This is a genomic window from Candidatus Pelagibacter sp. PS_17 (assembly GCF_059417945.1).
The window spans coordinates 803903-919245 of sequence record NZ_CM182073.1 but is presented as its reverse complement, the minus strand read 5'-3'; the positions used below and the strand labels follow the sequence as shown (position 1 = coordinate 919245).

Annotated in this window: 121 protein-coding genes (2 of these 121 running past the window's edge); 71 read left to right on the top strand and 50 right to left on the bottom strand. The window is 31.2% G+C overall.

From position 1 onward, the window contains the following. The 3 genes from AC5SML_RS04940 to AC5SML_RS04930 form a co-directional block, all read left to right on the top strand. Window positions 1–1147, top strand: partial view of a branched-chain amino acid ABC transporter permease gene (locus AC5SML_RS04940; protein WP_494574388.1) — the 3' portion only. The gene continues 185 nt to the left of window position 1, outside the view; 1147 of the gene's 1332 nt are visible here — the last part of the coding sequence; the start codon falls outside the window, past its left edge; its stop codon occupies window positions 1145–1147. 76 nt (window positions 1148–1223) lie between these two features. Beyond that, on the top strand, window positions 1224–2387 hold the full coding sequence (locus AC5SML_RS04935) for an MFS transporter (protein WP_494616948.1): 1164 nt from the start codon (window positions 1224–1226) through the stop codon (window positions 2385–2387). A 1-nt stretch (window position 2388) separates the two neighbouring features. After that, the gene (locus AC5SML_RS04930) at window positions 2389–3150 is read left to right on the top strand and encodes a sulfite exporter TauE/SafE family protein (protein WP_494573896.1); all 762 of its coding nucleotides are present in this window, start codon (window positions 2389–2391) and stop codon (window positions 3148–3150) included. Window positions 3151–3206: 56 nt separating this feature from the next. On the opposite strand, the gene AC5SML_RS04925 is transcribed toward AC5SML_RS04930, so the two are convergent. From AC5SML_RS04925 to AC5SML_RS04900, 6 genes are all read right to left on the bottom strand, one after another. Further along, window positions 3207–4391 (bottom strand): ABC transporter substrate-binding protein, encoded by a 1185-nt coding sequence (locus tag AC5SML_RS04925; protein WP_006997938.1) that lies wholly within the window; start codon window positions 4389–4391, stop codon window positions 3207–3209. Window positions 4392–4466: 75 nt separating this feature from the next. Beyond that, window positions 4467–5324: a DMT family transporter gene (locus AC5SML_RS04920; RefSeq protein ID WP_011282324.1), complete on the bottom strand. Its 858-nt coding sequence runs from the start codon at window positions 5322–5324 to the stop codon at window positions 4467–4469. A gap of 4 nt (window positions 5325–5328) precedes the next feature. Next, entirely contained in the window at window positions 5329–6810 is a 1482-nt protein-coding gene (locus AC5SML_RS04915; protein WP_494616947.1) for an aldehyde dehydrogenase, read from the bottom strand. Beyond that, window positions 6811–7593, bottom strand: coding sequence for an alpha/beta fold hydrolase (locus AC5SML_RS04910; RefSeq protein WP_494573895.1), 783 nt, complete (start codon window positions 7591–7593; stop codon window positions 6811–6813). It abuts the gene before it with no gap. A gap of 4 nt (window positions 7594–7597) precedes the next feature. After that, complete coding sequence (locus tag AC5SML_RS04905; RefSeq protein ID WP_006997942.1) at window positions 7598–8185, bottom strand: amino acid synthesis family protein; 588 nt, start codon at window positions 8183–8185, stop codon at window positions 7598–7600. After that, the gene (locus AC5SML_RS04900; RefSeq protein ID WP_006997943.1) at window positions 8185–9351 is read right to left on the bottom strand and encodes an LLM class flavin-dependent oxidoreductase; all 1167 of its coding nucleotides are present in this window, start codon (window positions 9349–9351) and stop codon (window positions 8185–8187) included. The genes AC5SML_RS04905 and AC5SML_RS04900 overlap by 1 nt, the downstream gene beginning before the upstream one ends. A gap of 167 nt (window positions 9352–9518) precedes the next feature. On the opposite strand from AC5SML_RS04900, the gene AC5SML_RS04895 reads away from it, so the two are divergent. The 7 genes from AC5SML_RS04895 to AC5SML_RS04865 all read left to right on the top strand — a co-directional run bounded on the left by AC5SML_RS04895 (window position 9519) and on the right by AC5SML_RS04865 (window position 18303). After that, the gene (locus tag AC5SML_RS04895) at window positions 9519–10265 is read left to right on the top strand and encodes a maleate cis-trans isomerase family protein (RefSeq protein WP_006997944.1); all 747 of its coding nucleotides are present in this window, start codon (window positions 9519–9521) and stop codon (window positions 10263–10265) included. Then, the gene (locus tag AC5SML_RS04890) at window positions 10266–11432 is read left to right on the top strand and encodes a M24 family metallopeptidase (RefSeq protein ID WP_011282320.1); all 1167 of its coding nucleotides are present in this window, start codon (window positions 10266–10268) and stop codon (window positions 11430–11432) included. A gap of 58 nt (window positions 11433–11490) precedes the next feature. Further along, window positions 11491–12579: an ABC transporter ATP-binding protein gene (locus tag AC5SML_RS04885; RefSeq protein ID WP_006997946.1), complete on the top strand. Its 1089-nt coding sequence runs from the start codon at window positions 11491–11493 to the stop codon at window positions 12577–12579. 134 nt (window positions 12580–12713) lie between these two features. Next, window positions 12714–13835, top strand: coding sequence for an extracellular solute-binding protein (locus AC5SML_RS04880; RefSeq protein WP_494616946.1), 1122 nt, complete (start codon window positions 12714–12716; stop codon window positions 13833–13835). Window positions 13836–13918: 83 nt separating this feature from the next. Then, the gene (locus tag AC5SML_RS04875; RefSeq protein WP_006997948.1) at window positions 13919–15166 is read left to right on the top strand and encodes an ABC transporter permease; all 1248 of its coding nucleotides are present in this window, start codon (window positions 13919–13921) and stop codon (window positions 15164–15166) included. 3 nt (window positions 15167–15169) lie between these two features. Further along, entirely contained in the window at window positions 15170–16024 is an 855-nt protein-coding gene (locus AC5SML_RS04870) for an ABC transporter permease (protein ID WP_006997949.1), read from the top strand. Window positions 16025–16080: 56 nt separating this feature from the next. After that, complete coding sequence (locus tag AC5SML_RS04865) at window positions 16081–18303, top strand: 3-hydroxyacyl-CoA dehydrogenase/enoyl-CoA hydratase family protein (RefSeq protein WP_494616944.1); 2223 nt, start codon at window positions 16081–16083, stop codon at window positions 18301–18303. Here AC5SML_RS04865 and AC5SML_RS04860 read toward each other — a convergent pair. From AC5SML_RS04860 to AC5SML_RS04850, 3 genes are all read right to left on the bottom strand, one after another. Next, complete coding sequence (locus AC5SML_RS04860) at window positions 18300–19508, bottom strand: primosomal protein (protein WP_494616942.1); 1209 nt, start codon at window positions 19506–19508, stop codon at window positions 18300–18302. The two genes, AC5SML_RS04865 and AC5SML_RS04860, sit on opposite strands and share 4 nt — an antisense overlap. Window positions 19509–19589: 81 nt before the next feature. Further along, a complete protein-coding gene (locus AC5SML_RS04855) occupies window positions 19590–20234 on the bottom strand; it encodes a peptidylprolyl isomerase (RefSeq protein ID WP_494616941.1) in 645 nt (214 codons plus the stop codon). Further along, window positions 20234–20971, bottom strand: a complete 738-nt coding sequence (locus tag AC5SML_RS04850) for a putative zinc-binding metallopeptidase (RefSeq protein ID WP_494616939.1) — start codon at window positions 20969–20971, stop codon at window positions 20234–20236. The genes AC5SML_RS04855 and AC5SML_RS04850 overlap by 1 nt, the downstream gene beginning before the upstream one ends. A gap of 57 nt (window positions 20972–21028) precedes the next feature. Between AC5SML_RS04850 and speB the strand changes: the two genes are divergently transcribed. Both speB and AC5SML_RS04840 read left to right on the top strand, forming a co-directional pair. Continuing rightward, window positions 21029–21994 carry an agmatinase gene (speB, locus tag AC5SML_RS04845; RefSeq protein WP_271499193.1) on the top strand — a complete coding sequence of 322 codons (966 nt, stop codon included), beginning with the start codon at window positions 21029–21031 and terminating at the stop codon, window positions 21992–21994. 14 nt (window positions 21995–22008) lie between these two features. After that, window positions 22009–23445 carry an aldehyde dehydrogenase family protein gene (locus tag AC5SML_RS04840; RefSeq protein ID WP_494587174.1) on the top strand — a complete coding sequence of 479 codons (1437 nt, stop codon included), beginning with the start codon at window positions 22009–22011 and terminating at the stop codon, window positions 23443–23445. 21 nt (window positions 23446–23466) lie between these two features. Here AC5SML_RS04840 and argE read toward each other — a convergent pair whose 3' ends face one another. Next, entirely contained in the window at window positions 23467–24657 is a 1191-nt protein-coding gene (argE, locus tag AC5SML_RS04835; RefSeq protein WP_011282310.1) for an acetylornithine deacetylase, read from the bottom strand. A gap of 27 nt (window positions 24658–24684) precedes the next feature. Here argE and AC5SML_RS04830 point away from each other — a divergent pair, with 27 nt between their 5' ends. The 8 genes from AC5SML_RS04830 to AC5SML_RS04795 are packed head-to-tail and all read left to right on the top strand — an operon-like array spanning window position 24685 to window position 32133. Next, window positions 24685–25026, top strand: a complete 342-nt coding sequence (locus AC5SML_RS04830; protein ID WP_027307097.1) for a tRNA-binding protein — start codon at window positions 24685–24687, stop codon at window positions 25024–25026. A 5-nt stretch (window positions 25027–25031) separates the two neighbouring features. Continuing rightward, window positions 25032–25619: a LysE family translocator gene (locus AC5SML_RS04825; RefSeq protein WP_027307096.1), complete on the top strand. Its 588-nt coding sequence runs from the start codon at window positions 25032–25034 to the stop codon at window positions 25617–25619. A 5-nt stretch (window positions 25620–25624) separates the two neighbouring features. Then, window positions 25625–28294, top strand: a complete 2670-nt coding sequence (gene acnA, locus AC5SML_RS04820; protein WP_494616937.1) for an aconitate hydratase AcnA — start codon at window positions 25625–25627, stop codon at window positions 28292–28294. A gap of 2 nt (window positions 28295–28296) precedes the next feature. Beyond that, window positions 28297–28941, top strand: a complete 645-nt coding sequence (locus tag AC5SML_RS04815) for a hypothetical protein (RefSeq protein WP_027307094.1) — start codon at window positions 28297–28299, stop codon at window positions 28939–28941. Continuing rightward, window positions 28934–30232, top strand: coding sequence for a PQQ-binding-like beta-propeller repeat protein (locus AC5SML_RS04810; protein WP_494616935.1), 1299 nt, complete (start codon window positions 28934–28936; stop codon window positions 30230–30232). Before AC5SML_RS04815 ends, AC5SML_RS04810 begins: the two co-directional genes overlap by 8 nt. A gap of 2 nt (window positions 30233–30234) precedes the next feature. Next, on the top strand, window positions 30235–30672 hold the full coding sequence (locus tag AC5SML_RS04805; RefSeq protein ID WP_494616934.1) for a hypothetical protein: 438 nt from the start codon (window positions 30235–30237) through the stop codon (window positions 30670–30672). Further along, the gene (gene zapE, locus AC5SML_RS04800; RefSeq protein ID WP_494587170.1) at window positions 30659–31717 is read left to right on the top strand and encodes a cell division protein ZapE; all 1059 of its coding nucleotides are present in this window, start codon (window positions 30659–30661) and stop codon (window positions 31715–31717) included. Before AC5SML_RS04805 ends, zapE begins: the two co-directional genes overlap by 14 nt. Further along, entirely contained in the window at window positions 31714–32133 is a 420-nt protein-coding gene (locus tag AC5SML_RS04795) for a secondary thiamine-phosphate synthase enzyme YjbQ (RefSeq protein ID WP_494616932.1), read from the top strand. Before zapE ends, AC5SML_RS04795 begins: the two co-directional genes overlap by 4 nt. Here AC5SML_RS04795 and AC5SML_RS04790 read toward each other — a convergent pair. The 17 genes from AC5SML_RS04790 to AC5SML_RS04710 all read right to left on the bottom strand — a co-directional run bounded on the left by AC5SML_RS04790 (window position 32130) and on the right by AC5SML_RS04710 (window position 50239). Continuing rightward, window positions 32130–33551 (bottom strand): cryptochrome/photolyase family protein, encoded by a 1422-nt coding sequence (locus tag AC5SML_RS04790; protein WP_027307089.1) that lies wholly within the window; start codon window positions 33549–33551, stop codon window positions 32130–32132. The two genes, AC5SML_RS04795 and AC5SML_RS04790, sit on opposite strands and share 4 nt — an antisense overlap. 6 nt (window positions 33552–33557) lie before the next feature. Next, entirely contained in the window at window positions 33558–34700 is a 1143-nt protein-coding gene (locus AC5SML_RS04785) for a diaminopropionate ammonia-lyase (protein ID WP_027307088.1), read from the bottom strand. Between the two features lie 3 nt (window positions 34701–34703). Next, entirely contained in the window at window positions 34704–36029 is a 1326-nt protein-coding gene (gene glnT, locus AC5SML_RS04780; RefSeq protein WP_006997971.1) for a type III glutamate--ammonia ligase, read from the bottom strand. A 43-nt stretch (window positions 36030–36072) separates the two neighbouring features. Beyond that, a complete protein-coding gene (locus AC5SML_RS04775; protein ID WP_006997972.1) occupies window positions 36073–37389 on the bottom strand; it encodes an FMN-binding glutamate synthase family protein in 1317 nt (438 codons plus the stop codon). A gap of 2 nt (window positions 37390–37391) precedes the next feature. Continuing rightward, window positions 37392–38072, bottom strand: a complete 681-nt coding sequence (locus AC5SML_RS04770; RefSeq protein WP_011282299.1) for a GltB/FmdC/FwdC-like GXGXG domain-containing protein — start codon at window positions 38070–38072, stop codon at window positions 37392–37394. A gap of 3 nt (window positions 38073–38075) precedes the next feature. After that, a complete protein-coding gene (locus AC5SML_RS04765) occupies window positions 38076–38954 on the bottom strand; it encodes a class II glutamine amidotransferase (protein WP_011282298.1) in 879 nt (292 codons plus the stop codon). Between the two features lie 12 nt (window positions 38955–38966). Beyond that, the gene (locus AC5SML_RS04760; protein ID WP_006997975.1) at window positions 38967–39119 is read right to left on the bottom strand and encodes a hypothetical protein; all 153 of its coding nucleotides are present in this window, start codon (window positions 39117–39119) and stop codon (window positions 38967–38969) included. A gap of 60 nt (window positions 39120–39179) precedes the next feature. After that, a complete protein-coding gene (locus AC5SML_RS04755) occupies window positions 39180–39404 on the bottom strand; it encodes a hypothetical protein (RefSeq protein WP_006997976.1) in 225 nt (74 codons plus the stop codon). A gap of 11 nt (window positions 39405–39415) precedes the next feature. After that, a complete protein-coding gene (locus tag AC5SML_RS04750) occupies window positions 39416–40816 on the bottom strand; it encodes an ammonium transporter (protein WP_011282297.1) in 1401 nt (466 codons plus the stop codon). A 125-nt stretch (window positions 40817–40941) separates the two neighbouring features. Beyond that, window positions 40942–41343 (bottom strand): hypothetical protein, encoded by a 402-nt coding sequence (locus AC5SML_RS04745; RefSeq protein ID WP_006997978.1) that lies wholly within the window; start codon window positions 41341–41343, stop codon window positions 40942–40944. A 9-nt stretch (window positions 41344–41352) separates the two neighbouring features. Further along, the gene (locus AC5SML_RS04740; protein ID WP_006997979.1) at window positions 41353–42777 is read right to left on the bottom strand and encodes an FMN-binding glutamate synthase family protein; all 1425 of its coding nucleotides are present in this window, start codon (window positions 42775–42777) and stop codon (window positions 41353–41355) included. Continuing rightward, the gene (locus AC5SML_RS04735) at window positions 42777–43631 is read right to left on the bottom strand and encodes a GltB/FmdC/FwdC-like GXGXG domain-containing protein (protein ID WP_011282296.1); all 855 of its coding nucleotides are present in this window, start codon (window positions 43629–43631) and stop codon (window positions 42777–42779) included. The genes AC5SML_RS04740 and AC5SML_RS04735 overlap by 1 nt, the downstream gene beginning before the upstream one ends. Next, window positions 43619–44563 (bottom strand): class II glutamine amidotransferase, encoded by a 945-nt coding sequence (locus AC5SML_RS04730; protein WP_011282295.1) that lies wholly within the window; start codon window positions 44561–44563, stop codon window positions 43619–43621. Before AC5SML_RS04730 ends, AC5SML_RS04735 begins: the two co-directional genes overlap by 13 nt. A 24-nt stretch (window positions 44564–44587) precedes the next feature. After that, entirely contained in the window at window positions 44588–46057 is a 1470-nt protein-coding gene (locus AC5SML_RS04725) for a glutamine synthetase family protein (protein WP_027307086.1), read from the bottom strand. Window positions 46058–46129: 72 nt separating this feature from the next. Next, window positions 46130–47458, bottom strand: a complete 1329-nt coding sequence (locus AC5SML_RS04720) for an NAD(P)/FAD-dependent oxidoreductase (protein WP_011282293.1) — start codon at window positions 47456–47458, stop codon at window positions 46130–46132. A gap of 99 nt (window positions 47459–47557) precedes the next feature. Then, window positions 47558–47908: a hypothetical protein gene (locus AC5SML_RS04715; RefSeq protein ID WP_011282292.1), complete on the bottom strand. Its 351-nt coding sequence runs from the start codon at window positions 47906–47908 to the stop codon at window positions 47558–47560. 3 nt (window positions 47909–47911) lie between these two features. Further along, the gene (locus AC5SML_RS04710; RefSeq protein WP_011282291.1) at window positions 47912–50239 is read right to left on the bottom strand and encodes a trimethylamine N-oxide demethylase; all 2328 of its coding nucleotides are present in this window, start codon (window positions 50237–50239) and stop codon (window positions 47912–47914) included. A gap of 115 nt (window positions 50240–50354) precedes the next feature. Between AC5SML_RS04710 and tmoX the strand changes: the two genes are divergently transcribed. From tmoX to tmoV, 6 genes are all read left to right on the top strand, one after another. Next, window positions 50355–51299, top strand: coding sequence for a trimethylamine N-oxide ABC transporter substrate-binding protein TmoX (tmoX, locus tag AC5SML_RS04705; protein WP_006997986.1), 945 nt, complete (start codon window positions 50355–50357; stop codon window positions 51297–51299). Between the two features lie 90 nt (window positions 51300–51389). Then, entirely contained in the window at window positions 51390–51869 is a 480-nt protein-coding gene (locus AC5SML_RS04700) for a hypothetical protein (RefSeq protein WP_006997987.1), read from the top strand. Window positions 51870–51903: 34 nt separating this feature from the next. Continuing rightward, complete coding sequence (locus AC5SML_RS04695) at window positions 51904–52281, top strand: MORN repeat-containing protein (protein WP_006997988.1); 378 nt, start codon at window positions 51904–51906, stop codon at window positions 52279–52281. 11 nt (window positions 52282–52292) lie between these two features. Then, window positions 52293–52841 carry a hypothetical protein gene (locus AC5SML_RS04690; RefSeq protein WP_011282290.1) on the top strand — a complete coding sequence of 183 codons (549 nt, stop codon included), beginning with the start codon at window positions 52293–52295 and terminating at the stop codon, window positions 52839–52841. A 72-nt stretch (window positions 52842–52913) separates the two neighbouring features. After that, window positions 52914–53939 carry a trimethylamine N-oxide ABC transporter ATP-binding protein TmoW gene (tmoW, locus tag AC5SML_RS04685; protein ID WP_006997990.1) on the top strand — a complete coding sequence of 342 codons (1026 nt, stop codon included), beginning with the start codon at window positions 52914–52916 and terminating at the stop codon, window positions 53937–53939. A gap of 9 nt (window positions 53940–53948) precedes the next feature. Continuing rightward, window positions 53949–56102 carry a trimethylamine N-oxide ABC transporter permease protein TmoV gene (tmoV, locus tag AC5SML_RS04680; RefSeq protein ID WP_027307083.1) on the top strand — a complete coding sequence of 718 codons (2154 nt, stop codon included), beginning with the start codon at window positions 53949–53951 and terminating at the stop codon, window positions 56100–56102. A gap of 32 nt (window positions 56103–56134) precedes the next feature. On the opposite strand, the gene AC5SML_RS04675 is transcribed toward tmoV, so the two are convergent. Then, window positions 56135–57466, bottom strand: coding sequence for a trimethylamine monooxygenase (locus AC5SML_RS04675; protein ID WP_027307082.1), 1332 nt, complete (start codon window positions 57464–57466; stop codon window positions 56135–56137). Between the two features lie 79 nt (window positions 57467–57545). Between AC5SML_RS04675 and AC5SML_RS04670 the strand changes: the two genes are divergently transcribed. From AC5SML_RS04670 to AC5SML_RS04650, 5 genes are all read left to right on the top strand, one after another. Then, entirely contained in the window at window positions 57546–58574 is a 1029-nt protein-coding gene (locus AC5SML_RS04670; protein WP_027307081.1) for a glycerol-3-phosphate dehydrogenase, read from the top strand. Beyond that, on the top strand, window positions 58568–58762 hold the full coding sequence (locus AC5SML_RS04665) for a hypothetical protein (protein WP_027307080.1): 195 nt from the start codon (window positions 58568–58570) through the stop codon (window positions 58760–58762). Before AC5SML_RS04670 ends, AC5SML_RS04665 begins: the two co-directional genes overlap by 7 nt. A 6-nt stretch (window positions 58763–58768) precedes the next feature. Further along, entirely contained in the window at window positions 58769–59278 is a 510-nt protein-coding gene (locus AC5SML_RS04660; protein ID WP_027307079.1) for a TRAP transporter small permease subunit, read from the top strand. After that, a complete protein-coding gene (locus AC5SML_RS04655) occupies window positions 59278–60609 on the top strand; it encodes a TRAP transporter large permease (protein ID WP_011282285.1) in 1332 nt (443 codons plus the stop codon). The genes AC5SML_RS04660 and AC5SML_RS04655 overlap by 1 nt, the downstream gene beginning before the upstream one ends. 137 nt (window positions 60610–60746) lie before the next feature. After that, window positions 60747–61823, top strand: a complete 1077-nt coding sequence (locus AC5SML_RS04650; protein WP_011282284.1) for a type 2 periplasmic-binding domain-containing protein — start codon at window positions 60747–60749, stop codon at window positions 61821–61823. A 47-nt stretch (window positions 61824–61870) separates the two neighbouring features. On the opposite strand, the gene AC5SML_RS04645 is transcribed toward AC5SML_RS04650, so the two are convergent. Both AC5SML_RS04645 and AC5SML_RS04640 read right to left on the bottom strand, forming a co-directional pair. Beyond that, window positions 61871–62626 (bottom strand): SDR family NAD(P)-dependent oxidoreductase, encoded by a 756-nt coding sequence (locus tag AC5SML_RS04645; RefSeq protein WP_494616930.1) that lies wholly within the window; start codon window positions 62624–62626, stop codon window positions 61871–61873. Window position 62627: 1 nt separating this feature from the next. Further along, the gene (locus AC5SML_RS04640) at window positions 62628–64004 is read right to left on the bottom strand and encodes an aldehyde dehydrogenase family protein (RefSeq protein WP_027307076.1); all 1377 of its coding nucleotides are present in this window, start codon (window positions 64002–64004) and stop codon (window positions 62628–62630) included. Window positions 64005–64075: 71 nt separating this feature from the next. Between AC5SML_RS04640 and AC5SML_RS04635 the strand changes: the two genes are divergently transcribed. Beyond that, window positions 64076–65242: an iron-containing alcohol dehydrogenase gene (locus AC5SML_RS04635; RefSeq protein WP_494616928.1), complete on the top strand. Its 1167-nt coding sequence runs from the start codon at window positions 64076–64078 to the stop codon at window positions 65240–65242. Beyond that, entirely contained in the window at window positions 65239–66030 is a 792-nt protein-coding gene (locus tag AC5SML_RS04630; RefSeq protein ID WP_011282280.1) for a type 1 glutamine amidotransferase, read from the top strand. The genes AC5SML_RS04635 and AC5SML_RS04630 overlap by 4 nt, the downstream gene beginning before the upstream one ends. Window positions 66031–66033: 3 nt before the next feature. On the opposite strand, the gene AC5SML_RS04625 is transcribed toward AC5SML_RS04630, so the two are convergent. Beyond that, window positions 66034–67719, bottom strand: a complete 1686-nt coding sequence (locus AC5SML_RS04625; RefSeq protein WP_027307074.1) for a formate--tetrahydrofolate ligase — start codon at window positions 67717–67719, stop codon at window positions 66034–66036. Window positions 67720–67845: 126 nt separating this feature from the next. On the opposite strand from AC5SML_RS04625, the gene AC5SML_RS04620 reads away from it, so the two are divergent. Genes AC5SML_RS04620 through AC5SML_RS04605 form a run of 4 tightly spaced genes read left to right on the top strand, consistent with a single transcriptional unit; the run spans window position 67846 to window position 72951 of the window. Continuing rightward, the gene (locus tag AC5SML_RS04620; RefSeq protein WP_027307073.1) at window positions 67846–69102 is read left to right on the top strand and encodes a sarcosine oxidase subunit beta family protein; all 1257 of its coding nucleotides are present in this window, start codon (window positions 67846–67848) and stop codon (window positions 69100–69102) included. Continuing rightward, the gene (locus AC5SML_RS04615) at window positions 69103–69369 is read left to right on the top strand and encodes a sarcosine oxidase subunit delta (protein ID WP_006997999.1); all 267 of its coding nucleotides are present in this window, start codon (window positions 69103–69105) and stop codon (window positions 69367–69369) included. A gap of 1 nt (window position 69370) precedes the next feature. Next, complete coding sequence (locus AC5SML_RS04610) at window positions 69371–72367, top strand: sarcosine oxidase subunit alpha family protein (RefSeq protein ID WP_006998000.1); 2997 nt, start codon at window positions 69371–69373, stop codon at window positions 72365–72367. Then, window positions 72364–72951: a sarcosine oxidase subunit gamma family protein gene (locus tag AC5SML_RS04605; protein ID WP_018414298.1), complete on the top strand. Its 588-nt coding sequence runs from the start codon at window positions 72364–72366 to the stop codon at window positions 72949–72951. Before AC5SML_RS04610 ends, AC5SML_RS04605 begins: the two co-directional genes overlap by 4 nt. Before the next feature lie 4 nt (window positions 72952–72955). Here the strand turns inward: AC5SML_RS04605 and AC5SML_RS04600 are convergent, their stop codons facing one another. Continuing rightward, window positions 72956–73807 (bottom strand): DMT family transporter, encoded by an 852-nt coding sequence (locus tag AC5SML_RS04600; protein ID WP_006998002.1) that lies wholly within the window; start codon window positions 73805–73807, stop codon window positions 72956–72958. Window positions 73808–73916: 109 nt separating this feature from the next. Between AC5SML_RS04600 and AC5SML_RS04595 the strand changes: the two genes are divergently transcribed. Next, window positions 73917–74228 carry a hypothetical protein gene (locus tag AC5SML_RS04595; protein WP_006998003.1) on the top strand — a complete coding sequence of 104 codons (312 nt, stop codon included), beginning with the start codon at window positions 73917–73919 and terminating at the stop codon, window positions 74226–74228. On the opposite strand, the gene AC5SML_RS04590 is transcribed toward AC5SML_RS04595, so the two are convergent. The 3 genes from AC5SML_RS04590 to AC5SML_RS04580 are packed head-to-tail and all read right to left on the bottom strand — an operon-like array spanning window position 74218 to window position 75793. Next, window positions 74218–74658: a hypothetical protein gene (locus tag AC5SML_RS04590; protein ID WP_020169576.1), complete on the bottom strand. Its 441-nt coding sequence runs from the start codon at window positions 74656–74658 to the stop codon at window positions 74218–74220. The two genes, AC5SML_RS04595 and AC5SML_RS04590, sit on opposite strands and share 11 nt — an antisense overlap. Window positions 74659–74661: 3 nt before the next feature. Next, window positions 74662–75408 (bottom strand): aspartate/glutamate racemase family protein, encoded by a 747-nt coding sequence (locus AC5SML_RS04585; RefSeq protein ID WP_006998005.1) that lies wholly within the window; start codon window positions 75406–75408, stop codon window positions 74662–74664. Window positions 75409–75445: 37 nt separating this feature from the next. Further along, a complete protein-coding gene (locus AC5SML_RS04580; protein WP_006998006.1) occupies window positions 75446–75793 on the bottom strand; it encodes a cupin domain-containing protein in 348 nt (115 codons plus the stop codon). Window positions 75794–75852: 59 nt separating this feature from the next. On the opposite strand from AC5SML_RS04580, the gene AC5SML_RS04575 reads away from it, so the two are divergent. Next, window positions 75853–76611, top strand: coding sequence for an alpha/beta fold hydrolase (locus tag AC5SML_RS04575; protein ID WP_041185800.1), 759 nt, complete (start codon window positions 75853–75855; stop codon window positions 76609–76611). A gap of 81 nt (window positions 76612–76692) precedes the next feature. Here AC5SML_RS04575 and AC5SML_RS04570 read toward each other — a convergent pair whose 3' ends face one another. The 4 genes from AC5SML_RS04570 to purE all read right to left on the bottom strand — a co-directional run bounded on the left by AC5SML_RS04570 (window position 76693) and on the right by purE (window position 79044). Then, window positions 76693–76899, bottom strand: coding sequence for a cold-shock protein (locus tag AC5SML_RS04570; protein WP_006998008.1), 207 nt, complete (start codon window positions 76897–76899; stop codon window positions 76693–76695). Window positions 76900–77017: 118 nt separating this feature from the next. Next, window positions 77018–77485, bottom strand: a complete 468-nt coding sequence (locus AC5SML_RS04565; RefSeq protein WP_271479738.1) for a GNAT family N-acetyltransferase — start codon at window positions 77483–77485, stop codon at window positions 77018–77020. A gap of 11 nt (window positions 77486–77496) precedes the next feature. After that, window positions 77497–78543, bottom strand: a complete 1047-nt coding sequence (locus AC5SML_RS04560) for a 5-(carboxyamino)imidazole ribonucleotide synthase (protein ID WP_006998010.1) — start codon at window positions 78541–78543, stop codon at window positions 77497–77499. Window positions 78544–78552: 9 nt separating this feature from the next. Beyond that, window positions 78553–79044, bottom strand: a complete 492-nt coding sequence (gene purE / locus AC5SML_RS04555) for a 5-(carboxyamino)imidazole ribonucleotide mutase (protein ID WP_494616925.1) — start codon at window positions 79042–79044, stop codon at window positions 78553–78555. A 114-nt stretch (window positions 79045–79158) separates the two neighbouring features. Between purE and AC5SML_RS04550 the strand changes: the two genes are divergently transcribed. From AC5SML_RS04550 to AC5SML_RS04535, 4 genes are read left to right on the top strand one after another with little or no spacing between them, the layout of a single operon-like run. Beyond that, entirely contained in the window at window positions 79159–80130 is a 972-nt protein-coding gene (locus AC5SML_RS04550; protein ID WP_011282268.1) for a membrane dipeptidase, read from the top strand. Next, complete coding sequence (locus AC5SML_RS04545; RefSeq protein ID WP_494616923.1) at window positions 80127–81779, top strand: hypothetical protein; 1653 nt, start codon at window positions 80127–80129, stop codon at window positions 81777–81779. The genes AC5SML_RS04550 and AC5SML_RS04545 overlap by 4 nt, the downstream gene beginning before the upstream one ends. A 5-nt stretch (window positions 81780–81784) precedes the next feature. Then, window positions 81785–82396 (top strand): DUF3726 domain-containing protein, encoded by a 612-nt coding sequence (locus AC5SML_RS04540; RefSeq protein ID WP_006998014.1) that lies wholly within the window; start codon window positions 81785–81787, stop codon window positions 82394–82396. After that, a complete protein-coding gene (locus tag AC5SML_RS04535; RefSeq protein WP_011282266.1) occupies window positions 82389–82559 on the top strand; it encodes a hypothetical protein in 171 nt (56 codons plus the stop codon). Before AC5SML_RS04540 ends, AC5SML_RS04535 begins: the two co-directional genes overlap by 8 nt. Here AC5SML_RS04535 and AC5SML_RS04530 read toward each other — a convergent pair. The 3 genes from AC5SML_RS04530 to AC5SML_RS04520 all read right to left on the bottom strand — a co-directional run bounded on the left by AC5SML_RS04530 (window position 82556) and on the right by AC5SML_RS04520 (window position 85330). Then, window positions 82556–83101, bottom strand: a complete 546-nt coding sequence (locus AC5SML_RS04530) for a hypothetical protein (protein ID WP_006998016.1) — start codon at window positions 83099–83101, stop codon at window positions 82556–82558. The two genes, AC5SML_RS04535 and AC5SML_RS04530, sit on opposite strands and share 4 nt — an antisense overlap. Before the next feature lie 149 nt (window positions 83102–83250). Next, window positions 83251–84609: a glycine cleavage T C-terminal barrel domain-containing protein gene (locus tag AC5SML_RS04525; RefSeq protein ID WP_494587155.1), complete on the bottom strand. Its 1359-nt coding sequence runs from the start codon at window positions 84607–84609 to the stop codon at window positions 83251–83253. Continuing rightward, window positions 84602–85330, bottom strand: a complete 729-nt coding sequence (locus AC5SML_RS04520) for a methylenetetrahydrofolate reductase (RefSeq protein WP_006998018.1) — start codon at window positions 85328–85330, stop codon at window positions 84602–84604. The genes AC5SML_RS04525 and AC5SML_RS04520 overlap by 8 nt, the downstream gene beginning before the upstream one ends. Window positions 85331–85430: 100 nt before the next feature. Here AC5SML_RS04520 and AC5SML_RS04515 point away from each other — a divergent pair, with 100 nt between their 5' ends. From AC5SML_RS04515 to AC5SML_RS04485, 7 genes are read left to right on the top strand one after another with little or no spacing between them, the layout of a single operon-like run. Further along, window positions 85431–86624, top strand: coding sequence for an aromatic ring-hydroxylating oxygenase subunit alpha (locus AC5SML_RS04515; RefSeq protein ID WP_494616921.1), 1194 nt, complete (start codon window positions 85431–85433; stop codon window positions 86622–86624). A 1-nt stretch (window position 86625) separates the two neighbouring features. Beyond that, on the top strand, window positions 86626–87033 hold the full coding sequence (locus tag AC5SML_RS04510; RefSeq protein ID WP_020169568.1) for a P-loop nucleotide/nucleoside kinase family protein: 408 nt from the start codon (window positions 86626–86628) through the stop codon (window positions 87031–87033). Next, window positions 87033–87407, top strand: coding sequence for a hypothetical protein (locus AC5SML_RS04505; protein WP_006998022.1), 375 nt, complete (start codon window positions 87033–87035; stop codon window positions 87405–87407). The genes AC5SML_RS04510 and AC5SML_RS04505 overlap by 1 nt, the downstream gene beginning before the upstream one ends. Then, window positions 87391–88176: an enoyl-CoA hydratase gene (locus AC5SML_RS04500; RefSeq protein ID WP_020169567.1), complete on the top strand. Its 786-nt coding sequence runs from the start codon at window positions 87391–87393 to the stop codon at window positions 88174–88176. The genes AC5SML_RS04505 and AC5SML_RS04500 overlap by 17 nt, the downstream gene beginning before the upstream one ends. Further along, window positions 88176–88613 (top strand): CoA-binding protein, encoded by a 438-nt coding sequence (locus AC5SML_RS04495; protein WP_011282262.1) that lies wholly within the window; start codon window positions 88176–88178, stop codon window positions 88611–88613. Before AC5SML_RS04500 ends, AC5SML_RS04495 begins: the two co-directional genes overlap by 1 nt. Beyond that, a complete protein-coding gene (locus AC5SML_RS04490; RefSeq protein ID WP_011282261.1) occupies window positions 88614–89033 on the top strand; it encodes a YeeE/YedE family protein in 420 nt (139 codons plus the stop codon). It begins immediately after the preceding gene. Beyond that, on the top strand, window positions 89030–89452 hold the full coding sequence (locus tag AC5SML_RS04485; protein WP_494616919.1) for a DUF6691 family protein: 423 nt from the start codon (window positions 89030–89032) through the stop codon (window positions 89450–89452). Before AC5SML_RS04490 ends, AC5SML_RS04485 begins: the two co-directional genes overlap by 4 nt. Here AC5SML_RS04485 and AC5SML_RS04480 read toward each other — a convergent pair. Next, window positions 89410–89607, bottom strand: coding sequence for a DUF4170 domain-containing protein (locus AC5SML_RS04480; protein WP_011282259.1), 198 nt, complete (start codon window positions 89605–89607; stop codon window positions 89410–89412). The two genes, AC5SML_RS04485 and AC5SML_RS04480, sit on opposite strands and share 43 nt — an antisense overlap. A 38-nt stretch (window positions 89608–89645) precedes the next feature. Between AC5SML_RS04480 and AC5SML_RS04475 the strand changes: the two genes are divergently transcribed. Genes AC5SML_RS04475 through AC5SML_RS04450 form a run of 6 tightly spaced genes read left to right on the top strand, consistent with a single transcriptional unit; the run spans window position 89646 to window position 96497 of the window. After that, a complete protein-coding gene (locus AC5SML_RS04475; protein WP_011282258.1) occupies window positions 89646–90215 on the top strand; it encodes an NAD(P)H-dependent oxidoreductase in 570 nt (189 codons plus the stop codon). Then, entirely contained in the window at window positions 90160–90660 is a 501-nt protein-coding gene (locus tag AC5SML_RS04470; RefSeq protein WP_027307056.1) for a hypothetical protein, read from the top strand. The genes AC5SML_RS04475 and AC5SML_RS04470 overlap by 56 nt, the downstream gene beginning before the upstream one ends. A gap of 59 nt (window positions 90661–90719) precedes the next feature. Next, the gene (locus AC5SML_RS04465; RefSeq protein WP_011282256.1) at window positions 90720–93152 is read left to right on the top strand and encodes a GcvT family protein; all 2433 of its coding nucleotides are present in this window, start codon (window positions 90720–90722) and stop codon (window positions 93150–93152) included. Further along, window positions 93152–93901: an electron transfer flavoprotein subunit beta/FixA family protein gene (locus AC5SML_RS04460; protein ID WP_494616918.1), complete on the top strand. Its 750-nt coding sequence runs from the start codon at window positions 93152–93154 to the stop codon at window positions 93899–93901. Before AC5SML_RS04465 ends, AC5SML_RS04460 begins: the two co-directional genes overlap by 1 nt. Beyond that, window positions 93901–94854: an electron transfer flavoprotein subunit alpha/FixB family protein gene (locus tag AC5SML_RS04455; RefSeq protein ID WP_011282254.1), complete on the top strand. Its 954-nt coding sequence runs from the start codon at window positions 93901–93903 to the stop codon at window positions 94852–94854. The genes AC5SML_RS04460 and AC5SML_RS04455 overlap by 1 nt, the downstream gene beginning before the upstream one ends. A gap of 23 nt (window positions 94855–94877) precedes the next feature. Further along, complete coding sequence (locus AC5SML_RS04450; protein WP_018414289.1) at window positions 94878–96497, top strand: electron transfer flavoprotein-ubiquinone oxidoreductase; 1620 nt, start codon at window positions 94878–94880, stop codon at window positions 96495–96497. Here AC5SML_RS04450 and AC5SML_RS04445 read toward each other — a convergent pair whose 3' ends face one another. Then, on the bottom strand, window positions 96498–96716 hold the full coding sequence (locus AC5SML_RS04445) for a hypothetical protein (protein ID WP_494587151.1): 219 nt from the start codon (window positions 96714–96716) through the stop codon (window positions 96498–96500). 104 nt (window positions 96717–96820) lie between these two features. Between AC5SML_RS04445 and AC5SML_RS04440 the strand changes: the two genes are divergently transcribed. Further along, the gene (locus AC5SML_RS04440) at window positions 96821–97792 is read left to right on the top strand and encodes a hypothetical protein (RefSeq protein WP_494616917.1); all 972 of its coding nucleotides are present in this window, start codon (window positions 96821–96823) and stop codon (window positions 97790–97792) included. Between the two features lie 5 nt (window positions 97793–97797). Here AC5SML_RS04440 and AC5SML_RS04435 read toward each other — a convergent pair whose 3' ends face one another. Both AC5SML_RS04435 and hisI read right to left on the bottom strand, forming a co-directional pair. Next, a complete protein-coding gene (locus tag AC5SML_RS04435) occupies window positions 97798–98172 on the bottom strand; it encodes a DUF2237 family protein (protein ID WP_494616915.1) in 375 nt (124 codons plus the stop codon). Beyond that, window positions 98172–98639, bottom strand: a complete 468-nt coding sequence (gene hisI / locus AC5SML_RS04430) for a phosphoribosyl-AMP cyclohydrolase (RefSeq protein ID WP_027307052.1) — start codon at window positions 98637–98639, stop codon at window positions 98172–98174. The genes AC5SML_RS04435 and hisI overlap by 1 nt, the downstream gene beginning before the upstream one ends. Before the next feature lie 77 nt (window positions 98640–98716). Here hisI and folE point away from each other — a divergent pair, with 77 nt between their 5' ends. From folE to AC5SML_RS04415, 3 genes are read left to right on the top strand one after another with little or no spacing between them, the layout of a single operon-like run. Beyond that, window positions 98717–99325, top strand: coding sequence for a GTP cyclohydrolase I FolE (gene folE / locus AC5SML_RS04425; RefSeq protein ID WP_006996650.1), 609 nt, complete (start codon window positions 98717–98719; stop codon window positions 99323–99325). Between the two features lie 20 nt (window positions 99326–99345). Continuing rightward, complete coding sequence (locus tag AC5SML_RS04420; protein ID WP_494573870.1) at window positions 99346–100347, top strand: oxidoreductase; 1002 nt, start codon at window positions 99346–99348, stop codon at window positions 100345–100347. Then, on the top strand, window positions 100347–101237 hold the full coding sequence (locus AC5SML_RS04415) for a LysR family transcriptional regulator (protein WP_011282246.1): 891 nt from the start codon (window positions 100347–100349) through the stop codon (window positions 101235–101237). The genes AC5SML_RS04420 and AC5SML_RS04415 overlap by 1 nt, the downstream gene beginning before the upstream one ends. On the opposite strand, the gene AC5SML_RS04410 is transcribed toward AC5SML_RS04415, so the two are convergent. Continuing rightward, window positions 101238–102671, bottom strand: a complete 1434-nt coding sequence (locus tag AC5SML_RS04410) for a helix-turn-helix domain-containing protein (RefSeq protein WP_006996653.1) — start codon at window positions 102669–102671, stop codon at window positions 101238–101240. It abuts the gene before it with no gap. A gap of 111 nt (window positions 102672–102782) precedes the next feature. On the opposite strand from AC5SML_RS04410, the gene AC5SML_RS04405 reads away from it, so the two are divergent. From AC5SML_RS04405 to AC5SML_RS04360, 10 genes are all read left to right on the top strand, one after another. After that, complete coding sequence (locus AC5SML_RS04405) at window positions 102783–102944, top strand: hypothetical protein (protein ID WP_006996654.1); 162 nt, start codon at window positions 102783–102785, stop codon at window positions 102942–102944. A 45-nt stretch (window positions 102945–102989) separates the two neighbouring features. After that, a complete protein-coding gene (gene aceA, locus AC5SML_RS04400; protein ID WP_494616914.1) occupies window positions 102990–104264 on the top strand; it encodes an isocitrate lyase in 1275 nt (424 codons plus the stop codon). Between the two features lie 435 nt (window positions 104265–104699). Beyond that, window positions 104700–105719 (top strand): Fe(3+) ABC transporter substrate-binding protein, encoded by a 1020-nt coding sequence (locus AC5SML_RS04395; RefSeq protein ID WP_011282242.1) that lies wholly within the window; start codon window positions 104700–104702, stop codon window positions 105717–105719. A 74-nt stretch (window positions 105720–105793) separates the two neighbouring features. Then, entirely contained in the window at window positions 105794–107410 is a 1617-nt protein-coding gene (locus AC5SML_RS04390; protein WP_494616912.1) for an ABC transporter permease, read from the top strand. Window positions 107411–107414: 4 nt separating this feature from the next. Beyond that, window positions 107415–108473, top strand: coding sequence for an ABC transporter ATP-binding protein (locus tag AC5SML_RS04385; RefSeq protein WP_018414277.1), 1059 nt, complete (start codon window positions 107415–107417; stop codon window positions 108471–108473). A 19-nt stretch (window positions 108474–108492) separates the two neighbouring features. Continuing rightward, window positions 108493–109191, top strand: a complete 699-nt coding sequence (locus AC5SML_RS04380; protein WP_494616910.1) for an AzlC family ABC transporter permease — start codon at window positions 108493–108495, stop codon at window positions 109189–109191. Continuing rightward, the gene (locus AC5SML_RS04375) at window positions 109191–109508 is read left to right on the top strand and encodes an AzlD domain-containing protein (protein ID WP_494573867.1); all 318 of its coding nucleotides are present in this window, start codon (window positions 109191–109193) and stop codon (window positions 109506–109508) included. Before AC5SML_RS04380 ends, AC5SML_RS04375 begins: the two co-directional genes overlap by 1 nt. After that, complete coding sequence (locus tag AC5SML_RS04370; protein ID WP_494617647.1) at window positions 109478–110425, top strand: DMT family transporter; 948 nt, start codon at window positions 109478–109480, stop codon at window positions 110423–110425. Before AC5SML_RS04375 ends, AC5SML_RS04370 begins: the two co-directional genes overlap by 31 nt. 44 nt (window positions 110426–110469) lie before the next feature. After that, window positions 110470–110838: a TlpA family protein disulfide reductase gene (locus AC5SML_RS04365; protein WP_494616909.1), complete on the top strand. Its 369-nt coding sequence runs from the start codon at window positions 110470–110472 to the stop codon at window positions 110836–110838. Between the two features lie 137 nt (window positions 110839–110975). Further along, window positions 110976–111401 carry a SprT-like family protein gene (locus AC5SML_RS04360; RefSeq protein ID WP_494573865.1) on the top strand — a complete coding sequence of 142 codons (426 nt, stop codon included), beginning with the start codon at window positions 110976–110978 and terminating at the stop codon, window positions 111399–111401. A gap of 9 nt (window positions 111402–111410) precedes the next feature. Here the strand turns inward: AC5SML_RS04360 and AC5SML_RS04355 are convergent, their stop codons facing one another. Genes AC5SML_RS04355 through AC5SML_RS04345 form a run of 3 tightly spaced genes read right to left on the bottom strand, consistent with a single transcriptional unit; the run spans window position 111411 to window position 114734 of the window. After that, entirely contained in the window at window positions 111411–112424 is a 1014-nt protein-coding gene (locus AC5SML_RS04355; RefSeq protein WP_494616907.1) for an MBL fold metallo-hydrolase, read from the bottom strand. Between the two features lie 36 nt (window positions 112425–112460). Then, window positions 112461–113780, bottom strand: a complete 1320-nt coding sequence (locus AC5SML_RS04350; protein WP_494616906.1) for an MATE family efflux transporter — start codon at window positions 113778–113780, stop codon at window positions 112461–112463. Next, window positions 113781–114734: an ADP-ribosylglycohydrolase family protein gene (locus tag AC5SML_RS04345; protein WP_494616905.1), complete on the bottom strand. Its 954-nt coding sequence runs from the start codon at window positions 114732–114734 to the stop codon at window positions 113781–113783. It lies immediately after the preceding gene. 51 nt (window positions 114735–114785) lie between these two features. Between AC5SML_RS04345 and AC5SML_RS04340 the strand changes: the two genes are divergently transcribed. After that, on the top strand, window positions 114786–115343 hold the 5' portion of the coding sequence (locus AC5SML_RS04340; RefSeq protein ID WP_027307046.1) for a class I SAM-dependent methyltransferase. 156 nt of this gene lie beyond the right edge of the window; the window shows 558 of its 714 coding nt (coding positions 1–558); it begins with the start codon at window positions 114786–114788; its stop codon lies off the right edge, out of view.

Below are 115343 nucleotides of genomic sequence, written 5' to 3'. Positions count from 1 at the left end.
TTCTGTTGAACCTGTACAAGAAGCATGGGTTGCGGGAGGTTTTAGTATTCTAATGTCTTTATGGTTAATTGTTGCAATGGTCCTTGCAATACGTTTTGTATTAAAAAACTTTGAAAAATCTAAAATTAGAACTTATGGTATTGCTACAATTATTATTGCTGGAATTATAATTATAAGAATTACATCAGAGACAAGTATTGAAGCTATTGAAAATGTTAACCCAGCAACAACAGGATTTCTTGGTGGATTAGGATTACCAATTATGTTTTCTTGGATCGTAGGTGCATTTTTTGCAGCAGGTCTAGCATTTATAGTTGGTAAAGTTGCTTTAGGTTTACGTGCAGACTATTTAGCTATTGCCACACTATTAATATCAGAAATAGTTATAGCCATAATCAAGCATGAAGATTGGTTAACAAGAGGTGTTAAAAATGTAATTGGACTGGATCGACCAGTGCCTTATGAAATTGAACTCCAAACTAAAGAATGGTTTATAAATTTAGTTGCAAAATTTAATTCTGGGAAATTAGATTTAATCTCCAGTATTACTGATAAACAATCAGCTCTTAACCAATTAGTAATTGAGGGATCATCAGTTTTTGTAAAACTTTGTTATTCAGGTTTATTTTTAATTGTTGTTATAGCCTTGTTAATAGTAACTCAAAAAGCTCTTTACTCTCCATGGGGAAGAATGATGCGTGCGATAAGAGACAATGAAGAAGCTGCTAATGCAATGGGAAAAAATGTCGTCAAGCAACATTTATTAATCTTTATTTTAGGCTCAGCTATAGTTGGAATTGCTGGCGCTATGTTAGTTACTCAAGATGGTTTATTTACTCCAGGTAGTTACCAACCTATGAGATATACTTTTTTAATCTGGGTTATGGTTATTGTTGGAGGAAGTGGAAATAATTTTGGAGCAATTTTAGGAGGTTTTGCAGTCTGGTTTCTATGGATTGAGGCAGCGCCAATTGCATTATTCTTGATTAATTTGTTTACAGCAGGTTTAGCAGATACACATTCATTAAAAATTCATTTAATTGAAAGCGTTCCTTACTTTAGATATTTAATGATGGGGATGGGTCTTCTGTTGATCATGAGGTATAGACCTAAAGGTATACTTCCTGAAAAAATCGAAATAAAATAAACCTTATTATGAAATATATTTTATTAGGGATGGCTCTAGGTTTTGCTCTTTATCTTAGTGATAAATACATTTTTTAATGAATAAAAATTTATGGTTGCTAATTTTAAGTCAAATTTTTGCTTTTACAGCAGCACCCGTAACAGTTTTCTTAAGTGGAATAATTGGCTCTCAGTTTAGTCCAGTAAAATCTTTAGCAACTTTACCGATGGCTTTATCAATTGTTGGTATTGCAATTTTTGCAATCTTTGCAGCAAAGGTTATGAGTATAATTGGTCGAAGAGCAGGCTTTATGTTTGCTTCTGTAGTGAGTTCCTTATCATCTGTTCTAGCGGCGTACTCAATAATTATTGAAAGTTTTATTCTTTTTAATTTTTCATGTTTTTTGCTTGGTGCAGGAGTAGCCTTCAGTCATCAATATCGTTTTGCTGCAGTTGAGACTGTTAAAAAAGATATGGCACCAAAAGCTATTTCAATAATATTATTAGCAGGAATAGGTTCGGCCTTTATAGGACCAAATGTTGCTAATATAACAAAAGGTTTTATAGCCGAACATTTATATGCCGGATCTTATATTGCACTTGCTGCTTTAACTCTTACTTCAACAATTTTTCTATTATTTTATGAGGATGGACATAAACCCAATCATGTTAACAAGAAAATCAAACGTAGTTATTTGGAGTTAATTTCTCAACCAAGATTTCTACAAGCATTAGTGGCTTCGGCATTTGCTTATGCAGTGATGTCATTTTTAATGACTGCAACTCCAATAAGTATGCATGTAATGGAAAAAATAAGTTTAACTAAAACAGGTTTTGTAATTCAATTTCATATCGCAGCTATGTTTTTACCTTCATTGATAACAGGTTTTTTGATAAAAAAATTTGGACATAGTAAAATTATGTACGCTGGTGTTGTTTTATTTTTTATAACAATTTTGACTAGTTTATTTGAGCAAAATTTTATTAATTATTTAATTGCATTAATATTTTTAGGATTTGGTTGGAACTTTTTATTTATATCTGGAACAAGTTTACTAGTTTTATCTTATAGAGAGGATGAAAAATTTAAAGCACAAGGCTTTAATGATTTAATTGTTTATTCTATTCAGGCAGTAGCAAGCTTATCGGCTGGAGTTTTTTTAACCTTAACAAGTTGGAAAACAATGAATTTAGTTTGTATAATATTTTTAGTAATAATTATTTTATCAACATTAAGAGCAGACTTTAAAGAGAGAAAATAGAGTGGATTTTTTATCTAATCTTCAACTTAGTTTAATTGAAATCTATTTTGTAATATTTACCGTATTTATTGCATCTATTATAAGAGGTTTTAATGGCTTTGGCTTTTCTGCAATATGTATTTCTGGCTTTTCTTTTATTCTTCCAGCAATAGAGATAGTCCCAATTATTCTAATACTTGAGGTTATTATTAGTATTTTTATGGTTCCATATATATGGAACAAAATAGACTGGAATTTTGTTTTAAAATTATTGATAGGAATAATCATTGGGTCACCTATTGGGCTTTATTTATTGAAGTATTTATCTCCAGATACAACACACCTGTCAGTTTGCGCATTAGTTATATTTTTTTCATTTTTATTAATGAAAGGATATGAGAATAAAAAAATTAATAATAATTATGGAAAACTTATTACTGGAATAGTCTCTGGAACATTAAATGGATTAACCACATTAGGTGGAATGCCTGTGGCACTTTTTTTATTAGTTACAAGTATTCAACCAGCAGTAATTAGAGGTTCATTAGCAGCCTTATTCTTTTTAACAGATATTTATGCATTTACTCTAAGTTTTTTTGCAGGAATTGTAGATCTCACAACTATTTATAGAACTATTCCACTGATTATTATTTTACCAATAGGTGTTTATATTGGTGATAAATTTTTTGTTAAAAGCAAAGAGAAAACTTATAGAAAAGTTGTTTTTTATTTTCTTATATTAATTTCGATATTTGGTTTTTTTAGGATTATTAGTAATTTTTAAATAAAAAAAACCCCCAGCAATTTTCACTGCTGAGGGTTTTAAAATTAAGATTTTAATTATCTTTGTTTTTTATTTTTGAATTTTCCACCTTTGATTTCTTTTTCTAGGAAAGAACCTTCAGCTTCACCTACGTTAGTAAAAGTAACACCAGTTGCACCTTCGTAGTCAACTTTTTTACCTTTAGCTAGTAAGTCTAAACCTTTTTTAAGTTCACCTGGGTAAATCTTAGTACCAGGGGCATTAGCAACATCCATTACATTTTTTGCAATAGAAGCTCTATCTGCTGATCCACCTGCTTGCATCGCAAGAACGATTAAAGCTGCTGCATCATAAGATTCACCAGTGTAAGGTCCAGATGAGTCGATACCCGCTGCTTTAGCAACAGAGGCAAAAGTACCTGCTGTTTTTTTATTCATTGAACCAGGAATTGAACCAAAAGATTTATTTAAATCTTTTCCAAAAGCTTCAGTTAATGAGTCACCGATCATACCATCAGATAAAATAAATTTATCAAATGCACCAGAGTCTAAAGAACCTTGAATAATTCCTTTTCCACCTTGGTCTAGGTAACCAATTACTGCTACGGCATCACCACCTGCTGAAGCTAAAGTTGCTACTTCAGATGAGTAATCTGCTTTACCATCTTCGTGTGCAGATACAGTTGTTACTTTAATACCATGAGCTTTTACAGCTGCTTCATAAACATCAGCCAAACCTTTTCCATAGTCATTGTTAGTGTAAGTAATTGCTACACTTTTGATTTTTCTGTCTTTAGTAATATCAGCTAAAATCTGACCACCTCTAGCATCAGATGGGGCTGTTCTAAAAAAGAAGCCTTTATCATCTAAAGCTGTAAGTCCTGGAGAAGTTGCTGAAGGTGAAATCATTACTACACCATTTGGTACAGCAACATTAGATGCAATAGCACCAGTTACACCTGAACAGTCAGCACCCATAATTGCTGCAACACCTTGTGCAATAACACCTTCTGCTGCTGCTGTTGCTGCTGCTGAATCAACACAAGTTGAATCTGCTCTTACTACTGAAATAGTTTCTCCACCTAATAGTGAACCTGAGTCAGAAGCTTCTTTAAATGCAAGCTCTGCAGATGCAGCCATAGCTGGTGTTAGAGATTCAATAGGACCAGTAAATCCTAAAATGATTCCCATTTTAACTTCTGCGAATGTATTCGTTGTAAAAGTAGAAACGAATATAAAAGCAGCAATAAATAGTTTTTTCATTATTTTCCTTTTTGATTGTTAACAATTTATAAAAATCAAATTAAAGACTATTTAAACGAATTTTCAATAGGAGAATTATCTAATTTTTTGAAGCCTATATACAGAAAATATTATAATTAAACCACCAATCGCACTAAGTAGAGTTGGGATTTCTCCGAATATAAAGAACGTTAGGATTAGGCCAAATACTGGAAATAAAGAATAAAAGGGCATAATTTTATTTACTGAATAAAATTTATATAAATAAAATAATGAAGTGTGTGCAATTACAGAAACCATCACCCCATTATGGAGTAATAAAAGCCAAGTATAAAAATCAATATTTAGTAATTGATAAACTGTGTTTCCTTCAAAAAAAATGGAAAAAAGAAAAAGCAGTATAAAACCAGTAAAGCCCATAACTGTGTTGGTTAATTTAACATCTATATCTTTAATATATCTAGAAAACACATTCGCAACACCATAGAAAAAAGCAGAAATTGCACAAAGAAAAATTGCAAAAATTTCACTTTTTAAATTTGGATCATAACCAATTAAAAAAATTCCAAAAAAAGAAATAAATATTAATACCCACATTTTAGGAGTTACCTTTTCACCTAAAAATAAAGAGCTTGCCAGAATTGCAAAGGGTATTGCTAGTTGAGCTCCAATAATTATAGGAGCAACCATAGTTGCTTTTTGCAGAGATAAATTTAAAAAAATAAAAACACCAAAGCCCATTGAAAAAGAAAAACCTGCTAAAGGCAGATAGTATTTTTTGTTTGGGATTTTAAATTTACAAAAAGGAACAAGACAAACAAAAAGTATAAACATTCTCAATGAGGCTGCCAATACAGGGGTGAGGGATGTGTTTAATGCAAGTTTATTAATTGGATAAGAACTACCAAAAAGAAACATGATAAATAAAACTAAAAAATAATGTCTGACAGTCAAAAAATTAACCCATTGTAAATGGATCAGTCATTGGTTTATCCGATGAATTTAACCATGTGGTTTTTATTCTTGTGTATTCTTTAATTGACTCAATTCCTGCTTCTTTTCCATATCCACTATCTTTAATTCCTCCAAACGGGGCCATGGGTGAAATTAACCTATAAGTATTTACAAAAGTAATTCCAGCTCTAATTGCTTTTGATACTCTCAAACCTCTTCCGAAGTTTGAGGTATAAACTCCAGAAGATAAGCCATATTTATTATCATTCATTAATTTAATCACATCCTCTTCTGTTTCAAATTTCATAACAGATAAAACTGGACCAAATAATTCATTCTCTGCTGTAGGCAAATTATGATTTTCACACTCAATAATTGTAGCTGGAAAATAATAAGCTTTACTAGATATATTGGACCTTTTTCCACCGCATCTAATTTTTCCACCTTGCTCAATTGTAGCTTTGATATTTTTTTCTATATTTTCTAGTTGTTTATAACTATTTAAAGGTCCCATTTGAGTTTCATTATCCATAGGAGCTCCTAATTTTATTTTTTCAGCCTTAGCTATTAGCTTATTTAAAAAGTCATCATAAATTTTAGATTGAATGTAAAGTCGTGATCCTGCAATACAGCTTTGACCACTTGCACCAAAGATACCAGCAGTAATTCCATTTAGTGCGTTCTCTTGTTCGGCATCATCGAATACGACAACAGGACTTTTTCCACCAAGTTCTAAGCTTACTTGCGATAAATTTTCTGCAGAATTTTTAACAATATGTTTTGCAGTTTCAGGACCACCTGTAAAAGCAATTCTTTCTACAAGGTCATGTGTAGTTAGAGCTTTACCACAAGGCTCACCTAGACCAGTAATTATATTTACAACACCTTTGGGTATACCTGATTTTTCAACTAGTTTTGCAAACTCTAATAATGTTACAGGCGCTAGTTCAGAAGCTTTTATTACAACAGTATTACCCATTGCTAATGCGGGTGCTAGTTTTACCGCAGTTAATAACATTTGGGAGTTCCAAGGAATTATCGCAGCAACAACACCAATAGGTATTCTAGTAGTTGTTAATTGCATGTCTGGTTTATCAATTGGTACAACTGTTCCTTCAACTTTATCGGCTAGTCCTGCAAAATAATCATAATACTCAGCAATATAGTTAGCTTGTGTTTTTGTTTCTCTAAAAATTTTTCCTGTATCAATTGTTTCTATAGTTCCAAGATGTTCAGCATTTTGTCTTAATTGATCTGCAAGAGACCTTAAGTATTTAGCTCTTTCTCTTGGGTGTAAATTTGACCAAGATTTTTCAAAAGCATTTTGTGCGGCCTTAACTGCTTTATCTACATCCTTCTCGTTAGCTTCAGGAACAGTTGCCCAAACTTCGTTGTTTTCTGGGTTTACAGTTTCTATTGTTTTTCCAGACTCTGAATTAACCCACAGTCCATTTATATACATTTTAAAGTTTTGAATTTTTGTCATTTATCTATTAATAAAATTTTTAAGATTGATATTAACATCATCTGCACACTCTATACTACAAAGATGTTTTCCATTATTTATCTCAATAAAACTTGAGTTTATTAAATCTTCACATAAAGATTTTGACATCTCGACAGTAGATCCTGAATCATTTGAACCTGTCATCACAAGGGTCCTAGTTTTAATATTTTTAATTATATCTGTATTGTCCTCATGATAAGCAAATAATTTGTAAGCTTTTAAAAAATTTAAATGATCTTTTTTATTTTTTGTCAAAATTTTTATAAATTGATTATAAGTTTCTGGATGGTCATTTAAGTATTGATCGGTAAACCATCTTTTTAGGGCTTGTTTTGAAATAGGTTTGTTTAATTTAGCCTGTTCAAATCTTTCTATAACCAAAGACCTTTGTTCTGAAGTTCTTTTATATGTTGTACCCATTACAATAAGGCTGTTTAGTTTGTCTTGAAATTTAGAGGCAAAATTTAGTGCAATTAAAGAACCTAAAGAAAAACCAACAAGATTAATCTTATCCACTTTTAAATATTCTAATATCGATTTTAGTTGGTTTGAAAAATCATTTAATGTTACATCTTCTTTATTGAGAATAGTTTTTCCATGCCCTAATAAATCATATGTAATTATTGAATATTCTTTAAAAGCTTCAATTTGAGGTTCCCACATCCGCTGATCAAGTCCGACACCATGAATAAAAACTACAGGAACTGTATTTTTATCATTAAATGAATAATAATTTTGATTTGGATCAAAATTTTGAAACATTAATTTATTTGGGATCTATTCCCATTTCTTTCATGTCTTGATAACGATCACCCGTTCTAGCATGAGCTCTACCTGTGGAGGCTCCACCAATTGCTATAACAATTTCATCATCAAAAGGAGCATCATGAATCGTAAATTCATGAGTTAAATAATAAGGCCTTAGACCTGAATCTGTTTTATGCATCATTGGAATAGACATTTTGGATCCAGCTGGACCTCTGGTATTGGTAAAGCTTAAATAAGATGTTCCCCCAACCGCATCTCTAAATTTATTTCCAAATCTTAAAGTGTGAATAAATGCTGAGGCATGCTCAATTTCACCATCAAGTCCGACCGTACCAGCTTTTCCATACGCCAAAATTTTTTCAGGTGATCCAATCTCCTTTATTAACTCTGGAACTAAAATATCACCTAATTTAGGTGCTAAATCTAAAATAATTGGTTTTAAATCTTCAACAAAGCCTTTTCCATGCCATGGATTTTTAAATACAGCTGCAACAGAAACCATCAAAACAGGCTCTTTAGCTTCCTTACCACCTTCGATAAAAGTTTTATCTACAAATTTTGTAAACTTTCTAAGCTCTAATTTCATTAACTTGCCTTTTCGATACTTGAATTGTCTAAATTAATCTTTGGTATAACCTCATCATTAAACAGTTTTATACTTCTCATGCAAGCCTCATGATCTATTCCAGGAAAATTAGACCAAACTTGAAGATTTTGTAAATTTAATTCTGATTTTAATTCATTTATTTTATTAACAACATATTCTGGTGTTCCAAATAATAAATTTCTTTTATGTAAAAAATCATAATTAAGTAAGTCTAATTTATGTTTTGTTTCTGGTAGTTCTTCTCCTGGATCCATATGATTACCCAAACCTCTCCAATGACAAACCCATTTCATATAATTGATAATATGCTCACCAGCCATTTTTTCAGCTTCTTCCATAGTTTCAGCAACAAACATATCTCTAACTAAAGATATACCTTCTCCAAGCGGCACTTCTCTATTTTCAGTTTTTGATTTTGCATCTCTATAAATTTCAAACCTTTTCTTTAATGCTTTAACTGTAGGTATCCACATTATTGTATTTAAGCCATTCTGTGCCGCCCATTCAATTGAACGTGCACCATCCACAACTTGCCATATTGGCGGATGTGGCTCTTGTTTTGGTTTTGGTACAACGCTAATTTTTTTAATTTCATTTGTTTTTGTATCTAAAAATTTTTCACTAGGTGGACTCATGTCATGTTGCCAAGTAAAATTTGGTGATGGATAAGTGTAAAACTCACCCTGGTGACTAAAAAATTCTTCTGTCCAAGCTTTTTTCATTATGGTTAATGACTCATCAAACAACCTAAAATTTTTTGCCTGATCTTTTAAGTCAGCTTCTTTATTCATATTGATAGCTTCTCTTCCGTAAATTCCTCTTCCAATACCAACATCAACTCTTCCTCCAGACAATTGATCTAGCAAAGCAATGTCTTCAGCTAGACGGATAGGATTATGAAATGTAATTACATTACAAGCTTGACCTATTCTTATTTGTTTTGTTCTGGCGGCCGCATCCACACCCATCATTAAAGGATTTGTACAAGATTCCATTCCTTCATGATTAAAGTGATGTTCGGTATACCAAATAGAGTCCCAATTATTTTCATCACAGTAAATAGTGATCTCTTGGGTTTCTTTTAATAGTTGATTGTATGGTTTATGATTCCAATTAGTAGTGTTACAAAAATATCCAAATTTCATTCAAACCCCCTTAAATAGTTAAATTTAAAGACGACTGATCCCACTTTCGTATTCTTTAGTACCGTTTAAACCTTAGTTAACGACGAGTTATGTACGCTTTTGTTAAACTTTATTTTAACTAGACTCCTTATTCAATATATATTTAATCCAAATATTACAGGTAATTTATGAAATTAAACAAGGTTGAGCCAAAATATATTTCAAAATCGAACCCAAGAATTGGTCTTATAACGCTTGGTAGCGATTTTAGAATTGAAAAGGATTTTAATAATGTGATCTATGGAAGAGATGTAGATCTGTATGTTAATCGAATACATTGTTACAATCCCTTGACCAACGAAACGTTAGCTAAAATGGCAGATGATATTACCGATGTCACTAAAGATATTTTACCAGATCAAAAAATAGATTGTGTTGCTTATGGATGTACATCAGGAACAATTGCAGCAGGTTATGATGTGATTGAAAAAAATGTGAAGTTAGCCAAGCCTGAAGCAAAAGTTACCACCCCAATTACATCTGCTATTAAGGCTTTAAAAGCTTTTAACATTAACAAAGTATCGGTTTTTACCCCTTATACAAAAAGTATAAACGACTCAGTTATAAATTATTTTAATAAAGAAAATATTGCAGTTAATGGATTAACATATTTTGATATTGAGTCTGATTTAGATATTGGAAAAGTAGATGAAGAATATTTATTTGAAGTTTTGTCAAAAATTAATTTAGAAGAAAGTGAGGCATTATTTGTGTCTTGTACGGCATTACCAGTATTATCGATAATCGATAAGCTTGAAAAAAAAATGAATAAAGTCATTTTATCTAGCAATCAAACATTAATTTGGGAAAGTCTAAATGCTATTGGCTATAAAAATAGTATTGAAGGTTTTGGAAAACTATTTAAATTTAACTAAATGAATTTTACAAAAGAAGAATACAAAAATAGATTAAAGAAGGTTCAAAAATCAATGCAAGATAAAGGCATTGATGTATTAATCTCTCAGGATCCATCGAACATGAATTATTTAACAGGTTATGATGCTTGGTCATTCTATTATGCCCAATGTGTCATAGTTCATATTAATGCAGATGAGCCCTTATGTTTTGTTAGAGACCAAGATGCTGGTGGAGCATATATTAAAACTTATTTGAAAGATGAAAATATTATAAAGTATGGTGAAAAATATATTCATAATTGGCCGCTTCACCCTTATGAAGCTTTAACAGATATTATTAAAGAAAGAAAATGGGATAAACTTTCTATTGGAGTTGAAATGGACAGTCATTATTTTACTGCCTACTGTTATGAAAAAATAAAATCAGGTTTACCCAATGCAAAAATTTCAGATTGTGAAAGATTAGTCAACTGGGTTAGAGTTGTAAAATCAGATACTGAAATTAATTTAATGAAAGCTGCATCATTAATAGTTCAAACAGGAATGAAGAAAGCTTTTGAAGTAATCAATCCTGGGGTAAGACAATGTGATGCTGTATCAGAAATACAAGCGGCTCTAATAAAGGGAACTCCTGAGTTTGGTGGAGATTATGCGTCTATTGTTCCAATGCTTCCAACTGGCAAAGGTACATCAGCATCTCATTTAACATGGACAGAAGATAAATTTGTAGAGGGCGAAGCAACAATTATTGAACTTTCAGGTTCTCATAAAAAATACCATTGTCCTATGGCAAGAACAGTGCTTCTTGGAAAAGCTGACCAACTTAAAATTGATACAATGAAAAAAACAAACGAAGCCTTGCAGGCAGGCATTGATGCTATCAAACCAGGAAAAACTGCAGATGATGTGGCTCAGGCATTTTGGAAGGTTCTAGATAAGTACGGTATAGAGAAAACCTCTCGTACTGGATATTCTATCGGAATTGGTTACCCACCTGATTGGGGGGAACACACTTTAAATATATCAAAAGGAGATATGACAATTTTAGAGCCAAATATTACTTTTCATATGATTGCTGTTATGCAATTTGGAAATTGGGGAGTTGAAGCTTCTGAAGCAATAAGAGTTACGGATCAAGGAAGTGAGCTATTTTGTAATTTTTCAAAAGATCTTCACATTAAATAATTAAAATAAAAAAACTTGATAAATAAGCTCACAAATGTTTTAAATCCATTTAGAAAATATGACTAAAAACAAAGAATTTGTAAAATTTGACAATGTAGACAAGAGCTATGATGGCAAAGTATTGGTCGTTAAAGGATTAAATCTAGACATTGAAGAAGGTGAATTTGTAACTATGCTAGGACCCTCTGGTTCTGGTAAAACAACTTGTCTTATGATGCTGGCTGGTTTTGAAACACCAACTCATGGAGAAATTTATTTAGATGGTAAGGTTATTTCAAATATTCCACCTCACAAAAGAGGAATAGGAATGGTATTCCAGAACTATGCTTTATTTCCACACATGACTGTTTATGAAAATTTAGCTTTTCCATTAAGAGTTAGAAAAATTCCAAAAGATGAAGCTGATAAAAAAATAGATAAAGCTTTATCCATGGTTTCACTTCATGGTTTTGAAGCAAGAATGCCGATGCAATTATCAGGTGGACAACAACAGCGTGTTGCTGTTGCAAGATCATTAGTTTTTGATCCACAAGTGGTATTAATGGATGAACCACTTGGAGCATTAGATAAAAATTTAAGAGAAAGCATGCAATATGAAATTAAACATATTCACGAAAGTATTGGTGTAACAGTTGTGTATGTTACACACGATCAAACCGAGGCGTTAACAATGTCAAACCGTATTGCAGTTTTCAATGATGGTAAAGTTCAGCAACTATCAAGTCCTGATGAATTGTATGAAAAACCAGTTAATTCGTTTGTTGCTGAGTTCATTGGAGAAAATAATAAATTTTCAGGTCAAGTTTTAGATATTTCAGGAGATAAATGTAAAGTTAAATTAGAAAATGGCACAGAAATTTTAGCAAATCCAGTTGCTGTTAAAGCAAAAGGGGATAAGACTAAAGTTTCACTAAGACCCGAAAGAGCAATTATAGATCCTACAGATAAAATGGATAATAATCATAAAGGTAAAATTGAAGAAATAATTTATCACGGTGATCACACAAGACTTAGAGTTGACTTACTAGGTAATAAAGAATTCATTCTTAAAGTACCAAATAGTACTGCAAGATTAGACCTTAAAAAGGGTAATGTACTAGATATAGGCTGGAATAGTATTGACTGTAGAGCCTTAGATCCAAAATAATTTAAAAACTATCCTAATAAAATATAAATAAAATAAAGGCAAATTAGCCATAATTGCCTGTTGACTAAAGTATCCTATATTGTTTTACTTTCACTTTATAAAATAACAAACGTTAACGTTAAATAGGAGAGAAAATGAAAAAATTAAGTAAATTATTACTTGCTCTATCTTTTGTACTTTCTATCACGACTTCAGCATTTGCAGTTACTGTAGTGTCTTGGGGTGGTGCTTATACTGAAAGTCAAAAATTAGGGTATGGTGATCCTACTGCTGCTAAATTAGGTATACCTGTAAACTGGGTAGACTACACTGGTGGATTATCAGAGATTAAAGCTCAAAAAGAAGCTGGAAAAATCACTTGGGACATCATTGATGTGTACGCAAAAGACACTATCATTGGATGTGACGAAGGTATTTTCCATGAATTCGATTTTGATAAAGACTTTGCACCTGCTCCAGATGGAACACCTGCAAGTCAGGACTTCTTTACAAGCATGCCTTCAAAATGTGCAGTTGGAAACATTCTGTACTCTTGGAACTATGCTTATAACGATGCAACAATCGGTGCTAAAAAGCCTAACTCATTGAAAGACTTTTTTGATACTAAAAACTTCCCTGGTAAAAGAGCAATTTACAAAGGTGCAATGTCTAACTTAGAGATTGCTATCACTGCAGACGGTGTAAACCCTGGTAAAGGTTCTGACTTAACTTACAGAAAACTTGAAGCAGATGGCGGTATTGATAGAGCTATGAACAAGCTTAAAGCACTTTGTACAGATCCAAATGGTGGATGTGTATTCTGGAATGCTGGAGCTCAACCACCAGAACTACTAGCTAATGGTGAAGTAGTAATGGCAACTGGTTGGAACGGTAGATTCTTTAATGCGCAAATGGAAGGAACTCCACTTGTACAAGTATGGGATGGACAAATTCTTGACTATGAATATTTTGCATTAGTTAAAGATGGTCCAGGTTATGCTGACGGTAGCGCTATGAAAGTACTTAGAGAAATGACTAGCTCAGAAGGTTTAGCTGGAAGTGCTAAGTATATTGCATACGCACCTTGGAGAAAATCTTCAATTGCTGTTATGGAAGCTGGAGAGCCTTGGTTTAAAGATGGTAAAACAAGTATGGTACCACATATGCCAACAGCACCTGCTAACACAAAAAGATACATTCTTATGAACCCTGATTTCTGGGCAGATAATCAAGATGAAATCGGTGAAAAATGGGAAGCAATGAAAGCTGGTCTATAATTTAGTTTTATAGATTAAGTTTTTGTTATAAAATATTAGGGCGGTTATAAAATAACCGCCCTTTTTTTTTAAGAATTTTAAATATGAGTACAGAAAAAATATTATCATCAGACGGGATACCTCTAGAGATAAGCCTAAAAAAAGCTGAGAGAAAAAATAAGCTAAAGGCTTTAATGCTTGTAGGTCCGTTATTTTTATTCCTTATAATTACATACATATTTCCAATAGGAGACATGCTATTTAGAAGTGTAGATGATCGTATGATCACACAAAAATTACCTAACACATTTGCTGCTTTAGAAAAATGGGATGGAAAAGAATTGCCTGATGAAGCAACTTATGAGGCGTTTTATAAAGATTTCTATCCATTGGCTATAAACAAAGAAGCTGGAAAATTATATCAGAGATTAAACTATGAAAAATCTGGTTTTAGTAGTGGATTAAAAAAAACAAATAGAACAATTAAAAAATTTGAAAAAGCTAATTATAAAGAACAATTTATGGCAACCCATAAAATATGGAAAGACGTGGATTATTGGATTGCTTTAAAGAATACTGCTCCAAATTGGTCTTATGCAAAATATCTAAAAGGTCTTGATTTAAAATTTGATCAAGACAGAAATATTATTCAACAAGATGAAGACAGGAGAATTCATAAAATCCTCTGGTTAAGAACTATAAAAGTTGCATTCTGGGTAACTGTATTCTGCTTTTTGCTTGCTTACCCAATTTCACATTTATTGGCCACACTACCAATGAAATATAGTAATTTATTGATGATATGTGTGTTGTTGCCCTTTTGGACATCACTATTAGTTAGAACTTCTAGCTGGATGGTTTTACTTCAACAACAGGGCCCTATAAACGACCTAATTGTTTGGCTAGGTTGGGCTGCTGATGATAATAGACCTGAGTTAATGTATAATGTTGTTGGCACTTTTGTTGCAATGACACAAATTTTATTACCTTTTATGGTTTTGCCACTTTACAGTGTGATGAAAACAATATCTCCAAGCTTAATGAGAGCTGGAAAATCATTAGGTGGAACTCCATTTACTGCATTTAGACAAATTTATTTTCCATTAACAATTCCAGGAATTGGTGCAGGCTGTTTATTAGTTTTTATTTTAGCTATAGGTTACTATATCACTCCAGCATTAGTTGGTGGAGCGAGTGGATCATTGATTAGTAATACGATTGCGTATCATATGAAGAGTTCTTTAGATTGGTCGTTTGCTGCAGCATTAGGTTCTATGCTGTTAGTTGGAGTGTTAACAATCTACTGGATCTATAATAAATTAGTGGGAATTGATAATATTAAACTAGGATAAATTATGGCATTACCAACTTACACATCCTGGAATTATAGAATTTGGCATTATACTTATTTAACAATTTGTGGGTTGGTATTTTTCTTTTTAATAGCACCGCTATTTGTAATTTTACCACTTTCATTTAATGCAGAACAATACATTCACTTTTCCAAGGGAATGATAGCCCTTGACCCAGACGCATTTTCATTAAGATGGTACGAAGACATGATCTATGGGACTAAAAATCCTTGGGGACTTGCGACAAAAAACAGTTTAATAATAGCTTTCTTTGCTACAATTGGATCTACAGTACTTGGAACGGTAGCTGCTCTAGGGTTAAGTAGTAGGCATATGCCATATAAAGCAGCGTTCATGGCTTTATTAATATCTCCAATGATTGTGCCATTAATTATCTCAGGAACAGCAATATTCTTCTTTATGGCAAAAGTAGGTTTAGCTGCAACACATACAGGAATAATTTTATCTCATATTATTTTGGGTACACCGTTTGTAGTTATTACAGTTACAGCAACTTTAACAGGTTTTGATCATAGTGTAACACGTGCTGCATCAAGTTTGGGTAGTAATCCAGTTAATACTTTTATGAAAATAACATTGCCATTAATTTTACCTGGTGTTATTTCTGGTGCATTATTTGCCTTTGTAACTTCATTTGATGAAGTTGTTGTTGTGTTATTCTTAGCAGGACTTGAAAACACTACTATTCCAATTCAAATGTGGGTTGGTCTAAGGGAACAGCTAAGCCCAACAATAATGGCAGTGGCAACTTGTTTAATTATAATGTCCACATTAATTCTTGTTAGCGCAGAACTTTTAAGAAGAAGGTCTGAAAGACTAAGAGGGATTAATAGGTAATTGATTTACTAAGATCATTTTTTTTATTATAAACAATTCTTCAATTTTTAAATATTATGGAAATTAAAAAAGTAGTAGTTATAGGTTCTGGAACTATGGGTAGTGGAATTGCAGCGCATTTGTGTAATGCAAATATTCCAGTTACTTTATTAGATTTAAAAACTGAAATAAGTGAGCAAGCACGGGATAAAATTTACAAATCGAGACCACCACTTTTGTTAGATAAGTCCAAAATAAAAAACATTAAAGTAGGAAACATTTTAGATAATTTTGATGAAGTAAAAGAAGCTGACTGGGTAGTAGAAGCTGTTGTTGAAAGAATAGATATTAAACATGATATCTATAAAAAAATATTCAAAGAAAGAAAAAAAGGTGCGATAGTATCTTCAAACACATCATCTATTCCTATCAAAATATTATCTCAACACTTATCAGAGGAAGAAAAAAAAGATTTTTGTATTACTCACTTTTTTAATCCAGTCAGATACATGGGATTATTAGAGATAGTTAAAAATGAAAATAATGATTTAGATAAAATAAACTCTCTAAAAACTTTTTGTGAAACAGAACTTGGAAAAGGTGCAATTATTTGTAATGACACGCCAGGCTTTTTAGGAAATAGAATAGGTGTTTATGCAATGCAAGTTGCAATGACTGAAGCTTTTAAAATGAAACTTAGCATAGAAGAAGCTGATGCAATTTTTGGAAGACCAATGGGTATACCAAAAACAGGTGTGTTTGGTCTTTATGACTTAATTGGTATTGATTTAATGGCTGATGTTTTAAAAAGTTTTATTAAAGAATTATCAGAAAATGACCCTTTTCAAGTAGTTGCAAAAGAAATTCCTTTAGTAAAAAAATTAATTGAAACAGGATATACCGGTCGAAAAGGCAAGGGCGGATTTTATAGAGTTAATAAAACTGGTGAAGTTAAGGTTATGGAAGCAATTAATCTTGAAACTGGAGAATACTCTGCAAGTAAAAAAATTAATATTAAATCAGACAAAATAGACCTTAAAGAATTAATTTCTAGAGAGGATAAGTATGGTGAGTATGCTTGGTCTGTTATTTCTAAGATTATCAAATATGCTTCTTCTTTAGTTCCATCAATTACAAAAGATTTCAATGATATTGATGAAGCAATGAGATTAGGTTTTAATTGGACTAAAGGTCCATTTGAAATGTTAGAAGAAATCGGAGTTGAAACTTTTTTTGGTAAGATTGATGACGTTAAAGGAAATGCTTTTTTAGAAAATTTATCTAAAAATAGAAATCAAGATTTTTATGGATCTAGACAAAAATACACTGACATTGAAACGTTTGGAAAAGCTAAAAAGAAAGCATTAAGTGTAGATGGAAACAGTTCAGCACAGATATATAGATTTAATGATTATAATATTGTTGAGTTTACCACTAAAGCAAATGCTCTAGATTACGATTCAATGGATGCTTTAAAAAAAGCCACAGACAAACCTTTGATTATAATAAATGAAAGCATGCAGTTTTCTGCTGGAGTAAACTTGAGTTATACAATGGATTTTGCGAACAAAAATGATTTTAAATCCATAGAAAAATTTATTAGATATTTTCAAGAAACCTGCAAACATCTTAAGTATTCTAATCACCCGGTGATATCTGCACCATCAGGTTTAACTCTTGGAGGTGGATTTGAAGTAATGGTCCAAAGTAATTTTGTTGCTTCACATACAAATATTGTAGTTGGATTAGTGGAAACAATAGTTGGACTGATACCAGCTGGAGGTGGATGTAAGGAAATGTTAGCAAGATGGCTTGATACAGATGAGGCTAAAAAAGATCCTCATTATGCACCACTTAAAGTATTTGATATTATTGGTTATGGAAAAACAGCAACTTCACCAATTGAGGCAGAACCATTAAAATACTTAAGACCAGAAGATAAAAAAATAATGAATAGAAATAGTTTACTAGAAGTTTCAAAAAAAATCTTAGACGACAATAAAGAATTTAAAACTCCAACAGAGACTGAATTTAAACTACCAGGAAAAGAAATTTTAATAGAAATGAATAAAATTATAGAAAATCTTTATAATGAAAAAATAATTCGTGATCACGGTGTTACTGTTGCAAAAGAACTGGCTCATGTTTTGAGTGGAGGAGATACAACTATAGATAAAACTTTATCAGAAGATGATTTATTTAAATTAGAATTAGATGCTTTCATGAGATTAATAGAGACAAAAGAAACTCAAGACCGTATTAAACACACACTAGCAACAGGAAAGCCTTTAATTAACTAATATCTATCATCTTCTTCTTTCTTTACCTCGTTTTCTAATATTTCTTCTTTTTTTTCTTCTATTACTTCTTCTTTTTTAAATTCTATTATCTTTTCACTTTGTTCTTTTTCTTTAATTAATTGGTCATTAAACTTTTTAATCAATTCTTCTTCTTTTGCTATTTGCTCCTCATCAAATTTCCTTTCCCACTCTTTTATTCTCTCTTCTTCATCTTTAATTCTTTTTTCTTCGAGAATTCTAGCTTGAATTATTTTTTGTTCTCTTAAATTTTCTAATCTTATTTTTTCTTCTTTTAGTTGTAATTCTTCCTGGATTTTTCTTTGATTGAGTTCATTTAATCTTAATTCGTTAAGTTCTTCTATTTCTAATTGTTCTTTTAGTCTAAGTTGTTTTTCTTTTTCTCTTAACTCATCAGCTTCTTTTAATATTTTTATTTCTTTTTCTCTTATTCTTTCAATTTCAATTTTTTTGATACTTTGTTCAATTTCTTCAAGTTTTTGTTTTTGATAATTTAATTTATGTTCTTCTTCAATTAACTTTTGCATATTTTTTTTTTGTTTATCAATCTCAATATTTTTTAATCTTTCTTCTTCATCTTTTATTTTCTGTTTAGCTTCACGGGCTTTTTGTTTCTCAAGAGCCATTAATTTATCATTTTCAATTTTAGCTTTTTGTTGCTCTTGTCTTATTCTTTGCTTTTCAAAAAATTCTAATTTTAGTTTTTCTTCTTTTAATTTTAAATCATCTTGTCTTACTTTTTCCTCTTCTTCATCTCTTAGTTTTTGCTCTTCAGCTTTAATTCTTTGAGACTCAAGTTTAATTTTTTTTCTTTCAATCTGCTGCTGTTGTTTTATAATTTTTTCTTTCAGTTTTTCTTCATTAGCTATTCTTTGTTTTTCTTCCTTTATTAGATTTAATTCATTTTGTTTAATTAACCTTATTTCTTCTTTTTTTTGTTTTTCTTGTTCTAACTTTTCTTTTTTTAATTCTTTAATTTTTTCTTCTTTTATTAATTTAATTCTACGCAGTTCTTTTTGTTTAGCTCTTTCTTTGAAATTATTGTATTTTTCTATTAGTGAAGATGATGTGAAATTTGTTATTTTTTCTATATTAATCTTTTTTAAAATTTTTAAGGGTTGTTCAATTAATTTTTTTTTACTTAAATTAATTTTTTTCCTAATTGTATTTTTTAGGACATTTTTCACAAACGTATCTCATCAATTTTTAATTAATAATAATAGTCGTAGAGTGACTAAAATGGGTTCAACTTGAAATTTTATTCATTGTTAATTAAGCATTTTAAATGAATTAATAAAATCTGGTCTTAATATATACTCTGAGCGTTTATCAGATTTTATCTTTTTCAATGCTTCGAAACCATAAAGAACTTTTCCAACAGGTGTATATTCACCTTCAAATAATGGTTCATCCTGTAGGATTATAAAAAATTGACTGTCTTCAGTATCATTCTTAAATGTTCGAGCTAACCCGACACTACCTATGGTATAATTAAACTCATTATCAATTTCTGATTTAATTGTACCTAAACCTGATTTTCCAGTTCCAATTTTTCCATAATCTAAATTTCCTTTTTTTCCAAACTCTAGGTCACCAGCCTGGATAAGTTTATTTTCGATTACTCTATGAAAAGCAATATTTTCATAAGCGTTAGATCTAATTAAAGTTACAAATCTTTGAACTGCATTAGGTGAAATGTTAGGATAAAGTTCTATAATTACATTTCCACAAGGTACATTTAAAATTGCAATATTATTTGGATTCTTAAAAGTAATATTCTTTGGATCAATATTTTTAACAAATAAACATTTATTTTTAATTATAAAATATGTGAAGAAAGTTGTGATAGCTATTAGGATTAAAAAAATAAAAATAAGTTTTTCTGATTTAGAAGCTTTAATTTTTTTTATCATTAGAAAGTAAAAGAATTATCTATTTCTTTTACTTTATTTTCAATATATGAAATTTTATTATTTAAAATAGGATCTAATTTACGAATTTGATTAATTTCTTTTTTCTCTAAGAAGATCATATGCGAATAAACTTCTGCCATATCTTCTGAGGCTGTTGATTTAGAGTATTCTGTAAAAAACCCATCAGTCTCTTGATATTTTTCTAAAGATATATTCTTTGTGCATGTAGAGCATTCAGCGTATTTAAATTCAAAATTATTAAATTTAGCCCATTCTTCTTCATTAAAAATATTTTTGTGCTGAAGATGCATTACATGAAAAACTTCATGATGAATTACTCTTTCAAAATATTTCTCATTAAATTTGATATCTAGTATTAATGTTTTCATTATATTATCTGGAATACCAGCTGTATATAGTTCTGAGATAGATAAATTTTCACACATTACAATATATTTGAGATTAATTTTTTTTAGATAGTCATAAGAGTATCTATTAAGATTTTTATGAATAATCTTATATTTTAATTCTAAATCTTTCTTATTCGGATTTGAACAAACAATGTTTTTTTGAGTGCCTAGTTGGAAGGGTCTTGCTGCATAAAAATATCTAAGTTTATTTTTGGTATTTATTTCATAAATCTCTAAGTTAGGTATCTTAATTAAATTATAAATAGTATTTGCTTTTAGGGGTGTACTTAAAAAAATTAATAGTAAAATAGCTCTTATTAAGTTCATAATTTTAAAGATAGAAGATATTCCATTCTTAAAGAATGTGGTACATTTTATTTATAAATGAAAAAAGAAAGAAACAAAAATCCAGTACAACCAATAAGTGGAACTAAAGTTCCAAGATTTGCTGGGCCATCTACATTTGCGAGATTACCAGAATTAAGAGATGTTGAGAGTTGTGACGTAGCAATTGTTGGAATTCCATTTGATGCAGGCACCAGTTATAGACCTGGTGCGAGATTTGGACCCATGAGTATTAGACAGGCATCAAGACATTTAAGAACTAATTATCATCCAAGTTACGATGTTGAGCCATTTAAAGTTCAGCAAGTTGCTGATGCAGGCGACATCACATGTAACCCATTTAACATTGATGAAGCCATCAAACAAATAGAAGAGGGGGCTACGGAACTTTTAAATAAAGTAGGTGGCATTATTAGTTTAGGAGGTGATCACACAATTGCTCTTCCTTTGCTAAGAGCTATTAATAAAATGAATAATGGGCCAGTTGCTTTAGTACATTTTGATGCTCACCTAGATACATGGGACACATATTTTGGAGCGCCCTATACTCATGGAACTCCTTTTAGAAGAGCAAGAGAAGAAAATTTATTTTTAGATGATGCTTCAATGCATGTTGGGATTAGAGGTCCTCTTTACAGTAGAGATGATATTAAAAATGATGAAGAGTTTGGTTTTAAAATCATTCACTGTGATGAATTTCAAACACAAGGTACAGATAAAATTGCTGAAAGAATAAGAAAAAGAGTTGGGAACAATCCACTTTATTTATCTATTGACATAGATGTTTTGGATCCTGCTTTTGCACCAGGAACGGGTACACCCGAAATTGCAGGAATGACTACAAGAGAAATGGTTAATGTTATAAGAGGCCTTTCAGGTTTAAATTTAATTTCTGCGGATGTAGTTGAAGTGTCTCCAGCATATGACCATGCAGAAGTTACATCTTTAGCAGCAGCTACAATTGTTTATGAATTAACTAATTTGTTTGCAAAAGTTAAAAGATAATATAATTTTTAGAAATGCTAGATAAAAAAAAATTTTATATAAATGGAGAATGGGTTTCTCCAAAAAAATCAAATGATTTCAAAGTAATTGACCCTTCAACTGAAGAGGAATGCGCAGTTATATCTTTAGCTGGAGTTGATGATGTAAATGATGCTGTAAGTGCTGCAACTAGAGCATTTGAAACTTGGGCCTTTTCCACTAAAGAAGAAAGATTAAAGTATTTAGAAGCCCTTTATGAAGTTTATAAAAAAAGATGGAATGATATGGCTGAGGCAATCTCACTTGAAATGGGATCGCCGATAGATTTTTCAACACAATTACAAGCGGGAACTGGAGCTAGCCACATAAAATCCTATATAAAAGTTTTAAAAGAATACACATTTGAAGCAAAATTAGGAGAACATGCTCTTAATAATAATATTTTGCATGAACCAAAAGGAGTTTGTGCATTAATTACTCCATGGAATTGGCCAATGAATCAGGTTTGCTTGAAAGTGATTCCTGCTATAGCAGCTGGATGTACAATGGTTCTTAAACCATCTGAGATAGCTCCATTATCATCAATAATTTTAGCAGAAATGATTGACGAAATTAAACTACCAAAAGGCGTTTTTAATCTTATTAACGGAGATGGTGCTGTTGCTGGTAATGCACTTACTAGTCATCCAGATGTAAACATGGTTTCATTTACAGGATCAACTAGAGCAGGTGCTTTAATTTCTCAAAATGCTGCAAGTGATTTTAAAAGAATTAGTCTTGAACTTGGAGGGAAAGGTGCAAATATCATATTTAAAGATGCTGACGCTGAAGCAGTTGAAAGAGGTGCTTTAAGATGTTTTAGAAATTCAGGGCAATCATGTAATGCTCCAACAAGAATGTTAGTTGAAAAATCAATCTATGCAGATGCAGTGGAAAGAGTTAAAAATTTTGCTAACTCAATGAAAGTTGATGTTGCAACAAAAAATGGTGATCATATTGGTCCTGTTGTTTCAAAAACTCAATTTGAAAAAATTCAAACATTAATACAGATTGGAATTGACGAAGGTGCAAAATTAGTTGCTGGTGGAACAGGCAAACCAGATGGCCTTGATAAAGGTTATTTTGTTAAACCTACAGCATTTGCGGATGTTAATAACCAAATGCAGATTGCAAGAACAGAAATATTTGGTCCTGTTTTGTCAATTATACCTTTTGAAACTGAAGAAGAAGCTATTGCTATAGCTAATGACACTCCGTATGGATTATTAAATTTTATTCAAACTCAAGATCAAGAAAAAGCGAATAGAGTTGCTAGAAAATTAAGATCAGGAATGGTCGATATTAATGGTGCAGGCTTAGCTCCTGATGCCCCTTTTGGTGGATACAAACATTCAGGTATTGGCCGTGAAGCTGGTAAATTAGGTTTAGAAGAATATTTAGAAGTTAAGGTAGTTAGTGGTTGGAACGATTAATTTAACTAAATTAACAATTTGTTAATTTATTACAGATTTTTCTTTAATGCCATCAAGCAAGCTTAAACATTTTTTAAGCTCATCAAGAATTATAAATTCATCAATTTTGTGAGCTTGCTCAATCGAGCCTGGTCCACACACAACTGTGCTTATTCCTATTTCTTGAAATAAACCAGCTTCAGTTCCAAATGACACAACTTCTCTTGTGTTGTCTCCTGTTAAACTTGAAACTAGTTCACAAGCATTCGATTTTTCATCTCTATCAAAACCAGTGACTTCACCAATAATTTTTTTTTTAATTGATGCGTTAGGAAAAACTTTTTTCATATCTGGTAAAAGTATTTCATTTGCATATTTATCTATTTTTGCATTTAAAAAAACACCATCTTCTTTGACGACAGGTCTTGTTTCCCAATTCACATGACATTTATCCGCTATTACATTGTGTGCTATACCGCCAAAAATCCCTCCAATTGATAAAGTAGAGTGAGGAGGGTCAAAAATAGAGTCTTTAGGTGATCTTTCTTTTAATTCTTCTCTTAATTCAATTAGTTTATTCACATATCTTGATGCGTATTCAACAGCACTAACTCCCTTGTGTGGAGCAGAACTATGACCTGCTAAACCCTCAAAATAAGTTGTGTATTCGTAGCATCCTTTGTGTGCATCTATTATTTTCATATTAGTAGGCTCACCAATTATACAAATTCCATCTTTAACTCCTCTTTTTTTTAACTCTTCAATTAAAATTGGAGCCCCTATACAGGCAGTTTCTTCATCAAACGTATATGAGAAATGAATATCTCTATCCAAATTAGCTTTTGCATAAATAGGAGCAAAAGCTAATGTGCAAGCTATAAAACCTTTCATATCACAAGAACCTCTACCAAAAAGTTTGTCATCTTTTATTGTTGCAACAAATGGATCGGTACTCCATCCCTTAGAAACTGGAACAACATCAGTATGACCTGATAAAATTATAGGTTTTTTATTACTAGGTTTCTTTGCTTTAAGTGTAGCAAAAAGATTAACTCTTTTTTTTTCATCGTCAAAAGTTTTAAATGAAGTAGCACCTAGTTTGTTTAGAATTTCATCACAATAGTTAATTAATGAACTATTGTCTTCTCCAGATATAGTTTTGAAACTAATTAAATCAGTTAAGATTTTAACAGAGTTGTTGAATAATTGATCTGAACTATTTTCTGTACTCATAATATAGTTGTATTATATATTAAATTTATGAAAGAACAAATAACCTATGATATTTTTGACAAAATAGACATTAGAGTAGGCACTGTAATATCAGTTAAAAAAAATGAAAAAGCTAGAAAACCTTCACTAGTAATTGAAGTGGATTTTGGAAAAGATATAGGTGTTAAGCAATCATCCGCACAAATTACACATTATTACAATGAAGAAAATTTAAAAGGTAAACAAGTTATTGGCGTTTGTAACTTTCCAGAAAAAAATATTGCAGGTGTAGTTTCACAAGTTCTTATTTTAGGTTCGATTGATGATGAAGGCAAAGTTATACTAGTTCACCCATCTCAACAATCAGAGAATGGGCTTCCAATAGCTTAAACTTTATGCATCCTGAATTATTTTTATTGATTGGAATTTCTTGTTCATTAGGTTTTACACCAGGACCTAATAATGCTGTTGCTTCTTACTCAGGTTTTAATTTTGGTATAAAAAAAACAATTCCATTAATAATGGGAGTTTGGTTGGGTTATACTGTGTTAGTAATTTTGATCAATTTTGTATTGATATCAACTTTTATTAAATATCCACTAATCCAGGAAGTGATCAGAATATTAGGAACTTTATTCCTCATATATTTAGCTTATAAAATTTCATTTTCTGAAACATCCAAAGAGGGTAAAAAAATTAATCCAGTAAAATTTATTGATACTTTTACATTCCAGTTTTTAAATCCTAAAGGAGTAATGGCAGCTATTACATTAATCTCAAAATTTGTATTAGAAAACGATTACTTAAATAGTTCTTTAACAGTTATTGTCGTTTGCTCTTTGACAGCTCTAACAAGTATTACAGCATGGGCTTTTTTAGGTAAGTTTTTAAGGAATTTTGCGACAAATAATAATTTTATTAAACGATTTAATTATGCTATGTCCTTGCTACTTATTGTTTGTATAATAGGCTTCTATATCTAAATTAAATGAAACCAGGAAATCAAAATTCTTATAACTCCCTAAAAACTATCAGTATTAATGATAGGGACTACAAATATTATTCTTTAGTAGAAGCAGAAAAGAATGGTTTAGATGGAATTTCAAAACTTCCAAAGTCATTAAAAGTTTTGTTAGAAAACCTTTTAAGATACGAGGACGATCTGTCAGTAACTAAAAGTCAAATAGAAGCAATTAAAGAATGGCTAAAGACAAAAAAATCATTAACTGAGATAGCTTATAGACCAGCTAGAGTTTTGTTACAGGACTACACGGGAATACCAGCCGTTGCTGATCTTGCAGCTATGAGAGAAGCGGTTAAAGAAAAAAATAAAGATCCCAATACAATCAACCCACTTTCTGCAGTTGATCTAGTTATTGATCACTCTGTACAAGTAGATAAATCTGCAAACTCAGATTCATTTGAAAAAAATGTTGATATTGAATTTAAAAGAAATGGTGAGAGATATTCTTTTTTAAAATGGGGACAGCAAGCTTTTAATAACTTTAGAATTGTTCCTCCTGGAACTGGGATTTGTCACCAGGTTAATTTAGAATATTTATCAAAAGTAGTCTGGTCTGAAAAATTTCAAAACGAGAACTATTTATTTCCTGACACGTTAGTTGGTACTGATAGTCACACTACTATGGTTAATGGTTTATCAGTTCTTGGTTGGGGTGTTGGTGGAATAGAAGCTGAAGCTGGAATGTTAGGTCAGCCAATTTCAATGTTAATTCCAGAAGTAATAGGATTTGAAGTTAAAAATAAAATGCCAGAAGGTACTACTGCGACAGATTTAGTTTTAACAGTTGTAAAAATGTTAAGAGATAAAGGAGTTGTTGGAAAATTTGTTGAATTTTATGGAGAAGGCTTAAAGAATTTAACTCTTGCTGATAGAGCAACAATTGCAAATATGGCACCAGAATATGGAGCAACATGTGGCTTTTTCCCAATTGATGAAGAGACATTAAAGTATTTAAGATTCTCAGGTAGAGATGAGATCACAGTAAATATAGTTGAGAAATATGCAAAAGAACAAGGTTTATGGGCTAATGACCAAGTTGAATTTACTGATACCTTATCGTTAGATATGTCTACAGTTGTTCCAACTATTTCAGGACCTAAAAGACCTCAGGACAAAGTTTTATTAACAGATGCATCTACTGGATTTAAAAAAGTTTTTGAAGATGCAACTAATAGAAAAGAACAGCATATTTCAAAAGTATCAGGAACAGATTATGAAATTAAAGATGGCTCAATATTAATTGCAGCTATTACTTCATGTACAAATACATCCAATCCAAATGTATTAATTGGTGCTGGGTTATTAGCAAAAAAAGCAGTTGAACTTGGTTTAGAAACCAAACCTTGGGTTAAAACATCATTAGCACCAGGCTCACAAGTAGTTACAGATTATTTAGCAAAAGCAGGACTGAATGTATTTTTAGATAAACTTGGTTTCAATTTGGTTGGATATGGTTGCACGACTTGCATAGGAAATTCAGGCCCTTTACCAGAGGAAATTGTTAAAGCAATAGACAAGGAAAACATCTACGCTGTGTCAGTTTTATCTGGAAATAGAAATTTTGAAGGAAGAATTTCTCCACATATAAAAGCTAATTACTTAGCATCACCACCACTTGTAGTAGCTTATGCACTTGCTGGTCACATGGAATTTGATTTATACAAAGAGCCTTTAGGAAAAAGTAAAGATGGTAAAGATGTATTTTTAAAAGATATTTGGCCATCTAATAAGGAAATTGAAGACACATTAAGAGAATCTCTAAATGCAGAGATGTTTGTTAAAAGATATTCAAATGTTTCAGAAGGCCCTAAACAGTGGCAAGAAATTAAAACTGAAAATACCAGTATTTACAATTGGGATTCAAGTTCAACTTATGTAAAGAAACCACCATTTTTTGAAAATTTATCTGATCAACCTGAGGGATTTAAACCTATTAAAGAGGCAAGACCACTTTTAATTTTAGGGGATATGGTTACAACTGATCATATTTCTCCAGCAGGAAATATTCAAAAAGAAAGCCCGACAGGTGAATATTTTATGGAACATCAAATACTTCCAACAGATTATAACTCTTACGGATCAAGAAGAGGAAACCATGAGGTAATGATGAGAGGAACTTTTGCAAATATTAGAATAAGAAATGAAATGGCACCAGGAACAGAAGGTGGGTTTACAAAATTATATCCAGAAGAAAAAGTAATGCCAGTTTATAATGCTGTTGAGGAATATAAAAAAAGAGGCACAGACCTTGTTGTTATAGGTGGAAAAGAATATGGAACAGGATCGTCAAGAGATTGGGCTGCCAAAGGAACAAAACTATTAGGTGTTAAAGTTGTAATAGCAGAAAGTTTTGAAAGAATTCATAGATCTAATTTAATTGGAATGGGTGTTTTACCTCTACAATTTACCGAAGGACACGATAGGGTAAACTTAAAATTAATTGGTTCAGAGTTGATAACAGTTCTTCAAATTGAAGAGGGTATAAATGCATCAGATCATGTTCAAGTTGAAATAAAATATGCCTCGGGAGACATTAAAAAGATCAAAACGCTATGTAGAATAGACACTAAAAACGAATTAGAGTATTATAAAAATGGTGGAATACTTCAGTATGTATTAAGGAATATGATATAGAAATGGACGAAGAAATTACAATCATAGATACAAACGCAAGAAATGAGAGAATAAAGAATTTTTTTATAGATAATAAAAAAAAACTTATAATAATTATTTCAATAATATTAGTAATTATAATTGGCTATCTATCATTTGAAAATTCTAAAGAAAAAAATAAAATTAAATTAGCTAATCAATACAACTTAGCATTAATAGATCTTAATCCTGAAAATAAACAAAAAACAATTGATGAAATGGTTAATGTTGTAAAAAGTAATGATGCAACTTATTCTCCATTAGCTTTATATCATCTACTAGACAATAATTTATTAGAGAACAATGATGAGATAAATATATTATTTAATGAGTTAATTGAAAATACAAAACTTGATAACGAAATTAAGAATTTGATTATATATAAAAAAGCATTATTCAATTCAGACTTTGTTAGTGAAAATGAATTATTGCAAATACTTAATCCAGTAATTAATTCTGAAAGCATCTGGAAGTCCCATGCATTATACTTACTTGCAGAATTTTTTTATTCAAAAGATGAAAAACAAAAAGCTAAAGAATTTTTTAACCAAATTATAATTTTACCTAATGCTAACGGCACAATTAAAACTGAGTCACAAAAGAGACTAAACAGAGACCTTGGTGAATAAAGTACTATTATCAGTCCTAATCCTCTTAATTTTAAACAACTGCTCAACTAGTAAAAAAGCAGGTTTTTGGAATAAAGATGACAAAAATCAACAGCAAATTGAAAATAACAAAACTATTTTAACCAAACAAATAAGACCTGAAGAAGAATTTAATTCAAATCTTTATGTTAAAATATCAAATGGCAAGCTAAATCAAAACAGCTTGAATGATCAAAATGATACTGGCGAACTAACTTATGAAGGGGTCTTAGAAAAAATTGGAAAATATAACTTTTCTAAATTTAATGATTTTGATTTTATAAGTCCCAGCCCTTTATTTTATAATAATAATTTAGTTTTTTATGACAACAAAGGTGAAATAACTCTTTACGATGAAAATCAAAAAACTTTATGGAAAAATAATTTTTACAATAAAAGTGAAAAAAAAATTAGGCCAAGATTAAATTTTGCATTAAAAGACGATATATTAATTGTAACAGATGATGTGGCAAAATATTATGCAATTAATATTGATACAGGAGAGCTATTATGGACAAAAACAAACATAGTTCCTTTTAACTCTAACATTAAAATAAAAGATGATGTTTTTTATGTGGTCGATTATAAAAATATTCTAAGATCAATATCAATAAAAGATGGATCTGAAATATGGAATTTAAAAACTGAAGAGTCTTTAACAAAATCAAATACCCAAATATCAATTGCGCTTGATGATAAAAATATTTATTTTAATAATTCAATTGGAGACATCACAGCGGTAGATATAAAATCTGGTCAACTGGTGTGGCAACTACCCACACAAAATAATAATATTAGTCAAAATGCATTTCAATTATCTAATTCAGAATTAGTTATCAATGAAAACACAATATTTTTCTCTAATAATAAAAATGAATTTTATTCTATTGATAGTGCTACAGGATTAATTAATTGGAAAACTGAGATTAGCTCAGATCTTAAACCTGTTGTTATTGGCAAACTTATAATAACCATATCTGAAAAAGGATATTTATATATTATTGACAAAAAACCAGGGAATATAATAAGAATTAACGATTTATATAAAAACTATAAAGATAAGAAAAGAAACCAAATAAAACCTACTGGTTTTATCGTAGCTTTGAATAAAATATATTTAACTAATAGTGACGGAAAATTAATTATTGTAAATAGTAATGAAGGTAACATCTTGAATGTAGTAAAAGTTTCAGGAAGTAAAATTTTGCAGCCATTTATAAATGAAAATAATCTTTTTTTAATAAGCAACGGTTCTATTATCAAATTTAATTAGTAATGTTTCTTAAGTTACTCGATAAATTAGGAAGAAAAAAAGTTGTTTTAGATCGTGGACCTTCCCATCCCAAATTTAATGAAGCTAAACCCTGGATGAATAGATATTATGTTTTATTAAGACATAGGCCTAAATGGTTTCCATTTAATATTTTGTTACATGAAATGTTAGCAGACGATCATGGGGAAGGGGTTCATAATCACACATTTCCTTACATAACTGTTATATTAAGAGGGGGGTATTGGGAAACGTTAAAAAATGGAAGATTTTGGAGACCGCCTGGATATATTGGTTTTAGATCAGCAAATAATTTACACAGAGTTGATCTTAAACCAGGAACAAGACCTCTTACATTATTTTTATCTGGTCCTTTTGGATTAAGAAAAGGCCCTAGATCAGAATATGGTATAGATTTTAAAACACCAAATGAATTTAAATAAATTATTTCTTAGTTATTGTAAAATTAACAATTTAGAAATTAATCCCAATCAATTAGGCTCAATCGATGAGCTGAATTTATTCTACAATCAAAACTTTAATAAATCACTTCTAAAAAAAATATTTACTAAACAAAATTATAAAACAGGGTTTTATTTACAAGGGGATGTGGGTGTGGGTAAAACCATGATACTAAATTTTTTTTATAATAAATTTGATAAAACTAAACAAAGATTTCACTTTAACGAGTTTATGATTAGTTTTCATGACTTTGTATTTAAAAACAAAGAAAATAAACAAGAAAATATTATAGATAAATTTGTTCAAAAACTAAAAAATAAATCTAAATTAATTTATTTTGATGAGTTTCAGGTTACAAATATTGTAGATGCTATGATTTTAGGTAGCTTATTCAAAAAAATATTTGATGAGAATATTAAAGTTTTATTTTCATCAAATACTAAAATAAATGATCTTTACAAAGATGGATTACAAAGAGATCAATTTCTTCCCTTTATTAAAATAATGAAGGAAAGATCTTATGAGACACAATTAATTATCCAAGATGATTATAGAAAGTCTGTAAAAAACAGAAATGAAAGATATTTTTATCCATTAAATGAATCAACTAATTTTAAACTTAATAAATTTTTTAGAAAAATAACAAAAAATCTTACTAATCAAGAAATGATCTTAAGTATTAAAGGTAGAAAGCTTACTATTAAGAATTACTTTAATGGAATAGCACGTTTTGATTTTAAAGAGTTATGTTCTAAAAATATTGGAGCTGAAGATTACATTAAAATAACTGAAGTATGCAATTTTATTGTTATAGAAAATATTCCAATTTTTAATAGTGATAATTCTAATCAACAACAAAGATTTATTACTTTAATTGATATTCTTTATGAAAAAAATATACCACTTATGATAACTTCTCAACTACAATTAGATTTATTAAGCTCTTCTGAAGATTTAAAAAAGATATTTAAAAGAACCATTAGTAGGTTGTATGAATTAACATCTATTAAGTATACGAAGTTATGAGACAAGAGTTTTTTAATTTAGAATTGAGTACTAATGGCCAGAGTTTCTATGAATTTACAAGCGAAACTAATAAATGGATCAAGGATAATGAATTTAATAATGGAATTATCAATATAAGCATTCAACACACCAGTGCTTCTTTAATAATTCAAGAGAATGCTGATCCAGATGTTCAGAGTGATTTAGTAAATTTTTTTAATAAGCTCGTACCTATGGACAATTCCCTTTACATCCATACAGCTGAGGGAAAAGATGACATGCCTGCACATATAAAATCTGCGTTAACTAATAATCAAATCTCTTTAAGCGTTAAAAACAATGAGTTATTACTTGGTACCTGGCAGGGTTTATATCTTTTTGAGCACAGAATTGAGAAGCAAAAAAGATTGATTGTTCTTCATTATTTAGGAGATTAGTTTTTTTTAATTGTTTTAAAAGCATCTAGAGCAGCATTTCTTGCTTCAACGTGATCTACAATTGGTTTTGGATAGTTGATACCAACAATTACTTTAATCTGTTCTTGGTATTTGGTTTCAAGTTCCCATGGCTTGTATAAAAATTTATTAGGCATGTTTTTAAGTTCAGGAACCCACTTTTTTGTATAAATCCCATCTTTGTCAAATTTTTCACCCTGGAGAATAGGATTGAAGATTCTAAAGTAGGGAGCTGCATCTGCACCACATCCTGCAACCCATTGCCATTGAGCAACGTTACTAGCTTCATTATAATCAACTAAACAATTTTTAAAATGTTTTTCACCCTCCATCCAATGAATTCTTAAATGCTTAACAAGAAAAGAAGCAACAATCATTCGAACTCTATTATGCATCCATCCTGTTTCGTATAGTTCTCTCATTCCAGCATCTACAATAGGGTATCCTGTCATGCCTGCTTTCCAAGCTTTAAGAAATTTATCATTTTTAACCCAAGGAAAATTGTCAAAATCTTTTCTAAGATTACCTTTTAACATTTGTGGAAAGTAATTAATTAAACTATGAGAAAATTCTCTCCATCCTAATTCATTAATATACTTTCTATATCCAATTTTTTTAACTTTAATGTCTTGGCATTTCTTCCAAATTGTTTCTACATGTATTTGACCAAATTTTAAGAAAGGAGATAACTTGGAGGTTCCATTAACACCTGGAATATCTCGAGCATCACCATAGTCCTCAATTCTATTATTTATTAATTCTTGTAAATATTTTTTAGCTTCTTTTTCAGATGGGTTCCAGTATTTCTCAAATTTTTTATACCAATTTTTTTTAGGTAAAATTTCTTTTATAGAAATTGAATTTTTAAATATGTTTATCTTTTTAATTTTTGATTTAACTCGTATTAATTTTGAAGGTGCTTTTGAAATATAATGTTGTTCAGTTTTTTTCCAAAATGGAGTGAATACTTTATAGGGTGTGCCATCGTCTTTAGTCATTTCCTGAAATTCTACAAGAATGTTTCCTTTAAAATATTTATATTGAACTTCATTCTTAATAAATAGATCTCTTATTTTTTTACCTTTATTAATTACATCTGGCTCATAAACTTTACTCCAATAAACAGTAACATCATCTTTCTTTTTTAAAATTGATAATACTTCCAGTTCATCACCTAACTGAATTTCCAATGTAATATTTAATTTCTTTAGATCTATATTTAAATTCTCTAGTGATTTAGACAGCCACCATTTTTGGGCCTCTCTTTTTTTATCAAAGTTTTTTGGGTTATATATATAAAGAGCATTTACATACTCGTGATTTTGAGTTGCTGTCGCAAAGGCTTCGTTATATTCAATTCTAAAATCTTCCCTAATCCAAACAATGGCTTTTTTTGTCATATTTACTCAGATTTTTTGCAACCCATCACTTAGTAGTTTTTGATACATTGCACTATCAGTTAAACCTTCACAACCAAATAGAAGTACATTTGATTGTTCATTTAACTCTAGCTTATCTAAGTATTCTTTATTGTTAAATGAGCTTATTAACGCGATTATACCTGGGACAGCACATTCACCAGCTATTATTTTTAGATCGGATAAACGCTTTTCTGCTAGCAATGCTACAGTAGTTGAGATTGCTTCATCAGATATAGTTAAACAATAATTTGAAGAATTTTTTAAAATTTCCCAGGCAATACTTGATACATCACCACAAGACATTCCACCCATTACTGTTTCCTTTTTAATATCAACACTTGTGGGTTTATTATTCTTAATACTTTGAAATACACAGTCTGCATTTTCTGGTTCAACAATAATAAATTTCGGAATATTTTGTGATAATTTTGCAAAGCCAGCAATCATTGCTGCAGCCATCCCACCAACTCCAGCTTGAAGAAATACGTGTGATATTGAATTAGATTTTACTTCATCTAAAATTTCTTTAATCATTATGGTGTATCCAGCCATAATTAATTTTGGTACTTCCTTGTAACCTTCCCAAGACACATCTTGTACAATTTCCCAATTATTTTCTTTAGATTGTTTTATGCATTCTTTTAATGAATTGTCATAATTACCTTTAACTCTAATCACTTCAGCATTCAATTTACGCATTGCTTCAGCTCTAGATTCACTAACAAATTCACTTATAAATATTTTACATTTTAATCCAAGTCTTTGAGCTCCCCAGGCTACAGATCGACCATGATTTCCAGCTGTTGCTGTTGATACAGTTATATTGTTTTTTTCACTGGCAATCTTGTAAACAGCAAAAGCTCCACCTAAAGCTTTAAAAGATTTTAGATCAAACCGTTTATCCTCATCTTTGTAGTAAATATTTTTAAATTTTAATTCATCATTTAGTTTATTTAATTTAACCAATGGAGTGGGGGCATAATTATCCCAACTAGATATAGCCTTAATTGCTTCATCTATAAATTTTTCTGGAAGTTGCGTAAGTATATTTTCTTTATTAAATTTATAATTTTTATTCTCTAAAAATGATGTAATAGACCAAAGGTCTTTCTGCATGATTGATTTCATTTATTAACAATCAAGAGTGCTATTTTTTTCCCAGTGAGTTACCGAGCTTTTTTTATCAAATTTTTCTTCTTGATTAAAATCATTAATTTCAGACCTTTTTAACTTTAGATAGCTTTTAATAGTATCACCGCCAAATGCTTCCTTAATTTCTTTACTATTTTCTAGTTGATCTAATGCATCTTCAATTATGTCAGGTAATTTTTTTAGGTGAGGGTAATTTTTATGATCAGTGTACATATTACAAGATAAAGGTTCACCAGGATCTATTTTATTATTTATTCCATGTAAACCAGCAGCTATTACTCCAGCTTGAAGCAAATAAGGATTTACTGCTCCGTCCATTAACCTTAGTTCAAATCTACCTTTATCTGGAATTCTTATCATATGAGTTCTATTATTTCCTGTATAAGAAATACTACTAGGTGACCATGTAGCTCCCGATTTTGTTGGTGGTGCATTTATTCTTCTATAACTATTAATTGTCGGATTAAAAAATGCTGTCAAAGGCTGAGTAAGTTTCATAATTCCACCTAGAAAATTATATGCTAATTTGCTCAAACCTAATTTGTCTCCATTATCTAGAAATTTATTAATTTTTCCATTCCATAAAGAGATGTGAGCATGACAGCCATTTCCTGTTAGATTGCTAAAAGGTTTTGGCATAAATGTTGCTCTCAAACCATGTTTTTCAGCTAATGATTTCACCATATATTTAAAGAATACATGTCTATCAGCTGTAGTTAAACAATCTGTATAATCCCAATTCATTTCAAACTGGCCATTAGCGTCCTCATGATCATTTTGGTATGGGTTCCAACCCATAGTAATCATGCTATCGCATATTTCTTTGATTAAATCATATCTCCTCATTAAAGCAGACTGATCGTAACAAGGTTTTGATTGAGTGTCTCTTGCATCAGCAATTTTACTCCCATCTTCTGAGATCAAAAAATATTCACACTCTACACCTGACTTCATGACTAAATCTTTTTTATGTAATTTATTAATTTGCTCTTTGAGCATTACTCTAGGTGAAGCCTTAACTGGTTTACCATACATATATAAATCAGAAGCTAACCAGCCAATTTCTTTGTTCCAAGGCAATTGAATTAAACTTTTAGGATCTGGTAGAGCAAACATATCCCCATCTGCAGGAGACATATCTAGCCAAGTTGCAAAACCCGCAAAACCCGCCCCATTCTTTTGCATGTCTGCAATCGCTTGTGCTGGTACTAATTTTGATCTCAAGACACCAAAAAAATCTACAAAACTAATCAAAAAATATTTTATTTTTTTAGCTTTAGCAATTTTAGATAAATTAATAGGCATATTTTATTTCTTAATTTACAACTGTTAATTAGTCTTCACAATACTATTTTTTATTTTTTAGTCCTGGTATCCAATCTGTTCCAGCCAGCGGAACTCTTGCCATTGCTGCAGCTTCTACTGTTAAAGCTGCTAAATCTTCAGGTTCTAAATTTCTTACATCTGATTTTCCATTTGCTCTTGCTAATGTTTGCAACTCTAGGGTTAATGTGGATAAATAATTTTTTAATCTTTTACCCCCCTCTATAGGATTGAGTCTTTTTTCTAGTATAGGATCTTGTGTAGCAACACCTACAGGACATTTTCCTGTATGACAGTGATGACAGTAACCTGGCTCTGTTCCAAGTTTTTCGTAATCTTTTCTATAAAGATCTGCATTACAATTTAAAGCCATCATAGCAGCAGATCCTATTGATACAGCATCTGCTCCCATTGCAATTGCTTTTGCAACATCAGCACCAGTTCTAATTCCACCAGAAACAATTAATTGAACTTTTCTATGCATGTTCAATTCTTTTAAAGCATCTACAGATTCTCTTAAGGCACCAAGAGTTGGTATACCCACATGTTCTATAAAAACATCTTGTGTTGCAGCTGTTCCACCTTGCATTCCATCTAACACAACAACATCAGCACCAGCTTTTACTGCTAAAGTCGTATCATAGTATGGTCTTGCTGCTCCAACTTTTATATAAATTGGTTTTTCCCAATTTGTAATTTCTCTCAATTCTTGAATTTTTATTTCTAAATCGTCAGGTCCTGTCCAATCTGGATGTCGACAAGCACTTCTTTGATCTATGCCCTCAGGTAAAGTTCTCATACCAGCAACTCTTTTATTAATTTTTTGTCCAAGAAGCATTCCACCCCCTCCAGGTTTTGCACCTTGTCCCACAACTATTTCTATAGCATCTGCTTTTCTTAAATCATCTGGATTCATACCGTATCGAGAAGGTAATAATTGATATACTAGATATTTAGAAGATCCTCTTTCTTCTTTTGTCATGCCTCCATCTCCAGTGGTTGTCGAAGTTCCCATAGCAGAAGCACCTCTGCCCAAAGCTTCCTTTGCATTGGCACCTAAAGCTCCAAAACTCATTCCAGCAATAGTAATTGGTATATCTAATTTAATAGGATTTTTTGCAAAACGGTCTCCAAGTATTACAGAGGTATTACATTTCTCTCTATAACCTTCTAATGGATATCTAGACATGGAAGCTCCTAAAAATACCAAGTCATCAAAGTCTGGAACTTTTCTTTTAGCACCCAATCCTCTAATTTGGTAAATTCCTTCCTTAGCAGCTCTTTGAATTTCTTTAATTGTTGAAGATGGAAACGTTTTAAATTCTTTTAAATCTTTTTTCATAACTAATATGAGCTCACATTATCAATTTTAAAATTATATAAATTTCTTGCAGATCCATATCTTTTAAATTTTTTTGCATCTTCAGATATATTCAAATCTTTAAAAATTTTATTTAATTCCTTTATATTTTTATCATCCATTTGTTTTTCTATACAATCAGAACCTAAACTTTTAACCTTACCTTTAACAAATATTTTTGCCTCATAAATTGAGTCTCCTAAATCAGCATCAGCGTCTCCCAAAATAATTAAATTACCTTTTTGTGCCATAAATGCTGACATATGACCAACAGACCCCTTTACTATAATGTTAATCCCCTTCATTGATATGCCACATCTTGAGCTAGCGTCTCCTTCAATAATTAAAGAACCGCCATGACCAGTTGCTCCAGCAGATTGAGAAGCATTGCCTTTGATAATTACTTTACCAGACATCATGTTTTCAGCTACACCCGTTCCAACATTTCCGTGTACGGTAATAGAAGCATTTTTATTCATCCCAGCACAATAATAGCCAGTGTGTCCTTTTATTGAAACTTCAATATCATCTTTTAAACCTGCACAAATAGCGTGTTGACCTTGGGGATTTAAAATTTGGAAACTTCTGTTATTTTTTTCTCTACCAACGTTTTGTAGTAGTTGATTAATTTCTCTTAGTTTTTTTTTATTTAGATCTAAATTCATAATTTACCAGTGATAAACAATACCAGGTTTTGGTTCAAAAATTTTAGCTGTGTTTACATTTGGCAAGTGCGCCATACATTGAAATTCTGAAGCAACCGCTACATAATCTTTTGTTTCTGCAACAACTGCTGGCTTGCAAGCTATTTCATCTCTCAACAATGCAAAACCATCTTTAGTACCAGCTATAAAGGTGTAGAAACCATCTAAATCTTTTAGGCTATTTTTTAGGGTTTCTTCTAGATTTTCTCCTTTTGAAATTTGATTAGAGATGTAACCAGCCGCAACCTCAGTATCATTTTCTGAATTAAATTTCTGACCTTCTTTTTTTAAAGACCTTCGTACGTTGTTATGATTTGAAAGAGATCCATTATGAACCAAGCACTCATCTTCTGATGTAGAGTAGGGGTGAGAACCTTGAGTTGTAATTGCACTCTCTGTTGCCATTCTAGTATGGCCTATTGCATGAGTTCCTGAAAAAGAAGATAATTTAAATTTTCTAACGACATCTTTAGGGTTTCCTGTTTGTTTAAAAATATTAATACTTTTACCATAGCCCACCAAAGAAACTTCTTTTAATTTAGTATCTAGGATTTCTAATACCTTTTTGGGTTTTTCCTCTGTTTCAAGAATTACATGATCCGAAAAAGTTTTAAGTGTTATTTTTTTTAAAAATTTAGATATTTTTTTTTTAAATTCTTTATCTGTTAATTGATTTAAACAAATAGAGTATTTAAATTTATTTTTATTTTGCTTTGTATATATTGCAAATCCAGCACTATCAGGGCCTCTAGTCGCCATACCATCAAGCATTCCAGATAAAAATTTACCAAGATCTTTTTCGTATTTCTTTGTTTTAAGATAAATCCCTACAATTCCACACATAAATTTTTAAGTTTATTTTATTAAAGATAGTAAGAATTCCTTATAGTAGAAAATATTTCCCACTACAATGATGATGATAGCTGCTATTACTCCGTACTTTGCTTTTGGAAAAACAACACCTCTCATCTTACTTGGTCTTTGATTTTCTTGATTATTCTCATTCATATAGAATTTTTATAAAAAAAAGGGCGCCACAATTAAGCAGCGCCCAAAGTTTATTTAATATTACCAGTCGGTAATATTGCTTTTATGATCATTTGCACCATGTCTTTTCTTAGCTAATCTTGAGAGTTTTTCACTCTCAGATTTAGCTGTGATGACATGCCACCCAATCCAAAAAACTACACCAAGAATAACTAGCAAAGTTTCAGTGGATCCAGCTCCCGGATAAATGGCTCCGACAACCTCTTCTGCACTTAAATGATCTATCCAGTTTGTAACTGTAGCCATATTTTTCTCCTTTACCTAGTTGCAGAGGCGACCGCTTTTTCAGCTTCTCTATCGTCCTCCATTATTTCATAGTCTAGTCCAGCTATTTCAACTTCACGTGGTATTCTTAATTTGCCAAATGCGCTTAGTATTCTAGCTAAAACATAACCTGGTAACATTCCAAGAACTCCGAACATTATAATTGCTCCAAGGAATTGTCCCAGTGGATTGATTGATGCATAAGTTGATCCGTCCCACATAGCTCCAACACTGTATCCAGATGAAGGATAGCCATTTAAAACAAATCCACAAATTACAAGACCAACAAACCCTGCATAACCATGCACTGCTACTGCACCAACTGCATCATCAATTTTGAACTTACGTTCAACCCAGTAATGCATTTTATATGAAATAACTACACCGATTGCACCAATAAGCATTGCTTGTATCGGGTGATACAAATCATTACCTGCAGATGCACAGATGATACCAGCCAGTCCACTTGAGTAAGTCCAGAATGGATCACCTTTAGCGACCACGTATCCAGCCAATAATCCACCTGATAGTGACATCAAGAAGTTATAGGTTATTCCACTCAGTGTGGTTGGGGTTACATATATGTTTGTTGCTGTCCAGTATGTGACACCTTCCATTCCATACTCAGGTCCAAGATCAAATATTGGTATATTACATGCCGCATAAAATCCCCAGAAACCAGTATAGATTAAAAATAATCCAACTGTAACTAGCCATGGATTTCTTGGTCCTATATTTCTTGGTTCACCACTTGATGAGAATTTTCCAATTCTAGGTCCTAGTACGATTAGAACACCTAAAGCAAATCCACCCGCAATTGCGTGAATTACTCCTGATGCATAAGCGTCATGATACCCTAAAATTTTAAGCATCCATCCATCAAAGTGCCATCCCCAAGCAGCATCAATTACCCAGAAACACGAACCAATTGCAATTGCTAAAATACCAAATGCAAAAGTTGTAATTCTTTCAATGATTGCTCCAGAAACAATTGAAGCAGCTGTCCATGAAAATAGTAAGAATGCAGCCCAGAATACTCCACTTATACGGTCACCTAAGTTGACAGCCATAAATTCAGTATTTGCCACATACCATTTCGCACTAAAAGTACTTTCATCAGTAATTAATGCTGAACTCTCATTCATTATTGAAGGTGCTATTCCCGGTCCTGTTGGGAATGCCCAGTAAATCCACCAACCAAAGAAAAACCAGGTTACCGTTACTAGTGGTATTACCATGGTATTTTTCATTAAAGTATGTTGGTGATGCTTGTATCGTGAGGCTCCAACTTCATACATACAAAACCCGACGTGAATCAGGAACATTAATACCACTGTTACCCAGTAGTAAAATTCTGTAAATATAACTGTAAGAGCGCCTAATTGATCATCCATAATCTCTCTCCTATTAGTTTTAAGAAAGACTATAAAATTTATAGAGACGTGACAAACTATACATTGCTTAAATAAGCAAGTAATAACTACAAGTTTTGAAAAATAATCAACCTTTGATTGAGGTACTAAAACTTAAGGTAAGCTTTTTTCAAATCAACAAGAGGGTGTTTTTTAGACATTTGAAACTTAACTAAAAGCTCTCTTGCGATCATATCTCTGTCTTGTTGGTTGTTTGGCAATTTGATTGATTTTGGAATTGTAACCCAGCCATTTGCATTTCTACAAAATACAGCAGGTCTATCTTCTTCATAACCCATGTGTATATCTTCTAGCCAATTAAGATCATCCCATCCCATTGCTTCAATATACTTTTTTAAGAATGGAGTGATTTTTTTATAATCAGGGAGTAAGTTAACATCATATCTATAACCAATATGTTGCCCAATCATTTTTTCTCTAGCAGTTTCTTTAGACTTTCCACCTAGATTTTCTTTTTTTACTTTTATTTTCGTTTTTTTCTTAACCATATTTACCTCTTATATTTTGTGATAGTTATCAACACCAACAGTGAAGTTGGTTCCTGTTAAAGGAACTTTTGCTAGTGCAGAAGCTTCCATTGTTAGTGCAGCTAAATCCTCTGGTTCTAATGAGTGAATATTAGTTTTACCACAAGCTCTTGCTAAAAGTTGAGCCTCTAATGTCATTGCATGCAAGTAATTATAAACTCTTAAAGCAGCATCATCAGGATTTAATCTAGCTCTTAATTTAGGATCTTGGGTTGCAACACCAACTGGACAACGACCAGTGTGGCAGTGATAACAGTCACCAGCCTTAACACCCATTTCTTTTTCAAAGTTTGCTTCTGGAATATCTTTATTGCAGTTTAAGGCTATTAAAGCACCAGTTCCAATTGCTATTGCATCAGCACCTAAGGCTAAAGCCTTCGCCATATCAGCACCATCTCTAATACCACCTGCATAAATTAAAGTTACCTGTCCAGTTTTACCCACATCATCAATAGCTCTTCTTGCTTCTCTGATTGCAGCAATTCCTGGGATACCAGTATTTGCAGCAGCTATATGTGGACCAGCTCCAGTTGAACCTTCCATACCATCTAAAAAGATTGAGTCAGGATTACATTTTGCAGCCATACGAACATCATCATAAACTTTTGATGCACCTAGTTTTAACTGAATTGGTACTTTGTTTTTTGTAAGTTGTCTTAATTCTTCAACTTTTAAAGCTAAATCATCTGGACCTAGCCAGTCGGGGTGTCTTGCTGGAGATCTTTGATCAATACCAGATGGTAAAGATCTCATTTCTGCAACTTGATCAGTAACTTTTTGACCCATTAAATGTCCACCCATTCCAACTTTTTGTCCTTGACCAATAAACACTTCTATTGCATCAGCAAGTTGAGCGTGGTGAGGGTTAAACCCGTATCTTGATTGAATACATTGATAGTACCATTTTTCAGAATATCTTCTTTCATCTGGAATCATTCCACCCTCTCCTGAACAAGTAGCACTTCCAGCCATTGTTGCTCCTCTTGCTAAAGCAGTTTTAGCTTCATAAGAAAGCGCACCAAAACTCATACCTGTAATATATACTGGTATATCTAGTTCAATCGGGTTCTCACAATTAGGACCGATAATAGTTTTTGTTTCACATTTTTCTCTATAACCTTCAATTACAAATCTAGTAAGAGTTCCTGGTAGGAATACTAAATCATCAAATGTTGGAATTTTTTTCATTAATGCCATTCCACGCATTCTGTATCTTCCAAGTTGAGCTTTGATGTGAATATCGTCTATAACTTCAGGAGTAAAAATAGCATTGTGACCTAATAGACTTTTATTTCTTTTACCATCTTCATGTGCATGAACATCAGCTTTTCCACCAACACTACCTTTAGCTTTTTTTAATTTTTTTTCATTTTTTTTTGTTTTCTTTTTAGCCATTAGATAGCTCCTTTCTTTTCATGAGGTTCTAGATTGTCATAGTTCCAAAGTTTTTTACCAGCTACAATTTTAGTCATTTTACTAACATCAAATTTTTCACCAATTTCTGCAACTTTTAATTTTCGTTTTAACCAATCTTGATCACTAGCAGTTAGATCAGCAGGCACAGCATCACTTCCAAATGATCCTATTTTTCCACCAATAAAGATTGTGCCATCATACATAGAGTCACCTAAGTTTATTCCAACATCACCAAGAATAATTATTCTTCCTCTTTGCATCATAAAACCAGTGAACGCTCCAGCATCACCACCAACAATGATAGTTCCACCCTTCATGTCAATTCCAGTTCTTGCACCAACACTTCCTTTGCAAATTAAATCACCACCTCTTATAGCGGCACCAAAGCAAGACCCTGCATTTTTCTCTATAACAACTTTTCCTGCCATTAAGTTTTCTGCACAAGACCAACCAACTCTACCATTAATTCTAACAGTAGGTCCATCACATGAACCCATACCAAAATAACCTAAACTTCCCTCAAAAATTAAATTTAATTTATTTAAAATACCAACCCCTAAACTATGTTTACCTTGAGGGTTTTTAATAACAATTGTGCCAAATCCTTGGCTCATTAAGTTATCAATTTCTTTATTAGCTTCTGGAGCTGTCATATCTTTAACATCTAGCTCTGTTCTTTTATTAAAATCTACATCGTAAGTTCCAAAATAATAAAGGTTTTCACCTTCATCAGGATTAAAAAACTTTTGTTGAGTTCTTCCTGTTAAAACTTCTGAGTGCATACCCATTGACTGGGCTTTAGTTTTTTTCTCTGTATTCTTTAAATTTGCCATACTTTTACCTCTCCATCAAATGGATCATATGTATCTATCTCTTGTGGTAGAACTGATCTGATTGCTATTTCTTCTGAGCCCATTGCCACTAAATCATCTGACTCATAAAGAACCAAAGGTTTTGCAGCCATAGTATCTTTTGCCATTCCTAAAGAATCTTTAGTTGCAACAAAATATGTAAACACTCCATCAAGACCTGTTAATGAAGCTTTCATGCCCTCTTCAAGGCTTGCTCCTTCTTTCATTTTTTGAGCAATATAAACCGCTATTAATTCTGAATCGCACTCAGACATAAATCTCATGCCTTTATTTTCAAGCATTCTTCTATTGTTCCAATAGTTAGTTAACTGACCGTTATGAACTACTGATACATCACTGAAAGGATAACCCCAAAAAGGGTGGGCTGATTTAATATCTACACCAGATTCTGTAGCCATTCTTGCATGGCCAATTGCATGAGTTCCAACTACTTTACCTAAATCATACCTATCAAGAACCATTTGAGCATTTCCTAAATCTTTAATTACCTCTAAGGATTTTCCCATAGATAAAATTTCAACACCTGGAATACTTTCAATCTTTTGTGAAAATTCTAGTAGATCTTTTACATCATAATCAAGCTCATATCTCAAAGAGTAGGGTAAAATTCTTTCCTCTTTTACTATTTTAGCACCTAGTTCAGATAAATATTGATCAACAATTTTCTTTCTTTTGTCATAAACAGAAACATCTTCCATTATGGATGAACTTCCTTCACCAACATTTTCTCCAACTTTAAAACGCATGATAAAATTTTTACCATCAGTATCTCCATACAAAGCATAACCTGTAGAATCTTCTCCTCTATGTTTTAAAGCTTGAAGCATTCCTTGTAGCTCACTTCCTACATTGGATGATTTTCCTCTATGTATTAATCCTGCTATTCCACACATATATTTCCCCTATTTTATTAAAGATTACGGTAGACAATCTAGATAAGTATCTAAGTCCCACTGAGTTGTTGCCCCTAAAAATCTTTCCCATTCATCATTTTTATACCAATGGAAAACTTTATACATTTCATCTGGCATAGCTGCTTTGATCACTTCATCTTCTGCCAGACGATCTAAAGCTTCACCTAGACTCAAAGGTAATTTTTTAACTTCTTTACCAGCTGCCTGAGCATCGTACATACTTCTAGATTCTGGTTTTCCTGGATCAATATTATTTGTTATCCCATCATCAAAACATTTCAATAATCCTGAACCCATCAAGTAAGGATTATGCATTGAGTCAACTGAACGATATTCAAATCTTCCTGGTGCAGAAACTCTTAATCCACATGTTCTGTTTTGAAATCCCCAATCAGCATAAACAGGAGCCCAAAAACCTGTATCCCATAATCTTCTATAAGAGTTTACAGTTGATGATCCAATTGCAGTTAATGCACCTAAATGTTTCATTACTCCACCAATTGCTTTTAATCCAACCTTACCTGGTAACTGAATATCTTTAGTATCAGGCATAAAGTAATTAGTTCCACCTTCAACATAAGTGAAAACTTCATCCATCGCTGGTATTGATTTGTGGGATAATTTATTAACTTTATCTTTTCCACCTTTCCACAAAGACATATTAGTATGACAACCACTTGCTGACACTCCCATAAAAGGTTTTGTCATAAAGCAAGCTATCAAATTAAACTCTCTTGCAACTTGAGCACAAATTTGTCTATAAGTTGAAAGTCTATCTGCATTTCTTAATACGTCATCATACATCCAGTTTAATTCTAATTGTCCTGGTGCATCCTCATGATCACCTTGAATCATGTCAAAGCCCATTGCTCTAGCGTATTCAAAAACTTTCATAAATACTGGTCTTAACGACTCGAATTGATCAATATGATAGCAGTAGGGTTTAGAAAAACCTTTACCTGTTGGTGAACCATCTTCATTTTTAGTTAACCACATCATTTCAGGCTCTGTTCCAACTCTTAATTGGTAGCCGTGTTTCTTTTTAAATTCTTGAGCGTGTATTCTTAAATTTCCACGGCAGTCTGAAGTTAAGTGTGCACCTGGGTTTTCTCTTTCTTCTCTATTTCTAAAGCAAGTAACAAACACTCTTGCAACTTTTTTATCCCAAGGGAGTTGGCAAAAAGTTTCAGGATCAGGAATACCAACTAGCTCTTTTGCTTCTGGACCATAACCAATATAATCTCCATGACGATCAACAAATAAGTTAGCTGTAGCACCGTAAACTAATTGAAAACCTTTTTCGCAAGTTCTTTCCCAGTGATCAGTAGGAATACCTTTACCTACAACTCTTCCAGTTACTGAAATAAATTGAAAAAAAATATATTCAACACCTAGCTCATTAATCTTAGCTCTAACTTGCTTTACTAATTTGTCTCTACCAGGTTGTCTTACGTGTCTATCTAAATCTGTCATTATCTCTCCCTCTAATGAATTTTTATTTAACGAACCGTAACTGAAAAATTTATTAGTGTCTAGGCTTGAAGTTTAACTCCAAGGGAACGGACTGTTAGAAGTTGGGTGAAGTTCACCTTTCTCGTAACGGTTGAATCTAAACGGTTTTAATAAATCACTTTCAGTTCCAAGAATTTCTTTTGCAACAAGTTCACCAACACCAATCATTTTGTAACCGTGGTTAGCATCAGCAATCATGTAAACATTTTCTAAAAATTTATCAAAAATTGGAAATGAGTCAGGGGTCATGCAACCAAGTCCACCTGAAGGGCCTTTTCTATAAAGATCAGATTTTCCTTCAAATCTTTTTTGACAATGAGCTAAAGCTGAGCACCACATATCATTAAACTCTTCTGTAGTTTGAAATTCAGGAGACTCAATTCCATAGGGGTCAACATTAACTTTATCAAAATGTTTATCAACTATGTAGGGTGACGTTCCACCTTGTACTCCCAAACCTTCGATATCAGGTTTATAATAAATTCCCCAAATTTTATCAGTAATTAATTTTTTTGTTTTATCAGAATATAAAGGAGCCGTAGAATCGACATGAATTACAGGTGGTTGACCACCATTATCCATTTTTAAAAAATCCTCATCAACACCAATTACACCTTCCTGTAGCATCCAGTATTTCCACATTTCAGTTTCATGAAATTTACCATCTTTATCTTTAATTTTTGCAGTTTTTGGTAGCTCTAGCATATTCCAAAAATCTCTCACCCAAGGACCAGCACCAACAACAACTTGATCGCACTCAATAATACCTTTGTCTGTTTCAACACCTGTAACAGCTTTACTGTTACTACCTCTTTTAAAACCTGTAACAGTTACCCCTTTAACAACCTTGACCCCATTTGATGTTGATTTTTCTTCAAGCGCTTTTATAGAATCTTTATTAAATGCATAACCACCTTTTTTTTCATGAAGAACTGAAGTTATCCCTTGAGCTTGCCAGTCACCAAACATATTTTTCATATACTTCATGCAGTCTGCTTCACCTTCTATAAATTCTGAATCATATCCTATTGCTTTTTGTTGTTTAGCTATTGAAGCAACATCTTCGTGCATAACTTCCGGTGAAATTTGCAAATAACCGACAGAGTTATATTTAAATGCTTTGGGATCACTTTCCCAAACCGATACTGAGTGAGCCATTAATTCTCTCATAGCGGGCTGAAAATAATTATTTCTAACAACACCACAAGCAATTCCACTTGCACCTGCTGCGATATCTTTTTTTTCTAGAACAACTATGTCATTTTCGTTTTTATAAGTTTCAGAAAGTTTCCATGCTGTACTTAAGCCATGAATCCCACCACCTATAATTACGACTTTTGCTTTTTTTGGTAAAGTTGACATAGCAAAACAATATTTTTTTGGATAAAAAAAAATACAATTTTTTATAGATCTATAAATTATATATATAAATTATATATTATAGATTTTTTTAAAAAGTGACTAATAACTTAACTTTTGCAGTGTATTTAAATATTCTTTAAACTCATTAATAAAAGTCTCACTAGGCACTATGTTTTTTATTCGCTGGTCAGTTGAAGTCTTTTCAAGACGAAAGAATCCTTTTTCACAAGCTTCATTAATAATCAATGCAGATTTTGGTCTAGAAGTTTTGAATAGTTTTGTCTTTAGCCCTTCAACAGATAACTTTTCATTATGTTTGTAAGCTGACATTACAAGTAGCATCATATGATAATGAGAAGGGGATTTTCTAAAAAAATAGTTGCTTGAAGTATGGGATTGCTTCATTTGGTCTTCCCAAAAACTTAAAAGATCTTTACTGTTATTAGGCATTTATTACGCTCTAACTCTTGATTTTGTTGGATCGTAGAAAGGAAAAGGTACAACTTTCGCTCCAATTCTTTTTTGATGACCATCAAGTTTACCAATTTCAACTTCAGTTCCAATCTCAGAATATTTTACATCTATTCTACAAAGCGCAATATTTTTTCCAAGTTTAGGGGATAGCATTCCACTTGTTATTACACCTACTTGACCACGACCTACATGAACACAATCTCCATGTAATGCCGGTTCATGACCTACTAATTCCAGACCAACTAATTTTTTTTGTGGATTTGCTTTTCTTTTAATTAATTCTTCTTTACCTATAAAATCATCTTCCTTAGTTTTAAGTGGAACTGTAAAACCAATTCCAGCTTCAAATGGATCTGTTTGATCGTCAAACTCATAACCATAAAAAATAAGGCCAGCTTCTATACGAACCATGTCTAAAGCTTCTAAACCTAATGGGGTAATATCAAACTCTTTACCAGCTTCCCAAACTTTATCCCAAACTTCTGCAGCATCTTTTGGATGACACCATATTTCATAACCAAGTTCACCCGTGTAACCTGTTCTTGAAATAACAATTGGCGTACCTGTTTCATGATCTATTCTTGCAATATTAAATCTGAACCATTCAAGTTCAGTGATTGATGGTTGGATTGGCGCCGTCCATACAAACTTTTCTAAAATTTTTCTACTATTTGGACCTTGAACGGCAATGTTATGAATATGATCTGTTGCAGATTTTATCCAAACTTTGTAATTTTTCTTCTTAGCTTGTTCTTTTAACCATTCACCACTGTATTCATCTCCACCGATCCATCTAAAATTATCTTGTCCTAATTTAAATAAAGTACCGTCATCTAGCATACAGCCATTTTCATAACACATAGCTGTATAAACAACTTGTCCGATAGATAGTTTTTTAACATTTCTAGTAAGTGTGTATTGCATTAAATTTTCTGCATCAGGTCCAAGAATTTCAAACTTTCTAAGAGGTGATAAGTCTGTTGCAATCGCACTTTCTCTACAAGCCGTATACTCTTTTATTGTTCCTGAATTTGTAAAATTATTAGCAAGCCAAAAACCTTTATACTCAACAAAATTTCTTGTTAGCTCAGAAGTTTTTTTATGAAACCCTGTCTCTTGTGTTAATTTAGGCTCTGAGTCTGTTTTCATTCTAAATGCTATTGCTTTTGAATATTTTTTTTCCTTTGAATAAGTCCTAACAAAAATATCAGTTGGATTCCAGCCATTTGCAGCATCTACATCACATGGGCAAGCAGAGGATATACAAGTTAAATCTTTTAAAGCCCTAAACAAAACATAATCCCCCGGTCTTGACCAAGGCTCATCAAAAGATGCAACATTATTAGCGTCAATAGCAGTATTGAAAAAAAGATTTATTGCAGACCAGCTTTTTCGAGAATTGATGTCATATTTATCCAGCCTATTATTAAAATTATCTGTACAATTTATGTGCCCCATATATCCCATGTCTTCATAGTATTTTGATGTGCAAGCAAGATTGAAAGTATCATGTCTTCCAACGGTATCTCTCACAACTTCAATCATAGCTTCATGATCGCCGTCATAAAACTTTGAAAATAATCCTGGCCCAGGGTAGGCACCACCCATAAAGGTTCGTGTTGTTTTATCATCAATAATGCTTTCAATACCGTCATTTAATTTTTGTGTATCAAAAGCTAAAAAATCAGAACACTGTCTTCCACCTGGATCAATTATTTGAATATATTCACCAGCTTTAACACTGTAGGTTTCAGCAGTTCTTCTTTTTACAAGTTGTTCTATAATTGGATCACTAAGTGGATCTGGTAAGATAAATTGTTCATCAGTTTCAATAAATTTAGCTTTATTTAAATAAATCGTTAAATCTGTTGGAGGATTTTGTTCATGAACATTCATTGCATCACCAGGTGCAGCAATCATTACAATGCATTTATCTTTTGAGGTTAGTGTTATTTTTTCACCCATCAAGCAATCATCGTTAAAAATGATAGATGCTTTAGCATTACTTAAATTTAAGTTTTTTTTCTTTAAAATTTTTGAAATTTTTTCATCGTTTGAGATAGTTTTTTTTGAAAAATCTGCGTTAGAATTTTCTTTTAAATTTAAAATAGATAAATCAGATTTACCTTTTGAATTAAAAACAATTATTTCACAAATTTGTTTTCCTTCTTCATTTATTATTTCTATTTTATCTTCTGGTAAAACTTCTATAATTGATAAACCTCCACCTCTTACAAAATATCTTTCAACTCCAGGTGGTAACGTTCTTAAACCAGGACTTCGTATATCTTTACTAGTATGTAGCATTGCCAGTGTAAATTTTGATAAATTACCTTAAGCATAATATATTCATAAGGGATTGACTATAAATTTAATAAATGAGAACATACTTTTATAACTTAATATTAAGGGAGAGAGAATAATGAAAAAAATAGTATCATTAATGTCTGCCCTAGTAATTTCAGTAGTAAGTTTCGCTGGAATTTCTAACGCAGCAGACAGTAAAAAGCCCATCGTAATTCCAACTCATAACTGGTCAAGCCAAATTGTAATGGCTCACGTTATTGGTGGAATTTTCGAAAGTATGGGAAATAACGTAAAATACGTAAATACTGATTCACAAGCTGTGTATGAGTCAATTCGTCTAGGTGATGTAAGTTTATCTCATGAAGTTTGGGAATCTGCTTTTGGTAAATCATTTACTACAGCGCTTGATAAAGGTGGTTTAGTTGATTGGGGAGATCATGAAGCTCGAACGCTTGAAGATATGGGATATCCAAACTGGGTTGCTGAAAAAGGATTATGTCCAGGTCTACCAGATTGGACTGCTTTAAAAAATCCAGCTTGTGCTAAAAACTTTACAACACCTGACTCAGGTGGAAAAGGAAGAATGTTAGAAGGACCTCAAACTTGGCATGGAGATTTGATACCTCAAAGGGTTGATGCTTTAGGCTTAGGAGATCTTTGGACAGTTAAATTTGCTGGAAGTGCAGATGCACTTTGGGCAGAATTAGTAGCTGCTGAAAAAGAAGGAAGAGGAACTATAATATTCAACTGGACACCAAACTTTACAGATGGTGCTGGTTTTACATTTATAGACTTCCCTCCATATACTGCTGGTTGTAGACCAGAAGATGGTGGTGACGGTAAATGTGGTTCGCCTGATGGTTACTTGAAAAAAGCTGTAAATGCAGACTTTCCAAAAACTCATCCAGCTGCGGCTGCAACGTTTAAAAAGATGTCATTCTCTACAAGTCACATTGGTGCAATGGCTGCTTTAGTTGACGTTGACAAAATGACTCACGAAGATGCAGCTAAAAAGTGGCTTGCAGATAATAAGTCAGTTTGGACTCCTTTTACTAAATAAGGATATAAACAAATAATTTAAGATCTCCCCCAATATTTATTGGGGGGGATTTTTTTATAGGTAATTTTTCAAGAAACATTCATATTATTAATGAAAAAAATTATACAAGTTATGAAATATTTTTTTTACATTTCCATAAGTTTATTTGTTTTTAATTTTTCTTTAGCACAAGATGTGAATATAGAGGAAAATATTAGTCTTAGCTTTGTATGTGAATTAGAAAAAAAAATAGTTAAGAATGCAGAATATAATTATCAAACTTTTTTAGCTAAGGATTTAGAGGATAAAGATTTAGATAAATTTGAAATCAATGCAAAACAACCAAAAACACTTTTAATAAATGGATTATCTTCATTTCTTTCAAAAAAAGAAAAACTAACAGTTAGAATAGTAAACAAAGACGTAGTTTTATTTAAAGCTATTGATGAAGAAAAAAACTACTCTGAATCAGGAATTATAAATAGAAAATCTGGTGAATTAATTCATGAAATTACAAGAGACATGAAAAGTGAAAACTCTGAAAAAGATATTTCTTTTTATTCATGTAAAAAAAATGAGAAAAAAGTCTGATTTTTTTTTATCTAATTTTGTGTAAAATATAATAATGAAAAAATATCTTATTTGTATTATTTTAAGTTTTTTAACCACATCTATAGCCCTAGCCCGAAGTACCGGATGTAAAGAGGGAAACTGTGAAAACGGCTTTGGAAAATGGGTGTACACAGATAAAACCACCTATGAAGGAGAGTGGGTTCAGACGCAAAAAGAGGGTAATGGAACTGAAACTTGGCCAAATGGCTATATTTATAAAGGTGAATTTAAAAATAGCGAATGGAGTGGTCAAGGTATTTTAACTTTTCCTGATGGCTCAACTTATGATGGGGAATGGACTAATGGCTTCATGAATGGTGAAGGAAAATTTACCTGGTCCGATGGAAAGGAAAAAATAGGAATTTGGAAAAATGGGAAGTTACAAGAATAATTAAAATAATAATGGAAAAAAAATATTTAGATAAATTAAGAAACTTACCTCATGCACTTAATCAATTTGTTGGTCTTATTTCAGTTACCGTTGTTGTAATTTTATTTTTTGTAACTCTAAATATCTTTTTTGGTCAAGGAGATGAATTAGTTAAAAAGATGAAAATAGAAGAAGAAAGAATTGCAAAAGAAAGAAAACTAAGTGAACTGACATCAAGTCTTCCATCAGGTATTTTAGTAACTTTTGATGGAACGAATCATTTTAAATTAACAGATGAATTGTATGAGGCAGTTTGTAATGCAACAAAACTTATTCCACAACGTGCAATTATGGGTGCAAATTTTTTAAATTTTAAGGCACATGAAATTTATACTAAGAATGGAAATCTAATTGATGAAACATTTGTTAAATGGGACAAAGACAAAAACAAATGTATTACAGGTTATACGGTAAGTGGAAATAACATTGGGATAGATGAAACAATTACTGTTACTGGTGAAGCTTTAAGTTTTTTAAGTACTGGTATTGATACAAGAGTTTATTTTATTAAAAATTTTTAAGGAGGAAAAACAATAAATAAAAATAATATACAGTGTATTTTATTTCTATTTCGTATAACTTATTAATACATTATGAGCGATCCTGTAATTAAATGTGAATCAGTTTACAAAATTTTTGGCTCTAACGCCAAGAAGATGCTTCATGAAGCAAATGGAAATGTGGATGCAAAAACATTTCAAGATAATGGGTGTATAGTTGGTGTAAATAATGCCTCTTTTGAAGTTGTAAAAGGTGAAATGTTAGTTGTGATGGGGCTATCTGGTTCAGGAAAATCAACATTACTAAGATGTATTTCTAGATTAACAGATGCAACAAGCGGAAAAATTTATATAGACGGTCAAGATTTACTTACACTAAATAATAAAGAATTAATTGAACTTAGAAGAAATAAGATGGGAATGGTTTTTCAAAGTTTTGCTTTACTGCCTCATAAAACAGTTGTTGAAAATATTGCTTTTCCACTTCAAATCAAAGGGATTAAAACTCAAGATAGCATCAATAAAGCAATGGAAATGGTTAAACTTGTAGGTCTTGATGGAAGAGAAAACTACTTTCCAAGAGAACTTTCTGGTGGACAACAACAAAGAGTAGGTATTGCTCGATCATTAGCGGTTGAGCCCGATATTTGGTTTTTAGATGAACCATTTTCTGCATTAGATCCATTAATTAGAAAAGAAATGCAGGATGAATTTTTAAGACTTCAAGAAAAGTTACAAAAAACAATTATGTTTATTACTCATGATTTTGATGAGGCATTAAGACTTGCTGACCGTATTGCAATTATGAAGGATGGAGTTATTGAGCAATTGGATACACCCGCCAACATTGTCTTAAATCCAGCAACTGAATATGTAAGAAAATTTACCGAAGAAGTACCTAGGGGAAAGGTTCTAAAAATAGCAGATCTAATGGAAAAACCAGAAACTGAAAATTTAAGTGATTTCAAAGTTTCGAAAAATGAAATAATTGAAAATGTGGCTGAAAAAATTTTAACTCAAGAAAAATCTGTAGCTGTTACAGATGAAAATAATAAAATTGTTGGAAGCGTTCACCCCTCAAAAATAATTCATACTGTTTTTTCAAGGGAGAAAAAATAAAGGCAAAATATGGAATTATTAAAAAAATATCCAAAATTTTTTCAATGGTTATTTTTGTTAATTGTATTTTTTAGCTTATGTTTTGCAATAGAAGTTCCTGAAACTTATAATTTTATAAGAGGCCAAGCCGAATTCATTAAAGACCCTAATCAAAGTACTTACACATTATTTGGTGCTGAGGTGAGATATTATGCGTTTGATGTTTTTTGGAGACTACCACCTTTACTTGGATGGTTGCCTATTTGGATAAACGATTCTTTATTTTTTTTAATGAATGAATGGATGCCAATGGAGTTTTGGAATGAAGACATTCAAGAGTTCAGAACTCAACCTCTACTTTTACAAATTACAAGAAATTTAACTTCATTTATGACGTTTCTTATAGAGTTAATAAGAGAAATTTTATTAGGAGGTGTTGAAACAATTGTTTCATTTAGTAGTTGGGATTGGATAGATGCAAATCCATGGGCAGAACTGCCAGGATTACCTTGGACAATCGTTACAGCAGGTGCGGTAATACTTGGATATAAATTAAGCGGTAAAGGCTTAGCTTTATTTGCAGGTTTAGTCATGATTTATATTTCTGTTTTTGGTCAATGGAAACCTTCGATGCAAACTCTTTCTTTTATATTAGTAGCAGCACCACTTTCTTTTCTTTTTGGTTTAACTTTTGGAGTTATGGCATTTAAAAGCAAACGTGTAGAAAAATTCTTATATCCAATACTTTTGGTTATGCAAACTATGCCTCAATACGCAGTATTAGTTCCTGCAATTGTTCTTTTTGGCATTGGTGATCATGCTGCAGTTATTATAACTATGGTTGTAGCGGTTCCACCAATGATATTATTAACCTTGTTAGGTCTAAGAGGAATACCCTCTGAGGTTATTGAGGCTGGTAGAATGAGTGGGTGTAATAATTGGCAACTGATGACTAAAGTATTAATTCCTACTGCTAGAAGAGATATTTTAATTGGAGTTAACCAGGTCATAATGGTGTGTTTTTCTATGGCAGTTATTTCAGCTTTTATAGGAGCAAAAGGTTTAGGGTTTAATTTATTATTAGCATTAAACCAGCTAAATATTGGATTAGCATTAGAGGCTGGTTTATGTATTAGTTTGATTGCAATACTTTTGGATAAGATGTCCTTAGCTTGGGCAAATAAGCAAATAGATTATTTTGGTAACTTGACTTATTTTCAGCGTAATAAAAATATATTATTTTTTGCAGCTGCTGTAATTCTAGGAATTATTTTTTCATATCTGGGGTCATTTTATTTTAAAGATGGGTCTAATTATTTATTTGAAGTTCCTCACAATAAAGGAATATCAACAGCAGATTTTTGGAATAAAGGTGTGGATTGGATTTGGGATACTTTCTTTCATACTTTAAAGATTTTTAATACTTGGTTGATAGTAGATGTGTTGCAACCCATGAGAGCTTTATATTTAAGAATGCCAGCAGTTGCTACTTTAGTTTTAGTCATTGGAGCGGGTTATATAATTGGAGGAATTCGTTCAGCTCTTGTAGTGGGCGGATTAACTTTATTTATCGCATTGAGTCCTTGGTGGGATAGAGCTTTAGTTACATTGTACATGGCAACTTTTGGAGTTTTTATATCCACTATAATTGGATTTACAGTTGGAATTATATCATTTCAAAACAAGCATACTGCAAATTTTATGCTGGGCGTTTGTGATATCTTTCAAACCTTCCCTTCGTTTGTATACTTAATTCCTGTGATGATGCTTTTTGGAGTTACAGATACTTCAGTATTAATTGCTGTAATAGTTTATGCAACTATACCTGCAACAAGGTATACTATTGAAGGTTTAAGAAGTGTTCCAGAAGCTTTACATGACGCTGCCACAATGTCAGGTGTAACTAAAGTACAAAGGTTATTAAAAATTGAATTCCCTTTAGCTTTTCCTCATATGATGCTTGGTTTAAATCAAACAATTGTATTTGCTTTGTTCATGGTAATTATCGGGGCTTTTATTGGAACAGAAGATTTAGGACAGTACATTCTAAAAGCTCTATCTGATAAAAAGGGTGCAGGTATAGGATTGACATTGGGACTTTGTGTTGCTTTTATTGGCCTAATATTTGACCATTTAATCAGAACGTGGGTTGGAAAAAGAAAAAAACACCTTGGTATAGGATAGCTAACATTTTCTTAAACTAGTTAATAAATTTTTTATTTATTTAAAAATGTTTTTAAAGAGTCGTCCATAGCTTCTTCCCATGGTGTATGGTGAATTGGTCCAACAGAGCCTGTCACTGGTGAAGCAAATGATTTATTTCTATAAGTCATTATATTTTCCACTTTATGATGTTCCCATTCTTTAAAAGTTTTTCTAATTAATTCAAAATCAATTTTAGGATAATCAGATAAATCATGAAGTTCTTTGGTGTACTCAGTTTGAAAATCTATCATTTGTTCAGGATTTTCTAATTTTTCTTCCATTGATACCCATTTATTAATATCTTTTTCAATTTCAGATTCATTTGGAACTTTAATTTTCCCCATTATAACATCCCTTGCAAACCAAGCCTGACAATCAAACATATTAAAAGTATGAAATTGATCTTGCATACCTAAATACATTAATTTGTGATTATTTTGCCAAACCACACCTTTGTATAGCATCGGAGGATACAATCTATTGCCAGTTTTTAATTTAAGATCTTCAGATATAAAAGGGAAATGATGAAGATATCCAGTACATAAAATTACAGCATCTGCTTCTTGCACGTGGCCATCTTTAAATATTGCCTTATTCCCCTCAAGTCTATCTAGATGAAAAACTTCTTTCATACCTTTGGGCCATTTAAATCCCATTGGATTGTGTCTATAACCAATAGTAACACTTTTTGCCCCATACTTATGACACTGAAGAGCAACATCTTCAGCAGAATAACTACTTCCTAAAACAACAACATTCTTGCCTCGAAATTCTTCTGCATCTCTAAAATCATGAGAATGCATTATTCTTCCAGGAAATGATTTCATTCCAGGATATTCTGGGATGAATGGAACCGAAAAATGACCAGTAGATACAATTACGTAATCAAAAATATCTTTCGAAATTTTGTCATTTTTTTTATCTCGATAAGTAACCTCAAAGTTACTGTTTACATAAGAAATATTAGTAACAGAGGTGTTAAATTTTATTTTAGATTTTATATTTCCCTTTTTAACTCTACCTAAAATATAATCATATAAAACTGCTCTAGGTGGAAAAGAAGGAATTGGTTTTCCAAAGTGTTCATCAAATGAGTAGTCAGCAAATTCTAAACATTCTTTAGGGCCGTTTGACCAAAGATATCGATACATACTATTAGGTACAGGGTCACCGTATTGATCAGATCCAGTTCTCCAACTGTAGTTCCATAATCCTCCCCAATCTTCTTGCTTATCAAAACAAACTATTTCAGGTATTTTTTCACCATTTTTTTCTGCTTGTTCAAAGGATCTTAAAGCGGACAAACCACAAGGGCCAGCGCCAATAATAGCTACTTTTGTCATAATATCATCTCTCTCTATAAATTTATAACTGTACTTTACCAACAAAATGCTAAAAATTAATATAAAAAAATACTAAATTATGAAAAAAATTATTATTATTGGTGCTGGAGCAATGGGATCAGCTTTTGCTGTACCATGTCTTGAAAACCAAAATGAGGTAACACTCGTTGGTACGCATTTAGAAGATGATTTAATAAATAATATTAAATCTAATAACAATCTTCATCCAGCTTTAAATATTGAATTACCATCAAAATTGAAGGTAGAAAAATTTGAAAAATTACAATCAATACTTGAAGAGGGAGTAGACATCATGGTTGCTGGAGTTAGCTCGGTAGGAATTGAATGGTTTGTTAAGCAAATTACAAAGAGCTACAAAAAAAATCTTCCCATTATTTTATTAACCAAAGGCCTGGCTATTGAGGGAAATGAATTAATAACACTTTCAGATAAAATTAAAAAACTTCTCAAAGATGAAGGTCATACACAAGTAAATATTTCAGCGATTAAAGGACCCTGTTTGGCAGCAGGTCTTGCATATAAAATGAGGACAGGCACAGTTATTGCAAACCCAGATATCAAAGAAACTGAAAAATTAAAAAAAATTATATCAACAGATTACTATTCAACAGAAGTATCAGATGACTTAACTGGCATTGAATTATCAGGTGCAATTAAAAATATTTATTCTATGTTAATTGGAGCCTCAGAAGGGTTAAGTAATTCAAAAGCACCTAAAGAAATTCAATCTAAATATTATTTAAATACATCAGCCTCATTAATTCATAGATCAATATCTGAAATGGTTGAGTTTGTTTCTTTCTATGGAGGAAGACCTGAAACTGTTTATGGCCTAGCTGGTTTAGGTGATTTATATGTTAGTGCAATAGGAGGAAGAAATAGCTTGATGGGAAAATATTTAGGTGAAGGATACCTTTATAAAGAAGCTAAAGAAAAATTTATGAAAAATATTACAGTTGAAGGTGCACAACTTGCATTGGAAATTGGTCCTAAAATTTTACAAGATCTTAATTCTAAACATTTTCCATTAATGTTTAGTATGTTAAATACTATATGTGATAATAAGAAATTAGAAATTCGATGGTAAAAAATATATTAATATTTGTTTTTATAATACTTGGAATGGTGGTTATTTTAAATTTTAGTGACCATAATCTTAAAAGAGCAGTAGATGCCTGTTTAGCTGGAAGCCAAAAACTATCTAAATCTAAAATTACTGATCTTGAGGAAGCTAAAAAATTTTGTGAAGAAGAAATTAAAAAAAATAAAAAATAGAAATTTATGCCAAAAATATTTTCAATTTATGTAAATATAATAGACAACATTTGTGTCAAAGTTGGCAGATTTGTAATGTACGGTGTTTTTTTTATGATGTTTCTTTTAATATTATCTTTCGTTACGAGAAACATTATTAACTATCCTTTAATGTGGATTATAGAGATGGCTCAATTTACTCTTACAGCGTATTATTTACTTGGGGGTGGCTACTCGATGATTACTGATGATCATGTTAGAATGGATTTATTCTATGGGAAGCTATCTACAAAAGGTAAAGCTAAAATGGATGTTTTTACAAGTATTTTCTTGATTTTTTTCTTGGTAGTTCTTCTTTATGGCTCTATTTCAAGTTTACAATATACATTGGAATACAAACAAAAACTTTTTACTGCTTGGGCGCCTTATCTTTGGCCCATAAAATCTTTGATGTTACTGGGTATACTCTTGATGTTACTACAAGCTTTTTCAATGTTAATTAAAGATATCGCAAAAATTAAAGGTATTAAAATATAATGCTAGCTCAATATCTAAGTTATGAATTTATTGCATTGTTCATGTTCATAACGATGTTGGCAATGATGTTTACTGGTCAAAGAGTGTTTGGTGCAATTGGATTTGTGGCTGTTATTTCAGCATTATTAGTTTGGGGAAATGGAGCTATTGAAATGCCATATACGGCTACATGGAAACTTTTTAAGTGGTATCCAATGCTTACGCTTCCACTTTTTATTTACATGGGTTTTATGATTTCAGAGTCAGGTATTGCTAGCGATTTATATAAAATGTTCCATGTATTTTTTGGTGGAATAAAAGGAGGCTTAGCAATTGGTACAATGTTCATGATGGTTGGAATTTCAGCTATGAATGGATTAAGTGTTGCTGGTATGGCGATTGGAGCAACTATTGCTCTCCCTGAAATGTTAAAACGAAATTATGATAAACGAATGATTACCGGTGTCGTTCAAGCAGGAAGTTCGTTAGGAATTTTAATACCTCCAAGTGTTGTGATGGTTCTTTATGGTATGATCGCACGTCAACCAGTAAGTAAACTTTGGCTTGCAGGACTTTTACCAGGTCTTTTAATGGCTACCTTATTTATAATTTATATTTATGTAAGATGTCGTCTTCAACCTGAATTAGGTCCTGTATTAAGTGAAAAAGAAAGAAATATTCCACTTAAAGAAAAACTAAAACTTTTAACAGCTGGAATAATTCCATTTGTAATATTTATGTCCATGACTGGATTATTCTTAATGGGTATAGCAAGTTTAGTTGAGTGTTCTGCTGTAGGTGCTTTACTTGCAACTTTAGCATCCATTTACAAAAAAAGATTTACTCGAAAAGTTCTTGATACAACACTTAGAAAAACTCTTGGTGTTTCTTGCATGTTTATGTGGATAATATTAGCTGCACTATGTTTTGGAGCGGTATTTGATGGACTTGGTGCTGCGCGTGCAATTGAAACTTTATTTATAGAAAGATGGCACTTAACTCCTTGGGGAGTTTTAATTATGATGCAACTTTCATATATATTTATGGGAATGTTTTTAGATGATACGGCTATGTTGGTTATAGTGGCGCCACTTTATGTACCTCTAATTATCTCATTGGGATTCGATCCAATCTGGTACGGCGTTCTTTACACAATTACATGTCAGATTGCATATATGACCCCTCCGTTTGGTTATAATTTATTTCTTATGAGAGCAATGGCACCAAAAGAAATAACTTTATCTGATATTTATAAATCTATTACACCGTTTCTCTTAGTGATGCTCTTAGCATTGATTTTGGTTATGGTTTTTCCTCAAATTGCAACTTATCTTCCAAATAAGTACCTATAAAAAATAATAATACAACTTTAGGTTTTAAAGTTGAAAAAATTATCATTTAGTGGAATAAAAAATTTCATTTTTTGGTTTAATCATAATTTTTTTTATAATAGGGTTTAAAAATACTTTTTAACTAATAGGGAGAGTTAATGAAAAAAGAAAAAAAAATAATAACAAGTAAGAGGCGATCGTTTATTAAGAAAGCTGGCTTGTTAACTTTTGGTGTAGCAGGAGCAAGTGTTGTTAAAGCACCTTACGCTTATTCTGCATCAAACCCAATTAAATGGAGGCTTCAAACATATTCAGGGGCTCCGCTTGGTGCACATGTTATCAAACCACAAATTGAAGCATTTAATAAGGCTGCTTATGGTGAAATGGAAATTGAACTGTATTATGCGGATCAATTAGTTCCTACCGATGAACTATTCAGAGCCATGCAAGCAGGAACTCTAGATGCCGTACAAAGTGATGATGCTACAATGGGATCACCAGTTGATATCTCAGTGTTTGGTGGATATTTTCCATTTGCAACTAGATACAGCTTAGACGTTCCAGCTTTATTTAAATATTATGGTTTAAATGAAATTTGGGATGAAGCTTATAGTGAGGTTGAAGGTGTTAAATGGTTGAGCACAAGTGCTTGGGATCCATGTCATCTTTTCACTGTAAACAAAAAAGTTACTTCTTTAGCAGATATGAAGGGCCTAAGAGTTTTTGGTGTTCCTACTGCTGGAAAATTCTTGGCGCAATACGGTCTAATACCAGTTACGGTTCCTTGGGATGATGTGGAAGTTGCTATGCAAACCGGAGAACTAGATGGTGTTGCTTGGTGCGGGTTTACTGAGGCATATGAAGTGGGTTGGGCTGATATCTGCAAGTATGCATTAACTAACTCTGTTACAGGAGCATGGTTTGGATCTTACTTTGCTAATCAAAAAGCTTGGGACAAATTAAGTCCAAAACTTCAGGCACTTTACAGAATGTCTATTAATGACTCTCATTATTATAGACAAGTTTGGTATTGGGGTGGAGAAGCTGATCTTCGTGTTAATGGGAAAAAAATGGAACTAACAAGTCTTCCTGATAATGAATGGGCTAAAGTCGTAAACGACTCTAAAGCATTCTGGGATGAGACTTCAAGTATTAGTCCAAGAGCTAAAAAAGTTGTGGATGCATTTAAGTTATATGCAAACACAATGGAAAAAGCTGGATACCCTTATAGATAATAAATATTTTTTAGGCGCCTCAAGAAAGAGGCGCCTAAAGTTAATAACTACGGCTTAGCCGTAAGACCCCCATCAACAATCAATTCAGTTCCAGTAATATAACTTGCTTGATCACTTAATAAAAATAAAGAAGCATTTGAAATATCTTCGGGTTTACCTACTTTATTTAAAGGAATAAATTTTTCTAAATTTTTCTTTGTATTAGGATTTTTTTTCCATCTAATCTGCATACCCGTATCTATTGGCCCAGGTAAGATTATATTTGATCTAATTTTGTTAGATGCAAATTGAATGGCAAAGGACTTTGAAAGTCTAATCATTGCTGCTTTTGAAGCACCATAAGCGTCTTGAGGTTTGTCATCACCAGATAATGCATCAATGGAAGATATATGCACCATTGAACCAAATTTATTTTTAATCATTTTAGGTACAATAATTTTTGAAAGATACATCATAGATTTTAAATTTATTTCAAAAACTTTATCCCATACATTAAAATCTATATTTACCGCTGATACATCTTTATCAAACCAAAGAACACCAGTTGTATTAACTAGGTAGTCCAATCTTTTGTGTTTTTTATAAAAATTATCGATATATACTTTCAATTTATTAAAATTAGTTACATCAACTTTTTTAAATTCACATTTTTTATTATTATCTAAAAATTCTTTACTAGGACTTTTTAAATCTAACATTAAAACTGAAATATTGTTTTGAGATAGTTTTTTTGACATCTCTAAACCCATACCACCACTTGCACCAGTGATTACAGCAGTTTTACCTTTAAAATTTAATTTCATTTTATTGTTCTTTTCTTAAGTGAAAGCTTTTTGGTGAAGTTAATTTTTCATAAGCTACCTCAGATAGCGAACAACCTTTTCCGGTTTCATTAACACCAGTCCATGATAATGCAGGATCTAGATAATCACATCTATTCATATAAAACGTGCCTGTATTAATTTGATTGCCAATTTTTTGAGCAACATCAAGATCTTTTGTCCAAACTGAAGCTGTTAATCCATAAGGACTATCATTCATTAATTTAATTGCTTCATTATCATCTTTAACCTTCATAATCCCAACACAGGGTCCAAAAGTTTCTTCAGTCATAAAAGCCATATCATGGTTCACGTTTGTTAAAACCTGAGGAATTAAATAATTTTTATGTTCTTTTGAAAAGTTAAATTTACTTTCATCAATCATTTTTTTTGCACCTTTATCAATTGCAGAGTTTATTTGTTGTAAAATAAAATCAGCAGCTGATAGTTTAACCACAGGACCTAAGTTGGTTTCTTTTTCTAATGGATTTCCAAGTTTGTAATTATAAGTTTTTGAAACAAACAATTCTAAAAAATTATTATAAATTTTTTCATCAACATAAATTCTTTCTATTCCACAACATGATTGACCTGAGTTAAAAAAAGATCCATCAACCAAATTTTCAACTGTTTTTTCTAAGTCACAATCATATCTGGCATAAGCTGGATCTTTACCACCCAATTCTAAAGTCATATCAATAAATTTATTCTGAGTTGCTCTTTGAACATCGTAACCTGCTTTTACTGATCCAGTGAATGAGACAAAATTAATTCGCTTATCAGAAACAATTTTTAAACTATCTTCATGGTTTAAATGTAAATAATTAAAAATATCCTTAGGCAGAATTTTTTTAGCTGATTGGTAAAGTTGCTCAGAACATAAAGGGGTTTGAGCAGAATGTTTTAATATAACAGAATTACCTGCTGCCATAGCTGGTATTATAGAGTTTACTGCAACGAGGTATGGATAGTTCCATGGCGCTATTACAAAAACTACACCAAGAGCTTTTCTTTTTATATAACTTTTAAAATTATCATCTTTTGCTACATCAATATTTGATAATTTCTTTTCTGCAATAGATAGCATGTAATCGGCTCTTTCTTTAAAGCCCTTTAATTCACCAGCCGCTTGAGAAATAGGTCTACCAATTTGTCTACTTAGTTCTTCACAAATCAGATCGCTTCTTGATAAAAAATCTTCAACAAAACTTGTTAATAGTTTTACTCTTTCTTTAATATCTAGATCGGCCCACATTTTTTGAGCTTTCATTGAGCCATTAATAGTTTCTTCTATTTTAGCTCCATCATAATTTCTTTCGATATAAAGGGTATTATCAATAGGTGTAATAGTTTTTTGCATAAATATTTCGGTTAAAATTATTTTAGAAAGTGATATACATCAACCAACTTTATAAAACACTAAAACATAATATGCAAAAATACAACTGGAATTATCCTACTACAATGTGGGTAGGTGAAAATAGAATTAATGATGTTGCTTCAGCATGTAAAAATTTAAACATTAAAAAGCCACTGCTTGTTACTGATAATGGATTAGCTCAATCAGTTATTGTTAAAAACACTTTATCGATTTTAAAAGAGGGTGGAATTATTGCTGCATTATATTCAAATGTTGTTGGTAACCCAACTGGTACGAATGTTAATGAAGGTGTTGATAGTTATAAAAAAAACAATTGTGATGGTGTTATTGCGTTTGGAGGTGGTAGTGGTTTAGATGTTGGTAAAGCAGTTGCTTTTATGTCAGGTCAAAATCTACCTATTTGGGATTTCGAAGATGTTGGAGATAATTGGACTAAAGCAAACTCTGATAAGATTGCTCCCATTATTGCAGTACCTACTACTGCGGGCACTGGTTCTGAAACTGGCAGAGCATCAGTAATATTAAATGAAGAAACAGGCGTGAAAAATATTATTTTTCATCCAAAATTTTTACCATCAATAGTTATTTTAGATCCAATTTTAACAGTTGGATTACCAGCAAAAATGACTGCAGCAACTGGAATGGATGCACTAGCACATAATTTAGAAGCCTATTGTGCACCAGGCTATCATCCGATGGCAGATGGAATTGCTTTAGAAGGAATGAGATTAATTGATAAGTGGCTATTAGAAGCTGTTAGCAATGGATCTAATATTGAAGCAAGAATGAATATGTTAACAGCAGCTAGTATGGGCTCAACTGCATTTCAAAAAGGACTAGGAGCAATTCATTCTCTAAGTCACCCTGTCAATGCATTAAATAATATTCATCACGGTTTATCTAATGCAATATTTATGCCTTACGTGTTAACTTTTAACAAAGATGTAATTGAAAAGAAAATAATTAAAATTTGTGACTATTTAGAACTTAAAGACAAATCTTTTGATGGTTTTGTTAACTGGGTTTTAGATTTAAGAAAAAAACTTGATATGCCTCATAAATTATCAGAAGTGATTGATGAAAAAGATTTTGATATTGATAGATTATCAAAAATGGCTTTAGCAGACCCATCTACTGGAGGAAATCCAAAAAAATTAACTGAGGATGATATGAGGATAATGTACCAGAACAGTATGACGGGTGAATTGTTTAAATGAGTGATTTAAATATTTTAATTGTTGAAGGAAATATTAGAGAAGATAGTGAGTTTTTTATTAAAGCAGCTGGAGCTTCTGCAGCAGATAATTTAAAAAATTTAATCTTAAAAATAGAACCATCTGCAATTACTGAAATTATAAATCCTGGTAATGATGATGAGACTACGAATGCTCTAAAAGACATGAGTAAATATAATGGTATTGTCTTTACGGGTGGTGCAATGCGAATAAATGATATGACGGATGTGATTAAGAAACATATTAATTTTGCATCAAATTGTTTTACTCAAAAAAAGAAGATTTTAGCTATTTGTTGGGGATTACAAGTTTGTTCTACAGCAGCTGGAGGCAAGGTAAACCCTGGTAAAAATGGTGCTCACATTGGAATTGCATCAGATGTAATTATTAATAATGAAGGTGAGAAGCATTTTATTTACAAAGATAAGAAAAAAATTTTTACATCACCCGCATTTAATTTTGATGAAGTAAGTGAATTACCGGAAAATGCTATTCTTCTATCAAGTGATAAAGTTAACAATGTAATGGGTGTTAGTTTTAGAGCGGGAAACTCTGAAATTATTGGCTTACAGTATCATCCTGATTATGAGTACTTTCAGATGCTTAAACTTATTGAAGGTCGTAAAGAACGACTATTTGTAAATAAAAATTTTTTAAATGAAGAAGAGTATGAAAGTCATATCTCATACATAAAATCTCAAAACGAACTATTAGATTTTAATGACAGAACATGTGAAGTTAGAAACTGGCTTAATTATCTGCGTAACTAGTTTCTAAAATAGACCTTCAATTTCACCATCTTTATTTAGCTTAATTGAATCTGCTGCTGGAACTCTTGGTAACCCAGGCATCGTCATAACAGCTCCACATATAACAACAATAAACTCTGCTCCAGAAGAAAGTTTAATCTCCCTAATTGGTAAAGAGTGTCCTGTTGGTGCACCTTTTAAGCTTGGATCTGTTGAGAAGCTGTATTGGGTTTTTGCAATACAAATTGGAAAGTCACCATATCCAGCATCTTCAAAGCTTTTTAATTGATCTCTAATTTTAGTATCTGCAATAACCTCATCTGCTCTATAAATTTCTTTTGCAATTGTTTCTATTTTTTTAAAAAGAGGAGTTTTACTTTCATATAAGAATTTAAATTTATCCTCATTTTTCTCACATAATTCAGCAACATGACTTGCAAGTTCTTTTGTACCTTCGCCACCATTTGCCCAATGAGTACAAAGACTTGCTTTAACTCCAATAGTGTCACAAAATTCTATCAAAGCTTTTACTTCATTCTCTGTATCTTTAATAAAATGATTAACAGCTACTGCAACTGGTAAACCAAATTTTTTTACATTTTCTACATGTCTTTGAAGGTTAACTAGACCTTTTTTTAAGGCTTCTACATTTTCTGTTTTAAGATCATCTTTTGCTACACCACCATGCATTTTTAATGCTCTAATAGTTGCAACAATTACAACACAACTAGGTTTTAAATCTGATTTTCTACATTTAATATCAAGGAATTTTTCTGCACCAAGGTCTGCACCAAATCCTGCTTCTGTCACAACATAGTCAGCAAGTTTTAGTCCAGTCTTTGTTGCAATTACAGAATTACAGCCATGAGCAATGTTAGCAAAAGGGCCACCATGAATAATTGCAGGATTATTTTCTAAAGTTTGAGTAACGTTAGGTCGAATTGCATCTTTTAATAATACTGTCATTGGACCTTGTGCTTTTAAATCTTTAGCATAAACAGGTTTTTTATCTCTAGTATAAGCAATTGTAATATTTCCTATTCTCTTTTCTAAATCTTCTAAATCATTTGATAAGCAAAAGATTGCCATGATTTCAGATGCAACAGTAATATCAAAACCATCTTCTCTTGGAAAACCATTTGCAACTCCACCTAAGTTTATATTTATAGATCTTAAAGAACGATCGTTCATATCGATTACTCTTTTCCAGACAATTCTTCTAACATCTATATCAAGTTTATTTCCCCAATAGATATGATTATCAATTAAGGCTGACAACAAATTATGAGCTGATGTTATTGCATGAAAATCTCCAGTAAAATGTAAATTAATTTGTTCCATTGGAACTACTTGAGCATAACCACCACCTGCTGCTCCACCTTTCATTCCAAAAGAGGGACCAAGGCTTGGTTCTCTTAAACAAACAATGGATTTTTTTCCAATTTTGTTTAATCCATCATTTAAACCAACTGAAGTTGTGGTTTTTCCTTCACCAGCTGGTGTAGGAGTGATTGCCGTCACTAATACAAGTTTTCCATTTGGTTTATCTTTTAAAGTGTCTAAATATTCTAAATTAATCTTTGCAATGTGTCTTCCCATTGGACTAAAAGCTGAGCTTTCATCGGGCACATTTATCTTGGCTAAAATATCATTTATAGGTTGCATTTTAGCTTCTCTAGCTATTTGAATGTCTGACTTAACTTCGCTCATTTTAAACTCCTATAAAATTAATTTTTAATGCCCAATTGATATCTTATTTTAAATTTTTGGAAACTTCTAAAAAATATATATAAAAAAAATAAGAACTATTTATATTCCTTTGTATAAAATTATTTTATGCAAAAATATTCTATATTTAATTTGATCAAAAATGCCTTCTCTGGTCATCAAAATTGGGATTTGGCTTGGAAAGATCCAACTCCTAAAAAAGAATATGATGTGGTTATAATTGGTGGAGGTGGTCACGGCCTAGCAACTGCTTATTATTTAGCTAAAGAGCACAATATTACAAACGTTGCTATCATTGAAAAAGGTTGGATAGGGGGCGGAAATGTTGGAAGAAATACCACAATCATTAGATCAAACTACATGCATGACGATAATGCATTGTTCAGTGAGTTTGGAATGGATTTGTGGAGAAAAATGAGTCAGGATTTAAACTACAATGTAATGTTTTCTCCAAGAGGAATTATTAACCTTGCTCACTCAGATGCCCAGATGAATGTTTTCGCAAGGAGAGGAAACTCAATGCGATTAAATGGTATCGATGCAGTTTTATTAAATAGAGAAGAGGTAAAAGAAATTATTCCAATGGCTGACTTTTCAGACAATGTAAGGTTTCCTATATTTGGTGGACTGATGCAACCAAGCGCTGGAACGGCAAGGCATGATGCTGTTGCATGGGGTTATGCACGTCAAGCAGATTCAATGGGTGTAGATATAATTCAAAATTGTGAAGTAACAGGTTTTGATGTTGTAGGTGGAAAAATTCAAGGAGTTAGAACTTCACGAGGAGATATTAAAGTTAAAAAAATTGGACTGTGTGTTGCAGGTAGTACAAATGTTTTAGCAGAGAAATTAAATATGACAGTACCAATTGAAACACATCTTCTACAAGCTTGTGTTTCAGAACCAGTTAAACCTGTTTTAGATAAAGTTGTAACTTTTGGTGCAGGACACTTTTATATTAGTCAGTCGGATAAAGGTGAGATGGTAATGGGAGGAGATTTGGATGGCTATAATAGCTATGCGCAAAGAGGAAACCTTCCAACCCTTCAACATGTTTTAACTGAAGGAATTGCGATGATGCCTTTTCTTAGCAAACTAAAAATGCTTAGAACTTGGGGTGGGATAATGGATATGTCTATGGACGGCTCGCCTATAATAGATAAAACTCATATTGAAGGATTATATTTAAATTGTGGATGGTGTTATGGTGGATTTAAAGCAACACCAGCATCAGGATGGACATTTGCACATACAATTGCACAAGATAGAGTTCACAAATTAAATGCTGGATATAGTTTAAATAGATTTCACACAGGTCACTTATTAGATGAAAAAGGACTTGGAACTAAAACGTGGATTTCATAAATGCTTCATATTAAATGTCCTCACTGTGGGATGAGATCTCAAAATGAATTTTCATATGGTGGTGATGCAACTGTTAAAAGACCAGAACTTAATAAAGAAGTTTCAGATCAAGATTGGGATAATTTTGTCTATAATAGAAAAAGTTTAAGAGGAAAACACAAAGAGCTATGGCAACATATATCAGGATGCAGACAGTGGATTAAAGTAGAAAGAGACACTGCAACTCACGAAATATTTAAAACCGTTAAAGCTAGCGAAGATATTTAATATGACACAAAATTATAGATTAGATAATGTTGGATTAATAAATAGAGATAAAAAAATCTCATTTAAGTTTAATGGAGTAACTTACTTTGGTTACGAGGGAGATACCTTAGCTTCAGCGTTGCTTGCTAATGGAGTTCATTTAATAGGTAGAAGCTTTAAATATCATAGACCTAGAGGGTTTTTTGGTGCAGGAGTGGATGAACCATACGCAATTGTTCAACTATATAGAAATAATGAAACTGAACCAAATGTAAAAGCTACAGAGCAAGAATTATTTGAAGGCTTGGAAGCAACAAGCGTTAATTGTTGGCCGAGTGTTAATTTTGATATTGGTGCTATCAACAATTTGTTAAAAATATTTCTTCCAGCAGGATTTTATTACAAAACGTTTATGTGGCCAAAAAGTTTTTGGTACAAAGTTTATGAGCCATTTATAAGAAAAGCAGCAGGACTTGGGGTTGCATCAATTGAACATGACAAGGAAAGATACGAACATAAATATGAGTATTGTGATTTGTTAATTGCAGGTTCAGGACCCTCTGGTTTAGCAAGCGCATATGCTGCTGCTAAAAATGGAGCAAGAGTAATTTTAGCAGAAGACAAGCCTAGATTTGGTGGAACTTTATTAACTAGCGAGGTTAATATTGGAAATCAAACAGGAAAAGAATGGGCAGAAAATATTATTTCTGAACTTAAAGAAATGCCTAATGTTATTGTTAAAAATAGATCTCAGGTATTTGGTTACTATGATCACAATATGTTAGTGATGTCAGAAAAATTAAGTGATCACTTACCTAAAACTAAAAAATATAATCCAAAACAAAGACTTTGGTATATTAGAGCAAAAGAAGTTTTAATTTCATCAGGATCAATTGAAAGACCTTTAGTATTTGGAAATAATGATACACCAGGTGTGATGCTGTCTTCTGCAGCAAAAGAATATTTAAAAGTTTATGGAGTGTTAGTTGGTAAAAAACCTTTAATATTTACCAATAATGATAGCGGATATGAAACGGCTATAGAGTTTAAAAAAAATGGTGTTGATCCAATTATTTTAGATACAAGAAAAGAACCAAAGTCAGAAATTATAGATGAAGCAAAAAAACTAGATATTGAAATTAAATTTTCTTACGTAGTAGTTGCTGCTAAAGGGTATAAAAAAGTTAAATCAGCTGAAGTTGCAAAAATTTCAGATGATAAAAATGAACTAGGAACTTTAGAAAATATCAATTGTGATTGCATTTGCGTTTCAGGTTTTTGGACACCAACAATACATTTAGCTTCTCAATCAGGAAATAAAACTACTTTTAATAAGGATATAGATGCATTTGTACCTGGATTATCAAAACAAAATGAAACAACTTTAGGTGCTGCTAATGGAACTTTTACATTAGAAGAAACTTTAAAAAGTTCATTTGAAACTGGATATGAACTTTCAAAAAAAATTACTAATAATGATAACAAAACATCATCACCAACAGTTATGGAAAAAAAATCTACCACCCATGATAAATTTTGGTGTGTGCCTTTGCCTAAAGGAAAAACATATAAAAGATTTTTAGATTTTCAAAACGATGTAGCTGTTTCAGATGTAGAAATTGCACTAAAAGAAGGGTATCGATCCATAGAACATGTAAAAAGATACACGACACTAGGAATGGCCACAGACCAAGGAAAAACAAGTAATCTCAACGGTTTGCAATTAGTTTCAAACATTGAAAATAAAATAGTGCCAGAAGTAGGTCATACAACTTTTAGACCTCCGTATACACCAGTTACTATTGGTGCAATTGTTGGAAGAGAAGTTGGAAAACATTCAAAACCAACAAGAAAATCACCAATGCACACTTGGCATGAAAAAAATAATGCTGTGTTTGTAGATGCAGGTGTTTGGTTGAGACCAAGATATTATAAAATTGGAGAAGAAACTTTATTTGAAGGTTCAAAAAGAGAAGCTAAAAACGTTAGAACAAATGTAGGTGTTTGTGACGTAACTACTTTAGGTAAAATTGACATTAAAGGACCTGATGCAGCAGAGCTACTAAATAGAGTTTACACTAATGCTTGGTTAAAACTGCCAGTTGGTAAAGCAAGGTATGGTGTAATGTTAAGAGAAGATGGAATTGTTATGGATGATGGAACAACAACAAGAATTTCTGAAAACCATTATCATATGACAACAACAACAGCACAAGCAGCGAATGTTTTATCTCATCTTGAATATTATCTACAACTTGTATGGCCAGAACTAAATGTAAATGTGGTTTCAACTACAGAGCAATGGGCAGGAGCTGCAATTGCTGGGCCAAAATCTAGAGACTTATTACAAAAATTATTTCCAAATATTGATGCTTCAAATGAAGGATTACCTTTTATGGGATATTTAGAAGCAGATTTATTTGGAGTTCACGCACGAATTTTTAGAATTTCATTTTCAGGAGAGCTTGCTTATGAAGTTAATGTCGAATCTGATAATGGAAACTTTATGTGGGAGAAGATAATGGAAGTAGGACAAGAATTTAAAATTCAACCTTATGGCACTGAAGCATTATCAACTCTAAGAATTGAAATGGGTCACATTGCAGGATCAGAACTTGATGGCAGAACCATTCCTTATGATAACTCTTTAGAAGGACTGGTTAGTAAAAAGAAAGATTTTATAGGGAAACGCTCATTAGAAAGAGAAGCATTTATAGCTGAAGATAGACAAAAAGTAGTAGGGGTTGTTCCAATTGATAAGAAAACAAGTATCCCGGAAGGGTCTCATTTAGTTAAAGATGCAATGGCTCCAACACCAAATCCTAAATTAGGATATATTTCAGCATCTTGTTGGAGTGTTGAATACGATAATCCATTTTCACTAGCAATTCTTAAGGATGGAAAAAATATGATAGGGAAAAAACTATTTGCAATGTCTCCTTTAAAAAATAAAACAATACCAGTTGAGATTGTTTCATCGCATTATGTTGATCCAAAAGGTGAAAGAGTAAGATCATGACTTCAATTTCTGCTTTAAAGAATATTCATATCAAAGGTTTATTTGGTGATCATGAAGGAAAAAATGATAAAGAGCTGTTAAAAATAAGCGAATTAAGCGACTATCTAATCATTCAAATTGTTAAGTATAATAGTTCAGCAATAACTATTGAAAATATTAAGTTAGATGATTTGAACTTAAAAAATGAAACTCAAAATATAAGCTGTAACACCAATACAAGAATTTTATGGAATGGACCAAATAACTGGCTTTTAGTTTCTTCAAAGAAAGAAATTTTAAAAGAAATTAATGAAAAATTACCAGAAACAGATTTCGCCATAACAAATATATCTCATAGCAGAGCGATAATTCAAATAGAGGGAAAAAATACAAAAGAGATATTAAAAAAAGGATGTCCTTTTAATTTTAATGAATTGAAAAAAAATACTTGTTTAAATTCAATTTATAACGGAATGTCAGTTACAATTGATATGCTAGATGACAATCCAGATAAAGTTAGAATATTTACATTAAGAAGTTTTGGAGAATCTTTTTATCATTCAATTACTGATGCTTGCTTAGAATTTGGTTATAAAGGAATTTAAAAATTTATTGCTTTCTTGTTGCAATATAAACACCAAAAGTTGCCACAGCAAAACCAACTAAATCTAGATTATTCAATTTTTCATTCAAAAATATCCAGGCCATTATTGCAGTAGTAGGGGGTATTAAAAAAAATATAGAAACAGTTTTACTTGCTGAGTTGTTCTTAATTAAAAACATTAAGATTGTGAAAGCTCCAAAAGATACAAGGAATATCTGATGACTCATTGCTATTAAGAATGTGGATGTAAAATTAATATAAGGTTCACTAAAAATTAAAATAATTATTATATGAAAAGAACAGCCACCTATTGCTTGATACATATTACTTACAGACAAAGGTAAATTATTACTTATTTTTTTTTGCCATAAAGTAGAAGTTGTGATCGCTAGAAGAGCCACAAAAGAAGCTATCACTCCAAAAATAGGAAGGCTTGATCCAATATCAAAACCTAAAACTAAAGCTGCACCAATAAATCCAAGGATCACTCCAATCCATTGTTTAAAAGTAACTTTTTCACCTAAAAATTTTCCTGCTAAAGCATTGGTTAAAATTGGCTGTAAGGTTACAATTAATGCAGCGATACCGGTAGGCATTCCGATTGAAACTGAATAAAAAACACCTCCCAAATACACACCATGAAAAAGTACTCCACTAAAAAGTGATTGTAGAAGGTTTCTTAAATTTGTTAAAATTTTTTGTTTTGTATAAATTGAATAAATATAGAAACCAAAAGCTACCACAAAAAATCTAAAGGCTAATGCAGCAAAAGGATCACTATTGTCTATTATTGGTTTTGTTGTCACAAAAGCTGAGGACCACAAAATGATAAAAATAAATGGAAAAATTTTAACCATACCGAAGTTATAGGTCATATTTTATATCAATATTAGAGATTAATATCCAAAATGAACACTTTCTCTCTTGAGTTGTACTTATAAATACTTAGGATTAGGTAGGAGTATAATGATTTTAAATAAAATAATTGCTGGATTATTTTTGTTATTTTTTCTTAATGGTTGTGTGCAAAGTGCAGCTTTATTAGGACCTGCTTATACATTAGCTAGCTCTGGTAATATCTATCAAGCTGGCCTTTCATATGGTTCTAATCAAGCAGTTAAAGAAATTACTGGTAAGTCTCCTACTGAAAATATTAAAAGCTTTGTAGAGGATAAAAAATTAAAAGTTGAAGAAGAAGAAAGCCAAGAAGAGTTTTTTGCTTTAGTCAAAAGTAGAATAGAAAAAACAAGTAAAATTATTCAATTAGCTAATCAGTAATACCTAATAATAGCTGCTCTGATTGCCCAGTTTCTTTACACCACAGTTCATAACTTTCACACATACGCCATAAAAATTGTTGTGCTCTATTTGATGCTTCGATGAGAGTATTGTTTTCAGTCTCGTAAAGTTTAGGAATTTTAATTAAATTTTTAATAGTCATATCTTTTTGAATTTCTAAAAGTTTAATGGTTTCATCTGGTATTTTATTTCCAGTATCTTTGTCTAGATACTCATTTTTTTTTAATTCACTAAACCATTCGTCGTGTAATGCACCAGTGCTTAATTTTATAAATTCATTAGTTTCCATGAATTTATTAATAGCTTGTTTTACATCAAGCTCCGGATCTTTATTTTTTTCAATAGAAACGTAGGAGTAAATAATTTCAGCCATATATATAACATATGGTTTTTTGACTTTTATATTCATTATCTATTTTTTATATTTTGCCATACAGGAGTTGGCTAATATTAAATTAGGATCAAGGTACAATTTTGAAACTTTAGCATTTTGTAAAGATTTATATGCAAAAATTGCAATAGGTATCTCAGTGCAGCCAAGTATTATTTTTTTACATTTTTGTTTGATTAAATATTTAATTGCAGGCTTAATAGTTTTTTCTGCTAGTTTTATATTGCCCATTTTTACATGTTTGATTGTTTTGTTTACTGAACTTGTTTGTAAATTACTTAAAGGTTTAATCAATACATAATCCTTTTTAAAAATTTTATCATAAATCTCAGTTTTTAAAGTTCCCTCTGTTGCAAGAAGTCCAATTTTAGAATTTTTTTTACAACTTTTTTTTGTTTGTATAAAAACTTCTTTAGGCATGTTAATGATCGGTATCTTGATTTTTTTCTTTAAATCTTCATACCAATAGTGTGCAGTGTTACAGGGTATAACAATAAATTTGCACCCACTTTTTTCTAATGATTTACATCCATCTAACAAACTTTTTAAAACTCTATTATATTTTTTTGTATTTTTTGAGTTTCTTGGAATTGTAGATAATGATTTAGTTTGAACACCAATAGATTCTGGTCTTCCAGGAATATTTGATTTGTTATAAAGCATGAATAAAGGGTATTCTTGATCACTTTTTCCTCTATTTAACATTGCGAGTTTATTGCAAAAATCAAGTCCCGCTTGAGTTCCCATTCCGCCTAAAATTCCAATCATAAATATATATTTTCTATTAAATTTATTTAATAATTCCTTAAAGAGGTTTGTTGATACCTCTCATAAAAACTAAAATTAAGCAACCATCTTTAGTAAAGGATGAGTGTGTAGAGCCTGGTTCAAAAGTAACAAAATCACCTTTTTTAAAAACTTTATTATCTGGATCAGTTAATTCACCTTCTAACATCAAAAATTCCTCAAAGCCTGTATGCACATGGGGCAAACTTTTAGCATTTGGTTCCATCTTTAAAAGATAAGTTCCATTACCACCATTTTCTTTATTATAGCTAATTTTATGCCAACTCATTCCAGGCACAACAACCCCATAATTATCAAATGGAGTGAATTCAACATCATAAAGGTCAGTTATTTTTCTATTTGTCATACTTGTTAGTTACTTATTATTAAATTGTTATATTCGATGATTATTAATAAAATATAAATATGCAAGATATATTTATTGAAGATATGGGAAGTGGCACTCCACTAGTGTTAGTGCATGGTTTTTTAGGATCATCTGAGATGTGGACTTTGCAAACTGACTTTTTTAAAAAGAATTTTAGAGTTTTGGCACCAGCATTACCTGGTTTTGGAAAAAGTAATAAAGTTAACTCATATAATTCAATTGAAGGTATGGCTAAATCTATATTGACAAGTTTAGAAAAAAAGAAAATAGAACGTTTTTATTTATTAGGTCACTCAATGGGTGGCATGATTGTGCAAGAAATGGCAAAGTTAGCAGGTGAAAAAATATTAAAATTAATTTGTTATGGTACAGGACCAAGAGGAAATATACCTGGCAGATTTGAAACCATAGATGTTTCTAGAGACAAACTAAAAATTAATGGACTGGATAACACAGCTTATAGAATTGCAAAAACATGGTTCATTGAAGAGGATAAATCTAAATATTTTTATTTATGTGAAGAAGCGGGTAAACAAACTTCTTTAGAGGCGGCGGACAATGCTCTTGTTGCTATGAAAAATTGGAGTGGTATTGAAAATTTAAAAAATATTAAGAATGAAACTTTGATAATTTGGGGAGATCAAGACAAAGCCTATAACTTCAACCAAGTAGAAACTTTAAAAGAAAATATTATAAATAGTGAACTTAGAATAGTTAATGGCTGCTCTCACAATGTCCATTTAGAGAAGCCAGATGAATTTAATACAATAGTGAGTGAATTTCTTAAAAAAAACTGATTGGTATTGGCTGAAATATTTAGCTAAATAATTAAAAAATTAATTTAATTAAAAAATCGCAGCCAATAGAAAGTGTGAATATTATGCAGTTTTTAAATTTACCGCTGAAGGACCTTTTGGACCATCTTCAACTTCAAAAGTCAAAGCTTGACCTTCATCTAAACCGTTCATACCAGCATCTCTAACAGCTGAAACGTGAACGAATACATCTTTTTCTTTATCTTCTCTTTCAATAAAACCAAAACCTTTAGTTGGATTGAACCATTTTACTTTTCCTTGTAGACTCATATTTATCTTCTTACTTTTTATTGTGTTACTTTTATTACTTATAATTAAGTAATTCTCGCTTTGTTTAGATTTATTGAGGTTTTGTCAACTAAATTTAAAAGAATAAATAATTAAAGACTTATTTGTTGCTTATTAGCATGGTCATATAAATAGAGTTGATATCTTTTTTATAATGAGAGAAGGGCTCGCAGGGCTCAAAACCACACTTACTAAATAGTTTTCTGGCATTTAAAAAGAACTCACCAGCACCTGTTTCTAAACTTAATCTTTTAATATTAAGTTTTTTTGCCTCATTAATTAGATGATTTATGACTTTTGTACCATTTCCTTTACCTCTAAAGTTGTCACTAACCCTTATAGATTTGAATTCACCATGTTCATTATCTAGGAATTTTAATGCGCCACTTCCCATTAGGTTATTTTCTTCCCACAGGCTCCAAAATTTAATAGATGGGTCTTTTAATCCAGCTATATCAAGTACGTGAGCACTACCTTCAGGTGACACAGATCTTAACTCAATGAAATGCTTTATAAGTAGCTCATGAACTTCTGGATTATCAAAATTTCCTTCGATTGATTTTAGCATATGAGTAATATCTACTTAAGAAGAGTTGTTAGGTGCCCCATTTTTCTTTTTGGTTTAATTTCTTTTTTAAGATAATCAAAGAAAAATTCATTTTCATTGTGTTCTTTATTTCTGTAATTAGTAATTTGATCTCCAATTATATTTGTCATCATTGCATTGGATATTTTTTTAAGAGGTATTTGCTCTAGTTTACAAACTGCTCTTACATGATTTTCAAATTGACTTACATTATACGCATTAATTGTTAGATGCCCTGAGTTATGAACTCTTGGTGCAATTTCATTTACATAAAGGTTATCATTCCTGTCAATGAAAAACTCAACACACAAAGTTCCAACATATTTTAATTCTTCTGCAATTGTTGTAGCCCATAGTTTTGATTGTTCTAATATTTTATCACTAATCTCTGCTGGAATTTTAGAATTTCTTAAGATTTGATCTTCATGTTCATTTTCAATGGGTTCATAAATTTCATATTTTTGAATACCAAACCTAGTAATGATTATTGAAATTTCTTTTTTTAATTTTACTAATTTTTCTAAAATATAACCTTTTGAATAATCAACATCAATTGAGTCTAAATTTTCTAAACTGTTAATAGGGTGTTGACCTTTGCCATCATATCCTAATGTAGTAGTTTTGAGTATACCAGGTAATAAATCTTCAACAGAATCTATTTCAGATTTTTTTTCAATAGATACATATCTTGTAGTTCTTATATTTAGATTATTGATAAAATCTTTTTCTGCTAATCTATGCTGAATTATTCTATTTACAGAAGGTTTTGGTAAAACAGGTTTTATTTTATTAATTTCATTTAATGTTTCATAGGGAATATTTTCAAATTCATAAGTTACAACATCAACTTTACTCAAAAACTCATTAATCTTGTTTTTATCATTATATTCACCTTGTACAAAATCATTAGAAAAATTTTGGGCAGGAGCATCAATATCATTGCAAAAAATAACTGTTTTAATTTCAAGTTTATTTGCAGCAATAGCAAGCATACTACCTAACTGACCTCCCCCTATAATTCCAAGAATTGGTTTAGACATATTTTACAACTATTTGGGTTTTTTTTTAACAGATTTGCTTTGATTTAAACGAAACTGATTTAATTTTCTCTTAACAGTTAAATCACTAAGACCAATAATAGATGCAGCTAATAAGGCAGCATTAATTGCACCATCTTCTCCAATTGCTAATGTTCCAACAGGTATTCCTTTTGGCATTTGTGCAATGGATAGAAGACTATCAAGACCTTTCAGCTTTTTACTTTCAATTGGAACACCTAGTACCGGTAGAGAAGTAAGGGCTGAAATCATTCCTGGTAAATGTGCAGATCCACCAGCTCCAGCAATAATTACTGCAATACCATTTTTTTCAGCATTAATAGCAAATTCATACATTCTTTTAGGGGTTCTATGAGCTGATATTATTTTTATTTCAAATTTTATGTTTAATTTTTTAAGAATATTTTGACAAAATGTCATGGTTTTGTAGTCAGATTGACTACCCATAACAATTGATACTTTGTTTAATTTATTTTTAGCCATTTGTTGTAATTTTATTCTAACGTAAATTGTTATTTCAAATTAAGCCTAAAATTTCAATAAAATTAATAGAATTTATCTATCTTATTGGTATTCTTTAAAACAAAGAAGATCACAATGAATTTTAAAATTGATAATTTACAATATTGTAACTGGTCTAGAGAAATTTTTCAGATCAATAAACAAGCAGGACTGGATGCAATCCATGTAACTATTGTTTACCACGAAGATTTTGATGAGCTAAAAACGGTATTAAAAAATTGGGAAAATCACTTTTCAGAAAATTCCGACTTAATTTTTCACGGTAAAAGTTTTAAAGATATTGAAAAAGCTAAATCTGAAAATAAAACTGCAGTTTTTTTTGGTTTTCAAAATTGTTCACCTATAGAAGATGATATTGGATTGGTTGAAAAAGTTTATGATTTAGGATGTAGGTTTATGCAGCTTACTTATAATAATCAGTCCTTACTAGCGACGGGATGTTATGAAGCAATTGATAGTGGTGTTACTAATTTTGGTAAAGAGGTAATTAAAGAGATGAATAGACTAGGTCTTGTAATAGACATGTCTCATTCAGCAGAAAAAAGTACAATTGATGCAATTGAGATAAGTGAAAAACCAATTGCAATAACTCATGCAAATCCATCATTTTGGCATCCAGCTAAGAGAAACAAATCAAACGAACTATTAAAAATTTTATCCAAACACAAAGGAATGTTGGGTCTCTCTTTATATCCTCATCATTTAAAAGATGGGACAGATTGTTCTTTGGAAAGTTTTTGTGAAATGACAGCTAAGACTGCTGAGATTATGGGCGTTGAAAAAATTGGAATAGGTTCAGATCTTTGTTTAAACCAACCAGATACTATTGTTGAATGGATGAGAAATGGTACTTGGACTAAAAGCAAAAATTATGGAGAAGGGTCTAAAAACAAACCTGGTTTTCCAAAACAACCTGATTGGTTTTTAGATGCAAGAGGATTTGAAAACTTAGAGATAGGACTTAAAAAAGTTGGTTTTTCAGAAAGTGAAGTAAATGGAATTCTTGGAAACAACTGGTATAATTTTTACAAAGAAATGAACCAATGAATATTTCTTTAAGAGACCCCAATGTAGTAATGAAGCTATCAAGACTTGGGTCTTTTCATCAATCTAAACTTTCATTTTTAAGAAGTTTTTTAAAAGAATTTAAGGATTGGGATTACAAAAGAGATTTATTTGAATTAAACGAACATGGCTATGGTACTGCAGTTTATTCATTTAAGAAAAAAAATAGAGTGTATTCATTAATTTGTTTTGCAAATGAATTAGATGATAATGAAAGATCAGATAGAGTTATAGCTACCAAATGGGATGCAGCCTTCACACTTTTTGATGGTGTTCCAAAAAAACAAGATATTGAAAGATTAAAAAACGAAGTACCAAAACAAGAATTTGGCAGACTTTCTTATAAAGAATTAACTCTTTCAAGAGCTAATAAATCAGTAAGAGTTTTCAATCATGTGGTTGAATGTTTAAGCGAAGGTAAGCAGCCTGATAATGATTTGTTAACTAGTGTTGGTTATTTATATAGAACCACAGCAGTTTATGGGTCAGGTAAATTTGGCTTAGCAGACAGATTTAGAATTAAAGACCGAGAAGAAATATATGGTCCATTTAGATTGGAAATGATGTTGGTTTATCTGGTAAGACAATTTACTTTTGATCAAGTTAATCACGTTGCAAAAAGTAAGAATCCAAAAAAAGCTGTAAATCTTGATATAAATATTTGTAAAGGTTTAGGAATAGGAAATTCTACAGGTCTTGGAATGGCTCCATTTATTGTTAATCATCCAACTCTTTTAAATAACTGGATTTCAGCAAGAGAAATTTCTTTAAAAAAAATAAGAGAGATAAAAACAATATCAGAGAAAGATAAAAACTTATTTTTAGAATGTTTAAAAAAATCAATAAAGAATATCACTTCTTGGAATACTGAAAGTGAATATCAAATAAATAAGATTAAATCTTTATTGAAAGATCTTAATGAATTTATTGTCTATCTAGATAATGAATTTAATTTTGAGCAAGATTATGCCTTTAACGAATTATATCTGTATTTAGAAAAAAAATATTGTGAAGAATGCATTGAATATGTCGTCTCAATGATGATGGAACCTTATGATAATATAACGTCCCCGTTAATTAAAGAAATGAGCTCTGAAGAAGAAAAATATTTCAATATTCCAACTGAGCGAACGGTAGAAGACTTAAAGCTAATTTTAGAAAAAAAATATCCAGATATCTTAACAATAGATTTTACCAAAGATGAAAATAATTTAAATTTTTGGTTTATCTCAAAAAATAAAGAGGAACCAAGACTAGCAAATAGATTTGATGAAGTGGGTGCTGAGTTAGAGCAACCCTTAGCAATTGCAAGAGATATTAAAAAACTTTATGAATCGTTATCGGTTACTAAAAATAGTTGGACTATTGCTAAATTTTTATCAACCAATAATGAGTTAAGACACGTTGTAAGAAGAGCATTTATAGTGGAGAAATTTCCTTATTCGGAAATACAAGACAATACTATTGGCCAAGAAATAATGCCTATTGATATGTTGAGACTAAAATTATCTTTTTTTGGAGCATTAAAATTTGATCCACGTTCTGATAAGTGGCTAAGAATATGCATGTTTCAAGGAGCACCCCTACCAGAACAATTAAAAAACTATGATGAACATTGGGTTTATAATTAATCAACATGAGATCATTAAGCGAAATAGATACAGTTTCTAAAAGATCAAGTAGAGCTGCAGGATATTCATGGGGGATTGCAGAAGAGATTGGAAAAAATATAAGACTACTCGAAATTTTTAGTTTACCTGGAATTAAAAACTTAAATAGTTTTTTTAAGAAAAAAAAAGAAATAAGGTTAGAGAATATCAGCATCATAAAGCAAGACAATGAGGCTGGTAAAAATGAATATTGCCCAATAATCGCAGGGGTAAATTTTTTAGATCAGATTAAAACTCTAGAAACTTTAAATGAGATAACGTTTAAAAAAGTCTCATATCCATTACTTTTCCTACCATTTGTAAGTAGAGCAGCTGAGGTAATCGGTAAAAGAATATTCTTAAAAATGGATGACAGGGAGTTTTTATTAAACTTTAATAATAATATTTATTCTAATTACACTAAAAACGAAATTATTGAATCTGCTGAAAATATTTATTTAAAAGTTTTAGAAAACAGAGACTCGTTTGAAGAAAAAGAATGGAATGAGCTTTATAAGCTTTCAGAAGAAACGTTTGTTGAAGAAAATGAAAGCTTAAAACAAGGTGGAGCAGGAGCTGGCCTTACTGATAATGACTAAAGACTTTAATGATCAAGATAATAATGATGAAGAAGTTCTTCAATTAGATAATTTTTGTGAAGAGTGTAAAAAAGAAGACCCAAGTGTTTCTCAAAATTTAATTTTAACAGGATTTAAAACCTGCAATTCTTGTAAGCTTTCAAAAACTATATTTCCAATTTAACTGATATTGCTTATAGGCAAAGCATTCATTTTGCTCATTACAAAAGATATTGAAAGAAAAGCAATTATTAAAAAAGCTAAAAAGACTATTCCAAATGATTTAAAATTAGACTTTAGATTTAAAACTTGTTTTGTTGAAATGATTAATCCAGCAAATATCCAGAACTGAGTTAAAAATATAATTGGGATCATTAAATCTGGTGTTACAGCAAAAAATCTTAAAAGCCCTGGTGCATGAGCAAACCCGACAGCTGTTAAAACTTTTTTAAATGAAACTTTAGTATCTTTATCTGGAAATAATTTTACACCGATCACATAAATAAATAGTCCCCATACAAACCAAGTAAGAATGGCAGTTAAACCAGACATTGCAACAGCAGTTTTAATAACAGTGTTTGCTGCAACAGCTCCTGCTAACCCGTCTAGTATCATGATAAGGCCTGCAAAATATATTGCAGCTTCACCAAAGTTCTTATTATCTTTGTAAAGAGATTTATCTAATTTAATAGACCGAACAACTATATTTAAAAATTGACCAAACATTATTTATTTTTTTTACTATTTTTCTGCGCTTTATAAGAAACAAATAGTGGAAAGAGTATTAAAGCAATTATTATTATTATGCAAATTACGATTAGGAATGATTTTGTCATTATTAGTGGGGGAGAATTAACCTCCCCCAAATAATTAATTTAACCTTTAACGACTTCTCTTGTGTTTGCGTTAAACGATTCTGTAAATGGAATATCCACTACCACAGCATCAACAGGCGTTCCTGGTGTGTCAGAATATTTAGCAGGTAAGTGAACTTTGTACTTAGTTCCAACTTTACCTTTAGGGAAACCATTAGCATTTAATGTTCCATCAAATGGCACATATCCCATTGCTATATTTTGACCTTTTTCAGGGTGATACCAAGGTGATGTGATAAATCCTACAGGATCTCCACCACTCTCAGGTGACACTAACCAAAAGTCAGGAGCATATTCTTCAATTGGTTTTCCACCCAACTCAAGACCTACTAACTGAAGTTTATAAGGTTTTTGACCAGCCTTAAGATCTGCACCCATTTTCTCTAATGCAGCTTTTCCAACATAGTCAGCTTTTTTATTCCACTCGCCTTTACCTGATAGTGATACTTGGTAACCAAGGTTACACTGGAAAGGATTGTGTTGATGATCCATATCTTGTCCCCAAGAAAGAATTCCAGCTTGAATTCTTCTGTGGTGAGCAGGGGCTATAACCATTAGGCTATGTTTTTTTCCAGCTTCAAGAACAGCATTCCACATATCGTCAGCATATTTAGTTGCTTCTCTTAAGTAGATTTCATATCCAGCTTCACCTGAGAAACCAGATTGTGAAATAACACAACTTCTACCACCAACTTTTGCTTCAGCTAAACCATAGAAAGGCATGTTATCTAGATCCACTTGATCTCCAATAAGATCCTTCATTAAAGCTTTTGATTTAGGTCCTTGAATTTGCACTGGGCAAACATCAATTTCCTCAATAGTACAATCAAATCTTCCATCAGCGTTAACACCTTGAAGATACATTCCAATATCAGAGTCTGATAGAGAGAACCAAAATTCATCTTTTGAAATTCTAAGAAGAATAGGATCATTTAAAACGCCACCATAAGCATTACATAGAATTACATATCTTGCTCTCATGGGTGAGATTTTAGTTGCATCTCTAGTTATAACGTAGTCAGTAAACTTTTCTGCATCCGGACCTTTAACTCTAATTTGTCTTTCAACAGCAACGTTCCACATTGTAACGTGATTTTTAATTGCTTCATACTCAACCATCGCTCCACCATCTTCGGGCTTTACATATCCTCTTGGGTGATAAATACGATTGTATACAGTTGCTCTCCAACAACCTGCTTGCATTGATAAATGCCAATACGGAGATTTTCTTACTCTTGTTGAAATTAACATTTCAACTTTTGTAGGCCCACTCTGTCTTAAGTTGTATGGTACTTCACGATCTGATTGATCAACTGAAGTTACATGATTTAGTTTAGTATAGTCAAATTCATTAGACATAACCGTTCTCCTTCAACCACTTGTTTGTTTCCTTCAAGCCGCCGAATGTATAAATGTGGAAGTTACCAGTAAACTCTTTCACTTTCCCAATTAATTCATTAGGGTCTTTAGGTTTCAATAAATCTAATGCCTTACTAAAATTAGACTTAAGAAAATTTATAGAATTTTTCGCCCCGACAATATTAGCAAATTTAATTAAGCTAGTTATTTTCATTGGCCCAGTAATTCCTACATGCACTGGTACTGACTGCTTAGAAATGAAATCTACGATAGGTTGACTCTCTAATAACCACTGGGTCACTATATAGTCGGCGTAAGGTTTTTTATCTATCATAGCCTTTTCTAATTCTTTATCAGAAATATCCTGACTTCCCTCTGGATGTCCTGCTATTCCTATTTTAATTCCATCAAAAAATCCTGTTTCTAAAATTTGAATTGAACTATCAAATTTTCCAACTGGCTCTCTACTTCCTCCAATAACTAAAGCTTGTTTAGCACCCACATCTTTACATCTTACAATGTAATCTTTAAGCTGAGCATCATCCGTAATTGATCGTGCTGGAAAATGTGGAACTGGATTAAATCCTTTTTTAACTAACGCCGCTGTTTGGTTAGCTGTCTCTTTATAGTCTCCTCCTGGAAGCATAGTTACATAAACATCCTTAACGGGAGGCAGTGTATTAAGATCTGTTTGAGGTCCAACCTCAAGTGAAAAATTCATTTTTCCTGATGATTATCTTTTTTGTATATGCTGTCAAAGAAATTCATCTTGTGGATAAAATATTTGTTGCCAAAAATTGTGCTGGTGATAATTTTTTTTAATGTCTGAAAATCTTAAAAATCTTCAACTTTCAAAAATCTTGGACTTGGAAAAAATTAGAGTGGTTGGGAACCCCATCGAGAAAGCCCATGGCCTACCAAACGAGTGCTACACTAGCTCTGACTATCTAAGCATTGAAAGAGAGAGGATTTTCAGGGATAAATGGACGGTGATTGGCGTTGGAAGTTCTGTGCCAAATGTAGGAGATGCTCAACCTTATAATTTACTAGGCATCCCTCTTATTATTTTAAGAGATAAAGAGAAAAAAATAAGGGTATTTCACAATGTCTGCAGCCATAGAGGCTTCAAGCTTTTAGATGAGCCTTGTGCTTTGAAAAATGTCTTAAGATGTCCATACCACTCCTGGTCCTACGATTTTGATGGAAAGTTGGTTGCGACACCTCACATAGGAGGCTTAAATGTTCATGAGACAGAAAAATTCGATAAATCATCGAGCAATTTAAAAGAGGTTAAAACCAAAATTTGGATGGATATAATATTTGTCAATATAAATAGTAATGAATTAGAGTTTGATGAATATATCAAGCCTCTTGAAGAAAGATGGTCAAAATTTATATCTAAGGAAGATCAAAAATTACTTAAGCACTCAAAAGATCATGGATACTTCAGTCTTGATGTTAAGTGTAATTGGAAGTTTGCAATAGAGAATTACTGTGAAAGTTATCACTTGCCTTGGATACATCCTGAATTAAATAAAGTTTCAAATATTAGTGATCATTACCATATTCAAGGTTTACCAAATAGATTTGCTGGCCAAGGAACAAATAAATATGATCAACCTGTTAAAGGAAATCAAAGTTTCAATAATTTTCCAAATTGGCCTAAAGACTTATCCAGCAAAGCTGAGTATATTGCTTTATTTCCAAACGTAATGATTGGTCTTCATGTAGACCATTTTTATGTTTTTTGGTTAGAACCTAAATCTATTAGTGAAACTAAAGAGCATTTAATGATGTATTATGTTGGTGATGATAGTGCAAATGGATCTGAGTTTGCTGAGATGAGAAAAAAAAATTCAGAATTTTGGAAAGAAGTAATGATTGAGGATATAAAAGCTATTGAGGGTATGCAAGAAGGTAGAAATTCACCAGTATATAATGGTGGGAATTTTTCACCGATAATGGATAACCCTACACATGAATTTCATAAATGGGTTGCAACAAACTTAGTTTAAAATGAAAATAATATTAATTATGGGTCTTCCAGGATCTGGCAAAACAACTTTAGCCAATGAAATTGCTCCATTACTAAATGCTAAAAGACTTAATGCTGATGAAGTTAGAAAAGAAGCTAATGATTGGGATTTTTCAGAAGAAGGCAGAACAAGACAAGCAAGTAGAATGGCAGATTTTGCAAAAAAATTAAAAGATGATGGAAATTATGTTGTAGCAGACTTTGTTTGCCCAACACCGGAGGCAAGAAACTTGTTTCCTGCAGATTATATAGTTTGGGTAAATACAATAAAAGAAGGACGTTTTGACGATACTAACAAGATGTTTGTAAAGCCTGAAAAATTTGATTGTCAGGTTACAACTCAAGATGCTAAACATTGGGCACCAATAATAGTAAAGGAGATAAAATAATGGCTTACGAATGGGATAATAAAAAACCAACAGCACAAATGCTTGGCAGATGGCAACCATTTCATGATGGTCACTACGCTTTATTTCAAGAAATTATTAAAAAAACGGGACAAGTTTGCATTCAAATAAGAGATGTTCAAGGTGTTGACGATAATCCATTTGATTTTGACACAGTTAAAAAAAATATTGAAGAAAAGTTAAACCCAGAATTTGAAGGAAGATTTAAAATAATGATGGTTCCTAATATTACTAATATTTGTTATGGAAGAGGAGTTGGTTACAAAATAGAAGAAGTTGTTTTGTCAGAAGAAATTCAACAAATCTCTGCAACAAAAATTAGAGCCAAAATGAGAGAAGATGGCAAACTTAAGTAATATTAAAATTAAACTTTTAAATAAAGATATTGCCTCAATCATCATTAATGAACCAAAAACATATAACGCTCTTTCATTAAAAAATTTAGGAGATTTAATTAAAGCTTTTAAAAAATTAGATGAAGACAAAAATATTAAGGTAATAATTATTGAAGGGTCTGGAAAAGGTTTTAGTGCGGGTCACAATTTAAAAGAAGTAAGTGGATTAAAGAAAAGAGAAAAATATCAAAAACTTTTTAATCTTTGTTCAAAGTTGATGCTTCAAATAGTTGAAGGAAAAAAGCCAGTTATTGCAAAAGTTCATGGAGCAGCATTTGCAGCAGGTTGTCAGTTAGTTGCAAGCTGTGATCTAGCTTATAGTTCTAATGATGCAATTTTTGCAACACCAGGTGTAAATATCGGTTTATTTTGCAGCACGCCGATGGTTGCTGTTAGTAGAAAGGTTAATAGAAAAAGAATGATGCATATGCTGTTAACGGGAGAGCCTATTAAAGCAGATTACGCAAAAGAAATTGGACTAATTAACAATCATTTTTCTAAATCAAAATTAAACAATGAAGTGTTAAAAGTTGCTAAAACTATTGCTTCAAAATCAAGTCTTACAATTAAAATTGGAAAACAAACTTTTTATAATCAATTAGAAATGCCATTGAGAAAAGCTTACGCATACACTAGTAAAATGATGACTAAAAATATGATGGCAATGGATGCTAAAGAAGGCATATCAGCGTTTCTACAAAAGAGAAAACCTAAGTGGAAACATAAGTAGTGAACGATAAAATAAAAGAAATTCTCTCAAAGTATAAAACAATAGCGATGGTGGGTGTTAGTAAAGATGATAAAAAGCCATCAACAATAGTGATGAAGTATATGCAAAAATATGGTTTTAAAGTTATTCCAGTTAATCCAAGTGCCAAAGGTCAAAAGATTTTAGGAGAAGAGGTTTTTGAAAAACTTGAAGATATTAATATACCTATTGATATCGTAGATGTATTTAGACCATCATCTGAAGCTAACAAGTATGCTGAAGAGAGTGTTAAAATTGGAGCTAAAGTTCTTTGGTTACAACTTGGAATTAGAAGCATTGATGCTAAAGAATTAGTGGAGAGTAATGATATTGAGTATATTGAAAATAGATGTACAAAGATGGAATATCAAAAGCTTTTTTTAAATATAAACCCTGCTTTTCCAGTATTACAAAGTTAAATGAATATAGTTAATTTTACTCCAATCTCTGCATTTCTAGGTGGATCCTTAATTGGTTTAGCAGTAATTATTTTTTTTGTATTTAATGGTCGATTAATTGGAATAAGTGGAATTGCCAGTAATTTTTTAACTTCAAAAGATAATAGATTTGATAATTTTTTATTTTTAATTGGATTAATTATCGGACCTATTGTTTATAAAATATTTACTCAACAGGAAATCAATATCACAATTTCAAACTCATTTTATTTATTAGCAATTGCAGGCTTATTGGTTGGAGCTGGTACAAGAATAGGTGGTGGCTGTACTAGTGGACACGGCATCAGTGGTATTGGAAGATTTTCTTTAAGATCAATTATTGCAACAGTAACATTTATGATTGTTGGAATTTTAACTGTTTTGGTAAAAAATTTAATATGAATAAGATTATATCTTTAATTTGTGGAATAATTTTTGGAATAGGTCTTACTGTTTCACAGATGATAGATCCCGCTAAAGTCTTAGGTTTTTTAAATATTTTTGGAGAATGGGACCCATCATTAGCATTTGTTATGATTGGAGCTTTAATAATATCCTCACCATTTTTTTATTTATTTAAAAATAATAAGAAACCAATTTTTGCTGATAAATTTTCTTATTCAAATAATAAAGAACTAAATAAGAAATTAATTATAGGTTCATCACTTTTTGGTGCAGGCTGGGGCTTAGCTGGATTATGTCCAGGACCTGCAATAGCCTCACTGGCTTTATTAAATTTAAATTCTGTAAGCTTTGTAATTTTTATGTTTGTTGGGTTTTATTTGGTTAAATTATTAGATTTAACAATCCAAGCACGATGATAAAAATCATCTATATTTTTTTGAATTAAACTCTTAGCTAAATTATTAGCTTCAATCTCCTCAAAAGGTCCAAATTTTTTTTCTGTATCTTTAATGATAGTTTCAATTTTATTTGGATCTTTATGAATACCAGCAACTACGTAAAAATTTTTCATAGATTTTTAATTTTTCTAGTCTATACACCCTTAATGTAATGAAAAAAATATTTCTTTTATACGGGCACTATAATGAAAAGTCTTTTAATGCAGCTATTAGAGATACATTTATTAAAACAGCAGAAAAAAACGGTAATACAGTTGATTGTGTAGATTTATATAAAGATAAATTCAATCCAGTTTTTGCAGGTGAACAAGCTGGAGAAGACGTTCTAGATCATAGAAGACGTATTGAGAAATGTGATATTATTGTTCTAATTGCACCTATTTGGAACTTTAGAATGCCAGCTATTGTAGAAGGCTGGATAGATAAAGTTTTGTCACCCCCATGGGCTTACACATTTAAAAAATTAGTTGGAAATTATGGTTATCCAATGGGAAACTTAAAAGATAAAAAAGCTATAATCTTTTGTACCTATGGATCCCCAAGGTTAGCGGTTACAACATTTTTTTTAAATTTACCTATTAGAAGGCTAAAAAGAGGTGTGTTTCATATGTGTGGCATTTATAATATTGTATACAGAAGATATTTTGCAGTACCGTTTGTAACAGATGAAAAACGAAAAGAATTTCTTGAGGACGTTAAAAAGACAGCAAATAATATATAAAACCTTATTAATTTACTTTCTAAGTCTTACAATTTCACAAGCAGAATTAATAAAGCCTAATAGTAATATTGAGCCATACCAGGTTGTGGAAATTCAGTTGAAAAGTTTACAAAAAAACAACTCTCCCACTATAGATAATGGCATTGAACAAACCTGGGAATTTGCTCATCCTAGTAATAGAAAAAGCACAGGACCTTTAGATAGATTTAAGACCATGCTGAAGGGCAAGTCATATAAAATATTATTAGATCATTTAGATCATGAAATTGTTCAAGAAAACCTTAACAATTCAGTAGCCTTGTTTGAAGTTAGTGTTCTTGGAAAAGACAAATCCTATTACAAATTTAAATGGCAGGTTGAAAAGTATAAAATAGATGGTCCCTTCAAAGACTGCTGGTTGACCACAATGGTGTCCGCTCCAATGCCCCTAGGATCTTCAATTTAATTTAGAGGGTAAACGAATTTTGTTTCGTTCGTAATGAAAATTTAGTAGGAATCGTGTTAATGAAATCTAAAGCTAAAGTTGTTGTAGTTGGTGGTGGTGTAGTAGGAGTTAGTGCTCTTTATCACTTAGCAAAAAAAGGCTGGTCTGATGTTGTTTTAATTGAGAGAAAAGAATTAACATCTGGATCTACTTGGCATGCAGCAGGTCTACTTCCATTATTTAATATGAGTTATTCGGTTGGACAGCTTCATAAGTATGCAGTGGATCTTTATAAAAAATTAGAAGAAGAGACAGGACAAAATGTTGGTTTTAGTGTCGTATCAAATATTCGTTTAGCAAGCACTAAAGATAGAATGGATGAGTATCATCAATATGCAGGTGTTGCTCAAACAATTGGTGTGGATGTAAAATTTTTAACACCAGATCAAGTAAAAGAAATTTGGCCATTGTGCCGTACAGAAGATTTACTTGGAGCAATCCAACACCCTGAAGATGGATACATTCAGCCAGCTGACTTAACACAAGCAATGGCAACAGGTGCTAGAAATTTAGGTGCAGAGATTTATAGAAACACAGCTGTAGTTGGAATGAAACAAACTAAAGATGGCTGGATTGTTGAAACAGATAAAGGTGCTATTGAATGCGAACATGTAATTTCTTGTTCTGGAAACTTTGCTAGACAAACTGGAAAAATGGTTGGATTAGATATTCCAGTAATACCAGTTGAACACCAATATATTGTAACAGAACCTCATCCAGATATCGTAAAAAGAAAAAAAGATGGCTTACCTGAAATGGGAGTTTTAAGAGATAGCGACAGCAGATGGTATATGAGAGAAGAAGCAGGTGGATTAATATTAGGACCATACGAAGATGGTGCGCCAGCTTGTTATGTTGATGGGCCATCAAAAGATTCAGAGTATGAACTATTTCAAGAAGATTTAGATAGATTAGCACCGCATATAGAAGGAGCTATTCATCGTGTACCAGCTTTTGGAGAAGTTGGAGTTAAGAAAGTTTATAATGGTGCAATTTGTTATACACCAGATGGAAACCCAATTGTTGGACCTGCATGGGGATTGAAAAATTTTTGGATTAATGAAGGACACAGTTTTGGAATAACTGCAGCAGGAGGAGCGGGTTGGCAACTTGCAGAATGGATAATTGATGGTGAGCCAACAATAGATATGCTTGGAGTTGAACCAAGAAGGTTTGGTGATTATGCAACAAAATCTTATTTAAAAGAAAAAAATGAAGAAGCTTACAATCATGTATTTAAAGTTCACTACCCAGATGAAGAAAGAGAGGCTGCTAGAGAATTAAGAACATCACCTTGTTATGACAGAATGAAAGCATTAGGTGCAGTATTTGGTCAAAAATTTGGTTGGGAAAGACCTAACTTCTTCGCAATCGATGGGATGGAGCAAAAAGATGATTGGTCATTTAGAAGATCAAAATGGTTTAAAGCAATTGAGCAAGAATGCAAAAATGTAAAAGAGAATGTTGGTCTTTTAGATATGACGGCATTTGCTAAATGTAGAATTAAAGGACCTGGTGCTGAAGAGTTTTTAGATTATTTAGTTGCAAACAAACTTCCTAAAAAAATTGGAAGAATTGGATTATGTCATGCACTTAATACTAAGGGTGGAGTGCACTCTGAATTTACAATCATGAAAGAAGCTGATGGAAGTTACTATTTAGTTTCTGCAGGAGCAAACCAAAGATTAGATCATGACTGGATTCAAAAGTGGATGCCAACTGATGGTAGTGTTCAATTTGAAAATTTAACAAACAGTATGGGAGTTCTAGTTGTATCTGGTCCTAAAGCTAGAGAACTAATGAAAAGAGTTTCAAGAGATGATTTTTCAAATGAAAATTTTAAATGGTTGAGTGCAAAAAATATTGATGTTGGTAATGCACCAGTTAACGCTATGAGAGTAAACTTTGTAGGTGAGCTTGGCTGGGAATTGCATCATCCAATTGAATATCAAAATCACATCTTTGATAGATTAATGGAAGCTGGAAAAGATTTAGGTCTTAAGCCTTATGGAATTAGAGCAATGAATAGTTTGAGACTTGAAAAATCTTATAAACTTGTTGGCACAGAATTATCAATTGAATATTCACCTTACGAATCTGGGTTAGATAGATTTGTTCATCCCAACAAAGGAAATTTTATAGGATTGGATGCTTTGAATAAATGGAGAGAAAAAGGATTTTCAAATCAATTGGTTACCTTGGAAGTTCACAATATAGAGGATGCAGATGTTTTAGGGAATAATCCAATTTATGATAATGAAAAAGTTATAGGACGTGCAACTGGTGGAGATTTTGGATTTAGACTTGGAAAATCAATCGCATTAGGAATGGTCAAACCAGAGATTGCGACACCAGGGCAAAAATTGAAAATTGATATTCTTGGTAAAATGTACGATTGTACAATTTTAGAAGAAAGCCCATATGATCCTGAAAACAACTTATTAAGAGCATAATGAAAATATTAGTCGCTGTAAAAAGAGTTATTGATTACAATGTTCAAATCAGAGTTAAAGAAGATGGCACAGGAATTGTTAAGGATAATGTTAAGATGTCAACCAACCCACCTGATGATAATGCAATTGAAGAGGCTGTAAAAATTAAAGAAGCAGGTAAAGCAACTGAAATAGTTGCGGTTACTATTGGTGAAGAAAAAGCACAAGAAACAGTTAGAAAAGCATTAGCTGTTGGTGCTGATCGAGGAATTCATGTTAAAGTAGATGGCGTAGTCGAACCCTTAGCAGTAGCTAAAATATTACAAAAAATTGTTGATAAAGAAAAACCTGATCTAGTATTTATGGGTAAACAAGCAATTGATGATGATTGCAACCAAACAGGACAAATGTTGAGTGCTTTATTGAACTGGCCTCAAGCAACTTTTGCATCAAAAATTGACATTAAAGACAATAAATTAGAAATAATTAGAGAAATTGATGAAGGCTTAGAAACTATTGAAGTTAACGTTCCAGCGGTAGTTACTTGTGATTTAAGATTAAATGAACCGCGTTATGCATCTCTACCAAATATTATGAAAGCTAAGAAGAAACCAATAGATCAAATGACGGCTGCAGATTTAGGTGTTGATGCAACACCAAGAGTTCAACAAATTAAAGTTGAAGAGCCACCAAAAAGAAAAGCTGGAATTAAAGTATCAAGTGTAGCTGAACTTGTGCAAAAGCTTAAAAATGAGGCGAAAGTTATATAATGTCAATTTTATTAATTGTTGAACATAACAATAAAGAATTAAGACCATTTACTCTTAACGCTATTACAGCTGCCTCTCAAATTGATGGCGATGTTCATGCATTACTAATAGGAAACAATTGCTCTGATGTTGCAAAAGTTTTATCTGAAATACCCTTGGTTAAAAAAGTAATACAAGTTGAAGCCACTCATTACGAAAATTTTCTACCGGAAAATTTTGCGCCATTGATTGTTAAAGTTTCTGAAAATTATTCCCATGTAATTAGTTCGGCTAATACATTTGGTAAAAACTTAATGCCAAGAATAGCAGCTTTAATGGACACATCACAAGTTAGTGACATAATCAAAGTGGTATCTCCAGATACATTTATCAGACCTATTTATGCGGGAAATGCATTTGCAACTGTAAAAAGCACTGATGCAAAAAAATGTGTAACTATTAGACCAACTTCATTTGAACCTTGTGAAACTTCAGGTGGATCAGCACCCATTGAAAAAATGGATTCGGTAAAAGAGTTTACGTTATCTAAATTTATTAAAAGAGAAGAAGTTAAATCAGATAGACCAGAACTTGGAACTGCAAGAATTGTGATCTCAGGTGGAAGAGGTATGCAAAATGGTGACAATTTTAAATTAATTACTGATATTGCAGATAAATTAAATGCTGCAATAGGAGCTTCGCGTGCAGCTGTTGATGCAGGTTACATAAGTAACGAACATCAAGTTGGTCAAACGGGTAAAGTTGTAGTGCCAGATCTATATATTGCAGTTGGTATTTCTGGAGCAATTCAACATTTAGCTGGTATGAAAGAAAGTAAAATTATTGTCGCAATAAACAAAGATGGAGAGGCACCTATTTTTAGTGTTGCTGATTACGGTTTAGAAGCTGATTTGTTTGAAGCCCTTCCTCAATTCCTAGAAGAATTGAATAAATTAAACACTATACAAAAATAACAAATAATATAAAAAATTACCATATGCCTAGAGAAGCAATGGAGTATGACGTGGTAATTGTTGGTGGTGGCCCATCAGGACTATCGACTGCTATTAAACTCAAACAATTAGATCCAGAATTAAATATTTGCCTACTAGAAAAAGCATCCGAAATAGGAGCTCATATTTTAAGTGGCAATGTTTTTGAAACTAGAGCATTAGATGAGTTATTACCAAACTGGAAAGAACTTAATTCACCTATAAAAACTAAGGTTTCTAAAGAAAAATTCTTATTTTTAGGAAAATCTAAATCATTAAGCTGGCCAACATGGCTGCTGCCATCGGTTCAGCAAAATCATAATAATTACATAATTAGTTTAGCAAATCTATGTAGATGGCTAGCAGAACAAGCAGAAGCTTTAGGTGTTGAAATATTTCCAGGTTTTCCCGCAAGTGAAATTTTATACAATGAAGATGGATCTGTTAAGGGAGTTGCAACTCAAGACATGGGAGTCGATAAAAATGGAAATAAAAAAGATGGCTTTGAACCAGGCATAGAACTGTTAGGAAAAGTTACTGTGTTTGCAGAAGGATGTAGAGGACATCTTGGAAAACAATTAATAGAAAAATATAATTTATCAGAAGGTAAAGATCCTCAACAATATGGAATTGGGTTTAAAGAAATTTGGGAAATCAGTGAAAAAAATCATGAAGAGGGAATGGTTATGCATACCGCAGGTTGGCCACTCGATAACAATACTTATGGTGGCAGCTTTATGTATCATGCAGAAAACAAACAAGTTTTTTTAGGATATGTAATTGGTCTTGATTATAAAAACCCACATCTTTCACCGTTTGATGAATTTCAAAGATTTAAAACTCACCCTGCAATTAAAAAGATAATTGAAGGTGGAAAACGTATTTCATATGGAGCAAGAGCTTTAATTGAAGGTGGACTTCAGAGTTTACCAAAAATGTTTATGCCTGGAGCTTTATTAATTGGTTGTGATGCGGGAACTTTGAATATGCCTAAGATTAAAGGATCACATACTGCAATGAAAAGTGGAATGATTGCTGCAGAAACAATAAACGAACATTTAAAAGAAAATAAAGATTTATCAATTTATGAGGATAAATTTAAAAAAAGTTGGATTTATGAGGAGCTCCACCAAGCTCGAAATGTTAAACCAAGTTTTAGCTGGGGTTTAATTCTTGGAATAATATTTACAGGAATTGATCAAATATTATTTAGAGGAAAATTACCTTTTACCTTAAGACATAAGCATGCTGACCATGAAACATTAAAACCAGCAAATGAAATGCCAAAAATTGATTACCCTAAACCAGATAATGTGATTACATTTGATAAAACAAGTTCTGTTTATTTAACAGGAACCAATCACACTGATAATCAACCTGTACACTTACAATTAAAAGATCCGAACTTACCGATAAATTATACTTTAGAAAAATTTGATGAACCTGCTCAAAGATATTGCCCCGCAGGCGTTTATGAAGTTCAAAATGAAAATGGTGTAAATAAATTTGTTATAAATTCTCAAAATTGTATTCATTGCAAAACTTGTGATATTAAAGAACCTTCTCAAAATATTACTTGGGTAACACCCGAAGGAAGTGGTGGGCCTAAATATGGAAATATGTAGTTAAAAGGATAAGATAATACCGGCAACAATAATTAAGCAAGACGTTAATCCAACAAAAACTAGGTTTGTTAGATTTTCTTTTTCTTTTTCTTTTCTAGCTCTATTTAAAAGAATATTAATATCTACTCTTCCAGATGATGAAACTTCCTCACTCTTTTCAGGGGTTGCTAAAGGAGGAAGATCATTTAACTCTGTAGAACTTATTTTTTCAGCACTCATGTAGATAATAAACCATCAAAATACAAACAACACAAATCACTAGATGTTCATTTTGGGTTGACTCTTGCTTAAATCATGTCCATTTTGGGTGGAAATATAATTTTATGAAGAAATTATTACCTGAAATATCAAAGCAAATCCACAGTGAGGATATACTAGAAGTAATTGAGAAAAACTTTGTTTCGATAATGCCTGTTTGGGTACCACTACAATTAGCTTGGGTTAATAATGTTTACAGAACTTTTCATGATTATGAAAAATTTATGATCATTATGCATTTATTAATGAACACATTTGAAGCTTATTCAAAGAATTTTGTGAAGTTAAATTATGAGGAGTATTTTGATCAAAATGAGGTTGAAATAGAAACAATAAATGTAATAGAGATATCCAAATCACTTAATATACCAAAAGAAACTACTAGAAGAAAAATTAATGAATTAGAAGAAATCGGTGTAATAAAAAGAGTAAATAGAAAGATTATAATTGATAGAAACACTTGGCCAAGCATTAAACCTGAAGAAACAATAAAAAGAATGACGAGATTTTTATCAACTCTTTCAAATATATGTGTTGAAGAAGGGATAATATCAGAACCATTCAGCAGTGAACGTTTAACAGAAACAAGCAAGGAATATTTTTCATTTGTTTGGAAACTTTATTATGAAATGCAAATGCCTATGTTATTAGGATATAAAAAAGTTTATGGCGATCTAGAATCCTTTCATATTCATGGCATTTGTTTAGTCAATCACGCTTTGCACTCAAAAAAAAATGATAATAGTGAAATGAATAAAGAATTTTACTTAGAAAAGTACTTCTTTGCTGAGCAAAAGGATGAAGTAGGTGTTAACGCAATGTCTATCTCAGATATTACAGGTATCCCAAGAGCTACAGTTATTAGAAAATTAAATATATTATTAAAACAAAAATTTTTAACAATAGATAGTAAAAAACATTATTCTATAACAGGAGTTCACCAAAAAAAAATATTAGACGTACAAAAAAATACCCTAAACAACTTATCTAAATTTTCTACAAGTATTTATAATTTAAGTTTAATGAAAGATAATTAAATTAATTAAGATAAATCAATAGCATTTTTCTTTAAAACCTCCATTGAAACAAGTTTTAAAGTTTTTTCATGTGTTCTTTTTAAATAAACAGGGCATGGTTTTCCAGCATCAGCAGCTCTTGCATACCAACTAGCACATACACACCAACCATCTCCAGCTTTTAGACCTGGAAACCCAAATTCAGGATGAGGAGTTATTAAATCATTCCCAGCTTCTTTACACCACTCTAAAAATTCTGTTGTAACTTTTGCACAAACCGTATGAACGCCGTGATCATTTTCATCTGTACTACAACAGCCATCTCTATACCACCCTGTTAAAGGATCGTTAGAGCATTCTTCTAGATCCTCACCTAGAACATTCTTTTGTTTTTCTTGCATTAAATTTTTGTAGGATTGGGTTGACCTTTATAGACAACCTCAGGATCAAAAGATTTTTCTTTTTCTTCAAATTTCATTTCAACTTCTCTACCATTTTCAATTGGTCCCAGTGGAATTGATCTATAAAAACATGATCGATAACCAACATGACAACTTGAACCATCACCAATATCGACAGTTAACCAAACTGAGTCTTGATCATCATCAATTCTAATTTCAGTTACTTTTTGAGTAAAGCCACTAGTTTTGCCTTTGTGCCAAATTTGCTGTCTAGATCTACTAAAATAATGAGCTTCTTTAGTCTCAATGGTTTTTTTAAAAGCTTCAACATTCATGTAACCATGCATCAAAACATCTTTAGTTTTTGAACACATTGTAATAACTGGAATTAATCCATCATTATCAAATTTTGGTGAAAGGAGTTTGCCCTCTTCGATTTCAACTATATTTTCTCTTTTTTTAAACATAATTAGGTAATTATGTAGCATATTGTTAGATATATTAAATATTTTAAAAACAATGATTTACTGTATAAAGTTGCCTTATGAAATTAGTCGAAGACACAGATAGCAAGATTTTAGATACCAAAAAAGTTTCTGACAAAGAAGCTGAAGAGGCTTTTAAAACTATTTTAACTTGGATGGGTGAAGACCCTAGTAGAGAAGGGTTATTAGAAACTCCCAAAAGAGTTGTTAAAGCATTTAAAGAATATTTTGGTGGATACACTGAAGATGCTGAAAAAATTTTAGAGAAAACTTTCGGCGATGTTGAAGGTTATGATGACATGGTTGTTGAAAAAAATATTTCAGTATCAAGTCATTGTGAACATCATATGGCACCAATAGTTGGTACAGCACATGTTGCTTATATTCCAAATGAAAGAGTTGTAGGTTTAAGTAAACTTGCAAGAGTAGTAGAAGTTTTTTCAAAAAGATTACAGACACAAGAAAGATTAACAATGCAGGTTGCTCAAGCTTTAATGAATTCATTAGATGCAAAAGGAGTTGCTGTTACAATTGATGCAGCACACCAATGTATGACAATGAGAGGCATTAAAAAAGAAAATGCAACAACAGTTACAAATTATTTCTTAGGAGAATTTAAAAAAGATTTAAGTATTCAGAATAGATATTTAAGATTTATTAGTAAGTAACCTTCCTAAGGGAGAAAAGCATGTCGGATAATTTTAAAGCACTAGTTCTTAATCAAGAAGGTGAAAATTTTACACGAGAAGTAAAATCAATAGATAAATCATTTTTAAAACATGGTGATGTACTTGTTCAAGTAGATTATTCAGACTTAAACTATAAAGATGCACTTATTTTAAATAATGGGGCAAAATTAGTAAAAGAATTTCCACATATCCCAGGAATTGATTTCGCAGGCACTGTTTTAGAAAGTGATAATTCTAAATTTATAAAAGGGGATGAAGTAATCCTTACAGGTTGGAGAGTTGGCGAAATTTACTTTGGTGGCTATTCTCAGTTTGCTAAAGTTAATGGAGATTACTTAGTTAAAAAACCAAAAGATATCTCATCTAAACAAGCAATGATCTTAGGGACTGCTGGATTAACAGCATTGTTATGTTCTTTTGCAATCAAAGCTAGAGAAGAACTTTTGTTAGGTGAAAAAGTAAAAGATGTTTTAGTTACTGGTGCATCCGGTGGTGTTGGAAGTATTGCAGTGATGATTTTAAATAAATTTGGTTATGATGTTACAGCTGTTACTGGAAAGGCAGAAAATGAAAAATATTTAAGATCATTAGGCGCTAAAAATATAATAAATAAAGCAGATTTAGATAAAGACGCTAGACCATTAGACAAAGGTTTATGGGACGGTGTTGTTGATACTGTTGGTGGAAAGATACTTGCTAATGCGCTTGCACAAACAAGAGACAATGGAATTGTTGCAGCCTGTGGAAACGCCTCTGATTATAAATTAAATACAACAGTTATGCCTTTTATTATTAGAGGGGTTAAACTTTGGGGAATTAATTCTGTTACAGCATCGATTAAAAGAAGAGAGTTTGTTTGGGGTGAAGTTAAAAGTCTAATTGATTTCGAACAATTAGAAAAATCAATTAAAACAGTAAGCTTAGAAGATTTAATAGACATATATCCGAAAATGTTAAAAGGTGAAACATCAGGACGATATATTGTTGACCTTAATAAATAATGGATTGGGATAAATTAAAAATATTTCACGCAGTTGCAGAAGCGGGAAGCTTTACTAACGCAACAATAAACCTAAACTTAAGTCAGTCAGCAATTAGCAGACAAATTCAATCTTTAGAACAAGATCTTAAAGTACAACTCTTTGAAAGACACGCAAGAGGTCTTACATTAACTGAAAATGGTGAATATTTATTTAAAACAGCTCATGATGTAATTAGTAAATTAAAAGAAGTTGAATCTACTTTGGGAGATCAAAAAAATAAACCAACTGGTAAATTAACCATTACAACAGTTAGAAGTTTTGGTACCCACTGGTTAACACCTCGTATTCAAGAATTTATGACTTTAAATCCTGAAATAGAAATTGAATTAATTTTTGAAGATAGGGAGTTAGATTTAAGTACGAGACAGGCAGATATAGGTATTTTCATGAGAAGACCTAAGCAGCTTAATTATATTCAAAAAAAATTAGTGGATTTAAAATATTATATTTATGGTTCTAATAAATATTTAGAAAAACATGGGATGCCTAAAACTATTTCAGACCTTAATAAACATAAATTCATTTCATTTGGAAAAGGAGCACCATCTCCTGTCTATGATCCAGATTGGGCTTTAAAACTTGGAATTAAAGATGGTAAAAAAAGAAAACCAGTAATGAAAGTTAATAGTGTTATGGGTTTACTTTTAGCAGTTGAAGCTGGTGTAGGTCTTGCAGCACTTCCAGAGTATTTAGTTTCAAATTCAAATAATATAATAAAAGTACTTCCTAGTTCGGAAGGACCTATAACAGAGGCTCACTTTGTCTATCCTCAATCACTTAAAAACACAGCAAGAATAACCGCTTTTAGGAACTTTTTGTTTAGTAAAATTGGTGATTGGAAGTCTTAATTAACTAGACTTATCATTAACATAAACTGAAACACCTCTAGAATTGATATCTACATCAAATTTTTTGTGTAAAGGTGGAAACGCTCTTTGTGGACAATCCAATCTATCACAAGTTCTGCAAGATACACCAATGGGAATTTCTGTAGTTTTATCACTTACATTAATGTTTTCAGTGTACACAAAATCTTTTGCATACTTTGCGTCACAACCTAGTCCAATTGATAAAATACTTTTTGATTGACCAAATCGTCCGACACCTTTTTCAACTGTTCTTGCAATACACACATATTTTTCACCATTAGTCATTTTACTAACTGCTGCTTGAATAACACCGGGTCTTGTGAAGGCTGAATAAACATTCCATCTAGGACATGCACCACCATATCTTGGTATATCAATTCCTGATAATGAAAATCTTTTTGAAATATTTCCAGCCATATCAACTCTTAACATGTGAAAAGGAATTCCAGGTAATTTTGGGTCTTGTAAACATGTTACACGGTGAGCAACTTGCTCAAAAGAAGTTGCAAATGTATTTTGTAAAAGTTCCAAGTCATATTTTAATTTTTTACATTCAGCATGAAAGGGCTTGTAAGGCATTAAAATTGCAGCACCACAATAATTCAATAATGCAACTTTAGTTAATTTTTTAGACTCATCTGATGGAAAAGAAAATTTTGATAAATAAATATCAATATCTTTCATTGCTCCTTCTTGAGCTATCTGAGCTGCTGCATGAAGTTTTTTTGTTTCTAGGGAACTATAATCACTTAACAAAAGTTCTTTTTTGCTCTTATTATAGATTTTAGAAAAAGGCTTTCCTTCTTCAGGTAAAATATCTTTTACTGTAATTGAATATTCTTTATTTAAATACTCACATAACGCAATATATCGAGTTCTATTATTTTTTTGAATTTTATCAAAAACTTTATTTGCAAATTCTTCTAATTTTGGAAAATAGTTTTTATGCTGTTGAAGAAAATCAGATATTACTTCGCCAGGAAAAGAGTTTTTTCTATTATCCACTATCTTACCTGAAATTTTTTCTATTTTATCAATTAGTTCGTGATCTTTCTTTTTAAGAATATCTCCTAATCTAACAAGGGCTCTACCGATCTTTGGGTTTGTGCCAACAAGGTCTTTAACTTCAGGACCAAGAATATCTAAGTCTTCAAATAATTTATCATCTAAAATTTCTGAAATTGTATTTTCTAAATTAATATCTGATTTTGAAGTTAAGTCTGAAAGTTGAATATTTAATTTTTCACAAACCTTAAGTAATAAATCTCCATCTATTTTTCTTTTTCCACTTTCAATTAAATTCAAATAGCTTGGAGAAATTCCTAGATCCTCTGAAAGTTTATTAGCTTGCAGTCCTAATTGCCTTCTAAAAGCTTTTATTTTTGGACCTATTTTAATATCTAATTGACTCATATAAGTTATTTGTAAATTTTGTAAATTTTAATTTACAATAAATTATGTTGTTTTACAAGGTTTTTAACGATTTTGTTGGAATTTGTAAATTTAGTAAATTATAAAGTTTACATGGACGATAAAATTAAAAATACTGAAAATGAAGCTCAAATCATAAGAGAAGAAGACATTTCTCAATATAATGCAAAAGGCATTTATATGAGAGATGATCACTGTGATTGGGGCTCAAGTGGAATGGATGCTTTAGTTGATCAAATCAACGACAGTAATTAATTCGTTCACTTAAAATATTTTCACAACATAACAGTAAAGGACTAAATGAGTGCTGAGAACATCTCATACGATTTAAAAAGATTTGCAGGAATTAAAAGAGATTATACCCCAGAAGAGGTTGAGAGATTAAGAGGTTCATTTAAAATTGAATACTCTATGTGTAAACACCAATCCAAAAAATTATGGGATTTGTTAAATTCAGAAAATTATATTAATACATTGGGATCTCTATCGGGAAACCATGCTATTCAACATGCAAAAGCTGGATTAAAAGCAATTTATTTAAGTGGATGGCAAGTAGCAGCTGATGCAAATACGGCTGGTGAAATGTATCCAGATCAATCCTTATATCCATATGATAGTGCGCCAAAATTAGTTGAGTCGATGAATAATGCATTAATTAGAGCAGATCAAATTCAGCATATGGAATTACAAGATGGTGAAATGAAATCAAATGATAGAACAGATTATATGTTGCCTATTATTGCAGATGGTGAAGCAGGTTTTGGTGGTCCATTAAATGTTTTTGAATTAGCAAAAAAATTTATTAAAGCAGGTGCGGCTGGAGTTCACTTTGAAGATCAATTAGCTAGCGAAAAAAAATGTGGCCATATGGGTGGAAAAGTTTTAGTTCCAACTAGTACAATGATTAAAAATTTAAAAGCTGCAAGACTTGCTGCAGATATTGCAGAGGTACCTTTAATAATTTTAGCAAGAACAGATGCAAATGCTGCAAAATTAATTACAAATGATTTTGATGAAAATGATAAACCATTTTTAACTGGAGAAAGATCTCCTGAAGGTTTTTATTATGTTAAGCATGGAATTGAGCAGGCTATCTCAAGAGGTTTAGCTTACGCACCTTATTCAGATTTAATTTGGTGTGAAACTGCAACGCCAAACCTTGAAGAAGCAAAAAAGTTTGCCGATGCAATTCATGAAAAGTTTCCTGGTAAATTATTAGCTTACAACTGTTCACCCTCGTTCAATTGGAAAAAGCATTTATCAGATGCTGAGATCTCAACATTTCAACAAAAAATTAGTGAGATGGGTTATAAGTTTCAGTTCATTACGCTTGCAGGATTTCATACGCAAAATATTGCAATTTTTGAACTTGCAGAAAAGTATAAAACAGAAGGCATGACTGCTTATTCTAAAATCCAAGAGCTTGAATTTGCTAGAGAGAAGGATGGTTACACAAGTGTTAAACATCAAAGAGAAGTAGGAACTTCTTACTTTGATGCAGTTTCAAATACTATAAGTAGTGGAAAAAGCTCTACAACAGCTATGGCAGGCTCCACAGAATCTGAACAGTTTTAATTATTCTTTAATAAGCTTTCTAAATGTGATTAAATATTTGGATGCTTATAAGTAGTTTACTTTTAATTATTCTTTATTTTTCTCATAGATATATTGTTGCTTGGATAATATTCTACAATAATCAAGATGAACGTTTTGGTAGCTCTATATGGCGTTGGTCATATGATTATCAAGTAATTGGGGAAAGAGACGTTTCAGATCTTGATGACAAGCCTTTTGTAAGAAAAAGAAGAGTTAGAAACCGCACTGTTTCAATAATGTACTGTAATTTCTTTATAGGGTTCCTTGTATTCATGTCTTTTCTTAGTAATTTGCTTATCCTGATATTAACGTAATTAATCGTTGTAAAATGCGTCAATAAATGCGATTGATAATCATTCGCAATGTTAATAATAAGCATTCTAAACTAATCAAGGGTAAAAAATAAAGGAAAAAATGAAAAAAATTATACTTATTATATTAACCTTGAGTTTTTTTAAAAGCATGACATTAGCTAATGAAGTTAATGTTTTTAGTGCAAGACATTACGATTCAGATATCCAGCTTTACAATAAATTTACATCTCAAACTGGAATTAAAGTGAATGTCATATCCGGCAAAGATAAATCTCTTCAAAAAAGAATTATAGAAGAAGGAAAAGATTCAAAAGCTGATCTTTATATTACAGCTGATGCTGGAAAGTTAGGACTTTTCGATTTAAAAGGGATGTTTCAAAACTCTATGTCGCCAGCAATTAAATCTGCAGTACCGGCAAACTTTAGATCTAAAAATTGGACAGGAATAGCTAAAAGAGCACGAATAATTTATTACTCTCCAGAGAGAGTAAGTGACAATGATCTTAATGGATTGACTTATGAAGGTCTTGCTGATCCTAAGTGGAAAGGTAGAATTGTTATAAGACAATCTAATAATATTTATAATCAATCTCTAGTAGCTTCATTAATAGATAATAATGGAAAAGAGAGAACTACTATTTGGGCAGAAAATTTGGTTAAGAATATGGCTAGAGACTCAAAGGGAAATGATAGAGCTCAGATTTTAGCTGTAGCAGCTGGCGAAGCTGATATTGCTGTTGCAAATACTTATTATTACGCACTTATGCTTTCTGGTAGTAAAGGTGCAGAGCAACAAGAGGCTGCAAAAAAAGTATTACCATTTTTCCCAAATCAGGGTGATAGAGGAACACATATGAATATTAGTGGAGGTGGAATATTAAAATATGCTCCAAATAAAGATAACGCAATTAAACTGTTAGAGTTTTTATTAACTAAAGATGCTCAACAACATATTGTTAATAATACGTATGAATATCCAATGATTGAAGGTGTTGAGCCTCATGGATTAATTACACAAATGGGGTTTAATTTTAAACAAGACCTTAAAACTAAAGTAGCTAATTACGGAAAAAATCAAGCTATCGCATTAGAGATAATGCTTAACGCGAAGTGGAAATAAAGAGGTTATAACACAGCGCGCTTTTAATATTAAGTTAATTACCCTGCTTGATGTTATTAGTGCGTTGTTAAAAAATGGGTAATAAGATTAACATTTGGTATTTTAGTTCTTTTGTCATATCCATAATTGTAGCTGTACCCATTATAACTGTATTCAGTAGTTTCTTTGAAACAACTGGAGGCTATGTAACAGTTTTAAAAAATACTTTTCTTTTAGATTATATTTATAATTCATTAATACTTTTGACAGGTGTTTTAACCTTAACTTTTATTATAGGAGTTGGTTGTGCTTATTTAGTTTCATTTTATAAATTTCCTGGTGTTAATTTCTTTAAATGGGCTTTAATCCTATCTTTTGCAGTACCAGCCTATATTTATGCATATTCATTAACTGCTTTTTTTGAAAACTATGGAACGGCTTTTTCAATTTTAAAAAACTTATTGGGCGAGGGAAATTACAACGCTCATATTCCAAAGTTTGATGGAATGTTAGGCGCAATAATTTCAATATCATTTTCGTTATTTGGTTATATTTACGTATTAACTAGAGCATCATTTCATTATCAGTCACAAAACTTAATAGAACTTGGTAAAAACCTTGGCTTTTCTAAGCAAAAATCATTTTTTAAGATAATCTTACCTTCAGCAAGACCTGCAATAGTTGCTGGCCTTTCGTTGGTTGCGATGGAGACCTTATCAGATTTTGGTTCTGTTTCATTTTTTGGAGTGTCGACTTTAACAACAGGTATTTATAATGCATGGATATCTTTTGACGATCTTACTTTAGCAAACAGGTTATCATCTTACTTGTTAATTTTTATACTTGGACTTTTTGTTATAGAAAATCTATCTAGAAAAAAAGCTCAATATCACACATCATCAAAAGGAGGGTTTAAATCAAAATCTGTAGTTCATTTATATAATTATAAATCAATTTTAGCGTTTTTATTTTGTACGTTAGTATTTTTCTTAAGCTTTTTATTTCCAGTTTTTCAAATGTTATATTGGACAATTATTTTTCCAAAACACTTTTTAGATTTAAATTTAATTGAATTATTCTCAAATACAATGTTGTTAGTTTTTTTATCGTGTTGCTTATTAATATTATTAGCCTTTATTTCAAACTATGGAAACAGAGTTTCAAAAAGTAAATTTTTAGAATCATTAAATACATTTTCTATTTCTGGATATGCAATACCTGGAATTATTTTAGCAGTTGCTTTTATAACATTTATTTCATGGTTAGATCTAAATATGATTAATTATCTTGGAACAGAAACGATTAAACCTATTTTTATTGGATCAATTTTTGGTCTGATTTTAGTTTACTTTATAAGATTTTATTCCTTAGCAAATAATGGAATTAAATCTGGCTACCTAAAGATTAATTATTCTATAGATGAAAGTGCTTATCTTCTTGGTTATTCAAAACTTAAAACATTTAAAAATATTCATGTTCCTTATTTAAAGAATTCTGTTTTATTAATAGGTATTTTGTTAACTATAGAGATAATTAAGGAATTACCCATTACTCTAATTATGAGACCATTTAATTTTGAAACCTTTGCAACAAAAGCATACATTTATGCTTCCCAAGATTTACTTGAAGCTGCAGCGGCCCCATCATTACTGCTTATTCTTATTGCAAGTTGCTTTATTTTAATTACATCTAGATATATCCTTAAGGATTAAAATTATGACAAAAAATTTTTTAGAAATAAATAATGTAACATTTGCAGCAAGTGCTCAGAGCAAAGTAAATAATGTGTCTCTTACAATCGAAAATCAAGGAGACATTGTTTGTTTATTAGGCCCATCAGGTATTGGTAAAACTACTATTCTTAGAACAATTGCAGGTTTGGAAAAAATACAATCAGGAAAGATTATCTTAAAAAATAAAATCTTATCATCTGATAAAACTCATATTGAACCTGAAAATAGAAATATTTCTATGGGGTTTCAAGACAATTCACTTTTTCCCCATTATACGGTTTTAGAAAATATAAAATTTGGTGCTGATAGAAATAAAAAGAAGAAGAAAGGCTTAAATTTAAATGAAATAAATAAGCTTCTTCATATCGAACACATTGCTGATAAATATCCACATCAGATAAGTTCTGGAGAAGCTCAAAGAGCTTCATTAGCAAGGTCTTTGCTATCTAATCCTGATTTATTGTTATTAGATGAACCTCTTTCAAATGTTGATCAGAACTTTAAAGAAGAAATACAGGTTAAATTAAAGCAAATTTTAACAGAACATAAAATTACAACAATTATTGTAACGCACGACTCATACGAAGCTTTTTATTTGGGAACAAAATGTGGAATAATTTTAGATGGTCAACTTAAACAATACGATGATCCGTATAATGTTTACCATTTTCCAAACTCAATAGAGGTGGTTAATTTTTTAAATCGAGGCATATTAATCCCAGCAAAAGTTACAGGTGAAAATAGTTTAGAAAATGATGATCTTGGAACAATAACTGGAGATTTTATAAAACATTATCCAAAAGGGTCTGAAGTTCAACTTTTATTGCAGCCTGAAGATCTAGAACATGATGATCAAAGTAACTTAAAATTAGAAGTAGTAGATAGAAAATTTAGGGGAACAAATTTTATCTACACCCTTAAAACTACAAGTAATAAATTAATACCAGTGTTTGTCCATTCCCACCATATTCATCAACATGAAGTAGATGAAAAATTTGGTATCAAGCGTCCTATTAATATTGATCATATAGTTTGTTTCTAATACAAAATCTTAAATTAAAATGAATAATAGATTAAAAACATTATCCAAAGGGATTATTGATGTAAGTCCTTTAATGATACCGGTAGTTCCATTTGGAATTATATATGGTGTTATTGGAATGGAGCTAGGTTTGAGCGCGTATATGACATTTGGTATGTCTATTATAATTTTTGGTGGAGCCTCTCAAATTGTCTTATTGCAATTATTTTCTGGAGGTGCATCATCATTAGTTGCAATAACATCAGTTACGGCAGTAAACTCTAGACATTTGTTGTACGGTGCAGTTTTTTCTGAATATCTATCTCACTTAAGGCTTACTTGGAAAATTATATTATCCTATGTGTTAATTGATCAAGCGTTTGCGGTCTCAAATATTTATTTTAAGAAAAATTTAAATAATAAGTATAAACATTATCACCTATTAGGTGCTGGATTTACTTGTTGGACAATTTGGCAAATTTCAACAATTTTAGGAATAGTTCTTGGATCAGTAGTACCTGAAGAGTTAGGGTTAAGTTTTACGATTTCCTTAACCTTTCTTGCTTTGTTGATTAATGATTTTAGAAAATTTAAGAACGTAATTGTAATGCTAGTATCAGGGGTTGTAGCAACCATTGGTTATAACGCTATTCCATTTCAAGCTTACATTATTGTAGCAGCACTATCAGCCTTATCAGTTGCTACTATAATTACATTAATTGATAAGAAGAAAAAATAATGCATTGGACAACAATTATATACTGTGGAATTTTGACTTATATGACAAGATTTTCTATGATTTTTTTTCTAAAGAGAGATATTTTGAGTGAAAAGACAAAAAAAGTTTTATCCTATGTTCCATCAGCTATTTTTCCAGCAATAATATTTCCTCCTATATTTCTTAATGCTACAGGGTCTATAGACATTGATAGTAATCCAAAGTTACTAGCAGCCATATTTGCTATTATCGTTGGTTATTTTAGTAGAAGTATTATTGTTACAATTTTAGCAGGACTAGCTTCTTACTGGTTTCTAATTTTTGTATATTATCAATAAAAAAGCCTATATTTACTCCCAAAATGTTTCCAAAAGTTAAAATTAACAATGAGTTATTAGGCATACTATATATGCTTTTATGTCAATTTTCTTTTGCAACAAATGATGCTTTTGTAAAAAATATATACCAACACTTCAATGAAATATTTGTTTTAAATCAGATAATTTTTATAAGAGGGATTTTTACATTATTTTTTATATTATTATTTCTCTACATAAAAAAACAATTAGATTTTAAATTAATTTTTTCTTCAACAGAACTAAAAATAAGAGGTCTACTTGAATCTTTAGCAGCATTATTCTTTTTTATTGGTATCGCTTTATTACCTTTTGCTAAAGTTTATATTCTATTAAGTATGGCGCCAATTATTTTAACTGCATTTGGCGCAATTTTTTTAAATGAAAAGGTAAGATGGAGAAGATGGAGTGCGGTAATTTTAGGTTTTGTTGGTGTTGTCGTGGTTGTTAATCCAGGTAAATTAGAGTTTGGTTATTATTTTATATTCCCAATTTTAGCTGCAATCATGCTTTCTATTAGAGATATGTACACAAAAAATTTTAAAAAAGATTATCACAGTCTACAAATTGCATTCATGACTTGTTTTGTAGTTACTATTTTTTTTGGGTTATTAACTTTTTATAAATTTTATTATTTTACTTTAAAAGATATTTTGATTTTATTCATTTCAGCTTTTTTCTTAGCAATGGGATATATTTTTTCAATTGCAACCATCAAGATTGCACTTGTATCGGTCACATCAACTTTTCGATATTCAGTAATTTTATGGGGAATAGTTTATGGATATTTCTTGTTTGATGAAGTTCCATCAGCTAGCAGTTATATTGGTGCATTAATCATAATAATTAGTGGTTTAATTATTATATCAAGACAGAAACAAATTGGAGTTATAAAATAAATTAAAGTGTTGTTAATTAACTTGGCAACTTATATATTTAAAATATGAAAAAAATCTTAATTCTAATTTTTATATTATTGTCATTTAACTCATTTGCCGTAGAAAAGAATACTACCTTTAATAATGAAATTTTCCAAAAAGCTCAACTCGATGGAAAAATAGTTGTTATAAATTCTTGGAATGAAACATGCACAACATGTAAGGTTCAAATTAAGATTCTAGATCAAGCCGAAAAAGAATTTACGGATATTCTTTTTCTAAGCTTTGAGCAAGAAAAGGACAAGACAATTGCAAAACAGCTTGGCATTGACTATTGGACGACAATTGTAATTTACCAAAATAACAAGGAAATCTATAGAAGCATTGGTCAAATGAATAAAGACAAAATCTATTCTGTTATAAAATCTCTATAATCATTAGATAACATCATCATAATAGAGTTAAAAATAATCGTATTTTAAAGATTTTATTATCTTGTAAGTTCTAAATTTAGTAGTAGATAATCAGAAATTATACCCATTTAGTAACGCTTATTCACCATATTTTAAAAATGAAAAAAAAGAAAATTGTTAAAGATAGCTACATAGTAAGAACAAAAAAAAGAATACTTAGAGACACAATAGAGTCTGAAAAAAAATATACTACTAATTTTAAAGACATTAGAAATTACTTTAAGATATTTAATAAATCTTTATTTAATAGCAAACTCAATCCGTTTAATGATGTAAAGATTAAAAGAATAGTTAGAGGATCAGGGCAATGTGTTGAATATATTTCCTATAGAAAAGGTACAAATAGATTTGTGCTCGAGATGATGCCTAAATATAAAAATAAAATGGAATTTTTAAATACCTTGTCACATGAGATGGTTCACTTATGGCAACAAACAATTAAAAAAGATACTGGTAACCATAATAAATTATTTTTTAGTTTTAGAAATAAATTTAAAAGATTAAATTTGAAGTTAAGTTATTAAATTCTAATTTTATAAATCTAAACCTTCTTTTTTCCAATTCTTAAGGCCACCGATTAAATGAAAACAATTGATGAATTGATAGGATTTTGATAATTGAACTGCTAGTGTCGATCTGTGGCCATGTGCACAGTAAAATAAAATTCTTTTATCTTTTAATGTATCTTTATTTTTTTGAAGGTACTCATTAATTTCTGGAAAACGAACAACCGTACTATTTTTAATCATACCATCTTTGTCTATTTCATTTTGTTCTCTAAGATCAATTAAAATTGATTGAGCATCATTTTTGATTTCATTAAATTTTTCTGGATTAACACCATTATTTACTTTTTGTTTATTAAAATCTATTCCTAATTGTAAATTACTAGGGACTGCAACATCCATCATACTTGGATTAGGTAAGTTTAAATTATTCATAATTTCAATATACTGATCTACAGAATTTACTTGAAGTCTTGGGTTAAATTTTTTTTCTTCTATTATTGTGCTGACCATCTCTCCTTTATAATCATGAGCAGGGTAAACTAATGTTTCATCAGGTAGCTTTAAAAGTTTATTAAAAATTGAATTATAAGAATCTCGTGCATTTCCATTTTGAAAATCTGTTCTACCGGTTCCTCTAATTAATAATGCATCTCCAGTGAAAACCCTATCATTCATTAAGAAGCTAAAACTTTCTATGGTGTGACCTGGGGTATAAATTGCCTGTAATTCTAAGCCATCAATTTTAATTGTCTCTTCATCGGCAACTTGCATTGCAACCACATCAGCAGGGGTTTTGTCACCCATTACTGTGACGCAATTCGTTTTATCTCTTAGTTCGGCAATACCTGAGATATGGTCAGCATGGATATGAGTATCAATAACTTTTACTAACTTTAAATCTAGTTCTTTAAGAAGCTTAATATATTGTTCAACATTTTCTAACACTGGATCAATGATTAAGGCCTCTCTTCCTTTTGCAGAAGCTATTAGGTATGTAAATGTACTTGAGACTTTATCAAAGAGTTGTCGAAATAACATTGATTTAGAATATCATCATATTGGTGCTAGTTAAATTTATTTAACTTTACGAAATCTTAAATAAATTTTGTCTAAATAATAAAATAAGGATAGAGCTCTTAATATCATAAACAAACATAAAGATAGCCAAATACCGGTATTACCCGTTAATTTTGTTAAATATAAAGACATTAATAAATAAGAAAACACTGAAAAAATCATGGCATTTCTAAGTTCTTTTGTTTGTGATGCACCAATAAATATTCCATCAAATTGATAACAAAAAGATGAAATTAAAGGCATGAGAATTAGCCATACCACATAAGATGAGCTTAGATTTCTAATACTTTCAATATCAGACATTAATTCAATGACGTATTTGTTAATAAAAAAATAAATTATAGAAATAATTAATCCAGTAAGTGTACTTAAAATAAAAGAGTTTTTAACAATCTTTTTAAACAAACCTATATCTTTTTTACCCAAAGAATATCCAACCATACCTTCAGTTGAAAATGCGTAAGCATCAAGAATGAAAGCAGACAAAAAGACCAAGTTAATTAAGATGGCATTGGCTGCAATGTAGTCTTCACCAATTTGACTACCAAGGTAAGTAAACCAAAAAAATGAAAAGGTTAACAATATAGTTCTAATAAATATGTTTAGATTAATATTAAAAATCTTTTTAAGCTTATTAAGATCTATTAATTTACTAATATCGATATTGATTTTAGACATTTTATTTAGATACCAAAATGTATAAATTAGAAAAGTTGCCGATATTAAAAGTGCCGAGATTAAAGTCCCATAAGCAACTCCTTTAATATTTAAATCAAATTTTGAAACTAAAATAATACTTAAAATTATATTTAGAATTGAAAAAAGACCAACTGCTAAACTTGAGATTTTGGTCTTTTGTAATCCAACAAATAAACCGGTTATAATGTAAAGTGTTAACTCACCAGGTGCTGAATAAATTCTTATTTGAAAATAATCCTGATAAAATTGCCTAGTCGTGTCTGATAAATTAAAAATACCCACACTTAGATTGAATATATAGTTTTGTAACAAAATTAAGATCAATGAAATTAGCAAAACAAAAACTAAATTTCGAACAACAATATTAAATATTTCTGTATAATCTTCTTTACCATAAGCTTGCGAAACCAAACCAACGGTTCCCATTCTTAAAAAACCAAAACTCCAAAAAATCATAGAAAATAAATTAGCAGCAACGGAAGTTGCTGATAAATATGATAAGTTACCAAGGTTACCCATTAAACCAGTATCAATAATACCAACAAGGGGAATAGCCAAGTTTGCAAAAAAAATTGGAATAGATAATTTTAAAATGTATTTAATCGATGGGTTTTGCATTTAAGCAATAAACTTCAGTATAGATTTAGCAGGATTTGTTTTCTTAATCCAATCTTGAGGAATACCTTTTAAGCCTTTGTAAGCTGCAAAATAAGCACCAACAAAATTAGCACGAGAACAATTACATCCACCAGCCTTAATGGTTTTTATAACCGCTGTTTTAAAACTTTTAGAAGTGATGATTGCATGTATACCTCCATTAAAAGTACCTGGATAACTACACGCCTTACCAAATTTCTTTACAACAAAATTATGAGGTTTTGACTTAATTTTTTTAACTTTTTTGATATTTTCAATAACATTTTTAAAGTATTTGTTTTTTATATTTTTTTTTAAAAAACTATTAACTGGATTCTTGTCTCCTTTATCAGCTAAATCAATAATCTTAAGTTTTGCCATAGCAAATTGTTCACTAATTTTGCCATTAGCAACCGTTCTTATAATTTGTTTTGTTTTCTGCTCTGAATTATTTGAAAAATAAAAGGGTAGGCTTGCACAATACCCATCAGACTCGTTAACTTTAGTCCCACCTGTGATAGTTTTTTTTAATTTAATATTTTTGATAGTTTCTAAAATATTTTGATGGATCCATGGACCTTTCATGGCTGTTTTCCACTTAATCTTTTTGTATTTTTTTCTTAAAGATAAATTTTTCCAATATTTTGACCCTGGTCCAAAATTTTTGACAATATTCTTTTTAAAAAGTTTAATAACCTCTTTATGATTAGTGGTCTTAGTTAATGTTTTAAACATTACTTGACCCACATCATTATATCCTGAAACTTCTCCTGTTTTTATAGAGTAGAACGGAGATCTATTTTGTTTAAAGAATGCAATATTTTTTTTTCCTTTAATATAAGATTTTAGTTTTTTTTCATCATAGACCCAATGCAAAGGTCGGGCTGCTGCATCTGCAACAGTTGCGCCAAGAAATATATGCAACTTTTTAAACATGAGTTACTAATACTTTATTTAAATATAAGTTAAAATGTTTTAAATTAGGTAATGTTAAGTATAAAAAATTGGGATAATAAAACTTGGATTTCATCAGCTAAATATATCCAATCATTCAATAATTTTTTATTAAAACAAAAAAAACTAACTAAACACTCAAAAATTCTAGATATTGGTTGTGGCCGAGGTAAGATAATGGGTTCGTTATCCTCTAAACTCAAATTAATTAATAAGCCTGTTGGACTTGATATTGAAAATCACAAAGATTTTGACAAAAGAATTAGTTTTAAAAAAATAAATGCAATTCAATATCTAGGAAATAATAAAAAGAAATTTGATTTAATATTAATTAAACAAACTATTCATTTATTTAATCTAAAAGATATTAAGAAAATTTTAACTTATGCATATTCTAGTTTAGAAGTAGGAGGAATTATTTTAATTTTAACTTTAGATACAAAAGATAATGAAATACCCACATTTTACTTGATGAAACAGAAACTTAACCAATCTTTTAAAAGAGATAGTCTTATTTGGAAAAAACTACTTAAGCTTAATATAAAAAAAAACACTGCTAGCTTTAACTTTAAGGTTAATATTAAGAAAAAC

Excerpts from the sequence above, each read along its gene's own strand:
- aceA (WP_494616914.1), top strand. The coding sequence starts at position 102,990 with ATGAGTGCTGAGAACATCTCATACGATTTAAAAAGATTTGCAGGAATT.
- AC5SML_RS04375 (WP_494573867.1), top strand. The coding sequence starts at position 109,191 with ATGCATTGGACAACAATTATATACTGTGGAATTTTGACTTATATGACA.
- AC5SML_RS04895 (WP_006997944.1), top strand. The coding sequence starts at position 9,519 with ATGAAATTAAACAAGGTTGAGCCAAAATATATTTCAAAATCGAACCCA.
- AC5SML_RS04515 (WP_494616921.1), top strand. The coding sequence starts at position 85,431 with ATGTCTGAAAATCTTAAAAATCTTCAACTTTCAAAAATCTTGGACTTG.
- AC5SML_RS04575 (WP_041185800.1), top strand. The coding sequence starts at position 75,853 with ATGCAAGATATATTTATTGAAGATATGGGAAGTGGCACTCCACTAGTG.
- AC5SML_RS04675 (WP_027307082.1), bottom strand. The coding sequence starts at position 57,466 with ATGACAAAAGTAGCTATTATTGGCGCTGGCCCTTGTGGTTTGTCCGCT.
- AC5SML_RS04505 (WP_006998022.1), top strand. The coding sequence starts at position 87,033 with ATGGCTTACGAATGGGATAATAAAAAACCAACAGCACAAATGCTTGGC.
- AC5SML_RS04380 (WP_494616910.1), top strand. The coding sequence starts at position 108,493 with ATGAATAATAGATTAAAAACATTATCCAAAGGGATTATTGATGTAAGT.
- AC5SML_RS04365 (WP_494616909.1), top strand. The coding sequence starts at position 110,470 with ATGAAAAAAATCTTAATTCTAATTTTTATATTATTGTCATTTAACTCA.
- AC5SML_RS04910 (WP_494573895.1), bottom strand. The coding sequence starts at position 7,593 with ATGTTTCAAAATTTTGATCCAAATCAAAATTATTATTCATTTAATGAT.
- AC5SML_RS04925 (WP_006997938.1), bottom strand. The coding sequence starts at position 4,391 with ATGAAAAAACTATTTATTGCTGCTTTTATATTCGTTTCTACTTTTACA.
- AC5SML_RS04530 (WP_006998016.1), bottom strand. The coding sequence starts at position 83,101 with ATGTTTGGTCAATTTTTAAATATAGTTGTTCGGTCTATTAAATTAGAT.
- AC5SML_RS04720 (WP_011282293.1), bottom strand. The coding sequence starts at position 47,458 with ATGTCAACTTTACCAAAAAAAGCAAAAGTCGTAATTATAGGTGGTGGG.
- AC5SML_RS04485 (WP_494616919.1), top strand. The coding sequence starts at position 89,030 with ATGAATAAGATTATATCTTTAATTTGTGGAATAATTTTTGGAATAGGT.
- AC5SML_RS04440 (WP_494616917.1), top strand. The coding sequence starts at position 96,821 with ATGAAGAAATTATTACCTGAAATATCAAAGCAAATCCACAGTGAGGAT.
- AC5SML_RS04830 (WP_027307097.1), top strand. The coding sequence starts at position 24,685 with ATGAAAGAACAAATAACCTATGATATTTTTGACAAAATAGACATTAGA.
- AC5SML_RS04355 (WP_494616907.1), bottom strand. The coding sequence starts at position 112,424 with ATGTTATTTCGACAACTCTTTGATAAAGTCTCAAGTACATTTACATAC.
- AC5SML_RS04785 (WP_027307088.1), bottom strand. The coding sequence starts at position 34,700 with ATGAAATCAATCATGCAGAAAGACCTTTGGTCTATTACATCATTTTTA.
- AC5SML_RS04435 (WP_494616915.1), bottom strand. The coding sequence starts at position 98,172 with ATGCAAGAAAAACAAAAGAATGTTCTAGGTGAGGATCTAGAAGAATGC.
- AC5SML_RS04690 (WP_011282290.1), top strand. The coding sequence starts at position 52,293 with ATGGAAAAAAAATATTTAGATAAATTAAGAAACTTACCTCATGCACTT.
- AC5SML_RS04580 (WP_006998006.1), bottom strand. The coding sequence starts at position 75,793 with ATGACAAATAGAAAAATAACTGACCTTTATGATGTTGAATTCACTCCA.
- hisI (WP_027307052.1), bottom strand. The coding sequence starts at position 98,639 with ATGTTTAAAAAAAGAGAAAATATAGTTGAAATCGAAGAGGGCAAACTC.
- AC5SML_RS04865 (WP_494616944.1), top strand. The coding sequence starts at position 16,081 with ATGGAAATTAAAAAAGTAGTAGTTATAGGTTCTGGAACTATGGGTAGT.
- AC5SML_RS04815 (WP_027307094.1), top strand. The coding sequence starts at position 28,297 with ATGGACGAAGAAATTACAATCATAGATACAAACGCAAGAAATGAGAGA.
- AC5SML_RS04765 (WP_011282298.1), bottom strand. The coding sequence starts at position 38,954 with ATGTGTGGAATTGTAGGGATTTATCTTAAAACAAAGAAATACGAAAAA.
- AC5SML_RS04600 (WP_006998002.1), bottom strand. The coding sequence starts at position 73,807 with ATGGTTAAAATTTTTCCATTTATTTTTATCATTTTGTGGTCCTCAGCT.
- AC5SML_RS04770 (WP_011282299.1), bottom strand. The coding sequence starts at position 38,072 with ATGAATTTAGATCTAAATAAAAAAAAACTAAGAGAAATTAATCAACTA.
- AC5SML_RS04905 (WP_006997942.1), bottom strand. The coding sequence starts at position 8,185 with ATGAAATTAGAGCTTAGAAAGTTTACAAAATTTGTAGATAAAACTTTT.
- speB (WP_271499193.1), top strand. The coding sequence starts at position 21,029 with ATGAAAAAAGAAAGAAACAAAAATCCAGTACAACCAATAAGTGGAACT.
- AC5SML_RS04615 (WP_006997999.1), top strand. The coding sequence starts at position 69,103 with ATGCTTCATATTAAATGTCCTCACTGTGGGATGAGATCTCAAAATGAA.
- AC5SML_RS04645 (WP_494616930.1), bottom strand. The coding sequence starts at position 62,626 with ATGAAATTAAATTTTAAAGGTAAAACTGCTGTAATCACTGGTGCAAGT.
- AC5SML_RS04855 (WP_494616941.1), bottom strand. The coding sequence starts at position 20,234 with ATGATAAAAAAAATTAAAGCTTCTAAATCAGAAAAACTTATTTTTATT.
- AC5SML_RS04570 (WP_006998008.1), bottom strand. The coding sequence starts at position 76,899 with ATGAGTCTACAAGGAAAAGTAAAATGGTTCAATCCAACTAAAGGTTTT.
- AC5SML_RS04790 (WP_027307089.1), bottom strand. The coding sequence starts at position 33,551 with ATGACAAAAAAAGCCATTGTTTGGATTAGGGAAGATTTTAGAATTGAA.
- AC5SML_RS04540 (WP_006998014.1), top strand. The coding sequence starts at position 81,785 with ATGAGATCATTAAGCGAAATAGATACAGTTTCTAAAAGATCAAGTAGA.
- AC5SML_RS04610 (WP_006998000.1), top strand. The coding sequence starts at position 69,371 with ATGACACAAAATTATAGATTAGATAATGTTGGATTAATAAATAGAGAT.
- AC5SML_RS04345 (WP_494616905.1), bottom strand. The coding sequence starts at position 114,734 with ATGTTTAAAAAGTTGCATATATTTCTTGGCGCAACTGTTGCAGATGCA.
- AC5SML_RS04470 (WP_027307056.1), top strand. The coding sequence starts at position 90,160 with ATGAAAAACGAAAAGAATTTCTTGAGGACGTTAAAAAGACAGCAAATA.
- AC5SML_RS04395 (WP_011282242.1), top strand. The coding sequence starts at position 104,700 with ATGAAAAAAATTATACTTATTATATTAACCTTGAGTTTTTTTAAAAGC.
- AC5SML_RS04410 (WP_006996653.1), bottom strand. The coding sequence starts at position 102,671 with ATGAGTCAATTAGATATTAAAATAGGTCCAAAAATAAAAGCTTTTAGA.
- AC5SML_RS04510 (WP_020169568.1), top strand. The coding sequence starts at position 86,626 with ATGAAAATAATATTAATTATGGGTCTTCCAGGATCTGGCAAAACAACT.
- AC5SML_RS04455 (WP_011282254.1), top strand. The coding sequence starts at position 93,901 with ATGTCAATTTTATTAATTGTTGAACATAACAATAAAGAATTAAGACCA.
- AC5SML_RS04670 (WP_027307081.1), top strand. The coding sequence starts at position 57,546 with ATGAAAAAAATTATTATTATTGGTGCTGGAGCAATGGGATCAGCTTTT.
- AC5SML_RS04545 (WP_494616923.1), top strand. The coding sequence starts at position 80,127 with ATGAATATTTCTTTAAGAGACCCCAATGTAGTAATGAAGCTATCAAGA.
- AC5SML_RS04475 (WP_011282258.1), top strand. The coding sequence starts at position 89,646 with ATGAAAAAAATATTTCTTTTATACGGGCACTATAATGAAAAGTCTTTT.
- AC5SML_RS04490 (WP_011282261.1), top strand. The coding sequence starts at position 88,614 with ATGAATATAGTTAATTTTACTCCAATCTCTGCATTTCTAGGTGGATCC.
- AC5SML_RS04450 (WP_018414289.1), top strand. The coding sequence starts at position 94,878 with ATGCCTAGAGAAGCAATGGAGTATGACGTGGTAATTGTTGGTGGTGGC.
- AC5SML_RS04735 (WP_011282296.1), bottom strand. The coding sequence starts at position 43,631 with ATGGCAAATTTAAAGAATACAGAGAAAAAAACTAAAGCCCAGTCAATG.
- AC5SML_RS04880 (WP_494616946.1), top strand. The coding sequence starts at position 12,714 with ATGAAAAAATTAAGTAAATTATTACTTGCTCTATCTTTTGTACTTTCT.
- AC5SML_RS04725 (WP_027307086.1), bottom strand. The coding sequence starts at position 46,057 with ATGACAGATTTAGATAGACACGTAAGACAACCTGGTAGAGACAAATTA.
- AC5SML_RS04630 (WP_011282280.1), top strand. The coding sequence starts at position 65,239 with ATGAGTGATTTAAATATTTTAATTGTTGAAGGAAATATTAGAGAAGAT.
- AC5SML_RS04635 (WP_494616928.1), top strand. The coding sequence starts at position 64,076 with ATGCAAAAATACAACTGGAATTATCCTACTACAATGTGGGTAGGTGAA.
- AC5SML_RS04700 (WP_006997987.1), top strand. The coding sequence starts at position 51,390 with ATGAAAAAAATTATACAAGTTATGAAATATTTTTTTTACATTTCCATA.
- AC5SML_RS04625 (WP_027307074.1), bottom strand. The coding sequence starts at position 67,719 with ATGAGCGAAGTTAAGTCAGACATTCAAATAGCTAGAGAAGCTAAAATG.
- AC5SML_RS04465 (WP_011282256.1), top strand. The coding sequence starts at position 90,720 with ATGAAATCTAAAGCTAAAGTTGTTGTAGTTGGTGGTGGTGTAGTAGGA.
- AC5SML_RS04885 (WP_006997946.1), top strand. The coding sequence starts at position 11,491 with ATGACTAAAAACAAAGAATTTGTAAAATTTGACAATGTAGACAAGAGC.
- AC5SML_RS04350 (WP_494616906.1), bottom strand. The coding sequence starts at position 113,780 with ATGCAAAACCCATCGATTAAATACATTTTAAAATTATCTATTCCAATT.
- AC5SML_RS04665 (WP_027307080.1), top strand. The coding sequence starts at position 58,568 with ATGGTAAAAAATATATTAATATTTGTTTTTATAATACTTGGAATGGTG.
- AC5SML_RS04750 (WP_011282297.1), bottom strand. The coding sequence starts at position 40,816 with ATGGATGATCAATTAGGCGCTCTTACAGTTATATTTACAGAATTTTAC.
- AC5SML_RS04655 (WP_011282285.1), top strand. The coding sequence starts at position 59,278 with ATGCTAGCTCAATATCTAAGTTATGAATTTATTGCATTGTTCATGTTC.
- AC5SML_RS04805 (WP_494616934.1), top strand. The coding sequence starts at position 30,235 with ATGTTTCTTAAGTTACTCGATAAATTAGGAAGAAAAAAAGTTGTTTTA.
- AC5SML_RS04525 (WP_494587155.1), bottom strand. The coding sequence starts at position 84,609 with ATGTCTAATGAATTTGACTATACTAAACTAAATCATGTAACTTCAGTT.
- AC5SML_RS04590 (WP_020169576.1), bottom strand. The coding sequence starts at position 74,658 with ATGAATATAAAAGTCAAAAAACCATATGTTATATATATGGCTGAAATT.
- AC5SML_RS04775 (WP_006997972.1), bottom strand. The coding sequence starts at position 37,389 with ATGAAAAAAGATTTAAAAGAATTTAAAACGTTTCCATCTTCAACAATT.
- glnT (WP_006997971.1), bottom strand. The coding sequence starts at position 36,029 with ATGCCTATTAATTTATCTAAAATTGCTAAAGCTAAAAAAATAAAATAT.
- AC5SML_RS04500 (WP_020169567.1), top strand. The coding sequence starts at position 87,391 with ATGGCAAACTTAAGTAATATTAAAATTAAACTTTTAAATAAAGATATT.
- tmoW (WP_006997990.1), top strand. The coding sequence starts at position 52,914 with ATGAGCGATCCTGTAATTAAATGTGAATCAGTTTACAAAATTTTTGGC.
- AC5SML_RS04445 (WP_494587151.1), bottom strand. The coding sequence starts at position 96,716 with ATGAGTGCTGAAAAAATAAGTTCTACAGAGTTAAATGATCTTCCTCCT.
- AC5SML_RS04620 (WP_027307073.1), top strand. The coding sequence starts at position 67,846 with ATGCAAAAATATTCTATATTTAATTTGATCAAAAATGCCTTCTCTGGT.
- AC5SML_RS04850 (WP_494616939.1), bottom strand. The coding sequence starts at position 20,971 with ATGAACTTAATAAGAGCTATTTTACTATTAATTTTTTTAAGTACACCC.
- AC5SML_RS04695 (WP_006997988.1), top strand. The coding sequence starts at position 51,904 with ATGAAAAAATATCTTATTTGTATTATTTTAAGTTTTTTAACCACATCT.
- AC5SML_RS04405 (WP_006996654.1), top strand. The coding sequence starts at position 102,783 with ATGGACGATAAAATTAAAAATACTGAAAATGAAGCTCAAATCATAAGA.
- AC5SML_RS04535 (WP_011282266.1), top strand. The coding sequence starts at position 82,389 with ATGACTAAAGACTTTAATGATCAAGATAATAATGATGAAGAAGTTCTT.
- AC5SML_RS04730 (WP_011282295.1), bottom strand. The coding sequence starts at position 44,563 with ATGTGTGGAATAGCAGGATTAATACATAGAGGAAAATCATCCAATGTA.
- argE (WP_011282310.1), bottom strand. The coding sequence starts at position 24,657 with ATGAGTACAGAAAATAGTTCAGATCAATTATTCAACAACTCTGTTAAA.
- AC5SML_RS04385 (WP_018414277.1), top strand. The coding sequence starts at position 107,415 with ATGACAAAAAATTTTTTAGAAATAAATAATGTAACATTTGCAGCAAGT.
- zapE (WP_494587170.1), top strand. The coding sequence starts at position 30,659 with ATGAATTTAAATAAATTATTTCTTAGTTATTGTAAAATTAACAATTTA.
- AC5SML_RS04565 (WP_271479738.1), bottom strand. The coding sequence starts at position 77,485 with ATGCTAAAATCAATCGAAGGAAATTTTGATAATCCAGAAGTTCATGAG.
- AC5SML_RS04715 (WP_011282292.1), bottom strand. The coding sequence starts at position 47,908 with ATGCCTAATAACAGTAAAGATCTTTTAAGTTTTTGGGAAGACCAAATG.
- AC5SML_RS04900 (WP_006997943.1), bottom strand. The coding sequence starts at position 9,351 with ATGAAATTTGGATATTTTTGTAACACTACTAATTGGAATCATAAACCA.
- AC5SML_RS04520 (WP_006998018.1), bottom strand. The coding sequence starts at position 85,330 with ATGAATTTTTCACTTGAGGTTGGACCTCAAACAGATCTTAATACACTG.
- AC5SML_RS04935 (WP_494616948.1), top strand. The coding sequence starts at position 1,224 with ATGAATAAAAATTTATGGTTGCTAATTTTAAGTCAAATTTTTGCTTTT.
- AC5SML_RS04825 (WP_027307096.1), top strand. The coding sequence starts at position 25,032 with ATGCATCCTGAATTATTTTTATTGATTGGAATTTCTTGTTCATTAGGT.
- AC5SML_RS04390 (WP_494616912.1), top strand. The coding sequence starts at position 105,794 with ATGGGTAATAAGATTAACATTTGGTATTTTAGTTCTTTTGTCATATCC.
- AC5SML_RS04890 (WP_011282320.1), top strand. The coding sequence starts at position 10,266 with ATGAATTTTACAAAAGAAGAATACAAAAATAGATTAAAGAAGGTTCAA.
- AC5SML_RS04560 (WP_006998010.1), bottom strand. The coding sequence starts at position 78,543 with ATGTCTAAACCAATTCTTGGAATTATAGGGGGAGGTCAGTTAGGTAGT.
- AC5SML_RS04595 (WP_006998003.1), top strand. The coding sequence starts at position 73,917 with ATGATTTTAAATAAAATAATTGCTGGATTATTTTTGTTATTTTTTCTT.
- AC5SML_RS04760 (WP_006997975.1), bottom strand. The coding sequence starts at position 39,119 with ATGAATGAGAATAATCAAGAAAATCAAAGACCAAGTAAGATGAGAGGT.
- AC5SML_RS04415 (WP_011282246.1), top strand. The coding sequence starts at position 100,347 with ATGGATTGGGATAAATTAAAAATATTTCACGCAGTTGCAGAAGCGGGA.
- AC5SML_RS04605 (WP_018414298.1), top strand. The coding sequence starts at position 72,364 with ATGACTTCAATTTCTGCTTTAAAGAATATTCATATCAAAGGTTTATTT.
- acnA (WP_494616937.1), top strand. The coding sequence starts at position 25,625 with ATGAAACCAGGAAATCAAAATTCTTATAACTCCCTAAAAACTATCAGT.
- tmoV (WP_027307083.1), top strand. The coding sequence starts at position 53,949 with ATGGAATTATTAAAAAAATATCCAAAATTTTTTCAATGGTTATTTTTG.
- AC5SML_RS04550 (WP_011282268.1), top strand. The coding sequence starts at position 79,159 with ATGAATTTTAAAATTGATAATTTACAATATTGTAACTGGTCTAGAGAA.
- AC5SML_RS04650 (WP_011282284.1), top strand. The coding sequence starts at position 60,747 with ATGAAAAAAGAAAAAAAAATAATAACAAGTAAGAGGCGATCGTTTATT.
- AC5SML_RS04460 (WP_494616918.1), top strand. The coding sequence starts at position 93,152 with ATGAAAATATTAGTCGCTGTAAAAAGAGTTATTGATTACAATGTTCAA.
- AC5SML_RS04840 (WP_494587174.1), top strand. The coding sequence starts at position 22,009 with ATGCTAGATAAAAAAAAATTTTATATAAATGGAGAATGGGTTTCTCCA.
- AC5SML_RS04360 (WP_494573865.1), top strand. The coding sequence starts at position 110,976 with ATGAAAAAAAAGAAAATTGTTAAAGATAGCTACATAGTAAGAACAAAA.
- AC5SML_RS04745 (WP_006997978.1), bottom strand. The coding sequence starts at position 41,343 with ATGGTTAAGAAAAAAACGAAAATAAAAGTAAAAAAAGAAAATCTAGGT.
- tmoX (WP_006997986.1), top strand. The coding sequence starts at position 50,355 with ATGAAAAAAATAGTATCATTAATGTCTGCCCTAGTAATTTCAGTAGTA.
- AC5SML_RS04795 (WP_494616932.1), top strand. The coding sequence starts at position 31,714 with ATGAGACAAGAGTTTTTTAATTTAGAATTGAGTACTAATGGCCAGAGT.
- AC5SML_RS04870 (WP_006997949.1), top strand. The coding sequence starts at position 15,170 with ATGGCATTACCAACTTACACATCCTGGAATTATAGAATTTGGCATTAT.
- AC5SML_RS04875 (WP_006997948.1), top strand. The coding sequence starts at position 13,919 with ATGAGTACAGAAAAAATATTATCATCAGACGGGATACCTCTAGAGATA.
- AC5SML_RS04585 (WP_006998005.1), bottom strand. The coding sequence starts at position 75,408 with ATGATTGGAATTTTAGGCGGAATGGGAACTCAAGCGGGACTTGATTTT.
- AC5SML_RS04660 (WP_027307079.1), top strand. The coding sequence starts at position 58,769 with ATGCCAAAAATATTTTCAATTTATGTAAATATAATAGACAACATTTGT.
- AC5SML_RS04755 (WP_006997976.1), bottom strand. The coding sequence starts at position 39,404 with ATGGCTACAGTTACAAACTGGATAGATCATTTAAGTGCAGAAGAGGTT.
- AC5SML_RS04420 (WP_494573870.1), top strand. The coding sequence starts at position 99,346 with ATGTCGGATAATTTTAAAGCACTAGTTCTTAATCAAGAAGGTGAAAAT.
- folE (WP_006996650.1), top strand. The coding sequence starts at position 98,717 with ATGAAATTAGTCGAAGACACAGATAGCAAGATTTTAGATACCAAAAAA.
- AC5SML_RS04480 (WP_011282259.1), bottom strand. The coding sequence starts at position 89,607 with ATGAAAAATTTTTACGTAGTTGCTGGTATTCATAAAGATCCAAATAAA.
- AC5SML_RS04640 (WP_027307076.1), bottom strand. The coding sequence starts at position 64,004 with ATGCAAAAAACTATTACACCTATTGATAATACCCTTTATATCGAAAGA.
- AC5SML_RS04710 (WP_011282291.1), bottom strand. The coding sequence starts at position 50,239 with ATGCTACATACTAGTAAAGATATACGAAGTCCTGGTTTAAGAACGTTA.
- AC5SML_RS04915 (WP_494616947.1), bottom strand. The coding sequence starts at position 6,810 with ATGACAAAAATTCAAAACTTTAAAATGTATATAAATGGACTGTGGGTT.
- AC5SML_RS04740 (WP_006997979.1), bottom strand. The coding sequence starts at position 42,777 with ATGGCTAAAAAGAAAACAAAAAAAAATGAAAAAAAATTAAAAAAAGCT.
- purE (WP_494616925.1), bottom strand. The coding sequence starts at position 79,044 with ATGGCTAAAAATAAATTAAACAAAGTATCAATTGTTATGGGTAGTCAA.